This window comes from Pseudomonas sp. NPDC089534, from assembly GCF_044749305.1.
In the GTDB taxonomy this organism is placed as follows: domain Bacteria; phylum Pseudomonadota; class Gammaproteobacteria; order Pseudomonadales; family Pseudomonadaceae; genus Aquipseudomonas; species Aquipseudomonas ekonensis.
The window spans coordinates 1-95,484 of sequence record NZ_JBIVHR010000010.1 but is presented as its reverse complement, the minus strand read 5'-3'; the positions used below and the strand labels follow the sequence as shown (position 1 = coordinate 95,484).

The 95,484-nt window shown below is 64.8% G+C and carries 72 protein-coding genes and 2 pseudogenes; 31 read left to right on the top strand and 43 right to left on the bottom strand.

Annotated elements, in window-relative coordinates:
* From ACIP0B_RS04875 to ACIP0B_RS04840, 8 genes are all read left to right on the top strand, one after another.
* A partial coding sequence (locus ACIP0B_RS04875) for an amino acid adenylation domain-containing protein (protein ID WP_400830203.1) occupies positions 1 to 15,470 on the top strand: 15,470 nt, incomplete at its 5' end.
* 66 nt (positions 15,471 to 15,536) lie between these two features.
* On the top strand, positions 15,537 to 16,685 hold the full coding sequence (macA, locus tag ACIP0B_RS04870; RefSeq protein WP_400830201.1) for a macrolide transporter subunit MacA: 1,149 nt from the start codon (positions 15,537 to 15,539) through the stop codon (positions 16,683 to 16,685).
* Positions 16,686 to 16,687: 2 nt separating this feature from the next.
* A complete protein-coding gene (locus ACIP0B_RS04865; protein ID WP_400830200.1) occupies positions 16,688 to 18,643 on the top strand; it encodes a MacB family efflux pump subunit in 1,956 nt (651 codons plus the stop codon).
* 165 nt (positions 18,644 to 18,808) lie between these two features.
* Positions 18,809 to 19,069, top strand: coding sequence for a hypothetical protein (locus ACIP0B_RS04860; protein WP_400830199.1), 261 nt, complete (start codon positions 18,809 to 18,811; stop codon positions 19,067 to 19,069).
* Entirely contained in the window at positions 19,066 to 22,338 is a 3,273-nt protein-coding gene (locus ACIP0B_RS04855; protein ID WP_400830197.1) for a toxin VasX, read from the top strand. The genes ACIP0B_RS04860 and ACIP0B_RS04855 overlap by 4 nt, the downstream gene beginning before the upstream one ends.
* Positions 22,335 to 23,279: a hypothetical protein gene (locus ACIP0B_RS04850; protein ID WP_400830195.1), complete on the top strand. Its 945-nt coding sequence runs from the start codon at positions 22,335 to 22,337 to the stop codon at positions 23,277 to 23,279. The genes ACIP0B_RS04855 and ACIP0B_RS04850 overlap by 4 nt, the downstream gene beginning before the upstream one ends.
* The gene (locus ACIP0B_RS04845; RefSeq protein ID WP_400830194.1) at positions 23,276 to 24,241 is read left to right on the top strand and encodes a hypothetical protein; all 966 of its coding nucleotides are present in this window, start codon (positions 23,276 to 23,278) and stop codon (positions 24,239 to 24,241) included. The genes ACIP0B_RS04850 and ACIP0B_RS04845 overlap by 4 nt, the downstream gene beginning before the upstream one ends.
* Positions 24,238 to 25,152 (top strand): hypothetical protein, encoded by a 915-nt coding sequence (locus ACIP0B_RS04840; RefSeq protein WP_400830193.1) that lies wholly within the window; start codon positions 24,238 to 24,240, stop codon positions 25,150 to 25,152. Before ACIP0B_RS04845 ends, ACIP0B_RS04840 begins: the two co-directional genes overlap by 4 nt.
* A 49-nt stretch (positions 25,153 to 25,201) precedes the next feature.
* Here the strand turns inward: ACIP0B_RS04840 and ACIP0B_RS04835 are convergent, their stop codons facing one another.
* Positions 25,202 to 25,945 carry a helix-turn-helix transcriptional regulator gene (locus ACIP0B_RS04835; protein ID WP_400830191.1) on the bottom strand — a complete coding sequence of 248 codons (744 nt, stop codon included), beginning with the start codon at positions 25,943 to 25,945 and terminating at the stop codon, positions 25,202 to 25,204.
* Between the two features lie 543 nt (positions 25,946 to 26,488).
* Between ACIP0B_RS04835 and ACIP0B_RS04830 the strand changes: the two genes are divergently transcribed.
* A complete protein-coding gene (locus ACIP0B_RS04830) occupies positions 26,489 to 26,851 on the top strand; it encodes a DUF6124 family protein (protein WP_085585534.1) in 363 nt (120 codons plus the stop codon).
* A gap of 87 nt (positions 26,852 to 26,938) precedes the next feature.
* Here the strand turns inward: ACIP0B_RS04830 and ACIP0B_RS04825 are convergent, their stop codons facing one another.
* The 3 genes from ACIP0B_RS04825 to ACIP0B_RS04815 form a co-directional block, all read right to left on the bottom strand.
* Entirely contained in the window at positions 26,939 to 27,226 is a 288-nt protein-coding gene (locus tag ACIP0B_RS04825; RefSeq protein WP_400830189.1) for a barstar family protein, read from the bottom strand.
* Between the two features lie 2 nt (positions 27,227 to 27,228).
* Positions 27,229 to 27,306: a DUF2986 domain-containing protein gene (locus ACIP0B_RS04820; RefSeq protein WP_400830206.1), complete on the bottom strand. Its 78-nt coding sequence runs from the start codon at positions 27,304 to 27,306 to the stop codon at positions 27,229 to 27,231.
* 112 nt (positions 27,307 to 27,418) lie between these two features.
* Entirely contained in the window at positions 27,419 to 28,462 is a 1,044-nt protein-coding gene (locus ACIP0B_RS04815; RefSeq protein ID WP_400830204.1) for an alpha/beta hydrolase family protein, read from the bottom strand.
* A gap of 221 nt (positions 28,463 to 28,683) precedes the next feature.
* On the opposite strand from ACIP0B_RS04815, the gene ACIP0B_RS04810 reads away from it, so the two are divergent.
* The gene (locus tag ACIP0B_RS04810) at positions 28,684 to 29,310 is read left to right on the top strand and encodes a LysE family translocator (protein WP_400830187.1); all 627 of its coding nucleotides are present in this window, start codon (positions 28,684 to 28,686) and stop codon (positions 29,308 to 29,310) included.
* A gap of 35 nt (positions 29,311 to 29,345) precedes the next feature.
* Here the strand turns inward: ACIP0B_RS04810 and ACIP0B_RS04805 are convergent, their stop codons facing one another.
* Positions 29,346 to 29,522 carry a DUF2986 domain-containing protein gene (locus tag ACIP0B_RS04805; protein WP_400830186.1) on the bottom strand — a complete coding sequence of 59 codons (177 nt, stop codon included), beginning with the start codon at positions 29,520 to 29,522 and terminating at the stop codon, positions 29,346 to 29,348.
* A 216-nt stretch (positions 29,523 to 29,738) separates the two neighbouring features.
* Here ACIP0B_RS04805 and ACIP0B_RS04800 point away from each other — a divergent pair, with 216 nt between their 5' ends.
* From ACIP0B_RS04800 to ACIP0B_RS04785, 4 genes and pseudogenes are all read left to right on the top strand, one after another.
* Positions 29,739 to 30,104, top strand: coding sequence for a hypothetical protein (locus ACIP0B_RS04800; protein WP_400830185.1), 366 nt, complete (start codon positions 29,739 to 29,741; stop codon positions 30,102 to 30,104).
* Positions 30,104 to 30,412, top strand: a complete 309-nt coding sequence (locus tag ACIP0B_RS04795) for a hypothetical protein (RefSeq protein ID WP_400830183.1) — start codon at positions 30,104 to 30,106, stop codon at positions 30,410 to 30,412. Before ACIP0B_RS04800 ends, ACIP0B_RS04795 begins: the two co-directional genes overlap by 1 nt.
* Positions 30,413 to 30,922: pseudogene (locus ACIP0B_RS04790) on the top strand (NUDIX hydrolase).
* Between the two features lie 1,657 nt (positions 30,923 to 32,579).
* Positions 32,580 to 33,080, top strand: coding sequence for a GNAT family N-acetyltransferase (locus ACIP0B_RS04785; RefSeq protein ID WP_400830182.1), 501 nt, complete (start codon positions 32,580 to 32,582; stop codon positions 33,078 to 33,080).
* 15 nt (positions 33,081 to 33,095) lie between these two features.
* Here ACIP0B_RS04785 and ACIP0B_RS04780 read toward each other — a convergent pair.
* A pseudogene (locus ACIP0B_RS04780) lies at positions 33,096 to 33,329 on the bottom strand (transposase domain-containing protein); the annotation flags it as partial.
* Between the two features lie 967 nt (positions 33,330 to 34,296).
* Here ACIP0B_RS04780 and ACIP0B_RS04775 point away from each other — a divergent pair.
* Positions 34,297 to 34,752 (top strand): hypothetical protein, encoded by a 456-nt coding sequence (locus tag ACIP0B_RS04775; protein ID WP_400830181.1) that lies wholly within the window; start codon positions 34,297 to 34,299, stop codon positions 34,750 to 34,752.
* A gap of 151 nt (positions 34,753 to 34,903) precedes the next feature.
* On the opposite strand, the gene ACIP0B_RS04770 is transcribed toward ACIP0B_RS04775, so the two are convergent.
* Both ACIP0B_RS04770 and ACIP0B_RS04765 read right to left on the bottom strand, forming a co-directional pair.
* Positions 34,904 to 35,422, bottom strand: a complete 519-nt coding sequence (locus ACIP0B_RS04770) for an isochorismatase family protein (protein WP_400830179.1) — start codon at positions 35,420 to 35,422, stop codon at positions 34,904 to 34,906.
* A gap of 306 nt (positions 35,423 to 35,728) precedes the next feature.
* A complete protein-coding gene (locus ACIP0B_RS04765; protein WP_400830178.1) occupies positions 35,729 to 36,130 on the bottom strand; it encodes a hypothetical protein in 402 nt (133 codons plus the stop codon).
* A gap of 257 nt (positions 36,131 to 36,387) precedes the next feature.
* Here ACIP0B_RS04765 and ACIP0B_RS04760 point away from each other — a divergent pair, with 257 nt between their 5' ends.
* On the top strand, positions 36,388 to 37,368 hold the full coding sequence (locus ACIP0B_RS04760; RefSeq protein WP_400830176.1) for a GyrI-like domain-containing protein: 981 nt from the start codon (positions 36,388 to 36,390) through the stop codon (positions 37,366 to 37,368).
* A 115-nt stretch (positions 37,369 to 37,483) separates the two neighbouring features.
* Here the strand turns inward: ACIP0B_RS04760 and ACIP0B_RS04755 are convergent, their stop codons facing one another.
* From ACIP0B_RS04755 to ACIP0B_RS04740, 4 genes are all read right to left on the bottom strand, one after another.
* On the bottom strand, positions 37,484 to 37,888 hold the full coding sequence (locus ACIP0B_RS04755; RefSeq protein ID WP_400830175.1) for a DUF6632 domain-containing protein: 405 nt from the start codon (positions 37,886 to 37,888) through the stop codon (positions 37,484 to 37,486).
* A 181-nt stretch (positions 37,889 to 38,069) separates the two neighbouring features.
* Entirely contained in the window at positions 38,070 to 39,323 is a 1,254-nt protein-coding gene (locus ACIP0B_RS04750; RefSeq protein WP_400830173.1) for an HNH endonuclease, read from the bottom strand.
* A 167-nt stretch (positions 39,324 to 39,490) separates the two neighbouring features.
* Positions 39,491 to 39,940, bottom strand: a complete 450-nt coding sequence (locus ACIP0B_RS04745) for a GFA family protein (protein WP_400830172.1) — start codon at positions 39,938 to 39,940, stop codon at positions 39,491 to 39,493.
* Positions 39,941 to 39,954: 14 nt separating this feature from the next.
* On the bottom strand, positions 39,955 to 40,413 hold the full coding sequence (locus ACIP0B_RS04740; protein WP_400830170.1) for a GFA family protein: 459 nt from the start codon (positions 40,411 to 40,413) through the stop codon (positions 39,955 to 39,957).
* 105 nt (positions 40,414 to 40,518) lie between these two features.
* Here ACIP0B_RS04740 and ACIP0B_RS04735 point away from each other — a divergent pair, with 105 nt between their 5' ends.
* On the top strand, positions 40,519 to 41,412 hold the full coding sequence (locus tag ACIP0B_RS04735) for a LysR family transcriptional regulator (protein ID WP_400830169.1): 894 nt from the start codon (positions 40,519 to 40,521) through the stop codon (positions 41,410 to 41,412).
* A gap of 55 nt (positions 41,413 to 41,467) precedes the next feature.
* Here ACIP0B_RS04735 and ACIP0B_RS04730 read toward each other — a convergent pair whose 3' ends face one another.
* Complete coding sequence (locus ACIP0B_RS04730; RefSeq protein WP_400830167.1) at positions 41,468 to 42,337, bottom strand: GyrI-like domain-containing protein; 870 nt, start codon at positions 42,335 to 42,337, stop codon at positions 41,468 to 41,470.
* Positions 42,338 to 42,519: 182 nt separating this feature from the next.
* Between ACIP0B_RS04730 and ACIP0B_RS04725 the strand changes: the two genes are divergently transcribed.
* Positions 42,520 to 44,715 (top strand): OsmC domain/YcaO domain-containing protein, encoded by a 2,196-nt coding sequence (locus tag ACIP0B_RS04725; protein ID WP_400830166.1) that lies wholly within the window; start codon positions 42,520 to 42,522, stop codon positions 44,713 to 44,715.
* Positions 44,716 to 44,766: 51 nt separating this feature from the next.
* Here the strand turns inward: ACIP0B_RS04725 and ACIP0B_RS04720 are convergent, their stop codons facing one another.
* On the bottom strand, positions 44,767 to 45,609 hold the full coding sequence (locus tag ACIP0B_RS04720; RefSeq protein WP_400830164.1) for a hypothetical protein: 843 nt from the start codon (positions 45,607 to 45,609) through the stop codon (positions 44,767 to 44,769).
* Between the two features lie 141 nt (positions 45,610 to 45,750).
* Positions 45,751 to 47,310 carry a diguanylate cyclase gene (locus ACIP0B_RS04715; protein WP_400830162.1) on the bottom strand — a complete coding sequence of 520 codons (1,560 nt, stop codon included), beginning with the start codon at positions 47,308 to 47,310 and terminating at the stop codon, positions 45,751 to 45,753.
* A 214-nt stretch (positions 47,311 to 47,524) separates the two neighbouring features.
* Here ACIP0B_RS04715 and ycaC point away from each other — a divergent pair, with 214 nt between their 5' ends.
* On the top strand, positions 47,525 to 48,157 hold the full coding sequence (gene ycaC, locus ACIP0B_RS04710) for an isochorismate family cysteine hydrolase YcaC (RefSeq protein WP_400830161.1): 633 nt from the start codon (positions 47,525 to 47,527) through the stop codon (positions 48,155 to 48,157).
* A gap of 56 nt (positions 48,158 to 48,213) precedes the next feature.
* On the opposite strand, the gene ACIP0B_RS04705 is transcribed toward ycaC, so the two are convergent.
* From ACIP0B_RS04705 to ACIP0B_RS04685, 5 genes are all read right to left on the bottom strand, one after another.
* On the bottom strand, positions 48,214 to 49,473 hold the full coding sequence (locus ACIP0B_RS04705; RefSeq protein ID WP_400830159.1) for an NAD(P)/FAD-dependent oxidoreductase: 1,260 nt from the start codon (positions 49,471 to 49,473) through the stop codon (positions 48,214 to 48,216).
* A 3-nt stretch (positions 49,474 to 49,476) separates the two neighbouring features.
* Positions 49,477 to 51,054, bottom strand: a complete 1,578-nt coding sequence (locus ACIP0B_RS04700) for an aldehyde dehydrogenase (NADP(+)) (protein ID WP_400830158.1) — start codon at positions 51,052 to 51,054, stop codon at positions 49,477 to 49,479.
* A gap of 68 nt (positions 51,055 to 51,122) precedes the next feature.
* On the bottom strand, positions 51,123 to 52,070 hold the full coding sequence (locus tag ACIP0B_RS04695; protein WP_400830156.1) for a dihydrodipicolinate synthase family protein: 948 nt from the start codon (positions 52,068 to 52,070) through the stop codon (positions 51,123 to 51,125).
* Between the two features lie 52 nt (positions 52,071 to 52,122).
* Positions 52,123 to 53,049 (bottom strand): 4-hydroxyproline epimerase, encoded by a 927-nt coding sequence (locus ACIP0B_RS04690; RefSeq protein WP_400830154.1) that lies wholly within the window; start codon positions 53,047 to 53,049, stop codon positions 52,123 to 52,125.
* A 21-nt stretch (positions 53,050 to 53,070) separates the two neighbouring features.
* The gene (locus ACIP0B_RS04685) at positions 53,071 to 54,699 is read right to left on the bottom strand and encodes an APC family permease (protein WP_400830153.1); all 1,629 of its coding nucleotides are present in this window, start codon (positions 54,697 to 54,699) and stop codon (positions 53,071 to 53,073) included.
* A 271-nt stretch (positions 54,700 to 54,970) separates the two neighbouring features.
* On the opposite strand from ACIP0B_RS04685, the gene ACIP0B_RS04680 reads away from it, so the two are divergent.
* Entirely contained in the window at positions 54,971 to 55,741 is a 771-nt protein-coding gene (locus ACIP0B_RS04680) for a helix-turn-helix domain-containing protein (protein ID WP_400830152.1), read from the top strand.
* Positions 55,742 to 55,759: 18 nt separating this feature from the next.
* Here the strand turns inward: ACIP0B_RS04680 and ACIP0B_RS04675 are convergent, their stop codons facing one another.
* Positions 55,760 to 56,188 (bottom strand): hypothetical protein, encoded by a 429-nt coding sequence (locus ACIP0B_RS04675; RefSeq protein ID WP_400830150.1) that lies wholly within the window; start codon positions 56,186 to 56,188, stop codon positions 55,760 to 55,762.
* A gap of 181 nt (positions 56,189 to 56,369) precedes the next feature.
* Here ACIP0B_RS04675 and ACIP0B_RS04670 point away from each other — a divergent pair, with 181 nt between their 5' ends.
* Together ACIP0B_RS04670 and ACIP0B_RS04665 are read left to right on the top strand one after the other, a co-directional pair.
* Positions 56,370 to 58,034, top strand: a complete 1,665-nt coding sequence (locus ACIP0B_RS04670) for a hypothetical protein (RefSeq protein WP_400830148.1) — start codon at positions 56,370 to 56,372, stop codon at positions 58,032 to 58,034.
* Between the two features lie 143 nt (positions 58,035 to 58,177).
* Positions 58,178 to 58,558 (top strand): RidA family protein, encoded by a 381-nt coding sequence (locus ACIP0B_RS04665; protein WP_400830146.1) that lies wholly within the window; start codon positions 58,178 to 58,180, stop codon positions 58,556 to 58,558.
* 73 nt (positions 58,559 to 58,631) lie between these two features.
* Here ACIP0B_RS04665 and ACIP0B_RS04660 read toward each other — a convergent pair whose 3' ends face one another.
* A complete protein-coding gene (locus ACIP0B_RS04660; protein ID WP_400830145.1) occupies positions 58,632 to 59,120 on the bottom strand; it encodes a hypothetical protein in 489 nt (162 codons plus the stop codon).
* A gap of 230 nt (positions 59,121 to 59,350) precedes the next feature.
* Entirely contained in the window at positions 59,351 to 59,809 is a 459-nt protein-coding gene (locus ACIP0B_RS04655) for a hypothetical protein (protein ID WP_400830144.1), read from the bottom strand.
* A 230-nt stretch (positions 59,810 to 60,039) separates the two neighbouring features.
* On the opposite strand from ACIP0B_RS04655, the gene ACIP0B_RS04650 reads away from it, so the two are divergent.
* Positions 60,040 to 62,028, top strand: coding sequence for a U32 family peptidase (locus tag ACIP0B_RS04650; protein WP_400830143.1), 1,989 nt, complete (start codon positions 60,040 to 60,042; stop codon positions 62,026 to 62,028).
* Between the two features lie 42 nt (positions 62,029 to 62,070).
* Here ACIP0B_RS04650 and ACIP0B_RS04645 read toward each other — a convergent pair whose 3' ends face one another.
* The 3 genes from ACIP0B_RS04645 to ACIP0B_RS04635 form a co-directional block, all read right to left on the bottom strand.
* The gene (locus ACIP0B_RS04645; RefSeq protein WP_400830141.1) at positions 62,071 to 63,306 is read right to left on the bottom strand and encodes an aromatic ring-hydroxylating dioxygenase subunit alpha; all 1,236 of its coding nucleotides are present in this window, start codon (positions 63,304 to 63,306) and stop codon (positions 62,071 to 62,073) included.
* 119 nt (positions 63,307 to 63,425) lie between these two features.
* Positions 63,426 to 64,775, bottom strand: a complete 1,350-nt coding sequence (locus ACIP0B_RS04640; RefSeq protein WP_400830140.1) for an MmgE/PrpD family protein — start codon at positions 64,773 to 64,775, stop codon at positions 63,426 to 63,428.
* A 425-nt stretch (positions 64,776 to 65,200) separates the two neighbouring features.
* Positions 65,201 to 66,160 (bottom strand): LysR family transcriptional regulator, encoded by a 960-nt coding sequence (locus ACIP0B_RS04635; RefSeq protein WP_400830139.1) that lies wholly within the window; start codon positions 66,158 to 66,160, stop codon positions 65,201 to 65,203.
* Positions 66,161 to 66,531: 371 nt separating this feature from the next.
* Here ACIP0B_RS04635 and ACIP0B_RS04630 point away from each other — a divergent pair, with 371 nt between their 5' ends.
* The 7 genes from ACIP0B_RS04630 (at position 66,532) to ACIP0B_RS04600 (ending at position 74,637) form a co-directional block, all read left to right on the top strand.
* Complete coding sequence (locus ACIP0B_RS04630; RefSeq protein WP_400830138.1) at positions 66,532 to 67,566, top strand: glycine betaine/L-proline ABC transporter ATP-binding protein; 1,035 nt, start codon at positions 66,532 to 66,534, stop codon at positions 67,564 to 67,566.
* Positions 67,567 to 67,616: 50 nt separating this feature from the next.
* On the top strand, positions 67,617 to 68,570 hold the full coding sequence (gene proW, locus ACIP0B_RS04625) for a glycine betaine/L-proline ABC transporter permease ProW (RefSeq protein ID WP_400830137.1): 954 nt from the start codon (positions 67,617 to 67,619) through the stop codon (positions 68,568 to 68,570).
* 42 nt (positions 68,571 to 68,612) lie between these two features.
* Positions 68,613 to 69,638 (top strand): glycine betaine/L-proline ABC transporter substrate-binding protein ProX, encoded by a 1,026-nt coding sequence (proX, locus tag ACIP0B_RS04620; RefSeq protein WP_400830135.1) that lies wholly within the window; start codon positions 68,613 to 68,615, stop codon positions 69,636 to 69,638.
* Between the two features lie 64 nt (positions 69,639 to 69,702).
* Positions 69,703 to 70,761, top strand: a complete 1,059-nt coding sequence (locus ACIP0B_RS04615) for a GlxA family transcriptional regulator (RefSeq protein ID WP_400830134.1) — start codon at positions 69,703 to 69,705, stop codon at positions 70,759 to 70,761.
* A gap of 114 nt (positions 70,762 to 70,875) precedes the next feature.
* On the top strand, positions 70,876 to 72,192 hold the full coding sequence (locus tag ACIP0B_RS04610) for an NAD(P)/FAD-dependent oxidoreductase (protein ID WP_400830132.1): 1,317 nt from the start codon (positions 70,876 to 70,878) through the stop codon (positions 72,190 to 72,192).
* Between the two features lie 50 nt (positions 72,193 to 72,242).
* Positions 72,243 to 73,145 (top strand): dihydrodipicolinate synthase family protein, encoded by a 903-nt coding sequence (locus ACIP0B_RS04605; RefSeq protein ID WP_400830130.1) that lies wholly within the window; start codon positions 72,243 to 72,245, stop codon positions 73,143 to 73,145.
* A 1-nt stretch (position 73,146) separates the two neighbouring features.
* Complete coding sequence (locus ACIP0B_RS04600) at positions 73,147 to 74,637, top strand: aldehyde dehydrogenase (RefSeq protein WP_400830129.1); 1,491 nt, start codon at positions 73,147 to 73,149, stop codon at positions 74,635 to 74,637.
* A 25-nt stretch (positions 74,638 to 74,662) separates the two neighbouring features.
* On the opposite strand, the gene ACIP0B_RS04595 is transcribed toward ACIP0B_RS04600, so the two are convergent.
* From ACIP0B_RS04595 to ACIP0B_RS04575, 5 genes are all read right to left on the bottom strand, one after another.
* Complete coding sequence (locus tag ACIP0B_RS04595; RefSeq protein WP_400830127.1) at positions 74,663 to 75,307, bottom strand: paraquat-inducible protein A; 645 nt, start codon at positions 75,305 to 75,307, stop codon at positions 74,663 to 74,665.
* Positions 75,304 to 75,897, bottom strand: a complete 594-nt coding sequence (locus tag ACIP0B_RS04590) for a paraquat-inducible protein A (RefSeq protein WP_400830126.1) — start codon at positions 75,895 to 75,897, stop codon at positions 75,304 to 75,306. Before ACIP0B_RS04590 ends, ACIP0B_RS04595 begins: the two co-directional genes overlap by 4 nt.
* Before the next feature lie 121 nt (positions 75,898 to 76,018).
* Positions 76,019 to 77,077, bottom strand: coding sequence for an alpha/beta fold hydrolase (locus ACIP0B_RS04585; RefSeq protein ID WP_400830125.1), 1,059 nt, complete (start codon positions 77,075 to 77,077; stop codon positions 76,019 to 76,021).
* Between the two features lie 1,103 nt (positions 77,078 to 78,180).
* Positions 78,181 to 78,948, bottom strand: coding sequence for an SDR family oxidoreductase (locus ACIP0B_RS04580; RefSeq protein ID WP_085583449.1), 768 nt, complete (start codon positions 78,946 to 78,948; stop codon positions 78,181 to 78,183).
* 36 nt (positions 78,949 to 78,984) lie between these two features.
* Complete coding sequence (locus ACIP0B_RS04575) at positions 78,985 to 80,052, bottom strand: phosphotransferase family protein (RefSeq protein WP_400830123.1); 1,068 nt, start codon at positions 80,050 to 80,052, stop codon at positions 78,985 to 78,987.
* 190 nt (positions 80,053 to 80,242) lie between these two features.
* On the opposite strand from ACIP0B_RS04575, the gene ACIP0B_RS04570 reads away from it, so the two are divergent.
* Positions 80,243 to 80,638 (top strand): DUF4280 domain-containing protein, encoded by a 396-nt coding sequence (locus ACIP0B_RS04570; RefSeq protein ID WP_400830122.1) that lies wholly within the window; start codon positions 80,243 to 80,245, stop codon positions 80,636 to 80,638.
* A 127-nt stretch (positions 80,639 to 80,765) separates the two neighbouring features.
* Here the strand turns inward: ACIP0B_RS04570 and ACIP0B_RS04565 are convergent, their stop codons facing one another.
* From ACIP0B_RS04565 to tssB, 12 genes are all read right to left on the bottom strand, one after another.
* Positions 80,766 to 81,308 carry a toxin-antitoxin system YwqK family antitoxin gene (locus ACIP0B_RS04565; protein WP_085707348.1) on the bottom strand — a complete coding sequence of 181 codons (543 nt, stop codon included), beginning with the start codon at positions 81,306 to 81,308 and terminating at the stop codon, positions 80,766 to 80,768.
* A gap of 12 nt (positions 81,309 to 81,320) precedes the next feature.
* The gene (gene tssI / locus ACIP0B_RS04560; protein WP_400830120.1) at positions 81,321 to 83,330 is read right to left on the bottom strand and encodes a type VI secretion system tip protein TssI/VgrG; all 2,010 of its coding nucleotides are present in this window, start codon (positions 83,328 to 83,330) and stop codon (positions 81,321 to 81,323) included.
* A gap of 92 nt (positions 83,331 to 83,422) precedes the next feature.
* On the bottom strand, positions 83,423 to 84,373 hold the full coding sequence (locus ACIP0B_RS04555; RefSeq protein ID WP_400830119.1) for an endonuclease/exonuclease/phosphatase family protein: 951 nt from the start codon (positions 84,371 to 84,373) through the stop codon (positions 83,423 to 83,425).
* Between the two features lie 17 nt (positions 84,374 to 84,390).
* A complete protein-coding gene (locus tag ACIP0B_RS04550) occupies positions 84,391 to 85,632 on the bottom strand; it encodes an SGNH/GDSL hydrolase family protein (RefSeq protein WP_400830118.1) in 1,242 nt (413 codons plus the stop codon).
* 118 nt (positions 85,633 to 85,750) lie between these two features.
* Positions 85,751 to 86,863, bottom strand: coding sequence for a hypothetical protein (locus tag ACIP0B_RS04545; protein WP_400830115.1), 1,113 nt, complete (start codon positions 86,861 to 86,863; stop codon positions 85,751 to 85,753).
* 60 nt (positions 86,864 to 86,923) lie between these two features.
* Positions 86,924 to 89,464, bottom strand: a complete 2,541-nt coding sequence (tssH, locus tag ACIP0B_RS04540) for a type VI secretion system ATPase TssH (RefSeq protein WP_400830114.1) — start codon at positions 89,462 to 89,464, stop codon at positions 86,924 to 86,926.
* A gap of 1 nt (position 89,465) precedes the next feature.
* Positions 89,466 to 90,491, bottom strand: coding sequence for a type VI secretion system baseplate subunit TssG (tssG, locus tag ACIP0B_RS04535; protein WP_400830113.1), 1,026 nt, complete (start codon positions 90,489 to 90,491; stop codon positions 89,466 to 89,468).
* Positions 90,455 to 92,248: a type VI secretion system baseplate subunit TssF gene (gene tssF / locus ACIP0B_RS04530; protein ID WP_400830111.1), complete on the bottom strand. Its 1,794-nt coding sequence runs from the start codon at positions 92,246 to 92,248 to the stop codon at positions 90,455 to 90,457. Before tssF ends, tssG begins: the two co-directional genes overlap by 37 nt.
* Positions 92,232 to 92,675 carry a type VI secretion system baseplate subunit TssE gene (gene tssE / locus ACIP0B_RS04525; RefSeq protein WP_400830110.1) on the bottom strand — a complete coding sequence of 148 codons (444 nt, stop codon included), beginning with the start codon at positions 92,673 to 92,675 and terminating at the stop codon, positions 92,232 to 92,234. Before tssE ends, tssF begins: the two co-directional genes overlap by 17 nt.
* A 15-nt stretch (positions 92,676 to 92,690) precedes the next feature.
* Positions 92,691 to 93,188: an Hcp family type VI secretion system effector gene (locus ACIP0B_RS04520; RefSeq protein ID WP_007958866.1), complete on the bottom strand. Its 498-nt coding sequence runs from the start codon at positions 93,186 to 93,188 to the stop codon at positions 92,691 to 92,693.
* 176 nt (positions 93,189 to 93,364) lie between these two features.
* Positions 93,365 to 94,846, bottom strand: a complete 1,482-nt coding sequence (tssC, locus tag ACIP0B_RS04515; RefSeq protein ID WP_400830108.1) for a type VI secretion system contractile sheath large subunit — start codon at positions 94,844 to 94,846, stop codon at positions 93,365 to 93,367.
* 30 nt (positions 94,847 to 94,876) lie between these two features.
* The gene (gene tssB / locus ACIP0B_RS04510; RefSeq protein ID WP_085583473.1) at positions 94,877 to 95,419 is read right to left on the bottom strand and encodes a type VI secretion system contractile sheath small subunit; all 543 of its coding nucleotides are present in this window, start codon (positions 95,417 to 95,419) and stop codon (positions 94,877 to 94,879) included.
* Positions 95,420 to 95,484: the final 65 nt, after the last annotated feature.

The window sequence follows — 95,484 nt, the reverse complement described above, 5'->3', positions numbered from 1 at the left end:
GCTGCGCCGGCCTGCGTCAGGTGATGTGCAGCGGCGAGGCGCTGCCGGGCAGCCTAGTGCGGCGCTTCAAGCAGCAGTTGCCGGGCATCGGCCTGCACAACCTGTACGGCCCGACCGAAGCGGCGGTGGACGTCACCGCGTGGGATTGCGCGGGCCCCCTCGAGACCACGCCGGACAACACTCCCATCGGTAAACCCATCGCCAACACCCGGATGTACATCCTCGACGGGCAACGGCAACCGGTGCCGCTGGGCGTGGTCGGCGAGCTGTACATCGGCGGCGTGCAGGTGGCGCGGGGTTACCTCAACCGTGCGCAGCTCAGCGCCGAAAGGTTCCTGGAGGATCCGTTCCGGCCGCAGGGGCGGATGTACCGCACCGGCGACGTCGCCCGCTGGCTGGCCGACGGCAACATCGAATACTTGGGCCGCAACGACGACCAGGTGAAGATCCGCGGCCTGCGCATCGAGCTGGGCGAGATCCAGTCGCGCCTGACCGCCCTGGACGGCGTGCAGGAAGCGGCGGTGCTGGCCCGGGAGGACGTGCCGGGGGACAAGCGGCTGGTGGCGTACTACACCGGCGCGCAACACTCCGTGGAAGACCTGCGGACACGGCTGCTCGAACACCTGCCGGACTACATGGTGCCGGCGCTGTTCGTGCACCTGGATGCCTGGCCGCTGAGCCCCAACGGCAAGCTCGACCGCAAGGCGTTGCCGGCGCCGGATCAAGCGTCGGTCATCACCCGTGAATATGAAGCCCCGCTCGGTGAAACGGAAATCACCCTCGCGCGGTTGTGGTCCGAGCTGCTCAACGTCGAGCGGGTCGGGCGTCATGACCATTTCTTTGAACTGGGCGGGCACTCGCTGCTGGCGGTCAACCTGGTCGCCCGCATGCGTCGCGCCGGCCTGACGGCGGACGTGCGCGTGCTGTTCAACCAGCCGACCCTCGCCGCACTGGCGGCCGCCGTCGGCGGGGCGTCGGAAACCGAAGTGCCGGCCAACCGCATCGCGCCGGACTGCCGGCGGATCACCCCCGAGCTGCTGCCGCTGGTTGCGCTCGATCAGGCCGCCATCGACCGCATCGTCGCCGGCATCCCTGGCGGCGCGGCCAACGTGCAGGACATTTACCCGCTGGCGCCGTTGCAGACCGGGATCCTGTTCCATCACCTGTCGGCGACCGAGGGCGATCCGTACGTATTGCAGGCGCAGTTCGCGTTTGCCGACGAGCAGCGCCTGATTACGTTCGTCGAAGCCTTGCAGCATGTGATCGAGCGTCACGACATCCTGCGCACCTCGTTCTTCCACGAAGGGCTGGACGAGCCGGTGCAGGTGGTCTGGCGCCGGGCGCCGCTGGTGAGCGAGGCGCTGGCGCTGGACATCGGCGGCGGTGACGCGCTGGAGCAACTGCGGGCCCGCTTCGATGTCGGGCACTACCGCATGGCCGTCGATCAGGCGCCGCTGATGCGGGTGGTGCATGCCTGGGACGCGGACAACCGGCGTGTGGTGGCGTTGCTGCTGTTCCATCACCTGGTGATGGACCACGTGGCGCTGGAGGTGCTGCAACACGAAATGCGTGCCGTGCTGCTCGACCAGGTGGAGCAACTGCCGGAGCCCGTGCCGTACCGCAACCATGTGGCCCAGACCCGTCTGGGGCTGGGCGAGCAGGCACACACCGCGTTCTTCAGCGAAATGCTCGGCGATGTCGACGAGCCGACCGTGCCGTTCGGCCAGGGTACGGCGGACGACCTGTGCACCGGCCATTCGCAGCGGCTGCTGGACACCGGCCTCAGCCGCCGGGTCCGGACTCAGGCCAGGCAACTGGGTGTCAGCGCAGCCAGCCTGATGCACCTGGCCTGGGCCCAGGTGCTGGGGCAACTGGCGGGTCGCGACGACGTGGTGTTCGGCACCGTCCTGCTCGGCCGCCTGCACGGCGGCGAGGGCGTCGAGCGCTCGCCGGGGGTGTTCATCAATACTTTGCCGCTGCGCATCGGCTTGACCGGGCAAACCGTGAAGGCCGCCGCGCTGGCGATCCAGCAACGCTTGAACCAGTTGCTGGAGCATGAACATGTGCAACTGGCCCTGGTGCAGCATTGCAGCGCCATGGCGCCGGGCACGCCGCTGTTCGGCACGCTGCTCAACTATCGTCACAGCGCACCGCAAGGTTCTGCCTCTGCCGAGGCGGAGCGCGCCTGGCAGGGCATGCAATTGCTGGAGGCCGAGGAGCACACCAACTATCCCGTGACCCTCAGCGTCGATGACCTGGGCGAGGACTTCAGCCTGACGGCGTTGACCGGGGCGGGGATCGAGGCCCGGCGGATCTGCGGATACATGCACGGCGCGCTGGAGCGCCTGGCGCTTTCGTTGGAGCAGTCTCCGAACCTGCCGATCGATCAACTGACGATCCTGACGGCGGCGGAACGCGAGCAGGTGCTGCACGGCTTCAACGCCACCGCCGCCGACTACCCGCAAGGCCTCACCACCCAGCAACGCTTCGAGGCCCAGGCCGAACAGCGGCCCGACGCCGTGGCCGCCGCGTTCCTCGGCGAGCAGCTGACCTACGCCGACCTCAACCGCCGGGCCAACGCCCTGGCCCGGCACCTGACCGGGCTGGGCGTGCGCCCTGACGACCGCGTGGCCATCGTCGCCCGTCGCGGGCTGGACACCCTGGTCGGCCTGGTGGCGATCCTCAAGGCCGGCGCCGGCTATGTGCCGGTGGATCCGGCGCACCCGGCCGAGCGCCTGGAGTACCTGCTCAGCGACAGCGCCCCGGTCGCGGTGCTGACCCAAAGCGGCCTGCGCGCACGCCTGCCGGCGCTGGCGGTGCCGGTGCTCGACCTCGACCTGGCGCAATGGCCAAGCCATGACGCCGGCAACCCGCAGGTGCCGGGCCTCACCCCGGAACACCTGGCTTACGTGATCTACACCTCCGGCTCCACCGGCCTGCCCAAGGGCGTGATGGTCGAGCACAAGACGTTGGGCAACCTGATCGACTGGCACTGCGCGGCGTTCGACCTGTGCGCCGGGCGCCACACCTCGAGCCTCGCCGGGTTCGGCTTCGACGCCATGGCCTGGGAGGTCTGGCCGGCGCTGTGCGCCGGGGCGACCCTGCACCTGGCGCCGGTCCACGACGGCACCGAAGACATCGACGCGCTGCTCGGCTGGTGGCGCGAGCAGCCGCTGGACGTCAGCTTCCTGCCGACGCCGGTGGCCGAGTACGCCTTCGGCCAGAACATCGGGCATCCGACCCTGCGCACGCTGCTGATCGGCGGCGACCGCCTGCGCCAGTTCGGCCGCAGCCAGACCTTCGACGTGATCAACAACTACGGCCCGACCGAGGCCACGGTGGTCGCCACTTCGGGCCTGATCGAGGCGGGGCAGACCCTGCACATCGGCCGCCCGGTGGCCAACGCCACGGTGTACCTGCTCGACGAACAGCAGCGCCCGGTGCCGATCGGCGTGGCCGGCGAGCTGTACGTCGGCGGCGCCGGGGTCGCCCGGGGCTACCTGAACCGTCCGGAGCTGACCGAAGAACGCTTCCTGCAAGACCCGTTCAACCCCGGCCGCATGTACCGCACCGGCGACCTGGCGCGCTGGCGCGAGGACGGCTCCATCGAGTACCTGGGGCGCAACGACGACCAGGTGAAGATCCGCGGCGTGCGCATCGAGCTGGGCGAGATCGAGAACCGCCTCAACCACTTGCCGGGCATCCAGGAGGCGGTGCTGCTGGCCCGCGAGGACGAGCCCGGTCAGGTGCGCCTGGTGGCGTACTTCACTGCCCAGGTCGGGGTCGAGCCGCTGGAGGTGGGCGAGTTGCGTGCGCACCTGCTGACCCAGTTGCCGGAATACATGGTGCCGACGGCGTTCGTCCGGCTCGACGCGTTGCCGCTGACCGCCAACGGCAAGCTCGACCGCAAGGCCTTGCCCAAACCTGAGCGCAGCGCGCTGTTCACCCGCGAGTACGAGGCGCCGCAGGGCGAGCTGGAAAACGCATTGGCGCAAGTCTGGGCCGAGGTGCTTCAGGTCGAACGGGTGGGGCGCCACGACCACTTCTTCGAACTGGGCGGGCATTCGCTGCTGGCGATGCGCATGGTGTCCCAGGTGCGTCAGCGCCTGGGCGTTGAGCTGGCGTTGGGCGACCTGTTCGCCAACGCCGAACTGGCCGCCGTGGCCGAGGTGCTGTCCCGTTCGGGCCGCAGCACATTGCCGGACATCGTCCCGGCACCGCGTGACCAGGCGCTGCCGCTGTCGTTCGCCCAGCAGCGGCTGTGGTTCCTGTCGCAGATGGAGGGGGCCAACACCGCCTACAACATCCCGATTGCCCTGCGCCTGCGCGGAGCCCTCGACGGAGACGCGCTGCAACGCTCGCTGGCGCGGATCGTGGCCCGTCACGAAACCCTGCGCAGCCGCTTCACCGCGGTGAACGACGAAGCGCAGGTGCTGATCGCACCGGACAGCGAAGGTCTCACGCTGCCGACCGTGGACTTGCGCAACGCACCGGCAGAGGCCTTGCAAGCGCTGATCGGCCGGGAAGCCTCGGCACCGTTCGATCTGCAGACCGGCCCGTTGATTCGCGGGCAGTTTGTGCAGTTGGCGGATGACCATCATGTGCTGCTGGTGACCGTGCACCACATCGTCGCCGACGGCTGGTCCATGGGCGTGCTGACCCGCGAGCTGACGGCGCTGTACCAGGCCTTCAGCCACGGCGAGCCCGACCCGTTGCCGCCGCTGGCCTTGCAGTACGGCGACTACGCCGTGTGGCAGCGCCGCTGGCTCAGCGGCGAAGTGCTGCAACGCCAGAGCGACTACTGGCAGCAGACGTTGGCCGGTGCGCCGACACTGCTTTCGCTGCCCACCGACCGTCCGCGTCCGCCCCGTCAGGACTTTGCCGGCGGCAGCGTCGAGGTGATCCTCGACGAGCCCCTGAGCGCCGGGCTCAAGGCGCTGAGCCAACGCCACGGCGTGACCCTGTACATGGTGATGATGAGCGCCTGGGCGATGCTGCTCGGTCGGCTGTCCGGCCAAACGGACGTGGTGATCGGCTCGCCGGTGGCCAACCGCAGCCGGGCCGAGATCGAAGGCCTGATCGGCATGTTCGTCAACACCCTGGCCCTGCGCATCGACACCTCGGGCGAGCTGAATACTGAGGCGCTGCTGGCCCAGGTCAAGGCCCGCACGCTGGAGGCCCAGGCCCATCAGGACCTGCCGTTCGAGCAGGTGGTGGACATCGTCAAGCCGGAGCGCAGCCTGGCCCACAGCCCGTTGTTCCAGACCCTGCTTGGCTGGGACAGCAGCGTGGCGCCGGATCTGGCGTTGGGTGACCTGACGCTGGAAGGCCTGGCCGGCCAGAACCCGGTCGCCAAGTTTGACCTGTCGCTGACCTTGGGCGAGGCCCGGGGCGCGATCTGCGGTTCGCTCGAATACGCCACGGCGCTGTTCGACGAGGCGACCGTGCAGCGATTTGTCGGTTACTTCCGGCAACTGCTGCGGGCCATGGCCGGCAACGATCAGGCGGTTCTTGAGCGAGTGGAGATCCTGTCTGACGACGAGCGACGGACACTGCTGGCCGACTTCAACGCCACCGATGTAGCCGTCGCGGCGGATGAGACCGTTCACGGCCTGTTCGAGGCCCAGGCATCGCGCACACCGCATGCGGTGGCCGTGCAGAGTGGTGATCTGGCGCTGAGCTACGCCGAGCTGAACCGCGAGGCCAACCGGCTGGCCCGTCACCTGCGTGGCTTGGGCGTGGGCCCGGATGCGCGGGTGGGGATCTGCGTCGAGCGTAGCCCCGAGCTGCTGGTCGGCCTGCTGGCCATCCTCAAGGCCGGCGGCGCCTATGTGCCGCTGGATCCGGCGTACCCGGCGGAACGCCTGGCCTACATGCTGGCGGACAGCGCGCCGGTGGCGGTGCTGGTGCACGGTGCGACCTGCAAGCTGCTCGGGGACGTCGCCGCGCCGGTGGTCGATCTGGATCGAGCGGTGTGGCAATCGCAGCCGGCGGACAACCTGCCGGCCGAAGGCCTGACTCCGCAACACCTGGCCTACGTGATCTACACCTCCGGCACCACCGGCACGCCGAAGGGCGTGATGGTCGAGCACTGCAGCCTGAGCAACCTGCTGCACTGGAGCGCGCAGTTGTGTCCGCAGGGCGAAGGCCATGCGCTGTTGCAGAAGACCCCGTTCAGTTTCGACGCCTCGGTCTGGGAACTGTTCTGGCCGCTGACCGCCGGGATGCGCCTGGTGCTGGCCAGCCCCGAAGGGCACCGCGATCCGGCGTACCTGGTGCAGGTGATCCGCGAGCAACAGGTCGGCGTGATCCAGTTCGTGCCGGCACTGCTGCAGCAGTTCCTCGACGTGGAGGAGGTTGGCCAGTGCGCCAGCCTCACCGACATTGTCTGCGGGGGCGGCGAGCTGACCGAAGCGCTGGTGCGCAGCGTGCGCGAGCGCTTGCCGCAGGTGCGGCTGCACAACGTCTACGGCCCGACCGAGGCCACGGTGGACAGCACGGTGTGGACGCTGGAGCCCGGCACCGCGCTGCCGGAAGGCGCGCCGCCGATCGGCAAGCCGGTCAGCAACACCCGGGTCTACCTGCTCGATGCCCACGGCCAACCGGTGCCGCGCGGTGCGGTCGGCGAGCTGTGCATCGGCGGCGTGCAAGTCGCCCGGGGCTACTTCAACCGTGCGGACCTGACGGCGGAACGTTTCCTCAAGGATCCGTTCAGCGAGCGGGACGACGCACGGATCTACCGCTCCGGCGACCTGGCCCGTCATCGGGCCGACGGCAACATCGAATACCTGGGCCGCAACGACGACCAAGTGAAGATCCGCGGCCTGCGCATCGAGCTCGGCGAAATCCAGGCCTGCCTGCTGCAAGCCGAAGGCGTGCGCGAGGCGGTGGTGCTGGCCCGCGAAGACGCGCCGGGCGATGTGCGGCTGGTCGCGTACTACACCGTCCGCGAGCACGTTCCGTCCATCGAGGCGCTGCATGCGCATCTGCACGCCAAGCTGCCGGCCTACATGGTGCCGTCGGCGTGGGTGCGGCTCGATGCCTTGCCGTTGAGCCCCAACGGCAAGGTCGACCGCAGCGCGCTGCCGGCGCCGGATCAGGCTTCGGTGATCGTGCGCGAGTACGAGGCACCGGTCGGCGAGACGGAAATCACCCTCGCGCAACTCTGGTCCGAGTTGCTCAACGTCGAACGGGTAGGGCGACACGACCACTTCTTCGAACTGGGCGGCCATTCGCTGTTGGCGGTCACCCTCGCGGCGCGCATGCGCCGTGCCGGGCTGGCGGTGGATGTGCATGCGCTGTTCAGCCAGCCGACCCTTGCCGCCCTGGCCGCCGCCGTGGGCAGCGAGCCGGAGGTCGAGGTGCCGGCCAACCGCATCGCCCCGGACTGCCGGCGGATCACCCCTGAACTGCTGCCGCTGGTCGCGCTCGATCAGGCCGCCATCGACCGCATCGTCGCCAGCATTCCGGGCGGTGCGGCCAACGTGCAGGACATCTACCCGCTGGCGCCGTTGCAGTCCGGGATCCTGTTCCATCACCTGTCGGCGACCCAGGGCGATCCGTACGTATTGCAGGCGCAGTTCGCGTTTGCCGACGAGCAGCGCCTGAATACGTTCGTCGAGACCTTGCAACGGGTGATCGAGCGTCACGACATCCTGCGCACCTCGTTCTTCCACGAAGGGCTGGACGAGCCGGTGCAGGTGGTCTGGCGCCGGGCGCCGCTGGTGAGCGAGGCGCTGGCGCTGGACATCGGAGGCGGTGACGCGCTGGAGCAACTGCGCGCCCGCTTCGATGTCGGGCACTACCGCATGGCCGTCGATCAGGCGCCGCTGATGCGGGTGGTGCATGCCTGGGACGCGGACAACCGGCGTGTGGTGGCGTTGCTGCTGTTCCATCACCTGGTGATGGACCACGTGGCGCTGGAGGTGCTGCAGCACGAAATGCGTGCCGTGCTGCTCGACCAGGTGGAGCAACTGCCGGAGCCCGTGCCGTACCGCAACCATGTGGCCCAGACCCGTCTGGGGCTGGGCGAGCAGGCACACACCGCGTTCTTCAGCGAAATGCTCGGCGATGTCGACGAGCCGACCGTGCCGTTCGGCCAGGGTACGGCGGACGACCTGTGCACCGGCCATTCGCAGCGGCTGCTGGACAGCGGCCTCAGCCGCCGGGTCCGGACTCAGGCCAGGCAACTGGGTGTCAGCGCAGCCAGCCTGATGCACCTGGCCTGGGCCCAGGTGCTGGGGCAACTGTCGGGCCGCGACGACGTGGTGTTCGGCACCGTCCTGCTGGGGCGGCTGCACGGCGGCGAAGGGGTCGAGCGGGCGCTGGGGGTGTTCATCAACACCTTGCCGCTGCGGGTCGACATGACCGGGCAGACGGTGAAGGACGGGGTATTGGCCGTCCATGAGCGGCTGAACCGCCTGTTGCGCCACGAGCATGCGTCATTGGCGCTGGTGCAGCGCTGCAGCGGCATCGCCTCGGGCTCGCCGCTGTTCAATGCCTTGCTCAACTACCGCCACAGCGGCGCAGCGGCCACGCCGTCCGCCGAGGCCGGGGCCGCGTGGGAGGGCATGCAACTGCTCAAGGCCGAGGAGCACAGCAGCTACCGCCTGAGCCTGAGCGTCGACGACCTGGGCGAGGACTTCAGCCTCACGGCCCTGACGGCTGCCGGCATCGAAGCCGAGCGGATCTGCCGGTACATGCACCAGGCGGTGAGCAACTTGGTGCAGGCGCTGGAGCAGACGCCGCAGTTGGGCCTCGACCGACTCTCGATCCTGCCGGACGCCGAGCGCCGGCGCTTGCTGGTGGGGTTCAACGCCACGTTCCGCAAATACCCGGCGGCCCTGACCGTGCACCGCTTGTTCGAGTGGCAGGTCGAGGAACACCCGCACGCCGTGGCGGCGGTGCATGGCGCCACTTCGGTGACCTACGCCGAGCTGAACCGGCGGGCCAACCGCCTGGCCCATCACCTGATCGAGCACGGCGTGGAACCGGGCGACAACGTGGCGATCCTGCTGCCGCGTTCGCTCGACCTGCTGGCGGCGCAACTGGCGATCAGCAAATGCGCGGCGGCCTACGTGCCGCTGGACATCAACGCCCCGGCCGAGCGCCAGGCGTTCATGGTGCAGGACTGCGAAGCGATGCTGCTGTTGACCTTCAGCGGCGAGGAGGCCGACCACCCGGTGCACCGCATCGACCTGGACACCCTGGCGCTGGACGGGCAACCGTCGCACGACCCGAACCTGCCGCAGTCATCCGAGTCGCTGGCGTACATCATGTACACCTCCGGCTCCACCGGCGCACCGAAAGGCGTGATGGTGCCGCACCGGGCCATCGGCCGGCTGGCGATCAACAACGGCTACGCCGACTTCAACCCGCAGGATCGGGTGGCGTTCGCCTCCAACCCGGCGTTCGACGCCAGCACCATGGACGTCTGGGGCCCGCTGCTCAACGGCGGCCGGGTGGTGGTGATCGACCACCGCACGCTGCTCGATCCGGCGCTGTTCGGCCGTGAGCTGGCAGAAAGCGGGGTGACGGTGCTGTTCGTCACCACCGCGCTGTTCAACCAGTACGTGCAGCTGATCCCGCAGGCGCTCAAGGGCTTGCGCATCCTGCTGTGCGGCGGCGAGCGCGGCGACCCGGCGGCGTTCCGCCGTCTGCGGGCCGAGGCGCCGGACCTGCGCATCGTGCATTGCTACGGCCCGACCGAAACCACCACCTACGCGACCACCTTCGAGGTGCAGGAGGTGGCGACCGACGCCGAGAGCGTGTCCATCGGCGGCCCGATCTCCAACACCCAGGTGTACGTGCTCGACGCGCGGCAGCAGCCGGTGGCATTCGGCGTGACCGGCGAGCTGTACATCGGCGGGCAGGGGGTGGCGATGGGTTACCTGAACCGGCCCGACCTGACCGCCGAGAAATTCCTCAAGGATCCGTTCTGCGACCACCCGGGCGCGTTGCTCTACCGCACCGGCGACCTCGCGCGCTGGATCGCGCCGGGTCAACTGGAGTGCCTGGGGCGCAACGACGATCAGGTGAAGGTGCGCGGCTTCCGCATCGAACTGGGGGAAATCGAAAACCGCCTGCTCGGCTGCGCCGGGGTCAAGGAAGCGGTGGTGCTGGCCCGGCGCGAGGGCCAGGAGCCGCTGCGCCTGGTGGCGTACTACACGGCGGACGATGATCGCGTCGACAGCGCCGGCCTGCATGCGCAGTTGCAGGCGCGGCTGCCGGACTACATGGTGCCTTCGGCCTGGGTGCGGCTCGACGCCTTGCCGCTGAACAACAACGGCAAGGTCGACCGCAAGGCCTTGCCGGCCCCCGAACAGGACGCGCTGCTGACCCGCGCCTACGAGGCGCCGGCCACGGCGCTGGAGCAGACCCTGGCGCAGGTGTGGGCCGAGGTGCTGCAGGTGGAGCGGGTGGGGCGCCGCGACCACTTCTTCGAACTGGGCGGGCACTCGCTGCTGGCGATGCGCATGGTGTCCCAGGTGCGTCAGCGCCTGGGCGTGGAACTGGCGTTGGGCGATCTGTTCGCCAACGCCGAACTGGCGGCGGTGGCCGAGGTGCTGTCCCGTTCGGGCCGCAGCACGCTGCCGGACATCGTGCCGGCGCCGCGTGACCAGGCGCTGCCGCTGTCGTTCGCCCAGCAGCGGCTGTGGTTCCTGGCGCAGATGGAAGGCGGCAACACGGCCTACAACGTCCCGGTTGCCTTGCGCCTGCGCGGACGTCTCGACGAAGACGCGCTGCAACGCTCGCTGGCGCGGATCGTGGCCCGCCACGAGACGCTGCGCAGCCGTTTCGCCGCCGTCAACGACGGGCCTCAGGTGCTGATCATGCCGGACGACAGCGGCCTGGTGCTGCAAGTCGAGGATCTGCGTCACGTCGAGCGGCCTGAACACGCTTTGCGGGCCCTGATCGAGAGAGAGGCGCGCGAGCCGTTCAACCTGCAGGACGATCCGTTGATTCGCGGGCGGCTGGTGCGCATGGCGGACGATCACCATGTGCTGCTGTTGACGATGCACCACATCATCTCCGACGGCTGGTCCATGGGGGTGCTGACCCGCGAACTGACGGCGCTGTACCAGGCCTTCAGCCGGGGGCAGGCCGATCCGCTGCCGCCGCTGGCGCTGCAATACAGCGATTACGCGGTGTGGCAACGGCGCTGGCTCAGCGGCGAAGTGCTGCAGCGCCAGAGCGACTACTGGCAGCAAGCCCTGGCCGGTGCGCCGACCCTGCTGACCCTGCCCACCGACCGGCCGCGCCCGGCCCGTCAGGACCATGCCGGCGGCAGTGTGGAGGTCTGGCTCGACGCCGGGCTGAGCGCCGGGTTCAAGGCGCTGTGCCAGCGCCACGGCGTGACGCCGTACATGGCGATGATGGGCACCTGGGCGGTGCTGATGACCCGGCTCTCGGGCCAGTCCGAGGTGGTGGTGGGGTCGCCGGTGGCGAACCGCATCCGGGCCGAGATCGAAGGCCTGATCGGCATGTTCGTCAACACCCTGGCGCTGCGCATCGACACCTCGGGCGGCCTGAACGGCGCTGCGCTGCTGGCGCGGGTCAAGGCGTGCACGCTGGAGGCCCAGGCCCACCAGGACCTGCCGTTCGAGCAGGTGGTGGAGATCAGCCGGCCGGTGCGCAGCCTGTCGCACAGCCCGCTGTTCCAGACCCTGCTGGGCTGGGACAGCAGCGTGGCGCCGGCCTTGGCGCTGGGCGAGCTGACCCTCGAAGGCATTGCCGAGCCGAGCCGCTTCGTGAAGTTTGACCTGTCGATGCGGCTGGGCGAGACGCCGGACGGCATACGCGGTTCGTTGACCTACGCCACGGCGCTGTTCGACGAAGCGACGGTGCAACGCTTTGTCGGCTACTTCAAGTGCCTGTTGCAGGCCATGGTCGAGGATGACCAGACCGTGCTGGACCGGGTGGACCTTTTGGCGCCGCAGGAACGCCAGCGCGTGCTGGGCGAGTTCAACGCCACCGAAACCGCGTACGACCTGGAGCAAACCGTCCATGAGCTGTTCCAGGCGCAAGTGTCGCGCACGCCGGATGCGGTGGCGGTCGCGGCGGGGCCGCAGCGCCTGACCTACCGCGAGCTCAATGCGCAGGCCAACCGCCTCGCCCATCACCTGCGCAGCCAAGGCGTGCAGCCGGATGCGCGGGTGGCGATCTGCGTCGAGCGCGGGTTGGAGCTGGTGGTGGGCCTGCTGGCCATCCTCAAGGCCGGCGGCGCCTATGTGCCGCTGGATCCGGCGTACCCGGCGGACCGTCTGGCCTACATGCTCAAGGACAGCGCGCCGGTGGCGGTGCTGGTGCACCAGGCCACCCGGCCGCTGTTCGACGGGGCCGACAGCCTGCTGATCGACTTCGACCGGAGCACCTGGCAGGACGCCCCGGCCCATGACGTTCCGGTGCCGGGCCTGGGTGCCGCGCACCTGGCCTACATGATCTACACCTCAGGTTCCACCGGTACGCCGAAGGGGGTCATGCTGCAACACCGGGGCCTGTGCAACCTGGTGCACTGGGGGTCGCAGATCTGCCCGCCGACGGCGTCCGGCGCCTTGCTGCAAAAGGCACCGTTCAGTTTCGACGGCTCGGTGTGGGAGTTCTTCTGGCCCCTCACCAGCGGTGTGCGGCTGGAGCTCGCGCGGCCCGACGGCCACCGGGATCCGGCCTATCTGGCGCAGGTGATCCGTGAGCGGCAGATCACCGTGGTCAAGTTCGTGCCGGCGTTGCTGGAGCAGTTCCTCGAATTGGAGGAGGCCGGCCAATGCGTCAGCCTCACCGACGTGTTCTGCGGCGGCGGGGAACTGACCGCCGCGCTGGCCCGTGCGGTGCGTCGGCGCCTGCCGTGGGTGCGCTTGCACAACGTCTACGGACCGACCGAGGCGACGGTCGACAGCACGGCCTGGACACTGGAACCGGACCGGCCGGTGCCGGATTCCGAGCTGCCGATCGGCAAGGCCATCTGCAACACCCGCCTGTATGTCCTCGATGGCAACGACCTGCCGGTGCCGATGGGCGTCAGCGGTCAACTGCACATCGGCGGGGTGGGGGTCGCGCGGGGCTACATGAACCTGCCGCAGCAGCAGGCCGAGCGGTTCATCGACAGCCCGTTCGTGGCCGGCGACCGCCTCTACCGCACGGGGGACCTGGTGCGCTACCGCACCGACGGCAACCTGGAGTTCCTGGGGCGCAACGACTTCCAGGTCAAGCTGCACGGCCTGCGCCTTGAGCTGGGCGAAATCGAAGCGCGGCTGATCGAACACCCGGCGCTGCGAACGGCGGTGGTGCTGATGCGCGACGAGCGCCTGGTGGCCTATTTCACCCTGCGCACCGGCAGCGAAACGCCGACCGCGGAATCGCTGCGGGCGCACATCACGCAGCGGCTGCCGGAGTACATGGTGCCGGGGGCCTTTGTGCCGCTGGACGCCTTGCCGCTGTCGCCCAATGGCAAGGTCGACCGCCAGGCCCTGCCGGCGCCGGATGCCGAAGGGCTGCGCGACCGTCCTTACGTGGCGCCGGAAGGCGAGACCGAACAGGCGGTGGCGCAGATCTGGGCCGAGCTGCTCGACATCGGCCGGGTCGGCCGCCACGACAACTTCTTTGAACTGGGCGGGCATTCGCTGTTGGCGATCCGTCTGATCAATCAGATGAAGCGGGCCGGCCATGAGGTGACGTTGGCCGAGCTGTTCCAGTCCCCGACCGTCGAAGGGGTGTGCACGCGGCTGGCAGGGCGGGAAGCGGGCGAGCAACAGCCCGACGGCCTGATCGTGGTGCGTCCCGGCGATCAGGGCACGCCGTTGTTCCTGGTGCACGAGTTCAGCGGCCGGGAGATGTACTTCCCGGCGCTGGCCCTGCACATCGGCGGCGACTTCCCGGTCTACGGTCTGCCCGGCGTCACGCTTGGCCAACCGCAGCTGCGCACGGTGGAGTGCATGGCGGCGAGGATGATCGGCATCATGCGCTCGGTTCAGCCCCATGGGCCGTACCGCCTGGCCGGCTGGTCGTTCGGCGGATTGCTGTCGTACGAAATCGCCCAGCAACTGATCGGCATGGACGAGCCGGTGGCCTTCGTCGGCCTGATCGACACCTACGCGCCGCACCCCGCCCACCAGGACAAGTCGCGCTGGACCGGCGAACACCTGGACAGGCACCAATTGCTGCAGCACTGCCGGGCCTTCTCTCTGGATCGTGGCGAGGAGGGCGAAGCGGCGCTCGCGCAAGTGGCGTTGCTGGAGGCCGAGATCGAACGGCTCGACTTCAACGAGCTGTTTGCGCGCTGCCGCGACCAGCAGTTGCCGGACCCTGAACTCTCGGAGGCCGGGGCGACCGCCGCCTGGCACTACTTCGACCGTGAGGCGGCCCATGGGCAGGCGCTGGCGCATTACCGGGTCAGCCCGGCCAGCCAGGTCGTCCACCTGTTCCGGGCGCAGGACCTGATGCCCGGGCAGGAACAGCCCGATCCGCTGCGCGGTTGGGGCGGGCATGTGCCGCAAGACCTGTTGCGCTGCATCGACGTGCCCGGCGATCACCGCACCCTGATGAAACCGCCCCTTGTCCAGGCGATGGGGCAAGCCCTCAGCCAGGCATTGGACGCGGCGACCGCGCCGGAACCGGCCAGCTACCAGCCGTTGCTCACCATCCAGAGCGGCCATCCCGGCCACGCGCCGATCTTCTGCGTGCCGGGAGCGGGGGACAACGTCATCGGCTTTGTGCACCTCACCGAGGCGCTGGGGCCGGAGTGGCCGATCTTCGGCTTGCAGCCCCGTGGCCTCGACGGGGTCACGGTGCCGCACAGCCAGGTCGAGGCGGCCGCCGCGTTCTATGTGCGGGCCCTCGGGCAGCTGTACCCGCAAGGGCCGGTGCACCTGATCGGGCACTCGTTCGGCGGCTGGGTGGCGTATGCCATGGCGGCGCTGTTGCAGGCCCAGGGACGCGAGGTGGCGTCCCTGTGCCTGATCGACAGCGAATCCCCCGGCGGCAACGGCGTGGCGGGCAAACCGTACACCGCCACGGCGGTGCTGCAGCGGCTGATCGAGTCGCTGCAACTGGCCGGCGGCAAGTCGCTGGGCATCGAACCGACGGCCTTCGCCGAGGCCGACGGGGACGCCCAGATGCGCCTGCTGCATGCGGGCATGGTGCGCGCGGGAATCCTCTCCGAGCGTTCCTCGCCCCAGGCCATGGACGGGCCGGTGCGCACCTTCGCCACGGCGCTGCGCACGGTCTACCGGCCGGCGCTGGCCTACACCGGGCCGGTGCGGCTGGCGCTGGTGGACGACCCTACGCTGGACGCGGCGGGCAACCAGCGCGAGCAGGCGGCGATGGTCGAAGGCTGGCGGCGGCAGGCCACGGACCTGGCGGTGTGGTACGGGCCGGGCAACCACTTCACGATCCTCAAGGCGCCCAACGTCTTCAGTCTCGCGGCGTGGTGGCACGACGGGCTGACCGTGCCGGCGGGGCAGGTGCTGTCCTGAGCTGTGTTTCTCCAACCGGGCCCGGTCGCCGACCGGGCCCAACCCTGAACGGAATTGTGGTCATTTATGGAACAGTCGAAGTTGCGCAAAGTCGGTCTGGCCGTGGCGCTGACGGTGGTGGCCGGGCTGGTGTTCTACACGGTGCAGGCACCGGCCGAGGCGCCGCAGTACCTGACCGCCACGGTCGAACGCGGTGACATTGAGAATGCGGTGCTGGCCACCGGTCTGCTGGAGGGCATCCGCCAGGTGGACGTCGGCGCCCAGGTCTCGGGGCAATTGAAGTCGCTCAAGGTCAAGGTCGGCGACAAGGTGAAAAAGGGCCAGTGGCTGGCGGAGATCGATCCGCTGGTGCTGCAGAACACCTTGCGCCAGGCCCTGGTCGACGAAGAGAACCTGCAGGCCCAGCGCCGGGCGACCCAGGCCCAGCTCAAGCAGACCAAGGCGATCTACGAGCGCTACCGGGACTTGCAGGACGATGCGTCGATCTCGCGGCAGGACTTCGAGACCGCGCAGTCGAACTACGAAGTGCAGGCCGCCAACCTGCTGGCGCTGGATGCGCAGATCAAGAGCGCGCACATCCAGATCGACACCGCCAAGGTCAACCTGGCCTACACCCGGATCGTCGCGCCCATCGACGGCGACGTGGTGGGCATCGTCACCCAGGAAGGCCAGACCGTGATCGCCAACCAGCTGGCGCCGGTGCTGCTGAAACTGGCGGACCTGGACACCATGACGGTCAAGGCCCAGGTGTCGGAGGCCGACGTCATTCACATCGCGCCGGGGCAGGAGGTGTACTTCACCATCCTCGGCGAGGACAAGCGCTATTACGGCAAGCTGCGCGGCACCGAGCCTGCGCCGCAGAACTTCCTCGAAACCCCGCCGGCCGGCACGCCGAAGCAGAACACGGCGGTGTTCTACAACGCCCTGTTCGACGTGCCCAACCCCGACCACCGCCTGCGCATCGCCATGACCGCCCAGGTGCGGGTGGTGCTCGACACCGCCAAGTCGGTGCTGACCGTGCCGGTGGCCGCGCTGGGCCCGCGCAACGCCGACGGCAGCTTCCCGGTGCGGGTGCTGGACGCCAAGGGCCATGCCCAGGCGCGCAACGTGCAGACCGGCATCAACAACAACGTCAAGGTGCAGATCAACCAGGGCCTGGCCGAAGGCGACCGGGTGGTGATCGGTGATCCGGTGACCCGCACGGCAGGGGCGTGAGCATGAGCGAACCCTTGCTGCAACTGAGCGGCATCAGCCGCAGTTTCACCGCCGGCGACCGTGAGTTCCTGGCGCTGAACAACATCAGCCTGACCATCGAGGCCGGGGAAATGGTCGCGATCATCGGCGCCTCGGGCTCCGGCAAATCGACCCTGATGAACCTGCTCGGCTGCCTCGACTACGCCACCGCCGGCAGCTACAAAATCAACGGCCAGGAAACCCGCGACCTGGACAACCAGGCCCTGGCCGAACTGCGCCGCGACCATTTCGGCTTCATCTTCCAGCGCTACCACTTGCTGCCGCACCTGAGCGCGGTGCACAACGTCGAGATGCCGGCGATCTACGCCGGCACCCCGGAACCGCAGCGCCACGCCCGGGCCAAGGAACTGCTGGCGCGGCTGGGCCTGGACGGCCATCTCACCCACCGGCCCAGCCAGCTCTCCGGCGGCCAGCAGCAGCGGGTGAGCATCGCCCGGGCCTTGATGAACGGCGGCGAAGTGATCCTCGCCGACGAACCCACCGGCGCCCTCGACACCGCCAGCGGCAAGGAAGTGATGCGCATCCTGCTTGAGCTGCACGCCGCGGGGCACACGGTGATTCTGGTGACCCACGACCCGAAGGTCGCGGCCAACGCCGAGCGGATCATCGAAGTCAGCGACGGCGAGATCCTCAGCGACCGGCGCAACGAGCGCGAGGCCGATGCGCTGCCCAACGACACCGCCGCCGCCCCCAAGGCCGGCGGCACCCGGCGCCTGGTGGCGAGCCTGGGGCTGTTCAAGGAAGCGTTCAACATGGCCTGGGTCGCGCTGATCTCGCACCGCATGCGCACGTTGCTGACCATGCTCGGCATCGTCATCGGCATCACCTCGGTGGTGTCGATCTCGGCCATCGGCGAGGGCGCCAAGCGCTACGTGCTCAACGACATCCAGGCCATCGGCAGCAACACCATCGACATCTACCCCGGCGCCAGTTTCGGCGACAGCCGCTCAGGCTCCATCGAAACCCTGGTGCCCGCCGACGTGACCGCGCTCAACGGGCTGTTCTACGTCGACAGCGCCACCCCGGTGGTGGGGCGCAACCAGTTGCTGCGCTACCGCAACATCGACGTCGATGCCCAGGTCAACGGCGTCAGCCACCAGTACTTCCAGGTGCGCGGGATCAAGATGGAGGTGGGCATCCCGTTCAGCGAAAGCGACGCCCGGCGCCAGGCGCAGATGGTGGTGATCGACTACAACACCCGCCACCGGCTGTTCGGCGACGGCGTCGATCCGCTGGGACAGGTGATCCTGATCGGCAACCTGCCGTGCACGGTGATCGGCGTGGCGGCGGAGAACCGCAACCTGTTCGCCAGCAAGACCCTCAACGTCTGGGTGCCCTACGAGACCGCCGCCGGACGCCTGCTGGGCCAGCGCTACCTGGACAGCATCAGCGTGCGCATCAAGGACGGCCAGCCGAGCAAAGTGGTGGAAGACAACGTCACCAAACTGATGCTGCAGCGCCACGGCACTAAGGACTTCTTCACCAACAACCTCGACAGCGTCATGCAGACCGTGGAGAAGACCAGCCGCTCGCTGGCCTTGCTGCTGTCGCTGATCGCGGTGATTTCCCTGGTGGTGGGCGGCATCGGCGTGATGAACATCATGCTGGTGTCGGTCACCGAGCGCACCCGCGAGATCGGCATCCGCATGGCCGTCGGCGCCCGGCAGTCGGACATCCGCCAGCAGTTCCTGGTGGAGGCGGTGATGGTCTGCCTGCTCGGCGGCGCCATCGGCATCGCCCTGAGCTACGCCATCGGCCACCTGTTCTCGGTGTTCATCAAGGAATGGGAAATGGTGTTCTCGCCCCTGGCGGTGCTCACCGCCGTGGTCTGTTCGAGCCTGATCGGCATCGTCTTCGGCTTCGTCCCGGCGCGCAACGCGTCCAGGCTCGACCCGATCGAGGCGTTGGCGCGGGACTGAACGGGCGCCCATGACAATTCGCCGCGACATGATCGCGGCTTTTTTTGCGCTTGTTGAACAGCTTATTTTCGCAACAGAAGCGTCCTTCAAAATTTAGAGAATCCCCCTACAGCTATCCGTTTTTGGCCTTGGTAGCGTGCCCGCCCATTCTCGCGAGCACGAACCATGGAGGGTTTGGACATCGCGCTCCTTTCCTCATTGCGCAAGGATAAGCGTATGTATCGGCCGACCGACGCGGCGCACTTCGTGTTGCGGATTCCCCCTTTCCGTCACGACTCCAGGGTGCTGGCCTTCAGCAGCACCGAAGCCCTCGGCACCTCCTGCCGCATCCACGTTGAGCCCGGCGTCACCCCCCATCAGCGGCTGGACAACCTCAACAGCGCATTGACGCAGCAGTTACTGACTGAAAAGGACCTCGCCCCATGAGCGCCGAAAAACTAGCCATGGTTGACCAGGCTGCTCAGGCCTACCGCGCGGCCAGAGCCCAGCCCCATGTGGACATCAACAGCCCGGTGATGCCGTGCCCGGCGAGCCAGGCCGAGCTGTTCGTCGTGCCGGTGCGTTATGCGCTGGCGCACGAGCAGGCCGAAAGCGCCTGCGTCATTCCCGGCGTCACCCCCGGGAGCCGCCCGATGGCGGCCCGTCGCCTGCGGGAAGGGTTCGTGTACCTCTGGCAGCATCAGGGGCCGCTCAGGCGGTTTGCCGTCTCGCCGCAGGGGCTGTTGCAGGAGCAGGCGCTGGATGCTGCCCCCGGCCCGGTGGCCGACGCGCCGTCGGCCGGCCTGCGATTGGCGAAAGTCCACGACGCCTGGATGCTGTACAGCGAATTTCCGTTGAACGCCGAACACTGCCGGGCGCTGGGCGACAGCGACGCCAAGCGCCGCCAGCACATGCGCCAGATCGCCTTGCGCACCGTGGCCGACGAACTGCAGGCGCCGCATTGCCCGCCGCTGGACAAGGGCGAGGCGGTCATGGCCGAACTCATCCCCGGCACCTACGCCCGCTCGATGAAGGCCGACCGCAAGGACAACGCCGAGGACACCGACGCCCTCGGCGCGACGCTGCTGAAGGATCCGACCCGGGCCAACATCAAGGCCTACACCGATGCCATGCACCGCGCCCGTGAGCGCGAGCGTGTCATCGCGCAACACCCCGGCGCCAGCGACCAGCCGCCGGGCGAGTGGAGCGCCGAACCATGGGACGGGCAGGGCACCCGCGACTGGCTGGACAATGCCAAGACCCAAGCCGAGGGGCTGTACGCGGTGTTCGCCTGCCTGGACGACGACCTGGGCGTCTTGCGCGACATCAACCACGAACAGGAACGGCTGGAAGCCGATCACGAGCAGTGGCTGGGCGAGAACAGCCTGCGCCTGAGCATCGGCGGCTTCGTGCGCAGCCTGATCACCGAGGATGGCGCCGAACTGGCCGGCGACCTCAGTTACCGCTACAAGGACCGCGACATCCGGCTCACGCCCGAACAGGGGCAGGTCATCCTCGACAGCCAGCATCGGCTGGATGAGGAACTGAAGTCCGAAACCCGCGCCCGTCAGCACGGCGGGCAGCCGGGCCCGGCAGAAACGGCGGCCCGCGATGCCCGGATCGCCGAGATCCTGGCCCCGGTGCGCGGCTTCATCCCGGCCGACCTGCACCACGAGATCCAGGCCGTTGTCCGCGAGTATCGGGCGCAGAAAAGCGCCAACCGCGACAACCATGCCTTCAGCGCCAAGGTCGGCGACTACATCGACCTCGATGCGATGGACACGTGGTTCAGCGACACCGCCGCCGCGCATTTCCGGCAGCTGGAGCAGCGCCACACGGTGCTGTTCGCCGACCGTGGCGTGTACCTCAAACGCTCGGCCAGCGGCACCTGGTTCGTCGACTACGACGACCTGCCGACGCGCCGGTGGCTGAGCGAACTGGCCGCCGGCTGCCTGAGCGCCCAATGCATCCGCGCCCAGGGGGCCGAGCAGTACGCCGACCATGTGCGCTCGGCCGACGGCGGCGCCCTGCGGCAACTGTTCAACGCCTGGACGCCGTCGCTGGAAGCCGCCGTCAACAACGCCTCGCGCCTGAGCGAACTGCTGGCCGCGCTGTCCGCCGACAACCTCAGCGCCACCCATCAGGCACTGGCGCCGCTGGGCAGCGACATCCTCGACGACATCGCCGGCATGGCCCGGGACACCGCCAGCCAATGGAACATGCTGGTCAACCGGCTGGGCGCCGCGCTGCTGTTGCTCAAGGGCGACAGCAGCTTCAGTGCGTCGTGGATGAGCCTTTTCATCGCCGCAAGACTGGGCGGCGAAAGCCGCTTGCAGCGCGTGAACGAGGGCGCGCGGCAGGTGTGGAAGCTGCTGGGTCAACGGGCCGAAGCCCTGGATGAATGGGTGCGCAAGACCGGCAAGGCGATCGGGGCCGGGCGGGGAGAGCGGATCCTGAACTCGCCGGCGGTGGTCAACAGCGGTGGCGTGGTGCCGTTGGCGGCGTTGCTGGTGAACGTGGTGAATGTGCAGAACTACTTGCGCGAGGCTGCGGTGCTGGAGGGAATGGGAAGCCGGCGGGTGAATGACACGGTTTCGGCGAGTTTGTATGGGGCGGCGGCGTTGGTGGCGGTGGTGGATAGTCAGGTTAGGGTGGGGTTGGGGAGGGATAGATTCTTCATTCGTTTATCTGCGGCTCCAGTGCTTACGTTGTTTGGTGGGGTGATTGGTGGGTTGTCGGCGGTTGCAGCATCGTCCGAATTCAAGTCTCTGCAGGAGCAAATTGAAAAGGCCCATAACGCCGTCGATCCATGGCTGGAATTGCGTCAGATCGTGGTCGGTGGGCAAGCAGCCGCCTTCGGTGCCCAAGCGATTTTAGGGTTTGGCTACACCGCCCGCGCCTTGGCCGGTTCTATAACTGTGGACGTCGCCATCCTGCGCTACACGCTGTGCATGGGCCCGCTGAACTGGGTCATCGCCGCATTGGGCGTGCTGTACCTGACGGCCTGGATCTTCGAGAAAACGCCGCTGCAGCATTTCCTGAGCACCTGCTGCTGGTCCAAGGCACGGGCGGGCGATTTGGCGCCCATCGCGCCGAAAGCCCAGCAGGACGAGCTCGACCGCCTGTACCTGATCCTCTATACGCCTCGGGTCAGCATGAGCAGCAGCGCAAGGCCGGCCCGTGACGACAGCTTTGCCGGCCTGAAACATGTCAGCGCCGTTGACGCGCTGACCATCGACCTGCCGGGCGCCGAACCCGGCAGTGCCTACCTGGAGCTGAGCATGATCGGCGATCCCATCGACACCCAGGGCTACAGGCACCTGATCAAGAACAGCCCGGCCAACGGCTACAAGGCGCCGCGGCCCTGGCGAGACCTGGCGCCGCACTGGCTGGCCGGCAGCCGGTGCGGGTGGATACCGGTCAAGGAAGGCCAGGGGCTGCGCCTCAGCGGGCCGTTCAAGGAACTGCCGAACGTTCTCGGTTCCCCGCCGAGCACGGTGTCGTTCCGCTTGCGTTACCGCACGCCCCTCACCGGAATGCTCGGTGCCCGCACGTTCATCGGCGGGGAGCGAGGGCTGGCGTTTACCCTGAACAACGACACCGGCGTCGTCGCGCTGCGGGGCGACCCGACCCCCGAGCTGGATCGCGTGCCGAACTACCCGCTCGGCGACGATCACCCCGGCGCCATTTACCTGCAACCCAAGGACAAACGATGAGCACGCCAACGGCAGGCACCACGAAAAAAGGGCTGTTTTCGCGCAATGACTATCTGGCGCCGTTGCCGATCCCTACGGGGAAGAAACCCTGTGACGTGCTCAATACCATCTGGCGCAAGAACGATGTCTTTATTGACATCGGCAACTACAGCATTGGCTCGGCGGTGATGGCGATGTGGCCGGGAGTTGTGTTGTTTTTAGCCATTTCATTCTTTATTCGAAACATCGACCCTGAATTCAGTCGCGATGTTCTTATCCTGGGCGCCTGCATCATGGCCCTCCCGATTTTTTGGTTGATCCAGGGCCTCCTCCGCGAAGTCCCCTTGCCCGTCCGCTTCAACCGCCAGCGCCGCGAAGTCTGCGTGCCCAGCGACAACGGCGAATACTGGATCGTCCCCTGGGAAACCGTGACCGCTGCCGCCACCCAGCATTCATCGGTCAGTCAGGGCGGCAGGGTTACGATGGGCCTGCTGGTCATCGGCTTCGAAAACCCCGACCCGACCGCCAGCGAGGACAACAGGCATTTTTCGCTGGGTTTCCCTTGCGGCGGCGGTACCACGGCGATGGCGTTGTGGGAATGCATGCGCAGTTACATGGAGATCGGGCCGGAAGCCGTTGAGGATCAAACCGCTCGATTCGATTGGTCTAAGGGAATCTGGGCGACATACCTGGACGATCTGATCAACGCTGCGAAATTGAGAGGTTGGCTCATAACCGCACTGTGGGAAGGGTTCTGCGGAATTTTCATATTCAACACATTGCTGATCGATGTGCTGGAGCGCTGGAAACTGAATCCACCCCCCGACCTGACCCACCCCGACATCCTCGAATGGTCAAAACCCCTGCCGCCCGAGCAATGGGCCCAACGCTCCCCGGCGCTTGCAGCCGCCATCGCCCAGCGCGAAGCGGAATTGGCGGCTCAATCCGAGGCGCCGGCATGAGCACGCCAACGGCCGGCACCACGAAAAAAGGGCTGTTTTCGCGCAATGACTATCTGGCGCCGTTGCCGATCCCTACGGGGGAGAAACCCTGTGACGTGATCAATACCATCTGGCGCAAGAACGATGTCTTTATTGACATCGGCAACTACAGCATTGGTTCGGCGGTGATGGCGATGTGGCCGGGAGTTGTGTTGTTTTTAGCCATTTCATTCTTTATTCGAAACATCGACCCTGAATTCAGTCGCGATGTTCTTATCCTGGGCGCCTGCATCATGGCCCTCCCGATTTTTTGGTTGATCCAGGGCCTCCTCCGCGAAGTCCCCTTGCCCGTCCGCTTCAACCGCCAGCGCCGCGAAGTCTGCGTGCCCCGCGACAACGGCGAATACTGGATCGTCCCCTGGGAGACCGTGACCGCCGCCGCCACCCAGCATTCATCGGTCAGTCAGGGCGGCAGGGCCACGATGGGCCTGCTGGTCATCGGCTTCGAAAACCCCGACCCGACCGCCAGCGAGGACAACAGGCATTTTTCGCTGGGCTTCCCTTGCGGCGGCGGCACCACGGCGATGGCGTTGTGGGAGTGCATGCGCAGTTACATGGAGATCGGGCCGCAGGTTTTGCCGCAGACCAACGACTTTGAGGGCGGCCGGGAAAAGCTGCGGGGCCGGGGCGTTTTCTGGGGTACTACTTGTGCGTATCTGGATGGTATCCGGCAATACTGGGTGGCGCAGGAGTTCGGCAAGGCGGTGTGGCTGGTGATAGGCGGCATCCTCTTGAATGGACCCCTGGCGATGATGTTGCAAACCTGGAAATTATCGCCGCCGCCCGACCTGACCCACCCCGACATCCTCGAATGGTCAAAACCCCTGCCCCCCGAGCAATGGGCCCAACGCTCCCCGGCGCTTGCAGCCGCCATCGCCCAGCGCGAAGCGGAATTGGCGGCTCAATCCGAGGCGCCGGCATGAGCACGCCAACGGCCGGCACCACGAAAAAAGGGCTGTTTTCGCGCAATGACTATCTGGCGCCGTTGCCGATCCCTACGGGGGAGAAACCCTGTGACGTGATCAATACCATCTGGCGCAAGAACGATGTCTTTATTGACATCGGCAATTACAGCATCGGTTCTGTCGTGATGGTGATGTGGCCGTCGCTGCTGGTTTTTGTATTTATGGGGTACATCACCCCAGACCCTGGATTGATCTGGTTTGCAGCACTGTTAATCATGGGTATCCCTACGATTTTTGTAATCCAGGGGTTGTTCCGCGAAGTCCCCTTGCCCGTCCGCTTCAACCGCCAGCGCCGCGAAGTCTGCGTGCCCCGCGACAACGGCGAATACTGGATCGTCCCTTGGGAAACCGTGACCGCTGCCGCCACCCAGCATTCATCGGTCAGTCAGGGCGGCAGGGCCACGATGGGCCTGTTGGTCATCGGCTTCGAAAACCCCGACCCGAATGCTTTGGAAGACAATAAATTTTTTTCGCTGGGCTTCCATTGCGGCGGCGGCACCACGGCGATGGCGTTGTGGGAGTGCATGCGCAGCTACATGGAGATCGGACCAGACTCCGTCCCCGACAGCCGAGTCGGCATAGCGCCTTACGAAGAAACACAAATCGGATCGCTGTTCGTCGATGTGCGCAAAGGGGACATAGTGAGTGTTGTGTGGGGCATTTTCTGCATCACGATTCTGGGCACCTATCTGGCGGAAAAGCTGCAGGACTGGAAGCTTTCCTATCCACCGGAACTGACCCACCCCGACATCCTCGAATGGTCAAACCCCCTGCCCCCCGAGCAATGGGCCCAACGCTCCCCGGCGCTTGCAGCCGCCATCGCCCAGCGCGAAGCGGAATTGGCGGCTCAAGCCGAGGCGCCGGCATGAGCACGACCGCCAGGGAGCGCATCCTGGCTCCCCGGCGGTCGTGCGCGTATCACGCGGCGTCGGTGGCGTGCTCCTCCGGCGAATACATCCAGCGCATCAACGAGTGCCGGCCGCTGATGCCCAGCTTGATCGCGGCGCGCTTGAGGTAGCTCTCCACGGTGTTGACCTTCAGTTGCAGCTGCTCGGCCAACTCCGGTGCGGTGCGCCCGGCGAGCAGGCCGACGCACACTTCCGTTTCGCGGTTGGACAGGCGCAGGCCCAGTTGCTGCACGCGGTCGTGGAAGCGCTGGCGCAGGGTGTCAAGGCCTTGCTGCACGCTTTCCAGCAAGGCCTGCGGGTGTTCCTCCGGCGGTTGCAGGGCGTGGATGTGCTTTTCCACCATGGGCAGCAGCACCGGCGAGATGTCCTGCAGCAGGCCGCGCTCCTGGGCGGAAAAGCGCTGGGAAGGGCAGCGGTACACGGAGATCACGTAGCGGTAGCCGTCCTTGCGCCGGGTCAGGTGCAATTGCGATGCGTCGGTGGCGGCGGCGGGCTCGCATTCGGCGGGCTTGCTGGACGGGCCGACGGTGCTGAGTTCGGAAAATACCGTCTCGGCCAGCAGGGCGGGGTTCTTCACCTCTTCCGGGGCATTGCGGGCCGCCGAGCGGCCCACCGGCTCCACGCGCATCTGTCGGATATGCATGGCATCCACCGCCAGTTGCGTGCGGATCAGGTCATGCAGCATCCGCGGAAAGTGGCGGCTGCCGGTGCTGGCGATGACCTTGCCGATGTGGGGGAACAGATGTGAGTTCATATGTTTCATCCATGAGTGGCTATGGGTTACTCGTTTCCGACACACCGGATGCCAACTCCGTGGCCGGTGACTGCGCGTCGGAAATTGGATCCTATCCTAATACAACGATTCAGAGACGGTTTAATGAAGGGGCTATTAGCTAATAACCGGGGGGAGGGCGTTCGTGCCGGCCAAACACGGGGGCGGCTGTTTAAACCGCTGCGTTTAAAGACACCCACGGTTACTTCCCCAAGGCTACGACGCCTTGCGCCGTTGCCTACGCCTGCGCCAGAATCCGCCGGCTTGTGCGTCTGGGGGGCGGGTCTTATCGTTTTCGGGTCACTGAAGAACAGTGATCGGGTTTGGTAGCCCGGACATTCCAGGCGCATTACGCCACCTTGCGCAGACGTCGCTTTCGTCTGTGTGCTTGATGGTGGCCATGCGCAGGGCTTCTTCGGAAGCGCCGGGTTCCTGGACCGGTCTACCAACCTGTGTATGGTCGCCACCCTTCGTTTGGTAGCGAAGGGTGATGACTCCTAAAACGTTTGCCCAGGAGATTCATCTATGTTCAAACCAACACCGAATCCACCCGTCACCGATCCGGCGTCCCCCTACGAATCCGCCGATTCCCGAAAACTCAACGAAGCCGCCGAACGCGCCCTCGACCACTACCTCAACCCTCCGTCCCCTCTGCTGGGCCACCGTCAGGCGCCCGAGCCGATGTACCTGGCCAACCCGGTCTACGACACCGAGTCCCTGCTGGCCAACGCCAGCGAATCCCTCGGCTCGGCCGGCGCCATGCTCAACAACTTCGCCGCCGTGCTGGAGCCCATCCACCGCAAGACCGCCGTCGGCATCGCGCAACTGGTGATGCTGGGGGAGGTGGCGGTGAATCAGGCGCTGGATAACGTCGAGCCCAAGACGTAAGGGCAAAACCTCTGCGGCGGGCCGATGTGGGCTGGCCGCAGAGTGATTATTTGCAGGGCGGTTGTTGAGTGTCGGCCTGAAAACCAACTACAGGAACTCGACATCCGGCGCGAATTCCGGGTACTCAGTTTTCATGTGTGCGAGGCATTTCTGCAGGAACCTTGCCTCTTCCGGCAATCGCCCCGACAGAGTGTTCCACCCTAAAAGATGCAGGTGCCGAGGCATTTCGACGAGCCCCGTAATGGCGTCCCAGAAAGCATCCCAGTTGCAGCCGTACCAGCTAGGGAACTGAAAAGAATCTCTCAATACAGCATGCAGTTCGGCGGAACTTCTGACTTCACTCAAGTCAATTTTCACGAGCGATAAGCGGGACATCGTCATTGTCTCGAAGGCCGTGCGCTGGCCTTTTTGGTGTGAGCCTTCAGCAGTTGATTGATCTTCTTCCGGCGGTTCATCGTTTCAGGTCTCTCCAGAGGTCATCCATCTCACCGCAAGACCGCCGTCGGCATTCGCGCAACTGGTGATGCTGGGGGAGGTGTCGGGGCTTGCGACGGTGGATTCCGCCGTTCATCGGCCAGGGAGCGTCTGCGCCAGAAACTCGGTGATCAGCGAAGTCACCTGCTGCTGGATCGCCTCACGCGGGCGGCCGTTGTCGGCATCCCGGCAAATGATGCCGTCGCCGGGCGAATCTTCTTCGAGCAATGCCTGCGCGCCGGGTTTGCACAGCGAAAGGAAACTGAAGTGACTGGCGTCGCTGATTTCGACGTAAGTGCTTGAGGCCGGGGGCAAACGCTTGGCCAAGTGGGCGGACTCCAGCTGTGCGGGCAGCTCCGGCGACGGTACGCCGGCGGCGATCACCAACGCGGGCACCGGCAGCGCGGCAAGGCTTGCATCGGTCAGCCCCCGTGACAGGCCCAGGTCCAACGTGACCACCGCTGTGACGCGTTTATCGCGCCAGTCGGCGCTCTGGGCGGTTTTGGATGCTGCGGTGCCTGCGGGGTTCATCTGCCGGTAAACGGTGCAACTGGCCAATTTCGGGTGGGCTTTGCAGTCATCGGCGAAGCGCTGCGGATCGAATCGGGCACCGGCGATTTCCAGCGCAGTCCAGCCGCCCAACGAGTGGCCCATGACCGCGATCCGACGCTCGGCCACCGCACCGAACCGCTCAGGCTGGGCGGTGACGGCCTCAATGGCCCGGCTGATGTCGACGGGACGTTGCCACAACTGCGCCGCGGCCTCAGGGCTGCGGTCGTGGGTGGTGGTGCCGGGGTGGTTGACGGCGGCGACGATGTAACCCCGGTGAGCCAAGGCACTGGCCAGCCAGGTCTGGTTGTTCCAGTTGCCCCTGAACCCGTGGGACAGCACGACCAAGGGATGCTCGCCGGCCGCGGGCGGCGCGTCGCGCACGGCGGGTGCGCCGATGAACACCACGTCATCGCCGATCAGTTGCGTTGCGGCGGCCGTCGCGCCGGGATACCAGACGACCATTTCCACGGCGCGCCCGTTGCCCGTGTCCGGCAGTGTCGAAGCATGGAAGCCGACCGGGTTCTCGTCAGCCAGCGCAAGGGTTGTCAGGCCGGTCAGGAGCAGGGCGCCGAAAGCTGTTTTCAATGTCGTTATCGTCCTTGAGCAGAAAAGAGCACGAACAACCAGGGGCCGCCATTGGGCGCGCCTGCCTTCGTCCGTGGTCGACACCCGATGCGGGGCCATTCAGTTGCCTGGGCATTAAGCCTGTTTTCACGTCGGCGCGCACGGGGAGAAAGGCCCTCGGTTGCTTTCGGCGGCTGGATCAGGATAACTGTGGCGCTGAACTGCCTTGAGGGGGATACGCGATGTTCGATCCGGCATCTATCGTGACGTACGTGGCCGTGGTGATCGGCCTGTTCTTGATTCCCGGCCCCGCCGTGCTGTTGGTCATCACGCGCACCCTGCAGGGCGGACGCAAAGTGGGCATCGCCACCGGGCTGGGCGTCGCCTCCGGCGACCTGGTCCATACGCTCAGCGCGGCGCTGGGGCTGTCGGCCATTCTCATGACGTCGGCGCTGGCCTTCAATGTGGTGAAGATCGTCGGGGCGTGTTACCTGATCTACCTGGGCGTGTGCGCCTTTCTGGCCAAGCCGGGCGCAGCCGCACAGGCCAAACTGCCCGCCGTGACGCCGGGCCAGGCCTACTTTCAGGCGGTCGGCGCCGAAGTGCTGAACCCGAAAACCGCGATTTTCTTCCTGGCGTTCCTGCCGCAGTTCATCCATCCGGAATCAGGCTCGTCGTTGAGCCAGTTCGCCGTGCTGGGCTTGATCTTCTCAGGGCTCAGCGCGATCTACACCAGCCTGATTTCCGTCAGCATCCGCCCGTTGAGCCGGTGCATCAAAGGCCTTTCGAGGCTGCGGCGCTGGGAAGGGAAAATCATCGGGACGCTGTTTGTCGGGCTGGGCGTCAAGATCGCCTTGCAGCAGCGGTAGGGCGGGGCGCCAGCGCAGCGGACCGCCCCGAGCGGTCAAACCGGCGCGGCGCCGTCCTGCGCAGCCTCGGCCGACGGCTGACTGGCCTCGGCCGCCATCTTCAACCGGTCGGCCTTGCAGATGTATTTGGGCTTGCTCTTGGGCGCCAGTTTGGCGCTGGCCTTTTTCGCGTGGGCCTTGAGCAGTTGATTGATCTTTTTGCGACGGTTCATTTTTCCACTCTCTTCAGACGACGGCTGCTTCGCACAGCCGCGCGGCCATTTCATCAAATCGCCCGGCAACCTTCAAATGCGTTTGCGTCCGGTCGCCGCAAAGGCTTGCCGTTGACGGATCGCTTCACAGAAGCGCTACAGACAGTCATTGAAAACAGGGATAGCATCCCGGCCCCGCTTGCTTGCAGCCAATCCAGCCGATCGCGACGCCTCGAAATGAAAATGCCTCCCCCTTTTCTTGCACTCATCATCATTGCGTATGTGGCTTATTCCATATGGCCGGTTTTGATGGGTGCAGCCCCAAAAGATCTCGGGCTTGTGATGCTTTCATGGGTCGTTGCGCTCTTCGCCTTTCACGGCAGTGCGATCGCCTGCAATGTCCTGGCCATCGCGTGCGCCCTGATTGCCCAGAGCACGCTCGGCATGGCCGTCGAGTCGTTCGACAGCCAGGTCGGCGTGAGTGTGTTGTTGGCCGTCACTGCGGCGGTGCTGGCGCGGGCCGCTCACTATTTGCTCTTCGATGCGGCGGTCAAGGTGTTTCAAGGCAAAGACGTCAGTCGCTTGTCGAGCGAGCGCTTGTGATGCCGCGCCCGAACAACGACCTGAGGGCCGACTTCATCGAGGCACTCAAGGAAGTCTCAGCCCTGATGTCCACGGCCTACGAACAGCTCGGCCCTGTGCCCGATGACCATGCGTTGGCGCAGGCGGGCTTGGAGAACGGCAGCGAGATTGTGCTGGACTATGTCGACCACAACGAGGCGGGCGTGGCGTTCGAACACTTGCTCTACATGATCAACGAACCGCCGCTCGTGGTTTCTGACGCCTGCAAGGGCATTTTGGCGAGGATCGCCAAGACTTTGGAAATGCCTTTTCACTCAGGGAACGTATAGATGCGAGAGCGCAAGGCCGCCCGGTTACTGGTCATCAACCCTTCTCTGGAAGTCCTGCTGTTCAAGTTCTGCCACCGCGACGATGCCTTGGCCGGCACCCGCCACTGGGCAACGCCCGGCGGCGGCCTGGAGGAGGGCGAGACGTTTCACGCCGCGGCCATCCGTGAGCTGCGCGAGGAAACAGGCATACACGTCAACGAAGTGGCCGGCCCCGTGGCGTAGCGCAGAGTGTCGCTGCTGCTGCCGAGCGGGGAGCCTGTGTTGGCGGTCGAGCAATACTTTGTCGTGCATGTTCCGGACAACGGCCTCTGCCGTGCGGAATGGACCGAGCATGAGAAGAAGGTCATGGCCGAGCATCGTTGGTGGTCGGTTCAGGCGTTGAACACTACGCGGGAAACGGTGTGGCCGGAGAATCTGGTGCAGATGTTGATGGGAGCGGGGGGGGCGGGTTGCCTGACTGTTGACGGCGGCAGACATCAATCACTTCCTGGCTGTCACGCAGGGTACTGATCGTGCCGGCGGTTGCGTCGGCCGGTTGAATCCACAGCCAAGAGCAGACATTCACCGCCATTTTCAGAGCCGTGTGGATACCTAAGTCTCGAAGCACAGGCCCCTTGCCGCTTCGTTCTCCGCTGCGTGTGATCGCCGTACCCCGGTCTTCGACGCTGTGTGCCAAGTGGCTCAGCACGCGCAATCAATGGGGCATGGCGACCAGGACGTATCGTCCATAGCCCAATCATTCATGAACGAGGATGCTGACTGAGCCGTCGGTGATTCGACAAGAGGCTTGATCGACACCACCTCTTGAGCATTCTCGAATCAGACAGCGTGCAGGAAGCTTTTCAAGCCTGATACTACTGGCCGATTACGGTCTTTCACCACCGTTACATTGACTTCCGCCCTATGCTCAATCTGCTCCCACACCTGGCTCCTGTGCGGGAGCCTTTTTTTGCTCGCCCGGCAATCACGCCGGCCCGTGTTGGTCCACCATCTCCCGGCCAGCTGGACTCACGGCAGCCATCTTCTACGCCTGGCGCGCATCCATTAGACCGACAGTGCCCACGGTCTGTGGGGTGCCAGCGATTGTGCCGCCGGATTTGCAATGGCGCTGTAGATGGTCGAGGCGCTGAACACGGCCAGCGTGCGACTTGTTACGAGGCTGCTGCGGCGCGCCAAGGAGGAGCTGCAGTGATCGGTGAAGGTGTTCCAAGGCTTCCTTTGCGGAATGCTGGCGATCATGAATGGCAGCTAACGGCCAATAGCAGTCGTTCGCGGCCGTCTGCTTACGACCCATAGCTGCCGGTCAGCATCGGCGGAAATTGGCTGAATTTTGATATCTAGACGAGGCTATTGTGTCCGCTTTCGGTTTTTTTCATGGTTGTATTAATTGCGCTCTACACAGACCTGCTGAAACCACGCCGAAAAATTCGGCCACCTTTCATTCGTCGCGCCATTGTAAGACCAAAAACTTACCTCACCGGTTTTGTGAGACGCAGAAGTAGTCGCCATTGCCTTCAACGAAAGGGAGCCAGTCCTTTGGTACACCGCTATGGTTCCATGCTGACTCGGCAATTTGAAATATGTCGACATCGCTGCTCCCAGGAAGAATAACAGCAGGTTCAAAATAGGCATTCGCCACGTTACTTCCCCCCCCTTTAAAAACTCGACATAGGCGGGAGGAGAATGGAAGTAAGGTTACGTTCTGCTTCTGCGATATCTGCGTCTTCAAGGACACGGAACGGATCGCTAGTCACAAACGAGTCACCTTACGCTAGGATTAATGAGCAAACTGTTTGGTTCCGTCAGCGGAACCTGGCTATCGAAGGATTAAAAACTTATACCCCAGCGAGGCCGGGACACGGAGTTATCAGGAGGGGCGCCGTCCCAATAATCAAGTCTGGTCGCGGCCTGCTGCATGGCTAGAATTGTCTAGGTGAGTTCACCTTACGTATACCACTGGACAGCTCTGCTACCACTCGGTCGACGGACAAATCTGTGTAATAATAGCTCTGCGCGGGTGATCGCATGCGGTTGGACGATATGCTTCTTAGAATATTGATATGAGATCAAGATTTGAATCCGGAAGATATACACCCACCCCCTAAATTCAGTGCTGCTGCGTGGGTCTATTGAACAGACGCATTACAAATCAGTTGGAGTTGTAAAAATGACAGAAGAGCTCAAGGAGAAAGATATTTTTTTTTATCGCCCCATGCGAGATAACGAATATAATTCATGGGAGATTCTGTCTGTAGATGATTATGCTCAGGATTTAATGGCCAGCCATCTCTACAGTCAAACCAAAGCGAGATCAGAGGCTTTCAGAACCTATAGAGTCGCATTGCCGCAAGGAATGAACACGAAGAACAACCATTTTCGAGTTTACGAAACTGGGGGGCAGGTGGCTGGATACATTTGGTTCAGTGTTGATAATGACTCAGCGTTTCTGTCAGATATAATTTTACTTCCTGAGTTTCAGGGTAAAGGTATAGGGAAGAGTTTTATTTGTGAGCTTGTAAATGAACTAGGCGCTCTAAAAATCAGTGAGCTAGAGCTCAGAGTGTCTCCTGACAATCATCGTGCTATGAATTTATACAGAAAGTTAGGTTTTCGAATCACTGGCTTTGACATGAGTCTCTTATTGGATGCAGAAGCGCCGTGTGGATAATTAGCTAACTTTCAATCAGCTGATGATTGGTAAGTGGATAGGCAACATGCCTTGCACAAGACAGGCAAGCGTCCACTGATGCGGTAGCAAGTACCCGATCTCACTGGCCCGCTGTGTCGGCAGTCGTGTCAGCACATCTTTGAGATAGGCATACGGATCATGCCTATTCATGCGCGCCGATTGGATCAGGCTCATGATGCCAGCCGCCCGTTTAACGCTGCGCAGCGACCCGGCAATGACGACACTGGACACGGTTGCTCCAGATTGCAGGCATTCCTGAACGGCTTGAACTTTGAATGGTTTTGGGATAAGAGCTTCGTTGGCGCATCGAAACCCTGGCGATAAGGGTGATCGCTCCGCTTAAAAATACGCGGACACCATCGCCCTAAATGCTGGAGTTCGGAAGGTGAATTCGTCGGACGCTTGCGTCCAGTGACTATTTTGGCCGCTGACGCGGTCCAAACAGCATTTACGAACATTTTTGTATCCAACTAGGGCATTTCGCTCTTCCGTCTGCTGTTCCGCAGGCAATGCACGCAACTCTTCGCTATCGACGTACTCAGTGCGTTTTCACACAGCCTGGGCTAAAAGCGGACATCCACAAATTGCCGGTTGATTCCAATTGAAAAAGCGACCACTGATAAAAACAGAAATTGGGATTGCATTTATATTAGTTTGATTAAGCTGAAGCGTCAGTCACAATAGTTGCAAATACAGCGTCATATATCTCCTCGCTTTTTGATATAAAAACGCATCTCCGGTGGATTCCATATATGGATCAATAGTTGAATAAAGTTTTGAATCACACGCATGCATGCATGTAAAGTTTTTCGTGCGCCTTCCCAATATAGTACCAATTGGCTTCCAGATTTAAATGAGATAGAAGCCTCTCCTTTGTTTGGTAGTGCGATTTTTAATGAGGCTGCATAATAGAATTCGCCTTTAATTGTCATGGTGGATTTCTGTTACGGTATAGCCATTAACTCTACTTCATCGTATATATTTATCATTTTTGCTCCCAAAAAAACTACTCGGTATTCTGTATTTTTTGCAGTAAATCACCCTTAACTTACCAGGTTTTTTGAGTGTTTTCTTCCGAGTACGGCAGTATAAAAACGTTCTTGAGCGCGGGAGAAACTCCAAGCCAGACCGGAAACCGCGCTTCTGCGCGAAAATCCGTACCTGCTAATGCGCTGACAGCAGCGACTCGCTAACTATGCCGCTGCTGGAGAATCCTCACTACAACGCCAGCGAATTGCATAGAACTCTGGGCTCGCCAGCAATGATCATCCCGTTTTGCCAATACGACTCCGGGCGCACCTACGGCTACGCATTCATCGAGAACGGAATTCTGACGCGATCACGACTGCATTCATGCGATAGCCCGGTGCAACATTTCGGGCCCTTGAAACCGTTTGAAGAACGCTGGGCATCAGCTAAGTTTTACCTTGAGGAAGATGATTGCCCGGAGGATGAGCGGCAAAAGATCTACTACTTGGGCGACCGCGAGGTGGAAGTGCCAGCGTTTGGGTTAGGCAACCGTTTGAGTTATGACGCGTTGAGCGAATACCTCGAGATTTGCCCGTGGGACAATACCCCCGAGCCGCGTATCTGGTACCTACGCCTTCATGACCTGCCACTGCCGCGCAAGCGATGGTGGAAGTTCTGCTAGGCGGCAACGCGATAAAATCATTCGATGTTTCTTCACTGTCGGTTCCTGATGCCGAATGTCTGCTTCTGGCCGATTGCTGCCTGCCGTGGAAACACAAGCCACCCAAAACGGACAGATCGACCCAGAACTTGAGCCGATCTATCAATGGCGGTCAGAAACGCCAGTCCGCAGCGTGAACGACACGACAGAATGGGCCCGCCAGGGTTGCATTGTGATGAGCGACGATACTTTCGGCCTTCAAAGCGGGAGTATCGGTGCAGGTATGACCATCGGCGATCAGCACTGCATCGAATCCTAGATCTCGTGCGGCGCGGCAGGTGCTGTCGACGCAATACTGGGTCTTCATTCCGGCAATCACCACGCCTTGAGCACCACAAGCCTTTAGTCGATCGGCCAGGTCAGTCATGGCGAAAGCGTTAGGCCGGCATTTTGTGAAAATCACTTCGTCGCCCCTCAGCAGCAGTTCCTCCACCAATTGCGTCAACGGGCTTTCTGGTTCGATAGGTGAGCCGGGCGGCCCCACATGGCGAGCAAGAAAAATGGGCGCGCCGGCCCTGCGGGCTTTATTCAACAGACTATTCAACGTGTTTAGCAGCGCCTCACCCGCCCATGGTTTTTCTGGGCCATGAAACAATCCAACCTGCATATCGAGAATCAACAGTGCATGCATAGTGCTTTTCCTTGCGTTTGGGCCAGCGACACAAGGGCAAAAGAAAAGGCCCTATCCATCACTGGCGGGCCTTTGAAGATCGTGCATTATTGACTCACGACACCTCTCACGACCCGCCTCGGGCGGTCGTGGTAGTGGTGGTCGAGGCAATACGTAGCTGATTCATAGGTTGACAGTATCTGCACGGTGCCCCGGTTGGCAAGAGGCAAGATTCAGGTGATGGCTGCTTCTCGTATTGCTAATTGGGGGCCGCTTTTGGCCGATTGCTGCCGATTGCAATCTCCGCTTCCGACCCATCGCGAACGCTTAATTCAGATTTTCAGATTTTACTGATGCCACTGCCAGGATTGCGCCATATGCACCTTCCTCAGGGACATAGGAAACAAATCTTTCACTGTCATCTTTTTGCACCCAAAGGCGCCCACAGTTCTGGCATTCGTAGGCAGTCGACATTCGGCGAATGTAGAGGCTGGATATTCGGTCTTGCAGCTCGTCAGCAGCGCTGAACCCGGGTGAAAACTCGCCAAATGCATCGGCGATCGCAGCCTTGTCTCCGGACTCCGCCGCCTCTACCAGAGGTTTGAGTTCACGGTGCACCTCATTCCAAAATTCATTTTCTACCTCGTCGCGAAGCAGGCTCGCCTTATAGGGCAAGCCGTCGGTCTGATCGGTAATCACATGGCCACACGTGCAACCCAATTTACTCATTTTCGGTTCATCAACCTGATGTTCGATCACTCATTAAATGGCGGACAACTCTTTGTTACAACTCCTGATTGATCGTCCGCTTTTGGCCGATCGCCGCCATGGAGAATGAGGCCGCCTTCGACCCACAGCTGACGGCGGCAACAGGCAAAAATCAGCCAGTAGCGAATACTGAAACCTTCGTCGATAAAACGAGCTACGGTTGTCGCAGAACCTCAACAGCTCACCCCCCATGAACGGTAACCTTCAGACTACCCAACATGACCACCAAACCCTCCGCCCAAGCCGCCCGCGCTGAGTACGCGCGACGGATCAACCGCGTGCTCAACTACATCGATGCTCACATCGATCAACCTCTGGACGGCGCGCATCTGGCCGACATCGCCAACTTCTCGCGTTTCCATTTCCATCGGATTTTCGCCGCCTGGATGGGAGAGACGCTTGGCAGTTATGCGCAGCGGCGACGGCTCGAGAAGGCGGCGTTACGGTTGGCCTGCGGCAGCCATGAGACCGTGCTTGAAACCGCGTTGGCCACCGGCTTCCAGTCGGGCGAAGCGTTTGCGCGGGCGTTCAAGCTCAAGTTCGGCTGCACGCCATCGGCCTGGCGCGACAGCACGCCTCAGCGGCTGAAGGCTCAGGCGGCGGCGATCGGGCAGCCAACCGGTGGCCAAGAGAGCAATCCTGATCAGGTCTTCGGCAATCTCCATCAGGAAGGCGAGGGCGTGTTCGGTGAATCTGGCGGCTCTTATCGGCCAATGGATGAAATCGCCATGGAAGTACGCATCATTGATCTACCGAAAGCGCGTGTCGCGTATCAGCGTTTGATCGGCCCATACGGGCCGGCCATCGGCGAATTCTGGCGAGCGGCCATTGCGCCGTGGATGCACTCCAATGGCCTCGGTGACCAAACGTGCTACGGCATCGGTTATGACGATCCCTCTATCACGCCGGTCGACAAGTGCCGCTATGACGCTTGCGTCGAAGTGCCCGCGCATTTTGTGGCCGGCGGCCAGGTGGACACTCAAGTCCTGCCGGGTGGCCGTTATGCCGTAGCGGCTTTCAAAGGGAAAACCGAGGGACTGGCCAACGCCTGGACATGGCTGACGCGCGAGTGGATGCCGTCCAGCGGACTGCAATGCGACGACCGGCCTTGCTTTGAGAGGTTCTCTGCGGCCACCGCATTTGACGTCCGGACCGGTGAATTCAGCTGCGACATCTGCATTCCGGTGCGGGCGCTGTAACGCAACTCACCTACTGGCGGATCACCAAGATCGCAATCCGTTGCATGAGGACGTCCTGTCGCACAGAGAGCGGGGATGTAGAGTTGAAGAAAGCGAACCGTGTTTGACCCGGCCTTCAGGCCCCATTACGCGTCCGGGGCTCAGCGACCGACCGCGCACGCCGCGTCAAAACGGCCAAGGCCACCGCCACGATGAACAGCGCCGGCACATCACCCGCCAAGTGCCCCATTTGCCCTGGCTGGGTGACCGCCTGGACGGTCATGATGCCGGCATGCACGGCGCTGGACCACACGGTGAACCCGATCAGGCTCAGGTGGGCCAGCGGATCACGTGCGGCCAGGATCAAGAACACGCCAAGCGTGGCGTAGAGGCCGACGATCATCAGCGGGTAGTCCGAGTGACCGGTGTGCCAGGCCCAGCCGGACGGCCAGAACACCATGAGCGGGTAGAGGGCGAGGCACGCAAGGCCCGCCAACACCAGCACGATGCGTAAGTACCTGAGGTAATCGACTGCGGTCATGGCGGGCTCCTTTTTGGGCTCGGCTCTGAACACACTCCAAGTGGAGTGATAACAGAAGGGGGGACAGATCTTTTGGTAACTATAGATCTGTCCCCTTTTGCAGGTTTTCGCACCCTGGTGCTTACTCGCGCGAGAGCGAGCGAGGCTCATTATCCGTAGAGCCCTCTTTATTGTTTCCTTTCTATTTTGGAGCTTCTAAATCATGAATGTGTCTGGTCAGGTGCTCAGGGTTCGGCCGATCATTTATGGCTTTTGGCTGCAAGATTTCAGTTCCTTCGTACTTCCAATACTCGGTATCCCGCATGCTACTGGCGAGACGGACAGTCATCGTGTCTGGGTCAATCCAGAGGCGTCCCAGATCGAACAGTGTGTGGATGTCTGACCTCAAAAGCAGCCCATTGTCAGCTCGGTTTGTGTGGACACCCCGATAAGGAACGATGTGTGCAGCCTCAAGCACATCGATTGTAGAGCACCTTGTAACTGCGCATTTTTCTTCGTACGCAGCCAGCATCAATGAACGAAAGTTAGACTGTCCTTGCCGCATGGCAACCTGAAGCAATATTCGCTTACGAGCATCCAGTTCGCCATCGATTGGCGCTATCTCGATTTCATCGACCTCCTTACGGGCCAATGCAGAGGCGCGAGCAATCAATGTTTGCGGTGTCTCGTAGACGGTGCCAACGCCTGAGGAGTCGTATTGCAGTACCCAAATTCCATGAACTTCAGGAACATAGGGTTCATAGCGCACCTTTGTGCCAGAGGATGTTTTGAAGAGTCTGTCTGCAGGATGGCCAGAGTCACTCCTGCGTCCCTTCTTCACACCTTGATAGTGAGCTCTGAGATCACTGTTGACTGACATCTTTTCCAGATCAGGTCTGATGTTTTTTGAGTTGAATTGTGGATCTCGCATCTTGATCAGTGCCCGAACCTCCGCTACTGATACCGGACGGCCAAAGTCAAAAACGGCTTCTCTGACAAGCTCCCATCGCAGCCTCCCATATTTGCCTTTGCGGTCACCTGAACGTGCTTGGATCTTTCCAATGATCCTTTCGGCAAGGGCCTGTGAGCCGATACTCTCCTTAGTTTGTCGAGGCTGCTGTCGATCAGCTTCGTGGATGCTGACAGCATCACCTACATCCTCGATAAAATATCGCCAGTCGACTGCACGTTCGTGTCGATGATCCGACAAAGAACCATCCGGTAGTTGTGGATGTAGCCGGTAAGTCTCATCACCCTGGACGATTCCTGCTCCTACATAACCATGCTGATTGACGTAGGCGATGATCCAGTCACCTGTGGCAAGCTGATTCAATATTACGTCGCCTCGATCACCAGGCTGGCCAGCGTAACCTGCCGTAATGACCTTGCGATTCAGATTTTGCGTCCACCATTCGGTAATGGCGGGTAGGCCGATGTTGAAGACGTAATATGCCAACTTTTGACTCCATTCAGTTTCAACTTTGATGCGCCCATAGCATAGCCACCATCTTGGGAGGCTTCAGAGAGTAGTTTCTTTCGGCAAAAGACTTTCACGAGATTGCCACGGTTGGATCAGGATTAGCATTCAGAGCGCGAACATTGCTGACAGCCCCCAACCCAACATCACCCCCGCAAAAACCGCTCCATCAACCCCGCATAATCCCCCACCTCGGGAAACCCCTCAAAGCTGACGGTCGCCCCCGTACCCGCCCACGGCAGCTTCTCCGACACCCAGGTCTCCATGAACGGCGCATAGTCCTGCGGCTTGTCCAGCAGGCTGCTGCGCACGCCGACAAACGCCTCGTTCTGCGCAGGGCGGGTGAACAGCCAGGTCAGGCAGTGCGGGCAAAAATAGTGGCGGGTCGGGCCGTGGAGGCCACCGATGACCGGGGTGCCTTGGGTGACGGCAAAGCGTTCGGCGGGGAACAGGGCGGTCAGGGAGAACGCGCTGGCGGACATTTTCTGGCAGCCGGTGCAGTGGCAGGCGCTGGTCATGACCGGTCGGCCTGACGCCTGGAACGTCACTTGCCCGCACCGGCAACTGCCGGTGGCGCAGGGGGTTGGGTCGGTCACGGGGATGTCTCCTTTCAAGGGTTGGAGGCTGGTTGGCCGGCACCGCTCAACGCCGCGGCGAACGCTTCGGGAGTGGGGCTTTCGGGCCAGGTCGGGATCCCGGCGGGCAGGCTTAGCCACGGCTGTTTGTGCTTGACCCAGATGTGCGCCACGGGGCTCAGGGCGGCGCGTTCATGGAGTGTGCCGGCGCGCAGCACCCGCAGGCCCGGTGCGGCGGAGGTGGTGTTGTAGATCCGCGTGTGGCAGGTCGCGCACAGGTGATGGCGTGAGCGTACGCCGTGGTCTTCGTAAGCGTATTCGGTGGTGGGGCCTTCGACGGTGAAGGCGTCGCCGGGCAGCAGGGCGTGCAGCGCGAAGCTGCTGCCGCTCCAGGCCTGGCAGTGCTGGCAATGGCAGGCGTAGACCGCCAGCGGCAGGTCGGTCGTGGAACGGTAAGTGACGGCGCCGCAGCGGCATCCACCGGCAAGTGTCATGGATCAGGTCTCGTGTCAGTGCGATTTGAGGGGTCGGGTAAAGCATGCGCGAGTTTTAGATTGATTAGAATTGATCAAACTTGCCCAGCCGCTCATAGGAAATGTATGAACGCCCCTCAACTCCAATGGGAAACCCAGCGCGTCTTCCTGGCCGTCCTGCGCACCGGCAGCCTGTCCGCCGCCGCCCGTGCGCTGGGCATCGCCCAGGCCACCGCGCGGCGGCGCATCGATGCGCTAGAGCAGAGCGTCGGGATGAGCCTGTTCGTCCGCTCGCCGGCGGGGCTGATGCCCACCGACACCGCCCGAGAGCTGATCGGCCATGCCGAATCCATGGCGATGGCGGCCGAGGCCTTTACCCGCGCAGCCTCTGCCGAGGCCAGCGTGCCGGGCGGGACGGTGCGGGTCACCAGCAGCCAACTGCTCGGCGTGGAAGTGCTGCCGCCCATGCTGCGCGAAATCCGCACGGCCCAGCCGCAGTTGACGGTCGAACTCAGCGTGTCGAACCGCCTGGAAGACCTGGCCTTGCAGGAGGCCGATGTGGCGGTGCGCATCCGGCGCCCGACCGAGGCGGCCGTCGTCGCCCGCCATGTGGGGGACTTGCGCATCGGCCTGTACGCCACGGCGGATCTGCTCGGGCAGAAGGGCGCGCCCCGCAGCACTGACGAGTTGAGCGAATACCCGTTGATCGGCCCCGACCGCAATCTGACGGAGGTGGGGTTTCTGCAGCAGCAGGGCTTTCTCTGCGCCTCGGCCCGCACGGTGTTGCGCACGGACAATCACCTGGCCCAGTTTGCCGCGCTCAGGGCCGGGCTGGGCATCGGCGTCTGTTCCAGCCAGTTGGCGCGGCGGCACGGGCTGGTGCGGGTGTTGCCGCAGTCGGTGGATTTCCGGGTGGACATCTGGATGGCCATGCACCATGACCTGCGGCGGGTGCGCCGCATCGCGCTGGTGTTCGATGCGTTGGCGCAGTCGATGTCACGTTTTCTGGCGGACCACTGACCGGCGGGCATCTCCGGCGCGGGTGCCAGACGCAGGTCGAACGTGCGCCTCGCGTTTACTTCAGCGGCACATACACATCCGTCTGCCACTGCGCCTGCGGCACATCCGTCCCCACGCTCAGGTACTCGAAGAACAAAGGTTCATCACGCAGTTCCTCACCGCTGCCCGGCAGCCAGTCGCGGTAGACCGGGTAGATGGTTTCGCCCACGTGATCGGTCGGGCCCACGTGCCGCACCACGGCGCAGCGGCCGGCGGGGATGACGAGTTCGCGCACGCCGACGTCGTTCGGCGCCACGGCTTCGTGGATCTCGCCGCAGATGTCGAAGCGGAAATCTTCCGGCGCAATGGTGTCGGGGTTGCCGTAGGGGATGCCGAAGGTGCGGCTGGAGGCGACAGGCGACTGGCCGCTCTGCTGGCGCCATTGGATGAAGCGCTGCACGCTGGCGTTGAGCAGGCCCGGTGCGCCGCGGTGTTCGAGGGCGGCGACGCGGATCCGGGGGCATTCGACGATGTTGACTTGCATGGCGATGTTCCTTGAAAAGTGAGGGATGGCGAAGACCGTGTGCCAGCGCTTCCAGTCCGGCGCCTTGCGAAAGGCGGCGGGCGAGTGGCCGAACGCCCGCCGGAAGGCCCTGGAAAACGCTTCCGGGCTTTCGAAGCCGGCGTCGAAGGCTGCCTCCAGCACCGAGTGGCCGGGTTGGGCGGTCAGGGTGTGCGCCGCCCGGCGCAGGCGCATCAGCTGCACGTAGCGCGAGACGGGCACGCCGGTGAACGCGGAGAACTGCCGGTGAAAGTGGAACTCGGAGAAGTTCGCCACCCGGCTCAGCGCCTTCACCGACAAATCGCCTTCGAGGTGGGCGTCGATGTAGGCGAGCACGGCGTTGAAGCGTTTCGCGTAGGCGGTTCGGGTCGGCGTGTCTGCCACGGGGCAAGGCTCCTGGGTTACGGTCGGCCATAGAATCGGCGATGGCGCAGGCTGCGCACCTAGCCGTGTTTGCTCAACGCAGGGCTCCGTCCGGCGACCGGACGACATTCGCACAAGACTTCCGGCGCAAAAGCCGGATAATGGCGGCCAATTCGTACAGCCCGCTATTCTGGTAACCCCGCATGGAAATCAAGGTCAACTTTCTCGACAACCTTCGGCTTGAAGCCAAGTTCGACGACTTCACGGTGATCGCCGATCAGCCCATCCGCTACAAGGGCGACGGTTCGGCACCGGGGCCGTTCGACTACTTCCTGGCGTCGTCGGCGTTGTGCGCGGCCTACTTCGTGAAGCTGTATTGCGAGACCCGCAATATTCCCACCGAAAACATCCGCCTGTCGCAGAACAACATCGTTGATCCGGAGAACCGCTACAACCAGATCTTCAAGATCCAGGTCGAGCTGCCGGCGGACATCAGCGCCAAGGACCGTCAGGGCATCCTGCGCTCCATCGATCGCTGCACCGTGAAGAAGGTGGTGCAGACCGGCCCCGAGTTCGTGATCGAGGAGGTGGAAAACCTCGATGCCGACGCCCAGGCGCTGCTGATGCCGAGTGCGGGCTCGGGCGAGGGCACGTACATCGCGGGCAAGGACCTGCCGCTGGAGCAGACCATCGCCAACATGTCGGGCATCCTGGCCGGCCTCGGCATGAAGATCGAGATCGCCTCGTGGCGCAACATCGTGCCCAACGTGTGGTCGCTGCACATCCGCGACGCGCAGTCGCCGATGTGCTTCACCAACGGCAAGGGCGCGACCAAGGAAAGCGCGCTCGCCTCGGCGCTGGGCGAGTTCATCGAGCGGCTCAACTGCAACTTCTTCTACAACGACCAGTTCTGGGGCGAAGAGATCGCCAACGCGCCGTTCGTGCATTACCCGGACGAGCGCTGGTTCAAGCCGGGCCCGAAAGACGCGCTGCCGAGCGAGATCCTCGACGAATACTGCCTGGAGATCTACAACCCGGACGGCGAACTGCGCGGCTCGCACCTGTACGACACCAACTCCGGCAACACCCAGCGCGGCATCTGCTCGCTGCCGTTCGTGCGTCAGTCCGACGGCGAGACGGTGTACTTCCCGTCCAACCTGATCGAAAACCTCTACCTGAGCAACGGCATGAGCGCCGGCAACACCTTGGCCGAGGCGCAGGTGCAGTGCCTGTCGGAGATCTTCGAACGGGCGGTGAAGCGCGAGATCCTGGAAAACGAACTGGCGCTGCCGGACGTGCCGCAAGAGGTGCTGGCCAAGTACCCCGGCATCGTCGCGGGCATCCAGGGGCTGGAGGAGCAGGGCTTCCCGGTGCTGGTGAAGGATGCGTCGCTGGGCGGCGAGTTCCCGGTGATGTGCGTCACCCTGATGAACCCGCGCACCGGTGGCGTGTTCGCCTCGTTCGGCGCCCACCCAAGCTTCGAGGTGGCGCTTGAGCGCAGCCTCACCGAACTGCTGCAGGGCCGCAGCTTCGAAGGCCTGAACGACCTGCCGCCGCCGACCTTCGAGAGCCATGCGTTGACCGAGCCGAACAACTTCGTCGAGCACTTCATCGACTCCAGCGGCGTGGTGTCGTGGCGTTTCTTCAGCGCCAAGGCCGATCACGAATTCGTCGAGTGGGACTTCTCCGGCCACGGCGAAGACTCCAACGCCCAGGAGGCCGCGACCCTGTTCGGCATCCTCGAAGACCTGGGCAAGGAAGTCTACATGGCGGTGTACGACCACCTCGGCGCGCAGGCCTGCCGGATCCTGGTGCCGGACTACTCGGAGATCTACCCGGTGGAGGACCTGATCTGGGACAACACCAACAAGGCCCTGCAGTTCCGCGAAGACATCCTCAACCTGCACAGCCTCGACAACCGCAGCCTGCGGGTGCTGGGCAAGCGTCTGGACAACAGCGAGCTGGACGACTACACCGACATCACCACCCTGATCGGCATCGAGTTCGACGACAACACGGTGTGGGGCCAACTGACGATCCTGGAGCTCAAGCTGCTGATCCACCTGGCCCTGCAGCGTTTCGAGCAGGCCAAGGAACTGGTGGAGGCCTTCCTGCAGTACAACGACAACACGGTCGAGCGCGGGCTGTTCTACCAGGCGCTGAACGCGGTGCTGGAAGTGCACCTGGACGACGAACTGGAACTGGCCGACTACGAGACCAACCTGCGCCGGATGTTCGGCAACGAGCGGATGGACGCGGTGATCGGCTCGGTGGACGGCAGCGTGCGCTTCTACGGCCTGACGCCGACCAGCATGAAGCTCGAAGGGCTCGACCGGCACCTGCGGCTGATCGACAGCTACAAGAAACTGCACGCGGCCCGGGCAGCGTTCTCCCGCTGATCGGCTCCACAAAAAAAGCACCTTCGGGTGCTTTTTTTGTGCTCGGCCGCTTCAGCCGTGCCGGGTGGCGCTTCTGATGTCGAATTCGCCTTTGACGTGCACGGTCTTGCCGTTCTCCTCGAAGTCCGCCGCGAGCGTGCCCTTGGCGTGCCCGGTTCCCGGAAGCGACGTGAGGGTGAGGGTTCCGGCCGCGGCTTGAGCCAGATAGCCGGCGTGCGGCCTGAAGCAGGTGACCCAGACATCCGGGTTGTCTTTGAGGTCGTGAGGCCCGGCCTTCACGTGTTCCTTGATGAACAGGCCGATGTGAGCCTTCTGCGGCGGCACGCCTGTGTCCATCGGCATGCGGCCCACGACTTCCCAGTAACGGACGGGATCGAGCGGCAGTTCCTTGAGCTCGATGCTCACTTCATCGGCCCGGAAGTCGCCCCAGGCGCTGGTGGCCGTGAATGTGCCGCTGCCGGTTGTGTCTGCGACGCCATCGGTGATGCCTGTGATGTCGAAGCTGCCCGCGCTGATATTGACGGGAGTGTCACCGAGCCGGACCTCGAACTGGAAATCGCCCTTCATCTGTTGCGTCTGCGCGTCCAGGCTCAAGGTCAGCTTTCCTGAGCGGGAACCCAGTAAGTGTCCGCTTCCGCCTGCTGACAGCCTGATGTACTCGCCACGGGCTTGATCAGGCTGTATGGGGTCGAGCACCAAGGACAGCGTCACAGGCGAACCGTCGCCCGGAATGTCCACGGGAACCCGAAAGTTAATGTAGTGCTTTCCACCGTCCGGCAAGGTCTGGCTTGCCTGCACGACATAGCGGTTGCCGACCCGGAGAATCTCGAAATCGTCTTGGCCGACGAAAGTCTCTTCGTAGTAGCTGATCGAGGCTTTCATGCTGTTGTTCATGGCTGGCTCCCTGTAGAGGCTCACGGGGGGATCCGTGAGCCCGTAACGTAGCAACGAAACCAACAGCGCATAACTGTCAGAGTTGACAGGTGTGTCAGACCTGATTCGGGTCCCTTCGCCAGCACTCGGGCTGCCGGCCGATCATGCCGGGTGCGCACAACACCAGCGGTTGCGGCCCTGTTGCTTGGCCTGATACAGGCAGGTGTCCGCCGCCTTGAGCAAGGTGGCCGGCGTGACGTCGTCGGTGACCGGATGGCCGGTGGCGATCCCGGCGCTGGCGGTGACGTAGCCCAGCGGATGCCCGCTGTGCTCAAGCCGCAAGGAGCGGATGGCCTCCAGGATCTGCCCGGCCACCTCGATGGCCCCGGCGCTGTCGGTGTTGGGCAGCAGCACGGTGAACTCTTCGCCGCCATAACGCACGGCCAGGTCGCTGGGGCGTTTCACCGCCTGCCTGATCGCCTGCCCGACGGCGTTCAGGCAATCATCGCCGGCGGCATGGCCGTAACGGTCGTTGTAGCGCTTGAAGTGGTCGACATCGAGCATGATCAGCGACAGCGCCGAACCCTGGCGGCGGGCCAGGCGGATCTCGTCGGCCAGCGCCGCGTCCAGCCGGCGGCGGTTGCCCAGGCCGGTGAGGCTGTCGGTCAGCGCCATGTCGCGCATGGTCTGGTGGGCCTGGCGGATCTCGCGTTCCATGGCCATGCGCTGGCGCAACTGGTTCAGCACGATGAGCCCGAACGTGGACAGCACCCCGATCAGGAACACCAGCACCAGGCCGTTCTTCAACAGGTCCCGGCGCCAGGGCGCGATGATCGAGTCGCGGGACAGCCCGGCCTCCACCACCAGCGGGTAGGTGGTCAGGGCGCGGTAGCCGTAGAGGCGTTCGGTGTCGTCGACCACGGCCTTGATCTGCGCGGTGCCGGTGTTGGCGCTGGGCAGGTAGGTCTTGAAGATCTCGCTGCCGGCCAGGCTCTTGCCCACCACCTGGGCGATGAACGGGCGGCGTACCAGGATGGTGCCGTCGCGCAGGGCCAGCACCAGGGCGCCCTTGTCGTCGATCCTGAAGTCGCCGTAGTAGTCGACGAAGTAGCTGACCTTCACGGTTCCCAGCAGCACGCCGGCGAACGAGCCGTCGGGATTGTTCAGCCGTCGGGAGATGGGAATGATCAGGTCGTGGGTGGAGCGGCTCTCCACCACCTGGCCGATGCGCACCTGCCGGTCCTCGTGGGTGCGGTGGTACTGGAAGTAGTCGCGGTCGGCGTTGTTGGCCATCTCCGGCGTGACCTCCTTGTCGGTCACGATCCATTGCCCGTCCGGGCCGTAGATGAACAGGCCGTGCAGCTGCGGCATGATTTTCGACTGCTGCACCAACAGGTTGTGGATGCGCTTGACGTCCATGTTCTGCAGGCCGTCGCCCTCGACCCGCTCGCACAGCCCGGCGGTGAGCACGTCGACCTGGCGGATGGTGTCTTCGGCGTGCTGGGCGGTGGCGCGGGCCAGGTTGGTCACCGAGTCGCGGGCAGAGGCGAACGCGGCCCGGTAGTCGCGCCAGGTGCGCCAGCTCTCGACCGCCACGAAGGCAATGACCACCACCAGCATGAAGCTGACGGTCAGGCGCAGGGTCGATCCGGCTTTGGCGTGGCGGGAAGGGGGCGGTGTGGCGTGGTCTGTTGTCAGCTCTGGCCGGTTGCGTCCGAGCATCAACATCTCCTTGGGGCATTCTGGACGTATTGCAGGGGGCCATTATGACAAGGATCGGCGCCAAGGTCGGGCCGCTCTTGAGGTTGTTGCTGGATTGTCCTGTTTGAGTTGACGGTGAAGCGCGTTTCAGCCGGTTTATCACCTGCGGGTGACTCATTAATCTGTGCACATCTTGAACGCAACGCACTTCAACAATGAAAAAGGAGATCCACCCATGACCGCTTTCACCTACAACCGCCTCAACAAAGACGACGCCATCGTACTGCTGGTGGATCACCAGACCGGCCTGATTTCGCTGGTGCAGGACTTCTCGCCGAACGAGTTCAAGAACAACGTGCTGGCCCTGGCCGACCTCGCCAAGTTCTTCGACCTGCCGACCGTGCTCACCACCAGCTTCGAGCAAGGCCCCAACGGCCCGCTGGTGCCGGAGCTCAAAGAGATGTTCCCCGATGCGCCGTACATCGCCCGTCCTGGCCAGATCAACGCCTGGGACAACGAAGACTTCGTCAAGGCGATCAAGGCCACCGGCCGCAAGCAGATCATCATCGCCGGCGTCGTGACCGATGTGTGCGTGGCGTTCCCGACCCTGTCGGCGCTGGCCGAAGGCTTCGAGGTGTTCGTGGTGACCGATGCCTCCGGCACCTTCAACACCACGGTGCAGCAAGCGGCCTGGGCCCGCATGTCGGCGGCCGGCGCGCAACTGATGAACTGGTTCTCGGTGGCTTGCGAGCTGCACCGCGACTGGCGCAACGACATCGAAGGGCTGGGCAACCTGCTGTCCCAGCGCATCCCGAACTACCGCAACCTGATGAACAGCTACGCGGCGCTGTCGGCGCGTCAGGGTTGATCGAGCTCGACCGCTGAAACAAAAGGCCTGCTTGCGAAAGCAGGCCTTTTGTCGTTTCAGAACCGGCTCAACCGGTACGGCGCCAGATCCGGCAGAGGCCCGCCCGCAGCCGTCAGCGGGGAGGCCATCCGCGCCACCAGTTCCGCCGTCACCGCCGCCTGGGTCAGCCCCAGGTGCTGGTGGCCGAACGCGAGCAGCACCTTGCCGTCGCAGGCCTGGTCGATGATCGGCAGGGAGTCCGGCAGCGAGGGGCGAAAGCCCATCCAGGGGGTGGCGGCGTCGGCGTTCAGCGCGGTGCGGAACAGGCCGTCGCTCAGTCGGTGCAGCTGCCAGGCGCGGGCCATGGTCGGCGGGCGTTCAAGGCCTGCGAACTCGACGGTGCCGGCCAGCCGCAAGCCTTCGGCCATCGGCGTCATGATGAACTTGCGCTCCAGCGAGGTCACCGGGAAGGGCAGGCGTGCGTGTTCCTGGGGCAGCATCAGGTGGTAGCCGCGTTCGGTGTCCAGCGGCACCCGTTGGCCGGTCAGCGCAGCGGTGAGCGGTGCCGAGTGGGCGCCGCAGGCGATCAGCACGCGGCGGGCATGCAGTGCGCCGGCGTCGGTCGTCAGCGCGACGCCTTGGCCGTTCAGCCGGCCGCCCTGTACCTGCCGCGTCATGAACTGCACGCCGCAGGATTTCGCGGCGTCGACCAGTTCGCGCACGACCCGGTAAGGGTCGAGAAAATGCCCGGTGGCGGGAAAGAACAACCCGCCCTGAATGTTCGGGCTGAGCTGCGGCGCGACGGCCTGCACCGCACCGGCCTGCCAAAAGTCCGCAGACACCTGTTGCTGGCGCATGCGTGCCTGAAGCGCTTCGATGGCCGCACGGGATTCGGGCCGTTCGAACACCAGCAGCGAGCCGTCCACCTTCAGCAGGTCGGGGCGCTGGATGTCACCGAGCAACCGGTGCCAGGCCGCGAGCGAGTGTTCATTGAGCGCCCGCAGACCGGCCACGGTGTGGCGAAACGGCGCCGAACGCAGGTTCAGCAGCAACCGGGCGAACCAGGGCAGGGCCCGGGGCAGGTATTTCCAGTCCAGGCGCAGCGGGCCCATGGGATCCATGAGCATGGCCGGCAGGCGCTTGAGGATCGACAGGTCGGCGATCGGGAACACCTGCTCGGTCGCCAGGTGCCCGGCGTTGCCGAACGAGGCGCCGTGGCCGGGCGCCTGCCGGTCGATCACCACCACCCGCAGGCCTTGCCGCGCCAGGCGCAGCGCACAGGCCACGCCGATGATGCCGGCGCCGACCACGGCGATGTCGTGCGTGTCGTCGGTCATTTCCTAGGCTTCCCTTTGGCCGTCGAACAGCCGGCGCAGGCCCAACGGATTGGCCTGGCGCAGCGCGTGGGGCAACAGCGCGTCCGGGAAGTCCTGGTAGCAGACCGGGCGCAGGAAACGCTGGATCGCCGCCGTGCCGACCGACGTGCTGCGCGGGTCGGAGGTGGCCGGGAACGGGCCGCCGTGCACCATCGCGTCGCAGACTTCGACGCCGGTGGGCCAGCCGTTGACCAGCAAGCGTCCGGCCTTGCGCTCCAGGGTCGGCAGCAGGGCGCGGGCCTGCTCCAGATCGTCGTCGTCCAGGTGCAGGGTCGCGGTCAGCTGGCCTTCCAGATGCCCGGTGACCCGACGGACTTCGTCGAAATCGCCGCACTGCACGATCAGCGAAGCGGCGCCGAACGCTTCGGCCTGCAAGCGCCGGTCGGCGAGGAAGTCGGCCGCGTCGGTCACGAACAGGTGCGCCTGGCACTGGTTCGGGCCGGTGGCGCGCGGGCCGACGGCGGCGATGCGCGCGTGCGGGTGCTCGGCCAGGGCGTTCACGCTGGCCTCGAAGGCGCTGAAGATGCCGGGCGTGAGCATGGTCTGGGCTGCGCTGCTTTGCAGGTGCTCGGCGGCGCTGGCCACGAAGGCGTCCAGCGTAGGCCCCTTGAGGGCGATCACCAGGCCGGGGTTGGTGCAGAACTGGCCGGCGCCCAGGGTCAGCGACGCGACGAAGCCCTGGGCCAGGGCCTCACCCCGGTTGTGCAGTGCCGCCGGGAACAGCAGCACCGGGTTGATCGAGCTCATTTCCGCGTACACCGGGATCGGCTCCGGGCGCGCCTGGGCGGCCTGGCACAGGGCAAGACCGCCGCTGCGCGAGCCGGTGAAGCCGACGGCCTTGATGCGCGGGTCGCTGACCAGCGCGATGCCGACCTCGCGGCCTGAGCCGTAGAGCAGCGAAAACACCCCCTCCGGCAATCCGCAGGCCTTCACCGCACGGGCCACGGCGCGGCCGACCAGCTCGCTGGTGCCGGGGTGGGCGCCGTGGGCCTTGACGACCACCGGGCAGCCCGCCGCCAGCGCCGACGCGGTGTCCCCGCCGGCGACGGAGAACGCCAACGGGAAATTGCTCGCGCCGAACACCGCCACCGGGCCCACCGGCACCTGACGCTGACGCAGGTCGGCGCGGGGCAGGGGCTGGCGTTGCGGTTGGGCGGGGTCGATGCGCACGTCCAGCCATTCGCCGGCCCGCACCGTGCGGGCGAACAGGCGCAGTTGCTGGCAGGTGCGGCCGCGCTCGCCCAGCAGGCGCGGGCGCGGCAGGCCGGTTTCGGCCATGGCGCGGTCGATCAGCGCGTCGCCGAGCGCTTCGATTTCCAGGGCGATGGTGTCGAGAAATTCGGCGCGCCGCTCAACGGGCGTTTCGCGGTACGGATCGAAGGCGGCCTCGGCCAAGGTGCAGGCCTGTCCGACCTGCTCGGCGTCGCCGCCATGGTAGGCCGGTTCCAGCGCGGTGTCGGTGGCCGGGTCGATCCCTCGGATCGCCTCGCGGTGGCCGGTGATGGCGTGTTGGCCGATCAGCAGTTTGCCCGTCAGGGTCATGGCGTGTTCCTGGTCAAGAGAATGAGGCCCGCCGCAGATGCTTGCGGCGGGTGGGCGCACAGCGCAGGTCAGGCGAGGTCCTGTTCCGCCGACCAGTTTTCGTACCAGTGGCGGAACAGCGTGTACTGGTTTTCCGCGTAGCGGCGCTGGGCGTCGGTGAGCGCGTCGGTCTCGTTGAAGTGCAGGGTGTAGGCCTTGTCGCCGTTGAGCACCATCAGGTGCTTGTAATACAGCACCAGATCCGTGCCTTCGTCGAAGGACGACAGCACCGCCAGCGCCGATTCCAGCTCACGGGCCTGGCGGCGGGCCTTGGCGTCGCCCTTGGCCGCCTGCTTGCTCAGGGCCACCAGTCGCAGCACCTCGCGGGGCAGCGCGTTGCCGATGCCGGTGATGGCGCCGGTGGCGTTGCAGTTGACGAAGCCGTGCACCACCTGGGTGTCGACGCCGACCATGAGGGTCACGTCGTCATCCTTGGCGGTGATGTGTTCGGCGGCGTAGCGCAGGTCGGCGGCGCCGCCGAACTCCTTGAAGCCGATCAGGTTCGGGTGTTCGCGGCGCAGCTCGAAGAACAGGTCGGCGCGGGTGGCGAAACCGTAGTAGGGGCTGTTGTAGATCACCGCCGGCAGGTTCGGCGCGGCGTTGAGGATGGCGGCGAAGTGGGCCTTCTGCGCGGTCGCCGAGGCGCCTCGGGACAGCACGCGCGGAATCACCATCAGGCCCTGGGCGCCGACGTTGGCGGCGTGGGCTGCGTGGGACACGGCCTCGCGGGTGTTCACCGCACCGGTGCCGACGATGGTCGGGATGCCGGCGGCCACCAGGCGCGCCACGCCTTCCTGGCGCTCGGCTTCGGTCAGCAGCGGCCAGTCGCCCATGGAGCCGCAGTACACGACCGCGCTCATGCCGATGTCGATCAGCTCGCGTCCCTTGGCCACCAGCGCGTCGAAGTCCGGTTTGCGCTGTGCGGTGCACGGGGTCATCAGGGCGGGCATGCAGCCGGTGAAAATGTTGTCGCTCATGGTCGTTCTCCAGGGTTCAGTGATTGATCGGGTTGAAAAGCGGCGCGGCGGCTCAGATGCCCCACGCGAACGGATCGGTTTCGTCGATCAGCAGGGTGCTGTCGGCGGTCATGTGGGCGCGGCCGGTGATGGCGGGGCGGATGCGTTCGCCTTCCCACTCGTAGCGGCCCTCGAAGCGGCTGCCGGTGACGCTCGCCTGCACCCAGCGCTGGCCGGGCTCGAGCTTGCCGTCGGCGGCCAGGCACGCGAGCTTGGCGCTGGTGCCGGTGCCGCAGGGCGAGCGGTCGTAGGCCTTGCCGGGGCACATGACGAAGTTGCGGCTGTCGGCCTGGGCGTCGGCGGCGAACAGTTCGACGTGGTCGATCAGCGCGCCGTCCTCGCCGTGGATGCCTTGGGCCTCGAGGGCCTTGAGCATCGCCCAGGTGAACTCGGTGAGGGCTTCGGCGTTGTCCAGGGTCAGCGTCTGCCCGTGCTCGGAGACGAGGAAGAACCAGTTGCCGCCCCAGGCGATGTCGCCGAGGAAGCGGCCGTGGCCCGGCACGTCCACCGGCACTTGTTTGCGGTGGCGGTAGGCGGGCACGTTGTACAGGGTCACCGCGCCGTCCTCGTGCAGGACCGCGCTGACCGGGCCCACCGGCGTGTCGATCTTGTGCACGCCGGGTGCGATCAGGCCCAGGTGCGCAAGCGACGCGACCAGGCCGAGGGTGCCGTGGCCGCACATGCCCAGGTATCCGGCGTTGTTGAAGAAGATCACGCCGCAGGTGGCGTCCGGCGACACCGGTTCGCAGTACAGGGCGCCGACCAGCACGTCGTTGCCGCGCGGCTCCAGCAGGCAGGCGCGGCGCCATTGGTCGTGGTGCTGGCGCAGGGCGTCGCGCTTTTCGGCCATGGTGCGGCCGGGCAGTTCGGGGAAGCCTTTCATCACCAGGCGCGTGGGTTCGCCGCCGGTGTGCGAATCGATGACGTGTACTCGTTTCATGGACGTGTCCCGTGAGTGGTTTCAGTAGGCGCCGGCGGTGCGCGGCTTGGCGGTGGCGTGGTCGGAGGCGGCGGCTTCGCTTTCGTCGTCCTCGGTCTCCAGTTGCAGCAGGTGCGCCGGCACGCCGGTCGCGGCGCCCCAGTAGTAGATGCCGGTGGCGCAGGCGGCCACGACGAGGGTGTCGAACGGGTGGGCGAGCAGGCCCAGGCCGCCGAAGGTGCCGAGTTTCGACAGCACCAGGGTCACGGCGTAGAACGCGATCAGCCAGGCCGAGGAACGCACTTGCCGCGCCAGGCTCAGGTGGGCGGTGGGCACGAACCGGCCGCACAGCAGGTACACGACGAACATCAGGATCTGCAGGCCGAGCAGCCAGGACACGGTGCTCCAGCCCGACCAGTAGACGATCAGCGCGGCGATGATGAACGACACCGGCCCCAGCACGCCCATGCGCTTGACCCGGAACGGGCGCGGCAGGTCCGGCGCGTTGCGGCGCAGCGCCGCCACGGACACCGGCGCCACCGCATAGCTGAGCACCAGGGCGGCGGACACCACGTTGATCAGCGCTTCCCACGACGGGAACGGCAAGGTCCAGAACACCGACAGGCCGAAGGTCAGCCACAGCGCCGGGCGCGGGATCCCGGACTGGGCGTCGATGCGGGTGAAGACCTTGAAGAAGGTGCCGGTCTGCGCCCAGCCGTAGATCACCCGAGGCGTGGCGTTCATGTAGATGTTGCCGCAGCCGCTGGGGGAGATCACCGCATCGGCCACCACCAGATAGGCCAGCCAGCCCACGCCCAGCGCCAGGGCGATGTCGCGGTAGGGCAGGGCGAACTCCTTGGTCACGCCGGCCCAGCCGTTGGCGAGCATGTCGGTGGGCACGCCGCCGAGGAACGCCACTTGCAGCAGCACGTAGATGGCGGTGGACAGCAGCACCGAGAGGATCAGCGCAATCGGAATGGTGCGCTGCGGGTTCTTCACCTCGCTGGCCACCGAAATGATCGGGGTCAGGCCGAGGTAGGCGAAGATGATCCCGCCGGCGGACACCGCCATCTCCACGCCGGACAGGCCGAAGGGCGCGAAGCCCTGGACCTGGAAGTTCTCAGGCTTGAAGAAGGTGAACAGCACGCCGATCACCAGCAGCGGCACGATGAACTTGAACACGCTCACCAGGTTGTTGGCCTTGGCGAAGGTCTTCACGCTGCGGTAGTTGAGCAGGAAGAACACGCAGAGCAGGCCGAACTGCACCAACCAGCCCAGCAGCGTCGGGTCGCTGCTGCCGGTCTTGGTCAGGCCGGGGAACCAGGCCGCCGCGTATTGCCGCGACGCCACCACTTCGATCGCCACCAGGCTGGAGAACGCGATCAGGGTGATGAAGCCCATCAAGTAGCCGAGCAGCGGCCCGTGGGAGTACACCGGGTAACGCACCACGCCGCCGGCCCGGGGCAGGGCCGCGCCCAGTTCGCAGTAGACGATGCCCAGCAGCAACACGGCGAACCCGCCCAGCAGCCAGGAGAAGATCCCCGCCGGCCCGGCGATGGCGGACACGTGGCTGGCCGCGAACAGCCAGCCCGAACCGAAGATCGCGCCGAGCCCGATGAAGGTGAGGTCGATCAATGAGAGTTGTTTCTTGAACTTGCCTTGGCCTGACATGGCATCGCCTTCTTGTGAGTTATTGGATAGGCAGTCGTGACGTCATTGGAACGGCCAAACAATGAACCCATCGGCCTCGGCGCGATTGATGTTTTGCGCGGGCGCCGATGACGAAATCGGCACAGTCGAGGTCCGGCGCCGGCCCTCGACACGCCGTCGGCGTTGCTGCACTCTGCACCCGGACCGCATGCACCCGGACCGCATTGCACCCGGACCGCATCGCACCCTTACCGCATCGGGCCGGACCATCCGCCGGAGGGAGAGACTCACCATGCACAACGCATTCGCGACCCTGTGCCAGGGCGAAGACGCGCACCGGCCCCGCACGCTCCAGGAGCTGCTGGCGGGGGTGGGGCTGCTGTTGCCGATGCTGGATGCGATCCCCAACGCGGCGATCTTCATCAAGGACACCGGGGCGCGGTACGTCCTGGCCAACCGCACGCTGGTGCAGCGCTGCGGGTTGAAGGATCTGAAGCCGCTGCTGGGCAAGACCAGCGCGCAGGTGTTTCCGGCGCAGTTGGGGCCGGGCTACACCGAGCAGGACCGGCGGGTGCTGGAGGAAGGGTTTGTGCTGGAGGATCAGCTTGAGCTGCACCTGTACGGCAGCCGCGAGCCGGGTTGGTGCCTGACGCACAAGCGGCCGCTGTACAACCGCGCCGGCGAAATCATCGGGCTGGCGGGCATTTCCGTGGACCTGCAGTCGGCCAGCGAAACCCACCCGGCGTTCCAGCGGCTGGCGGCGGTGGACGAGCACATCCGCGCCCATTTCAACCGGCGGGTCACCCTGGGCGAACTGACCCGCATCGCCGGCATTTCAGTGGCGCAGCTGGAGCGCTACTGCAAGCGGGTGTTCCACCTGACGCCCCGGCAGATGATCCAGAAAGTGCGGCTTGAGCATGCGCACCGGCTGCTGCACACCGACCTGCCGATCACCGAAGTCGCGCTGCAGTGCGGCTATACCGACCACAGCGCGTTCACCCGGCAGTTCAAGGCCTCGACCGGCTTCACGCCGCGCCAGTACCGGCAGGCGACCGCGCCGTGAGGGCGGGCGCCTTGCGGATCAAGGGGCGCGCCGCAACGCCAAGGCGAGGGACATCTTGCCGATCAGCGCGGCGATTTCCTTGGCGCCGAAGCAGCGGAACTTGACGCTGCCGGCCGGGGTGTCGAGGCGCACGATCTTGGTCACGAACCCGCCCTCGACGGTGACCTTGCGGATCGCGGCCATCGGCACTTCGATGTCCATCGTGCCGTTCTGCACCGCGCGGTTCATGGCGTTGGCGCTCAAGCGCACGGCGCGCTGGGTGACCTCCACCTTGCCGCCGACCCACAGGCCGCCGTACGCCTCCTTGAACGCGTCCAGCACCCCGGCCAGGACATCGACATGGCCTTCGCCGACGTCGTCATAGAAATCGGCGACTTCGTCGTCGTTCATTTCGGCATCGGCCACCAGAAAGTTGGCCAGTTTCGACTTCAAGATCTCTTCGCTCATCCATACCTCTCCATGATCGGGCTCACCCTCCCAAAAACAGATGCCTGTTTACCTGATCACGGTGCCGGAGGCCAATCGAATGTCTGGCGCCGGCTCCGCATCGATGCCGGCCCAGTGCGTTTTTCCCAAGCCCTGCTAGCGTTGAAGCTTCATCGTCAATCAGCCGACAGGAACGGATGCCATGAGCCAACGAACAACCTTGTGTCTCGTGAACGTGAGCGGGCAGGACATCGCGGCCATGCAGGTCAGCGGCGCCAGCGGCTTCGAGAAGGGCAATGATCCCTCGGGGTTCATCCGCGGCCCTTTGGCCAACCATGATTCGGTCACAGGTTATGTCGAGCTGATCGCCGCCCCGGCGAACTTCACCGTCGGGCTGACCTTCGCCGACGGCACCACCCTGAGCTTCACGGACGACCAGCAAAGCGCGGAGGCCCGGCACATCGGCGTGATCCCCCACACCGGCACGGCGCAGGGCCTGGAGGTGTGGCGCAGCACCGGGGGCGATGTGGGCAACAGTTCCCACGGCACCAACGGCCTCTATATCCGGACGGTGGCGGTGCCCGACCATTCCGGCTGGATGGGGGCGCTGCAGAAGCGCAAGCCCGGCATCCTGCTCAACGACGTGACGATGCCCGGCAGCCACGACGCGGGCATGTACGTGACCCACGACTACCCGTTGGGGGGCGGCGGCGAGTGGGCCAAGACCCAGAGCCTGACCACCCTGCAGCAGCTTCAGGCCGGTTCGCGCTATTTCGATCTGCGGATCTGCTGGCGCGACGGCCACCTGTCGACCTATCACGGGGACACCGGCTACGGCGCCTACGGGGCGCTGCTGAGCGACATCCTCACGGATGTCCAGACCTTCCTCGCCAGCGGCAAAGGCAATGAGGAAGTGGTCATCCTCAAGTTCTCCCACACCTACACGGACACGATCGCCAGCATCATCGACGTGGTGAAGACCCAGTCGATGCGCCTGATGCTCCCGAAATTCGGCTCGGGAACCAATCTTGCGCAGACGCCGTTGAGCATGATGAAAGGCAAGATCGTCATGGTGTTCGGCAGCGAGTTCGAGGGGGAGTGGGATCAGTCGCAGGGGATCTGGCCGTACTTCGACACGGCGGAAAACCCGTCGTCGGTCATCGGCCGGGACCTGACGGTCTACGACCACTACGCCGACCAGACCGACTACCCGACCATGGCCGGCGACCAGACGGCCAAGCTCGGCAAATACGGCGGTTGGGGCGACAGCTATCTGTTCTTGCTGTCGTGGACATTGACCGGGGGCACGCAGGTACGTGACATCGAGGTGCTGGCCGGCATGGCCAACCCGTGGTTGCCGCAGGTGCTTGCCGACAAGACGGTCAGGCAAGGCCGGCGCCCGAACATCGTTTACCTCGACTTCATCGACCCTTGGCTGTGCGGGGTGATCCTCGGACTGAACGACCAGGTGCTGATCCGTCGCTACAACTACGCGTCGGCAGGCGGCATCGGCGATTGCCTGGGAATGTGCCCGCCCTCGGGCGGCTGGCAGTTTCCCGTTCCGTTGTTCTACGCGCCGACGGTGGCCGCTGCCGGCAACGTGCCGGTGTACCAGTACCAGGCGCAGGATCCTGAGCGTTTCTGCTACACCCTGGACAGCGCCTTCCCGTTCGGCACCCGCGAGCAGGCACCGTTCTTCGGGCTCGTCGCCGGGCAGCCGGGCAGTGCGCCGCTGTACCAGTACATCAAGCCGTTCACCGACAAGCACGGCAAGCCGCAGACCGCCTATGGCTACGGCCTGACGACGACACCCCCGGCCGGTTGGGGCAACAGTGGCGTGGCGTTTGACGTGTTGCCGTATCGTTGAGGCGCTGCCTTGGGGGCCACCTGCTCGCCGGCGGTGAGCGGGTGGCCCCGAAGCGGCGATGGCGGCGAGTTCGCGGGGTCGGCAACGGCGGACATCTGGCTTACACTGGCCGCCGTTTTTCCTTCCACCGACAAGAGATAGCCATGGCCAACCCGGACATCACCTTCATCCCCGATCCCGATGCGGACTCCATTTCTTCCGACGTCGCCGGCTTCGGCGGCCTGCTGGTCTCCACCCAGATCCCGACCCGCGCCGACGGCAGCCTGGAACTGGGCGACATCACCCTGCAAAGCGAATGCACCCTGCAAGCGCTGAAAGTGGCACTGGAGAAGGCCGGCAGCTCGATGGACCGGGTGCTGCACCTGACCATCTACCTCACCGACATGGCCGACCGCGCGGCGTTCAACGAAGTCTACAAACGCTTCTTCGCCGAGCCGTGGCCGGTGCGCGCCGCCGTCGGCGTGGCCTCCCTGGCCGTGGACGGCATGCGCGTGGAAGTCACCGCCATGGCCGCCAAAGGCTGATTCACAGCGCAAAAATAGAAGCGCAGGCTAAAACCGTTTGTCTGCGCTTCGGTTTTCTCGAACTCAATCCTGGTTAGCTTTCCGCACAGAGCGGACCTGTAGCGTTCACGAAAACTCTCCCCTCAGCGTGATATTCCACTTCTTCTCCCAGATCATGTCTGTATTTGATGTACACGCTGAAAATTGCTTCAAGGGTATTTTGTACCTTGTCTCTTTTTAATGTGATTTCGCCCTTTTCCAGATGAATTATCCCGGCGTGGGAAATGAAAATCGACGAACGAACCGAGTCAGATCCGATCTGGTGCGTTCCATCTTCTATTGAGCAAGGGAAGACGAAAGAGAACTGTGTAAAGATTTCGGGTAGGGGAATGCGTCCGATAAGGCTGAAGTTTCCTTCAGTCAGTGAGGCATAGATAAACTGCGCGGCTATGAACGGATTCTCCATAAGCGGGAATGGGGGATTAAAATCCACGATGAAAACATTGTTGGTTACTGCGCGAGCGTTGCCAGCTCTCAGTGTTTTTTGGTCGATGTTGTGTGCCAGATAAAGTTTGGAATCCATCATTGAGCACCTTCAGTGAGGGGTTGGTCATTTGAATGGATAGTGCGCCGCTATTTAGTGTCTCGCAGACAACGTGTTTAATTTGTTCCGGTTCAACAACTGACGGTACTCGTCATTGGCCTTGCGGGAGGGAGCCTGCTCGCGATGGCGCCCTGTCAGTCAACGCAGATGTCAACTGTGAGGCTGCTTTCGCGAGCGGGTTCGCTCCCACGGAAGGGCCTGTTTCCTCGTCAGTTGACCGCCATCGAGAAGCTGCCACTTACAACGCTACTGTTAAAATTCACCTCGAAAGTAGCACTCAAGACCTTTTCCTGTTCATTCACATCGAAAGTGATCTCCCCACTCACGTCTCTGTAAATACTTCCATCTGCAATAAAGGCAATCATGCAAGTTGTTGGTGATTTTTCTGAGTCCCATTTGCTAACGGGATAAGTTCCTGGGTTCATGTTGCTGGGGATGTTGACTGTTATTTGCAAGGCTGGACTTAGAATGCGTCCAATGGTTTGTCGGTAAGTTCCGGAGGTCTCGCTTTCTTTGATGTGATAGCGCACTTGTTCTGCTGTAAAGCTATCTCCGAAAGGTGGATTTGGTGGGTTGAACGATGCCAGAAAATAGTTGGCGGTATGGAAGTCTTTGTCTTTCATGTCGCGACCGAACAATTGGTCTTCGTTCATGGTTTTGGCGTTCATTGTGTCGACTCCAGTTTGTGATTTTAATTGGATGCAGCGTCGTATCTTTATAAGGCGATACGAGGGCTACACTATTCTTGGATCAGTCAGTCCGAAACTGATAAACCTGACAGTTACCCACTTCCAATAAATATGCTAAGCCGAGGCCATTCGGTCGTTGCACACGTGCCCCGCAAGCGTTTCGCAGCTACAATGCGCGCCTCAACCGTGTCAGCCTGATTAAAAAAACTATGTCCTTGCCCAAGCATCACCTCGAACTGCTCAGCCCTGCCCGCGATGTGGCCATCGCCCGTGAGGCCATCCTGCACGGCGCCGATGCCGTCTACATCGGCGGCCCGAGCTTCGGTGCGCGCCACAACGCCTGCAACGAGGTGAGCGAGATCGCTGAGCTGGTGAAGTTCGCCCGCCGCTACCACGCGCGGATCTTCACCACCCTCAACACCATCCTGCACGACAACGAACTGGAGCCGGCGCGCAAGCTGATCCACCAGTTGTACGACGCCGGCGTCGACGCGCTGATCGTCCAGGACCTGGGGGTGATGGAGCTGGACATCCCGCCGATCGAGCTGCACGCCAGCACCCAGACCGACATCCGCACCCTGGCGCGGGCCAAGTTCCTCGATCAGGCCGGGTTCTCCCAACTGGTGCTGGCCCGTGAGCTGAACCTCAAGGAAATCCGCGCCATCGCCGACGAGACCGACGCGGCCATCGAGTTCTTCATCCACGGCGCGCTGTGCGTGGCGTTCTCCGGGCAGTGCAACATCTCCCACGCGCAGACCGGCCGCAGCGCCAACCGCGGCGACTGCTCCCAGGCCTGCCGCCTGCCGTACACCCTCAAGGACGAGAAGGGCGGCGTGATCGCCTACGAGAAGCACCTGCTGTCCATGAAGGACAACAACCAGAGCGCCAACATCCGCGCCCTGGTCGAGGCCGGCGTGCGTTCGTTCAAGATCGAAGGGCGCTACAAGGACATGGGCTACGTGAAGAACATCACCGCCTATTACCGCCAGCGCCTGGACGCCGTGCTCGAAGACCGCCCGGACCTGGCCCGTGCCTCCAGCGGCCGCACCGCGCACTTCTTCGTCCCGGATCCGGAAAAGACCTTCCACCGCGGCAGCACCGACTACTTCGTCAGCGAGCGCAAGATCGACATCGGCGCGTTCGACTCGCCGACCTTCACCGGTCTTGCGGTGGGCACCGTGGAGAAAGTCGGCAAGCGTGACCTGCAAGTGGTCACCCACGAGCCGCTGTCCAACGGCGACGGCCTCAACGTGCTGATCAAGCGCGAAGTGGTGGGTTTCCGCGCCAACATCGCCGAGCCCAAGGGCGAGTTCGACGAAGACGGCGAGAAGCGCTACCGCTACCGCGTCGAGCCCAACGAAATGCCGGAAGGCATGTACAAGCTGCGGCCGAACCATCCGCTCAACCGCAACCTCGACCACAACTGGCAGCAGGCCTTGCTCAAGACCTCCGCCGAGCGTCGGGTCGGCGTGTCGTGGGCGGCGCGCCTGCGCGAGGAGCGCCTGGAGCTGACCGTCACCAGCGAGGAGGGCGTCAGCGCCAGCGTGGCCCTGGACGGCCCGTTCGGCCTGGCCAACAAGCCGGAGCAGGCGCTGGAGCAACTGCACGACCTGCTCGGCCAACTGGGCACCACCCAGTACCACGCCACCGCCGTCGAACTGGATGCGCCGCAGGCGTTCTTCATCCCGAACTCGCAGCTCAAGGCCCTGCGCCGAGAAGTGATCGACGCGCTGACCGAGGCGCGGATCGCCGCCCATCCGCGTGGCGGGCGCAAGGCCGAAACCACGCCGCCGCCGGTGTACCCGGAGTCGCACCTGTCGTTCCTGGCCAACGTCTACAACCAGAAGGCCCGCGATTTCTACCACCGTCACGGGGTCAAGCTGATCGACGCGGCCTACGAGGCCCACGAAGAGCCGGGCGAAGTGCCGGTGATGATCACCAAGCACTGCCTGCGGTTCTCCTTCAACCTGTGCCCGAAACAGGCCAAGGGCGTGACCGGCGTGCGCACCAAGGTCGCGCCGATGCAACTGATCCACGGCGACGAGGTGCTGACCCTCAAGTTCGACTGCAAGCCGTGCGAGATGCACGTGATCGGCAAGATGAAAGGCCACATCCTCGACCTGCCGCAGCCGGGCAGCGTGGTCGGCCACATCAGCCCCGAAGACCTGCTCAAGACCATCCCCCGCGCCCCGCACTGACCGGGTGCCGGCGCGCGCCTCCGCGTCGCGCCGGCCGCCGGCTCAGCCCACGGACTTCAGTGGGATCGGCCCCTTGAGCCGCTCCGTCAGCGTGGCGCAGTACCAGTCGTCGAACTGGCACACGCCGGTCTCCGCCGTTTCCGAGTAGGGGCCCGGCTCGTAGGACGGCGACGTCACGCCGCGCTGCGTGCCTTCCACCAGCGTGCGGTCCTGGTCGTTGGTGGCGAGCCAGACCTTGGTCAGCCGCTCGATGTCGTAGTCCACGCCTTCCACCGCCGAACCGTGCACCAGCCACTTGGTGGTCACCAGCGTCTCGGTGGCGCTGATCGGCAGCACCCGGAAGCTCAGCGCATGGTCGCCCAGGAAGTGGTTCCAGGTGGACGGGTAGTGGAAGTACAGCAGCGCGCCGATGTCCGGTTCGCCGGTCTTGTCGAGCCTGCCGGCCACCGCCGGCTTGCCGTCCATGGTGTAGCTCACCGCGCCGGACGACAGCGGGATGCGGGTCATGCGGAACTGGCCGTTGATGTCCATCACCAGGCGGCTCGGCAGCCCGGCGCTCTCGCAGGTGTTCCAGTAGGCCGACAGCACGGGGTCGTCCTCGCCGCTGGTGCCGCCCACCGACAAGTTGTCGACGAACGACTTCAGCAGCTCGGGGTGCGAACCGTCGCAGTGGTAGCACTCGCGATTGTTCTCGAACACCAGTTTCCAGTTGCCCTTTTCGACGATGTTCGACTCGAACGCCACTTTGCAGTCGTCGAGGAAGTGCGGGGCGAGGAACGGGCTGACCGCCTTGCGGAAACCCTCGAAGTCCGGCGCCTTGGCCGCGACGCAGACATAGATGTAGCTGTGCACGATCTCGCAGTGCACGGGCTTGAGGTTGTACTGCGCCTTGTCGAAGTCCTGGCCCATGTTGCCGGCGAACAGCAGGTTGCCGTCCAGCTCGTACGTCCACTTGTGATAGGGGCAGACCATCTTCGCCACTTTGCCGTGATCGGCTTCGCAGATCTTCGCGCCGCGGTGGCGGCAGGCGTTGTGGAAGGCGCGCACCTCGCCGTCCTTGCCGCGCACCACCGCGACCGGGTAATCGCCGACCTGCAAGGTGAAGTACTGGCCCGGCTTGGGGATCTCGAAGGTGTGCCCGGCGAAGATCCAGTCCTTGTGCCAGAGGTGCTCCAGGTCCTGCCGGTAGACCTCTTCGTCCTTGTAGAGGGCGCCCGGCAACGAATGCCAGGGTTTGCGCTGTTTGATCAGGTCAAGCACGGTGTCTTTCTTGTTCATTGTTTTCCTCGCCATGAGCGTTGGGGCCGGTTTCCCGCCGGGGACGACTGACAGCAGCCTATCCCCCGGACGAAAAACGCCACAAACGACATTTGCTGCGGGCAATCGATGCGTTGAGGTTATGGAACCGGGTGTTCAGGGGGCTGGAAAACCGGCTCCAGTGCCGCGATGGCGGACGGTGCCCCAACCAGTTGCCGCACGGCTTGCTTCACGGCCTGGGCGCATTCGCTGCCGAGGCCGGCGGCGAACAGATCGAACTTGCGCTCAAGCTCCTGCGCCGTCAGTGCCGTGGCGGGGTCGCCGCGGGCGGCGGTGACGGGGCTGACGACCTGGGTGCCGTCCTTGCGGGTGACGGTGAGCCGCGACAGGATTTCGCCGGGGAAGCGCGCCGAGAGGTCGGCGGCCTCAACGACCTCGATGCGTCGGCTCAGGGCCAGGATGTCGGCGGCATGGATGGCCGCGCCGGTGACTTCTTCCGGCCCCAGCCGGCCCCTGACGATCAGCGCGGCCAGCGGGAAGGCGAGGGCGTACTGGGCCTGGTCGGCGTTCTGCGGCGTGTGGCCTTGCAGGCACATCGACTCGTAGAAGGTCTCCACGCGGATCGTTTCGATGGCCTCGGCGGTGAGGCCGGGCTCGGTGCGCTGCAGTTCCAGCATCGCCGTCAGCGCCGGTTGGGCCCAGCGGCAGACCGGCCAGGGCTTGAAGTACTGACTGTCGATCTCCCAGCGCTGGCCGAGGTCGTTCCAGTGTTCGGCGACCGAGGTGTCCTCGACCGTTTCCGCCGGCGCGCCGGTCACGCCCTCCATGGCCATCAGCAGCGCATTCAGCCCGGTGAACGCCCCGGCGCCGTGGGCGTCGCGCAACATGGTCGGCGCCAGCACCACGCGCATCATCGGGCAACGGGCGCTGAAGTATTCGGCGATGCCCAACGCATGGCGGAAGGTCGCTGCGTCGAAGTCCAGCAGCCGGGCGCCGGCGCAGACCACGCCGATGGCCGAAAAACCGCCGGAGGCGTGGTAGGTGGGCGAGGTCGCCATCAGCGCGGTGCCGGCGCGCAGGGCGGTCTCGTAGCCGATGCACAGCGCGGTCAGGAACGCGCGCCCGCTGATGGTCTTGCCTTGCCGGTGCAGCGCATCCGCCAGGGCGAGCAGGGCCGGCACCACGGTGGCGCCGGCATGGCCCTTGGAACGGAAATGGCCTTCATGGGCGTCGAGGCTGTCGGCGCAGAAGCCCCCGGCCCAACCGGCCCCGAGCAGGTTGACCGGATGGCCGTCGAAGGGCAGGCGGCTGGTGAAGGCGCCGGCGGGGTAGTGCGACCGGGCGAAGCGGCGCAGCATCGCGCTCGTGTCGTTGGACGCGGCGCCCGCCATGACGCCGACGATGTCCAGCAGGCTGTCCTGCAGGATCTCCCGGGTGCGGGGCGGCGCGTCGAGGAAATCGAAACTGCGGCAGAATTCGTAGAGTGACATTCAGCAATTCCTTCCTGTGAGAGAGCCGAACCAGTGCCTGGCCGGCGCGGCTCAACAATGGGTCAGGAAGGCGGTGACGCTCCAACGACATTTTCGCCGGACAATCGATAACCGGGCCGAATGCACCCGGCCTGCAATGGTTGGAGGCTGGCCCCTGTGGCGAGGGAGCTTGCTCCCGCTGGGGCGCGCAGCGGCCCCAAGATCTGTTGGGAGTCGCAAGGGGGTTGTTTCACAGCCCAGCGCGAGCAAGCTCGCTCGCCACAGGGTGTTCGGCGGTGGGGGCTTTGGGCAGGGCGGGCTTCTGTGGCGAGGGAGCTTGCTCCCGCTGGGGCGCGAAACGGCCCCAATATCTGTCTGGAATCGCAGGGGGTTGTTTCACAGCCCAGCGCGAGCAAGCTCGCTCGCCACAGGGTGTTCGGTTTGGTTCAGCGGCGGGGGAACTTGGACAGGATCCACTCGCGAAAGCGCCGCAGGGCGTCTTCGTTGTCGGCGCCGTCCCGGCAGCTGAGGTAATGCCAGCTGTTGCGCAGCTGGACTTCCTGCTCGATGGGGCGCACCAGCAGGCCTTGCTGCACCAGCGGCGCGACCAGGTGGTTCCAGCCCAGCGCGATGCCCTGGTGGGTCAGCACCATGCTGATCAGCAGGTTGTAGTCGTTGGCGTTGAAGAGCTGCGGGCTGGTCGCCGGCCGGTCATCGATGTCGATGGCCTGGAACGCCAGCCACACGCCCCAGTCGACGTGTTCGGCCACCTGCGAGCGGCCGTAGGGGCTCAGGTTCAGCAGGGCCGAGTCGCGCACGCCTTCGATGGTCGAGATGTCCGGGTGCTTCTCCAGGAACTGCGGCGTGCACACCGGGTAGATGATGTCGTGGCACAGCGGGTAGTTCCTGTACCCCTCGCGGATGCGCGCGATCTTGGTGATGAAGATGTCGGGCTGGACGCCCGGTTCCATGGTCAGGAAGTTCTGCGTGGTGATCAGGTTCAGCTCGATGCCCTCGCTTTGGGCGAAGAACTCCGGCAAATGGTTCGACAGCCACAGGGCGGAGAACGCCGGCGAGCAGCAGACGGTCAGGACCTTCTTGCCCGACTGGCTGCTGCGGATGCGTTCGGCGGCCTGGGCGATGTTGACGAACGACAGCTGCGCGGCATCGAAGAACAGCGCGCCCGCCGAGGTCAGTTCGACGGCGCGGCCCGCGCGGGTGAACAGCTGCGCGCCCAGATAGCTTTCCAGCTCGCGGATCTGTCGGCTGATGGCGGCCTGGGACACGCACAGCGCTTCGGCCGCCCGGGTGAAGCTCAGGTACTTGGCGGCCGCGACAAACGCCTTCACCGCCCGCAGCGACGGCATCTTCAGCAGGACGGTGTCTGGGTCCACATGCTTGGTCATCGGTACAGCCTCCTTACGATACGCCTGCGCTCTGCATTGAAGCGCGACGAGGGTATCGGATGCCTGCGCGCCGGGATACGCCGGTGTCGCAGCAAGGATAGCCCCGGTCGCTGGCGGACGTTCTTCGCCCGCACCGGCACAGGCCTGCGCAATCGATAACCCGACGTTATCAACTGGTGCCTGTAAATGTCGTTGGAATGTACGCAGGGATGCTAATAGATTTGAAACGTCCCTCTTTCCTGGGGCCCCAAAAATAATAAAAGGAAACCCGTCGTGACGACCTATAAGCATGACCGCTGCCGCTCAACAACAAGTTCGCCCAATTGCATATCGCCAAGTAAGCAATATGCTCGATGCGAAGGAGGCAAGGTATGAATCGCTGCGACGACATCATTTGCGTAAAGAACGTCTACAAAGTGTTCGGCGCGCATCCGGAACTTGCGATGAAGTTGATCGAAGAGGGCGCCTCGAAAGCCGAAGTGTTCAAGAAGACCGGGCAGGCCATCGGCGTGTTCGACGCCAATTTCTCGGTCCGGCGCGGCGAGATCTTCGTCATCATGGGGCTGTCCGGCTCGGGCAAGTCCACCATGGTCAGGCTGTTCAACCGCCTGATCGAGCCCACCAGCGGCAGCATCTTCCTCAACGGCAAGGAAATCACCGGCCTCGGCGACAAGGACCTGCTGCAGGTGCGCCGCAAGGACATGGGCATGGTGTTCCAGTCGTTCGCCCTGATGCCGCACATGAGCGTCATCGACAACGTCAGCTTTGGCCTTGAGATCAGCGGCGTCGGCGAAAAGGAACGCTATTGCCGGGCCATGGGCGCCCTGGAGCAGGTCGGCCTGGCCGGCCAGGAATTCAGCTTTCCCCACCAGCTGTCCGGCGGCATGCAGCAGCGCGTCGGCCTGGCCCGGGCCCTGGCCAACGACCCGGCGATCCTGCTGATGGACGAGGCGTTCTCCGCCCTCGACCCGATGATCCGCAGCGAAATGCAGGGCGAGCTGATCAAGCTCCAGGCCGAGCAGGACCGCACCATCATTTTCATCTCCCACGACATCGAAGAGGCCGTGCGCATCGGCCACCGCATCGCGATCATGGAAGGCGGGCGCGTGGTGCAGATCGGCACGCCGCGCGAGCTGCTGTGCAATCCGGTCAACCAATACGTGCGGGACTTCTTCAACGGCTTCGACACCAGCCGGATCCTCAAGGCCGGCGACATCGCGCAGCAGGACGCGGGCATCACCTATACGCCGGGGCAGCAGACGCCCATCCGCGCCGAGGCTTCATTGAAGGAAATATTCCATCTTGTCGCCGCGTCGGCCGCGCCCATTCCGGTGGTGGATGAAGTCGGCCTCTATAAGGGTTCGATCTCCCAGGGGCATCTTCTTAGTTGCCTCTGCAATAACTGAACAGTTGTTCATTCGAAATGCCAAGCGGTAGATGAAGGCGAGGTAGCATCATGTCGGACTTTAACTTTCTGGATCCTTTCCAAAGTTTGAACATTCCCTTGGGAACTTGGGTCGAGACCGTCCTTAAATATCTGGTCCATAACTTTCGGGACGTGTTCCGTTCCATTCGCTGGCCGGTCGACCAAGTGCTCGACGGCGTCCAGTGGAGCCTGCTGTCGGTGCCGCCGACGGTGTTCATCCTCATCGCCGGCCTGATCAGCTGGCAGATCGGCGGCAAGCGCATCGCGATCTTCAGCGTGGCGACGCTGACCGGGCTCGGCCTGATCGGGGTGTGGAACGACGCCATGGTCACCCTGGCGCTGGTGCTCACCTCGCTGCTGTTCTGCGCGGTGATCGGCATCCCGCTGGGCATCCTCTGCGCCCGCAGCGACCGCACCGAAATGGTCATCCGCCCGGTGCTCGACGCCATGCAGACGCTGCCCGCGTTCGTGTACCTGGTGCCGGTGGTGATGCTGTTCGGCATCGGCAACGTGCCGGGGGTGATCGTCACGATCATCTTCTCCGTCGCGCCGCTGGTGCGCCTGACCAACCTCGGCATCCGTCAGGTGCCGGCGGACAAGGTCGAGGCGGCGCGGGCGTTCGGCTGCACGCCGACGCAGATGCTGATGAAGGTGCAACTGCCGCTGGCCGCGCCGACGATGATGGCCGGGCTGAACCAGACCCTGATGCTGTCGCTGTCGATGGTGGTCGTCGCGTCGATGATCTCGGTCGGCGGCCTGGGCCTGATGGTGCTCAGCGGCATCGGCCGCCTCGACATGGGCCTGGCCAGCGTCGGCGGCGCCGGGCTGGTGCTGCTGGCGGTGTTCCTCGACCGCCTGACCCAGGCCATGGGCGAGCGCAGCAGCGACCTGGCGACCGGCCAGCGCTGGTACCAGACCGGCCCGGTCGGCCTGGTCATGAAACTGAAGAAAAAGAAGAACGTGGCCCGCGCGGTCATCAATTGATCCTTTCTGCTCACCGAACAACACTCCTAAGCGTGGTGAAACATGAAATTGGCAAACCTTAAGCAAAGCGTCGTGGCGACCGTGGTGGCGTCTGTCCTGGGCACCTTTCTGAGTGCGGCGGCTTTCGCGGCCGACGCCGGCAAGCCCGGCGCCGGCGTGTCGATCACCCCGATTTTCCCGACCATCGCCGAAGAGCGCTTTCGCGGCGAGGTGGTGATCGCCGGCCTCAAGGAACTGGGCTACGACGTCAAGCAGCCGAAGGAGACGGACTACCCGGCGATGTTCCTGGCGCTGTCCTACGGCGATGCGGATTTCACCGTGCACGAGTGGGAGCACCTGCACGAATCGTTCTACGAGAAGGCCGGCGGCGACGACGTGATGGTCAAGGTCGGGCAGATCATGAAGGGCGTGCTGCAGGGCTACCTGATCGACAAGAAGACCGCCGAGGCCTACCACATCAAGGACCTCTCGGACCTGAAGAAACCGGAGATCGCCAAGCTGTTCGACAGCAACGGCGACGGCAAGGCCGACCTCACCGGCTGCAACCCCGGCTGGGGCTGCGAAGTCATGGTCGAGCACCACATGAAGGCCTACGGCCTGGGGCCGACGGTGGTCGACAACCGCGGCTCGTACTTCGCCCTGATGGCGGACACCATCGCCCGCTACCAGCAAGGCAAGCCGGTGCTGTTCTTCACCTGGGTGCCGCAGTGGATCTCCAGCGTGCTGGTCGAGGGCCGCGACGTGGTCTGGCTGCCGGTGCCGTACACCGACCTGCCCGAGGGCAAGGAAAGCCAGGACACCTTCTACGAAGGCAAGAACCTGGGCTTCCCGGTGGACACGATCAACGCCGTGATGAACAAGGACTTCGCCGCGAAGAACCCGGTGGCCCGCAAGTTCCTGTCGGAGGTCAGCATCAGCACCGCCGACGAGAGCGCGCAGAACCTGCGGATGCAGAACGGCGAGAAGTCCCTGGCCGACATCAAGCGCCACGCCGCCGAGTGGATCAAGGCTCACCAGGCCGCCTACGACGGCTGGCTCAGCGATGCGCGGGCCGCCGCGGGCAAGTGAGCGCAGGCGACAGGCAGATGGCCGGGCAACGGCCGGTTCAACGAAGGTCAACGGGTGGCGCGAGATGGACACTTTCCAGAGCACATTGAAACTGCAGAACATCGGGTTCCGGCCATCCACGGTCTCGGCGGGGCATGAGCGCATCGTGCGCGTGGCGTTCATCCTGCTCGACCACTTCTCGCTGACCACCCTGTCCACCGCCATGGACGCCCTGGCCACGGCCAACCTGATCAACGGCGACACGGTCTACAAGGTCTCCACCTGGTCGTTGCAGGGCGGTTTGGTGGACAGCGACGTGGGCGTGCCGCTGTCGTCTGGCCGGCTGGTGGCCGAAGGCTTCAGCCATGACGCGGTGATCGTGGTCGGCGGCCAGCGCGTGCGGCTGTCGCCCCAGCCGCTGCTGCGCCGGGTGCTGAAGCGGACGGCCGCCGGCAAGGGCGTGGTGGCGGGCTGCTGGAACGCGGCGTTCTTCCTGGCCGACGCGGGCCTGCTCGACGGCCAGGACTTCGCCTGCCACAGCGACAGCCGCGCATTGCTCGGCGAGTACTTCCCGCACTTGAGCGACAGCGGGTGCGACTACGCCTTCGGGCAGCGTCGGGCCACCTGCGCCACGGCGCCCGCCGCCTTGGACATGGTGCTGGCGATCATGCAGGAACTGGGGGCGGGCAGCGATGCGTCGCGGGTGGGCGAAATCAAACGGGTTCACCAACCCCGGCCGCAGGTTCCGCCGCGCGGCGCCGAGGCTCGCCCGGCGCTGATCCCCAAGCCGCTGGACGCCGCGCTCTCGCTGATGGAACGGCACATCGAGGAACCGCTGGAGATCGACGAGATCGCCAGCCACGTCGGCGTCTCGCGCCGGCAGTTGGAACGGCGGTTCGCCCAGTACCTGAAGGCGGCGCCCAACCGCTATTACCTGGAGCTGCGCCTGACCCGTGCGCGGCAACTGATCGTGCAGAGCGACCGCTCACTGACGGACGTGGCGTTGGCCACGGGGTTCGTCAGCTACCCGCACTTCTACAAGCGGTTCAAGGACCTGTTCGGGCTGCCGCCGATGACCTTCCGGGATTACCACTATGCGCATGAACACCAGGGCAGGCGATACGCCGTCGCCGCCGGATTCTGACTGAAGCGCCTCCACCGACGCCCTGTTCGACAGTTGTTTTCATCAAACGCCACTGCGCGCGTTCGCCGCGTGCCGGGTTCGATTTGCCATTTCGACACTAAACGGTTCAACACTATGAAAGTCAGTTCGTTGCCCGCCGATGATGACAGCTGCGGCTGGTTCCACCTGAGCCGCCCGCGCAGCCCCGAGCCCGGCCACCGGGGACACACCAGCGCCCGCTGGGTGGTGGTGGGCGCCGGTTTCACCGGGCTCGCGGCGGCCCGGCGGCTGGCGCTGAATTTTCCCGACGACAGCGTGGTGCTGGTCGAGGCCCAGGAAGTGGGGCTGGGGCCGTCGGGCCGCAACGCCGGGTTCGCCATTGACCTGCCCCACGACATCGGCGCCGAAGACTACATCGGCGACATCGACCTGGCCCGCACGAGCCTCAAGCTCAACCTGGCCGGGCAGTCGATCCTGCGCGGGCTGGTCGACCAGTTCGGCATCGAATGCCAGATGAAGGCCTGCGGCAAGTACCAGGCCGCCGTGGAGGACCGCGGCATCGCGGTGCTCGATGCCTATCGCCTGGGCCTGGACAAGCTCGGCCAGCCTTACCAGATGATCGATGAGGACGAATTGCCCGAGCACCTGGGCACGCGGTTCTACCGCAAGGCGCTGTACACGCCGGGCGCGGTGCTGCTGCAGCCGTCGGCGCTGGTGAAGGGGCTGGCGGACAGCCTGCCGGCGAACGTCACCCTGTACGAGCGCACGCCGATCCTGGAAGTGGAGTACGGCGCCAAGACCGTGCTCAGGCATGCCCACGGCAGCCTCACCGCCGACAAGCTGATCCTGGCCAACAACTCGTTCGGCATGCGTTTCGGCTTTCTGCAGGGGCGCATGCTGCCCATCTACACCTACGCCAGCATCACCCGGCCGCTGACCGCCGACGAGCAGGCGCGGCTGGGCGGCAAACCCTATTGGGGCGCGATCCCGGCCGACCCGTTCGGCACCACCGTGCGGCGCACCCCGGACAACCGCCTGCTGATCCGCAACAGCTTCAGCTTCAACCCCGACGGGCGCAGCAACCGCAAATACAACGAACGCTTCGTGCACCGCCACAAGGCCTCGTTCGACCAGCGCTTCCCGATGCTGCCGGACGTCACGTTCGAGTACACCTGGGGCGGGGCGCTGGCCATGTCGCGGAACCACAACGGCTTTTTCGGCGAGCTGGCGCCCAACGTCTACGGCGCGCTGGGCTGCAACGGCCTGGGCGTCACCCGCGGCACCGTCACCGGCCAGTTGCTGGCCGACTGGCTGGCCGGCGCGCGCGACCCCTTGATCGATTTCCTGCTCGAAGCCCCGGGGCCCAACGGCAATCCGCCCGAACCGTTCCTGTCGCTGGGGGTGAACATGAACCTCAAGTGGGGGCAGTACCGCGCGGGCCGGGAAAGCTGAACGCCACGTTTTCGCAACCGATTGAACATCGCACACACTGGAGAGAACCCATGAACTTTGACGGCATCTTTACCCCCGCCATAACGCCGCTGTCCGCCGACGGCCAAATCGATTATTCGGCGTTCGCCGAGGTGATCGAGCACCTGATCGAGTCCGGCGTGCACGGCATCGTCATCGGCGGCTCCACCGGCGAGTACTACGCGCACACCGCCGCCGAGCGGCTGAAGGTGGCCGAGCAGGCGAAGGCGTTCATCAAGGGCCGTGTGCCGCTGGTGATCGGCACCGGCGGCATCCGCACCGAAGACGCGGTGTACTTCGCCGAGCACGCCAAGTCCCTGGAGGCCGACGCCATCCTGGTGGGTTCGCCGCCCTATGCGCTGCCGACCCAGCAGGAAATCGCCGCCCACGTGCTGGCCGTGGACCAGGCGGCCGGCCTGCCGATCATGCTCTACAACTACCCGGCGCGGATGGGCGTGGGGATGGGCAACGAGTTCTTCGAAGCCATCGCCGGCTGCAAGAACATCGTCGCGATCAAGGAAAGCTCCGGCGACACCGCGCGCCTGCACCGCCTGGCCCACGCCCATCCGTCGATCCAGCTGTCCTGCGGCTGGGACGACCTGGCCCTGGAGTTCTTCGCCTGGGGCGCCCGCAGCTGGGTGTGCGCCGGCTCCAACTTCCTGCCCCGCGAACACGTCGCGCTGTACCGGGCGTGCGTCCTGGAAAAGAATTTCGACAAGGGCCGGCGGATCATGTCGGCGATGCTGCCGCTGATGGACGCGCTGGAAAGCGGCAAGTTCGTCCAGTCCATCAAGTACGGCTGCGAGCTGGCGGGCCTGCGCGCCGGCGGCGTGCGCAAGCCGATGCTGGCGCTGGACGCCGCCGAGCGGCAGGCGCTGGAGCGCGTCATCACGACGCTCAAGGACAACGTCGCCCGCATCGTCGAGGAGGCCTGACATGAGCGATCTTCTGAGCCGTCAGCAATACCGTGACCTGGCCGCCGGGCTGGAACTGCGCAACCGCGCCTTCATCGACGGCGCCTTCTGCGCGGCGCTGTCCGGCAAGACCTTCACCACCACCAACCCGGCCACCGACGAGGTGCTGACCGAGATCGCGGCGTGCGGCGCGCAGGACGTGGACGCCGCCGTCGCCGCCGCCAAGCGGGCATTCGACGACGGTCGCTGGCAGTCGCTGGCGCCGTCGGCGCGCAAGTCGGTGCTGCTGCGTTTCGCCCAACTGCTGGAGGACAACGCCCACGAACTGGCGCTGCTCGAAAGCCTGGACAGCGGCAAGCCGATCCGCGAGTGCCAGACCATCGACGTGCCCGAGACGATCCACACCCTGCGCTGGCACGCCGAACTGATCGACAAGGTCTACGACGCCACGGCGCCCACCGGCTCCGGCGCGGTGACGATGGTCGTGCGCGAGCCCATCGGCGTGGTCGGCCTGGTGCTGCCGTGGAACTTCCCGCTGCTGATGCTGGCCTGGAAAATCGGCCCGTCGCTGGCCGCCGGCTGTTCGGTGGTGGTCAAACCGGCCAAGGAAACCACCCTGAGCACCCTGCGCGTGGCCGAGCTGGCGCACCAGGCCGGGATCCCGGCGGGTGTGTTCAACGTGGTGCCCGGCGGCGGCAAGGAGGCGGGCGAGCCGCTGGGCCGTCACCCGGACGTGGCCATGGTCAGCTTCACCGGCTCCACCGACACCGGCCGGCTGTTCCTCAAGTACTCCAGCGAATCCAACCTCAAGCGCATCGTGCTGGAGTGCGGCGGCAAGAACCCGGCGGTGGTGATGAACGATGTCGAAGACCTCGACCACGTCGCCCGGCATGTGGTCAACGGCGCGTTCTGGAACATGGGCGAGAACTGCTCGGCGTCGTCGCGGCTGATCGTGCACGCCGACGTCAAGGAAGCCTTGCTCGAACGCATGCTGGCGCAGTTGGCGGACTGGAAAATGGGCGATCCGCTGGACCCGGACAACCGCCTGGGCTCGATGATCAGCAAGGCGCATTTCGACAAGGTGCGCGGTTACCTCGACGATGCCCGGGACCGACAGCTTTCGCTGCGGTCCGGCGGCGACACGGCGCAGGGCATCTTCGTCGAGCCGACGATCATCGACGGCGTCACCCGCGACAGCCGACTGTTCCAGGAGGAAATCTTCGGTCCGGTGCTGGGCGTCACCACCTTCACCACGCTGGAGGAGGCCATCGACCTGGCCAACGACACCGCCTACGGCCTGGCGGCGTCGGCCTACACCGGCAGCCTGCGCCATGCGCTGAAACTGTCGCGGGGGATCCGCGCCGGCATCGTCACGGTGAACTGCTTCGGCGAGGGGGACGCCTCCACGCCGTTCGGCGGCTACAAGGAATCCGGTTTCGGCGGGCGCGACAAGTCTGTCTGGGCCCACGACCAGTACACGGAGCTGAAGACGATCTGGATCGACGCGTCCTGATGCCTGCCTGCTGATCGACAGGCCCTCAATGGCCGGCGGCGTCTTCCAAGGCGTCGTCGGCCACGGGTTCGTCCCAGATCAGCCGCGGGTCGAAGCTCATCGCCGAGAGCATGGTGAACACCACCACCAGCCCGAAGAACAGGATGCCCGCTCGCGGCTCGATGTCGCCCAGGGCCTGGAACTTCACCAGCGCCGCCACCAGCGCCACCACCAGCACATCCAGCATCGACCAATAGCCGATCAGCTCGACGAAGCGGTACAGCTTCGAACGCTCCCGCCGCGCGCCGGCGCTGTTGCGCTGCACGCTGACCAGCAGCAGCGACAGGGCGACGAACTTGATCCCCGGCACCGCAATGCTGGCGATGAAGATGATCAGGGCGATGTCCCAGGCGCCGTGCTCCCAGAACTCGATGACCCCGCTCATGATCGTGCTGTCGGCGCCGCTGCCCAGCAGGGTGGTGTTCATCACCGGCAGCAGGTTGGCCGGCACGTAGAAGGCCAGGGCCGCGAACATGTATGCCCAGGTGCGCGCCAGGGAGTTGGTCTTGCGCCGGTGCAGCGGGGCGTCGCAGCGCGGGCAGGTGTGCGGTTCGCCGGTCATGTCGCAGGCCAGCCCGCAGCTGTGGCACAGGCACAGGTTGAGTTCGGCGGCGGTCGGCGGTCGGTTCACGGCAGCTCCCACAGGTCGCGCACGTCGCGCCCGGCGATGCGGATCAGCAACAGGCTCAGCACGGCGAGGGCGAACAGGCCGATGCCCGGCAGCACGTCCAGCATGCCCGCCAGCTTGAACACCGCCACCATCGCGCCGAGCAGGCACACCTCCAGCATGCTCCAGGGGCGCAGGGTCTCCAGCCAGCGCATGCACAGCTTGAAGCCCGGCGCACGGCGCCCGCCGAGGGCGAAGCACAGCACCCAGATCAGCAGCACCAGCTGGAACGCCGGGGCGATGATGATCGCGATCGCCGCGACCATGGCCATGAAGGTGATCGGCCCCTGGCTCAGGGCAAGCACCGAGTCCCACAGCGTCGCGCTGTTCTTCAGGCCCTGCATGCTGATGCTCATCACCGGGTAGAAATTGGCGAACAGCCACAGCATGGCGGCGGTGAAGCTCAGGGCCAGGCGTTGCTGCACGGTCATCCCGCTGTAGCGCTGGAGCACGCCGCCGCAGCGCACGCAGAGGGTCTTCTGGTGCCTGGCGAGCGTGGCCTTGCGGTACACGCCATCGCAGTGTTCGCAGATGATCAGGTCGGTGCTGGCCATGGGCGCGCTCGACGGGAAACGGGGAAGGGCAGGGACTCATTGAATATAGAAGGGCGGGGGCAATCGGCAAGCGCAAAAAAAGCGGCCCGGACGGGATTCCGGGCCGCTGGTTGGCGAGCGGTCAAAGGTGGTCGGCGTCGACGATCGCCTTGGCGAACGCCTGCGGGTTTTCCTGGGGCAGGTTGTGGCCGATGCCGCCGTCGATCAGGCGGAACTGGTACTTGCCGGTGAAGCGCTTGGCGTAGTCCTCCGGGGCCGGGTGCGGCGCGCCGTTGGCGTCGCCTTCTAGGGTGATGGTCGGCACGCCGATGGACGGTGCGGTGGCGAGCTTCTGCTCCAGCGCCTCGTAGCGGCTCTCGCCCTGCACCAGGCCCAGGCGCCAGCGGTAGTTGAACACGGTGATGGCGACGTGGTCGGGGTTCTCCAGCGCCTTGGCGCTGCGGTCGAAGGTGGCGTCGTCGAAGGCCCACTTCGGCGAGGCGGTCTGCCAGATCAGCTTGGCGAAGTCGTGGGTGTTCTTCGCGTAGCCGGCGGCGCCGCGGTCGGTGGCGAAGTAGAACTGATACCACCATTGCAGCTCGGCCTTGGGCGGCAGCGGGTTCTTGCCGGCGGCCTGGTTGCCGATCAGGTAGCCGCTGACCGACACCAGCGCCTTGACACGCTCCGGCCACAGCGCCGAGACGATGTCCGCCGAACGCGCGCCCCAGTCGTAGCCGCCGAGCACGGCCTGCTTGATCTTCAGGGCGTCCATGAAGTCGATGACGTCGCTGGCCAGGGCGGCCGGCTGGCCGTTGCGCGGGGTCTGTTCGGACAGGAAGCGGGTGTCGCCGTAGCCGCGGGCGTAAGGCATCAGCACGCGGTAACCCTTGGCCGCCAACAGCGGCGCCACGTCGTCGTAGCTGTGGATGTCGTAGGGCCAGCCGTGCAGCAGGATCACCACCGGGCCGTCGGCCGGGCCGGTTTCGGCGTAGGCCACGTCCAGCAGGCCGGCCTTGACGTGCTTGAGCGGGCCGAACGGCAGGTCGGCCTTCACGCTGGCGGCGACGGGCTTGGCCGCTTCCTGGGTGGCGGCCTGGGCCACGCCGAACGCGCCGAACTGCATCAGCGCGGCGGCAAGCACCGACAGGCCCAGCAGACGGCGGCTGGTGGCGGAAGAGGTGGCGTGCAGGGCTGGCTTCATGGGAACTCTCCTTGGCATTGGATGGGCGAGGGGTTCCGGCTGAACCCTTCAGGCTTGGGATCCAGTAAAGCGCAGGGACGTATCCGGGCTGTTTCCGGTTGCGCCGTCAGATGCCGGGGGATGTATCCCGATGGCGTCTGTACACACTGAGATACAAACCCGCTGCAGTGGGAGCCAGACCTGTGGGAGCGGGTTTGCCCGCGATGGCGGTGGGTCAGGCACCGGAGATGTCGGCAGTGCCGGCCTCATCGCTGGCAAGTCGAATCGTCGCACCGCAGCTCCCACAGGTTTTGGGGTGTGCCTGGATTCTGCAAACACCTGGGATACCTGTGGGAGCCAGCCTGCTGGCGATGGCGGTGGGTCAGGCACCGGAGATGCCGGCAGTGCCGGCCTCATCGCTTGCAGGCAAGCTCCCACAGGTTTTGTGGTGTACCTGGATTCTGCAAACACTTGGGATACCTGTGGGAGCCAGCCTGCTGGCGATGGCGGTGGGTCAGGCACCAGAGATGTCGGCAGTGCCGGCCTCATCGCTGGCAAGCCAGCTCCCACAGTTTGTGGTGGTGTGCATGAATCTTGCGAACACCTGGGATCCCTGTGGGAGCCAGCCTGCTGGCGATAGCGGTGGATCAGCCACCAGAGATGTCGGCGGTGCCGGCCTCATCGCCAGCAGGCTGGCTCCCACAGTATTTGGTGGTGTGCATGAATCTTGCGAACACCCGGGATACCTGTGGGAGCCAGCCTGCTGGCGATGGCGGTGGGTCAGCCACCAGAGATGTCGGCGGTGCCGGCCTCATCGCCAGCAAGCCAGCTCCCACAGTTTTTGTTGGTGAGCATGATTCTTGGGAACACCCGGGAGACCTGTGGGAGCTGGCTTGCCAGCGATGGCGGTGGGTCAGGCAATCGAGAGGTTGGCAGTGCGGGCCTCATCGCCAGCAGGCTGGCTCCCACAGTATTTGGTGGTGTGCATGAATTCTGCGGACACCCGGGATACCTGTGGGAGCCAGCCTGCTGGCGATGGCGGTGGGTCAGGCAACAGAGAGGTTGGCTGAACTGGCCTCATCGCTTGCAGGCAAGCTCCTGCAGTTTTTGGTGGTGTGCAGGGATCAGGACAGGAACCCGCCGTCCACATTCAGCGAGACGCCGGTGGTGTAGCTCGACGCGTCGCTGGCCAGGTACAGCACGGCGCCGGCCATTTCGCTCGGGTCGGCCACGCGCTTGAGCGGGATCTGCGCCAGGGCGGTCTTCAGGATGGCGTCGTTCTTGACCAGCGCCGAGGCGAACTTGGTGTCGGTCAGGCCCGGCAGCAGGGCGTTGCAGCGGATGCCGAACTGCGCGCATTCCTTGGCGAACACCTTGGTCATGTTGATCACGGCGGCCTTGGTCACCGAGTAGATGCCCTGGAAGATGCCCGGCGAAACGCCGTTGATCGAGGCGACGTTGATGATGCTGCCGCCGCCGTTCTCGCGCATCAGCTTGCCGGCCTCCACGGACATGAAGAAGTAGCCGCGGATGTTCACGTCCACGGTCTTCTGGAAGGCGCCGAGGTCGGTGTCCAGCACGTTGCAGAACTGCGGGTTGGTCGCGGCGTTGTTGACCAGGATGTCCAGGCGCCCGAACTGTTCCTTGATCCCGGCGAAGACCTGGCTGATCTGCTCCATCTCGCCGATGTGGCAGGCGATGGCGGTGGCCTTGCCGCCGGCGGCGATGATCGCGTCGGCGACATGTTGGCAGCCTTCGAGCTTGCGGCTCGACACGATCACATGGGCGCCTTGCTGGGCCAGCAGTTTGGCGATGGCTTCACCGATGCCGCGGCTGGCGCCGGAGACGAAAGCGATCTTGCCGTCGAGGTCGAACAACTGAGTCTTGGACATGGGTTTTCCTTGGGCAATGGGGCTCGGGCGTTGAGCTCAGAGGCTGGATTTCGAAATGACCTGCAGGCTCATCTGCTCCAGCAGCTTGTTCATGTGAATGAACTGCGCGAAGCGTTTGTCCTGGGTCTGGCCGTGGTAGAAGCGGTAGTAGATCTGCTGCACGATGCCGGCCAGGCGGAACAGGCCGTAGGTGTAGTAGAAGTCGAAGTTGTCGATCGTGATCCCGGCGCGTTCGGCGTAGTAGTCGACGAATTCGCGGCGGGTCAGCATGCCCGGCGCGTGGCTCGGCTGGCGGCGCATCAGTTGCACCGGCGCCGGGTCGTCGGCCTGGATCCAGTAGGCGAGGGTGTTGCCCAGGTCCATCAGCGGATCGCCCAGGGTGGTCAGCTCCCAGTCCAGCACGCCGATGATCTGCATCGGGTTGTCCGGGTCGAGGATCACGTTGTCGAAGCGGTAGTCGTTGTGGACGATGCTGGAGGTCGGATGGTCGGCCGGCATCTTGTCGTTGAGCCAGGCCTTGACCGCTTCCCAGTGCGGCGCGTCCGGGGTCAGGGCCTTTTCGTAGCGCTCGCTCCAGCCCTTGATCTGGCGGGCGACGTAGCCTTCCGGCTTGCCCAGGTCGGCCAGGCCGCAGGCCTTGTAGTCGACCCGGTGCAGCTCGACGAACTTGTCGATGAAGCTCTTGCACAGGGCTTCGGTCTTCTGCGCATCCAGGCCCAGCTCCGGCGGCAGGTCGGAGCGCAGGATGATGCCCTTGACCCGTTCCATCACGTAGAACTCGGCGCCCATCACCGATTCGTCGGTGCAGTGCACATAGGCCTTGGGGCAGTACGGGAAACCGTCGCGCAGCTGGTTGAGGATGCGGAATTCGCGGCCCATGTCGTGGGCGGACTTGGCCTTGTGGCCGAACGGCGGACGGCGCAGGACGAATTCCTGCTCCGGGTACTCCAGAAGGTAAGTCAGGTTCGATGCGCCGCCGGGGAACTGACTGATCCGCGGAGTGCCGGTCAGGCCCGGAATGTGCGCCTTGAGGTACGGGTCGATCAGGCCGGCGTCGAGTTCTTCGCCGGAGCGGATGCGGGTGGACTGGTCAGTAAGCGCCATGCTTATCCCTTCTGCTTATTTTGGAGGCCAGACATCATTGGCTAATCTAATGGCGTGCCGGACGGGTCACAAGGGCGCGCCGGTCTTATAGGTTAGCGTGTTGGCGGATAATCACCCTCGGGAATGTGCATCCGGCGGCGCGGCAGGCTAAGGTTTAGCGGGTCTGCGGCTTTGGGCAAGGAGCTTTGAGATGGGCTGTCCGCAAGTCTGTGCCGGCGCCACGCTGCAATGCAGTTTCGGCGCCGCGCCGTCAGCGCTCAACGTGCTGCCGGCCAACCGCACGCTGACCGGCGGGATGCCGGCGGCGAACATCATGGATCACATTCCTTTGGTCAACATCCTGCCGTTCGGCACGTGCATGAGCATGGCCAACCCGATGGTGGCCGCCGCCACGGCGGCGGCGCTGGGGGTGCTGACGCCGATGCCGTGCATTCCCGCCACCGCCACGCCGTGGATCCCCGGCGGCGCGCCGACCTTGCTGCTGGGCGGCATGCCGGCCATCGACGCCAACAGCACGCTGATGTGCACCTGGGCGGGGGTGATCAAGATCGCGATGCCGGGGCAGGTGCAGATGCTCATTCCCTGAAGCCTTTCGCCGCAGGTGCCGGCCCCATCGCCAGCAGGCTGGCTCCCACAGTGGAGCACCGTCAGCCGCCAGTCCCTTGTGAGAGCCAGCCTGCTGGCGATGAGGCCCGTCCTGCCAACGGATGCCTTCAGGCCTGCTGCGGATCCGTCCAGCGCCTGAACCACCAGCGCACCCGCGAGATCGGTTTGCCGTCGGCGTCCAGCGGCCGGCCGTCGTCGGCGAACGCCTGTTCGGGCTCCACCAGTTGCCCGTTCAGGTAGCGCGCCTGAACCGCCGGCTTGCCGTTGGGATGGAACCGCTGATAGCGCCCCTCCCGCACGCCGTCGCGGTAGAACTCGGCCTCGGCCAATTGCCCGTCGGGAAAGAAGTTCGACGCCTCGCCGTGCAGCAACCCGCGCCGGTAAGTGGCCTTGCGCTGCAGCCAGCCTTCGGGGGCGTAGAAACTGGCGACCCCTTGCAGCTTGTCGCGCACGAACGGCAACTGCGCCGAGACCTTGCCGTTGGGGTGATAGAGCAGGGACGTGCCTTGCAGCTCGCCCTGGCTGTAGTTGAGGTTCGCCTGGGCCCGGCCGTCGTCCTTGATCTGCAATGCGCCGTCGAGCTGCCCGTCCTGCAGGCGGCCCTTGAGGTGTCTGTCGTCCTGCTGCACATCCAGCGGTGTGATCGCCATGGCTTTCCCCTGTCAGTTGACCTGCACCAGCCCGCCCTTGATGGTCAGCATGCCGCCGCCGTCCACGGTCTGCGACGCGGCGCCCTTGTTGGTCAGGCTGATGCCGGCGTCGTTGGTCAGCGTAGTCCCGGCCTTGTTGTCCAGCGAGGTGCCGGCCTGATTGGTCAGGGACGTGCCGGCCTTCTGGGTGATCGACGTGCTCGCCTGCACCGCCAGGTCGGCGCCGCTCTTGATCGTGAAACTGCCGCCGCTCTGCAGGGTGAGGGTGCCGCTGACCTTGATGGTCAGGTTGCCGTCCACCGTCAGGCTGTAGTCGCCGGTGACCTTGTCGGTGTAGTTGCCGCCGGTGCTGTGGTTCTGGTCGGCGCCGACCGTCACGGTGCGGCTGTCCTTCACGTCGAGCGAGTCGCTGCCGGTCTGGATGGTCACGCTGCGCTTGCCCTTTTCCAGGGTCACGGTTTCGTCGCCGTCCTTCACCGTGCGGGTGCGGGCGTTCTGCACCGTGAGGGTCTCGTCGTGGCCGACGGTGGCGGTGGTGTCGTTGAGCACGTTGACCTTCAGGTCTTTCTGCGCTTGCAGGAACACTTCCTCGGCGTCTTTCTTGTCCTCGAAACGCAGCTCGTTGAAACCGCCGCCGCCCTTGGAGGATTGGGTCTTGATGCCCGACTGGGTCTGGTTGGCCGGCAGCGCGTAGGGCAGGGCGTTGTCGCCGTTGTACACGCAACCGGTCACCAGCGGCCGGTCCGGATCGCCGTCGATGAAGGTCACGATCACCTCCTGGCCGATGCGCGGCACGAACTGCATGCCGAACCCCTTGCCGCTCCAGGGCAGCACCACCCGCACCCAGCAGGAGCTGGTCTCGTCGTTCTTGCCGTCGCGGTCCCAGGGGAACTGCACCTTGATCCGCCCGTACTCGTCGGTCCAGATCTCCTCGCCGGACTTGCCCACCACCACGGCGGTCTGCGGGTGCATGCGCGGTTTGGGCGTGAGCCGCTGCGGGCGGTACGGCGTGGCCTTGGGGATCGCTTCGAAGCGGTTGCGGTAGTCGAGATGGCTGGCGTCGTGGACGACCCGCGTCACCACCCAATCGACGTTCAGGCTTTCGTCGTCGTGGCCGTCGAGGGTGAACCAGTGCCCCGGCACCAGCCAGCGGCAGTCGCTCTCGCCGACGAAGCGCTTCTCCTCGCTGCGCAGGCCGTCGACCCGCAATTTGGTCAGCGCATCGCCCCGGGCCTTGGCGTTGTAGCCGCCGGGGTGCTCGTACACCGAACGCGGCCCGGCCACGGCCTCGGCCTGGCCGTAGAGCGAGGTGGTGGGCGTGGTGAACTCGTAATCGGTCGCCCGGTACACCCCGGCCACGGCCTGCACGCACACCTGGCCCGTGCGGATGCCGTGCAGCTCGCGCTCGCCCAACTGCTGGCCCAGGTACTTGACCTTCGGCCCGTTGGGGATCTGCACGAAGGCGTCGTTGCTGTCGCCCAGCACCAGGGTGTGCTTGCCGTCGTCGTGGGTGAAGAACCAGAAAATGCCTTCCTCCTCCAGCAGGCGCGACACGAAGGCGAAATCGGTTTCGCCGTACTGCACGCAATACTCGCGGGGCGTGTAGCTGCCGGTCAGCGAGAGCTTGAAGTCGCTGAACCCGTGGGCGTTGAAGATCGTCGTGACGATGTCCGAGGTGCTGAGGTTCTGGAACACCCGGTTGTTGCTGGCCAGGTTCAGCCACCACAGCCACGGGCGCAGCAGCAGTTGATAGCGCTCGGCGGTGGCGTCGGCCGGCAGTTGGCGGATCTCGGCGACCAGCCCGTCGAACGGCCGGACCTGCGCATCGTTGTGCAGGGTGGTGGTGACGTGGGTGGCGACGGCGCTGCCCAGGGTGAGGGCGGCGCCGTCGTTGAGGCCGTTGAGGGTCTGCGAGCCCAGCGCGTTGAGCGCTTCGTCGCCGGACAGCGACTCAGGGAACAGCGCCGACAGCGAAGCGGCGGTGAGGGAGAGGCTGGTGTTGCTGTCGGTGGAGCGGGGCATCCGGAACTCCTCGGTTCGAAATCGCTAAACGTGTAAGCGTAATCACAGGCGCAGCCGCTGAGTGATTCCGTTCGGTTCATCGGTCCGCTCATTCATGCGTTGTGGGTATAGAACACCGGAAAGTGATCGCTGCGCATCCGTGCGCCGAACGCCATGCGAACCGGGCCGCTGTTTCTCTCTATGTCTTCGGCGCGGCGGTCGACTGCGGCGTTGCACTCGGCCGTCCACTGGGCAATATCCTCGACATACGCATAGTCCAGCGTCCTTACGGTCGCGATCCAGACCCTACGCAATCTGATGATCAGTCGGGGTCTCCTGCCTTGGCTCAACTCAGAGCGTTCAAACGCCCTCTGTTCCTCTGTCGGAGGAACGATCCTGTGCGCGGACCGGATGCTGGCATGCGTATAGCCGGGGCCTTCGGGAACCAGTTTGGTCAACACATGGCTGCCGACCGCGTATCTCTTGCTGTACGGGTTGTCAGGCTCAGATGAGCCGAACAATGTTGTTTTGATTTCCTTGTAGGATTCCCTGGCATCGTAGTTCAGGTCTCCCCCGAAAAATTTCAATGCGCTGAGCTTGAGCGTTTCCAGGTTCCGGACGATGAAGCCCACCGTATCGAGAATGTTGCCGGGCGCCAGGTAGGACGAGTTGGCGTGGTAGAACGCAAATCCAAACCCGGTTCTTATGTGCCGTATGAGTATTGCGGAACGCTGTTCTGTCCCGGAGAGCACATACTCCGTGACTTTCTCGAAGTCGCCCGCCAGTTCGTTGCGAGCGAAAACCAGGGTGCCGAGCGTGGTGCTTTTCTTCTTGCCGTCCTCTTGAAGGGAGCCTGCGACCAGTGAAAAGGAATTGGACAGCTCGATGACTAGCCTCTCGTTGAGATCACCGGTCTTTCCCGTCTCGAACAACGCCAGAATGTCGACCTCCCGCTGTGTGAGGCAATGCCTGAGAAAGGCCAGTTTTTCCCGATAGGCGACAGATGGATTGTCTCCCTGGTTATCGAAGTGCTGGGCGTTCCACATCATGATGCGAAGCGGCATGGCCTACTCCCGTGAAGTCAAATGCCAAGCGCCACCAGCTCTATGTCGGCGGGCGTCGTTGCCGGGGACTGCGTCGGCACGCTTGACGAAGCGCCACCCTGGGGCTGTGTCGGGCTGCTTGACGAAGCGGCACCACTGGCCCCGCCACCGAACGTGCAGCCGGCTTTGGTGATTTCCTTGCGGATCTCAAGCCAGATCAGTTTGTAGACTTGGTCGGTGGGGTGAACTTCATCGATGGTGGTGGTGCTTGAAGAGGCGGTGGCCTGCTCATAGCTCGAAGAGCTGACATGGGTTGCCGTGCTCGACGAAGCGCCCCACACCAGGCGGCTGTTGCTGGCGACGAGCTGAGAAATGGCTTCTTCGCTCAGGCAAGTATCGATCTCTGTGACGAAGTCGTTTTGGGCAGCGGCGAGTTCCGCCAGCTTGCGGTTGTAGATGACGACACCTTTCTCAAGCTCCTTGATTTCGTTCACCTGCTTGGCGAGTTGCTCGTAGGCTGCCGACCTCTTCTTGCCCTGGTTCACGTAAAGATCGTATTCCAGGGCCGAATCGGCCTTCTCCATGCTGCCCTGGAACCGACCCGACAGATCCTTCATTTCGATGACATTGGGGTCGGCCAATTCGCGAAGTTTCGCTTCGACCTTCTTCAAGCGCATGGTGTAGCGCACGGAGGTCAATGGACGGGCAAGGTTGACGAAAATGAAGACCGCCGCCGTGCCGAACCGTTGCGCCAGTGTCGCCAGGCGATTGCGTTGCACGGTAGCGACCTCCTGCGCCACTGTCGCCATTTGTGTGGCTGTGCATCCTGCGGTGTACAGATCGTTGGCGCCGAACCAAATGATGAACAGCATATTGCCCAATCGCTCGTTGGTGGCTTCGCAGTCCTTGGCGAACGCATCGACTTGATCCTTGAACGTTCCAAGGAAAGGGCCCTTGCTGGCTGGGGTATGGCCGCAGGCACCTCCTTCTGCGTAGTTCGCGTAGTAAAAGGAGTTGGGGCCTACGAAGCGGCTGGACTTGCTCAGCGACGTGAAGTTTTTGCTGAAGTCGACAGTCTTTTGCGCCGAGTCGAAGATCATCGACAATCCGGTCGCCTCTTCGATCATGAAGTCTGTCCAGTTGCGACAGTCGCTGAATCGACCGGTCGGACTGACGTACATCTGGTTCGTGGCCCTGGCGAGCCTGCCGCTTTTGGTCACCCATTTCTTTCCGATGTCGGAAAGGCTGTCGCCGAAGACGATGACGGAATCCATTTTCATGGGAAGCGCTCCCGGATTGTGATGTCCATATGAAAAGAAGAGATCGGTTCACCGGTTGTGCAACGGGCAAACATGATCTGTTGCGGTCTGCCAGCGGCTGTGTGGTCCATGTTCGGCGCTAGTCTTGTTCCCCACCTGCCAAGATGCCGGGGAGCAGTAAGCTGGCAGCGGTCAAAAACGCCTGCTGTTGCTCTACCAGGAGGGAGCGATCGGCGTCACTGTCGATCACATCGATGGTGCTTGCCCGCAAATGCTCACTGAGCATCCGGATGTCGTCCCCGCCTTTGCGAAGCCAGTTGTTTTGCCGGAAGCAGTAATAGTCATGCCGGGATGAGCAGTGGAGAAACCAGCCGCCGTTCTTCAGATTGGTGTTCCCGATTTCACCTTCGGTGGCTGCGGACACGAGGACATGAATGTCGACGGGACTGGATTCTTCCTGAATCCTCTCGTACGCGTTGTCCATGCAGATATCCAGACTGAACAACAGATCGTCGCACCTGAAGCGAGCGACCATTTCGCCCGGCACGAAGACCGTGGCAGGGCCCGTCAGGACTTCGTGGAAGTCCGAAACCTTGTTGTACTTGAGCATCACGCGCCCATTGAGCAGAACGTAGCAGGTGTTCTTGGCGATATGCGTTGCGTTGGCCAGTTCGTTCAGTTTGTCGTTGCTCGTTTTTGCCGGCGTGCCTGCATAGTCTCCTGACAATGCATCCGCCAGGCCGATGCTCAACATTTGCGCGTTGTCGTGGATTCTGGCGATGCTTTTTCCCAGACGCGTTGCCTTAGGTTCCGAGAGCGCTGCGAAAGGGTTGGGTGAAGCAACCTGATGCCACCATTTCCTGTCTGTCCCGGTCGGCCGGTTGATCGGCTTCTTCCAGGAAATGGAGCCGGGTATCAGCAGCGTTTCCGGATGCTCACGACTCAATTGCCTGAGCTCGCGCAAGATCATGTCTCGTTCCCCTTCGCTCAATTGACGCACGTCGTCGTAAGTCGGCGGTCGCGCGCTGTTCAGTTGGCGGCAGAACAGATTTTCAGGGGCCAGGAAAATGCGCTTGATCTTTCTTTTGGCGGGCAGTCCCCGCTGTTTTTTTTCGGCAGCCGAGTCCAGCTTTTGACAGTGGCTGCGGAAGATGTGCAGTTCATCCTCGAGCATCTTGATGCGCGACTGGATGGAGAGGTTCTGGTTGGTCATGGTGTCGCAGCACCACATGCCAACGTGAATTTTGCGCATGCCTTCAAACTCCCTCAGACAGATCGTGCCTTGCGTCATGCACAGCACTGAAACGTTGCTCTATTCCAGCGCCCACTCCGCCAGCTTTCCCGTCACCTGCGTCATCAGCACATTCTCGACATCCCGCGCACCCGCCGCGCTGCACTTGGCGAGCACCGCTTTGACGATGCCCGCGTCGAACTCGAACGGCTTGCCGGTCGCGGCCTTGTAGCGCCCGCGCAGTTTCTCAAGCTTGGCCAGCACGATGCCTTCCAGCGTCGCCTCGTCCAGCGGCCGGTAGGCGACCACCGTCATGCGCGCCAGGAACGCCGGGCGGAAGGCTTGCAGCAGGATCTTGTGCAGCGCTTCGTTGAACGCCTCGCCGCCGATCTGCGCGGCGGGCGTGTCGAGCAGCAGTTCTGCGCCGACGTTGCTGGTGGCGAGCATCACGGTGTTCTTGAAGTCCACCACCAGCCCGGTGCCGTCTTCCATCAGGCCCTTGTCGAACACGTTGTAGAACGCCTCCAGCACATCCGGGTGGGCCTTCTCGATCTCATCCAGCAGCACCACCGAATAGGGCTTGCGCCGCACGGCCTCGGTGAGCACGCCGCCGCTGCCGTAGCCGACGTAGCCGGGCGGGGCGCCCTTGAGCTGGCTGACGGTGTGGGCTTCCTGATACTCCGAAAGGTTGATGCTGATCAGATTGCGCTCGCCGCCGTACAGGGCGTCGGCCAGCGCATAGGCGGTTTCGGTCTTGCCGACGCCGGTGGGGCCGACCAGCAGGAACACGCCCACCGGTTTCTGCGGATCGGTCAGCCCGGCGCGGTAGGCCTGCAGACGCTGGGCGATGGTGCCGAGCGCCGTGCTTTGGCCCATCACCCGCTGGCCCATGCGCTGGCCGAGGGTGCGCACGGCGTGGGCCTCGTCGGCGAGCATCTTGCCGACGGGGATGCCGGTCCAGCCGGCGATGACGGCGGCGACGGTCTTGCCGTCGACCTGTTCGGGCACCAGCGGATCGTCCTGGCGGATCGCGTCCAGCCCGGCCTCCAGGCGCAGCAGTTCGGCGGCCAAGTGGTCGATGCGGCTGTCGGTGGCTTCGTCGGGTTTGTCGCTGTCGGCGCGTTCGCTCAGGTCGAGCAGTTCTCGGCGGGTGTCGAGCAGTTCGCGCACGGCCACGCGCTCTTCGCTCCAGCGGGTCTCCAGTTCGCGGATCGCCTGGACGTTGGCGGTCGATTCGCTCTCAAGCCCGGTGATGCGTTCACGGTGGTCCAGCCCCGTGGCCTGCTCCCGGCGCAGGCGTTCGAGTTCTTCCCTGAGGCTTTGCTGGCGGTGGCGCAGGCTCTCCAGCGGCGGCGGCACGTCGTGCTGGCCGAGGGCGACCCGGGCGCACGCGGTGTCGAGCACGCTGATGGCCTTGTCGGGCAACTGGCGGCCGGAGATGTAGCGGTGCGACAGTTTCACCGCCTCGTGGATCGCCGCGTCGAGCACCTGCACGCCGTGGTGCTGCTCCAGCTTGGCGGCCACGCCCCGGAGCATCTCCACGGCGGTGGTCTCGTCCGGCTCCTCCACCTGCACCAGTTGGAAGCGGCGGGCGAGGGCCGGATCCTTCTCGAAGTATTTCTTGTATTCCATCCAGGTGGTGGCGGCGAGGGTGCGCAGTTCGCCCCGGGCCAGCGCTGGCTTCAGCAGGTTGGCGGCATCGCTGCCGCCTTCGGAGCCGCCGGCGCCGATCAGGGTGTGGGCTTCGTCGATGAACAGGATGATCGGCTTGTCGGCGCTGCGCACCGCGTCGATCACGCCCTTGAGCCGTTGCTCGAACTCGCCCTTGACCCCGGCCCCGGCCTGCAGCAGGCCGAGGTCGAGCACCCGCAGGCTGACCTCCTGCAAGGACGGCGGCACGTCTGCGGCGGCGATGCGCAGGGCCAGGCCTTCGACCACGGCGGTCTTGCCCACGCCCGGCGCGCCCACCAGGATCGGGTTGTTCTGCCGGCGCCGCAGGAGGATGTCGATGCACTGGCGGATCTCGCCGTCGCGGCCGACGATCGGGTCGATGCGTCCGGCGCGGGCGTCGGCGGTCAGGTCCTGGGTGTACAGGTCGAGCACCGTATCCTGCCGGGGGGCCGGGCCGGCGTTCGGGACGGCGCGCGGGCCGACGTGCTCGCGGGAACTCTCCGTCCACTCCAGCAGGTTCGCCCGCAAGGCTTCCTTGGGGATGCGCAGCAAGGACGAGGCGCTGTTGAGCAGCAGGCTGCGGCGCTCGTCGCGGTCGATCAGCGCCAGCAGCAACAGGCCTGAGCGGATGCTGTCGATCCCCAGCACGCTGGCCTGCACCACGGCGTCCTCCAGCAGGCCGAGGGTGTGGTTCGACAGGGCCGGGGTGCGGGTGCTGCCGGATTTGAACAGGTCCAGCGCCTTGTTGATTTCCGCCGTCAGGGCATCCCGCTCCAGGCCGAAGCGCGGCAGCAGGAACGCCAGGTCGCCGCCCTCGATGTCGAGCAGTTCCAGCAGCAGGTGTTCGATCTCGACGAAGTGGTGGCCCCGTTGCAGGCAGCGCTGGGCGGCCCGCTCGAGGGCGCGGCGGTTGTCCGGGTTGAGGCGTCCGATCAGGCTGGCCAGTTCCATCTCAGGTGATCTCCAGCTGGCGAAGACGGGTTTCGATCCGCTGCACCGCCAGGCTGGCCTGCCGTTGCAGGCCGCCGTTCCAGCTCAGCAGCGCCGGGGCCTGGCGCCCGAGCTTCAGCGGGCCGGCGCCGCGCACCAGCAGCACCAGGGTGACGTCCAGGTCCGGGCCGAAGTACAGCGCGGCGAGGCTGGCCAGCGCCGGGTGCGCTTCGCCGTCCGGCAGGAAGCGCGCGGCCGCAGCCTGGGGCAACGGGCCGAGGGTCAGGCGGATGCCGGCGTGCTCGTCCCACACGCGGGTGCCGGCCACGGCGGTGCGGCCGAGCTGCAGGTTGCGTCCGCCGGCCTTCATGACGCTGCGGCTGGCGGGCGGGATTTCGCGCCAGGCGCCTTCGTAGGCATTGAGCTCGACGGGCACTTCGAACTGCTCCCGCACAATGGCGGCGAACCCGGCCAGCGAGCGGCGGCCGTCGGCGTACAGGGCCGTGCAGGCCAGCACCGCGCAGTCGGGCACGGCCTGGCGTTCCTGCAAGGACTTGGGCAGCAGCCCGGTCAACGCCCGCAGTTGCGCCTGCACCGGCGAGGCGCCGGGCGTGGTGAAGCCGAGGGCGATCCGGTGCTTGCGCATCACCTTGTACAGCAGGCTCAGCAAGCGGTGCTGGAACAGGTCGAGGAATTCGGCGGGTGCGTGATCCTTGGCCCGGGCCCGCTGCTGCAGCCATTCCTGATAGGCGTAGGGCAGGGGGCCGTCGGGGCCGCCGAGGCCGAACACCGGTGTCTCCAGCGTCAGCGGCTGGCCCGGCTCTTCGCGCAGGCGCTCGATCTGGCTGGTGGGGAAGGTCGGGGTCAGCGGCCCGCGCAGCTTCACGGCTTCGGCCTGGGGCGCGGTGCCGCTGCCCAGGGATTCGGCCTGGGGCTGTTCGCGCTCGAGCAGCAACAGCGCCTGCAGCCAATCGAACGCCTGCGGATCGCGGCGCAAGCGCTGGCCCAGGCTCAGAGCGACAGGGGCATGCCGGCTTGGGGTTGCCATGCCTTGACCTCCCTGTCGGCCTGCATCAGCACCGTGCGCACGAAACGGTTGGCGGTCGCGTAGAGCGAGAAGAACTGCGCCAGCACGGCGGAAAACAGCACGGCGCTGCTGCCGACGAAATGGTGCGGGTCGAGCTGCAGCTGCACCTCAAGACCGTTGCGCCAGCCGCGCCAGGCATCGGCGCCGACGTGGCCGATCACCCGTTCGCAGGCCAGGTGCGCCAAGCCTTCGATCTGGCGCAGTGCGCTGGCTTCGTCGCGCAGGTTGTGCAGATGGAGGATTTCCTTGAGCGCATCGAGCGCCTGCGGGCCCTCGACCAGCGACAGGTGATTGAGGGTCAGTTGCGACACCAGGCGCCAGCGCGACGCGCCGTCCAGCCGCGGCAGGCTCTGCGGGCTCGGCGGGTTGCGCAGGCGCGCCCAGGCCACCGGCCCCGGCCGCTCGAAGCCCAGCGGCGTGCCGGCCGGCAGGCTCTGGGCCAGGTGGCGGTTGGTGCACAGCAGCTCCGCCGTGAGGCTGTAGTCGGGCAGGTCGGTCGACGGTTCGAAACGGGTGTCGACGACGCTCACCAGCAGGTCGCTGCCGAGCCGGTTGGGCGTCATGCCGCTGACCCGCCGCGCATGCCAGTAACGCTGCTGATCGCCGCCGGCGTGCTGGCTGCCGTAATAGGCCGGCACCCGCTGCACGCCGGCGCCGGAACTGGCGCGCATGGCGCGGATGCTGTGGATCTCCACGCTGTTTTCCCGGTGGCTGTCGGCGATCAGGCGGTATTCGCTGCGGGTGCCGTCCGGGCGCAGTGGCTCGGACGTGCGCGGGAACAGGTTGATCACCGGCGCGCAGCCCAGGGCGATGTCGCTGGCCTGCAACGACAGGCGACTGGCCGGGGCCCGGTCGAACACGATGTACAGGAACAGGGTCTGGCTGTCGCTGGCGGCGCCGGCCAGCGGCAGGTCGAAGAAGTGGAATTTGTCCGGGAACGCGAAGTATTCGGCGAGCAGGCGCATGCCCGGATGCACGCCGTCCTCGTCCGGCAGCAGGGCTTCGTCATCGGCGAAGCCGACCACCTGCGGCAGCCCCTTGAGCGCCGCGGGCACGCTGCCCGGCGGGCCGGCCAGCACCTGCACGGCATGGGCGCCGAGCAGGTCGCACAGGCTGGCGTTGATCACCGGCGAGGCGGTCAGGTGAATGCGCAGCGTCTCGATGCCCAGCTCGCGCCACTGGCTTTCGCCCAGGCATTGCAGGCTCAGGCGCAGGGCCGAACGGGCGCTGGCGACGCCGGTCAGGGCCTGCGCTTCGTCGCTGCCCAGCAGCAACGCTTCGCTGACCTTGAGCGGCCACAGGCGCACCGCCGCGCTGGTGCGAAAGTGGATGCTGTCGCCCTTGTCGGTGGTGACGAACAGCGGCGTGTCCCTGGGCAGCGGGTAGCCGCCGTCGAGCTTGCCTTTGCTCGGGTCGGGTTCGAACTGCACGATGGCGCAGGACGGCATCGGCCGCATGGCCAGCGGGTAGAGCTGCTCCAGCAAGGCATCGCTGAACTCGGCGTAGTCGTCGTCCAGCCGGCGTTGCAGGCGGGCGGCGAGCAGGGCGAAGCCCTCCAGCAGTCGTTCCACATGGGGGTCGGGACATTCGCCCGGCGACAGTTCCAGGCGCCGGGCGACCTTCGGGTAGCGTTCGGCGAACTGGCTGCCGGCGTGGCGCAGCCAGGTCAGCTCCCGTTGGTAGTAGTCGAGCAGTTGCGGGTCAATCGAGTCGCTCATGGCGCACCTCCAGCCCTTCGTCGCCGGGTTCGATGACGAACGCCACCGGCCAGTGCCGCTGGCCGCTGCGCAGTTCGCCGAGCAGGCGGATGCTCAGCCGCTGGGGATGTTCGGGCAGGGGATTGACCTGAACCTCGCCCAGGCGCAGGCGCGGTTCGAAGTGGTCGATGGCTTCGCGGATGTCCCGCGAAAGGCGCCGGCGGTCATCGCTGCGCTGCTGTTGCAGGGCGCTCCAGTCCGCGATGCCGTAGTCGATGACGCTGGGTGGGCGGGTCAGGGTCTTCGGGCCCCGGCGGGTGTTGAACAGGCGCGACAGCTCGGTGTGCACCGAGTCGAGCAGCGCCTGGCGGTCGAACACCGGCGCGCCGTCGTTCTCGCCGGACGCGAGACGCTCGAACAGCGGCGCAAGGATGCCGGTGTCTGCCATGGCCGGGGCGTCCGCTTAACTGACCAGCTTGTTCGCGGCCATGTCCCAGGTCGAAGCGGCGGTGCCTTCCTTGGTGCCGTCGTCCTTCTGCGCGGTGAGCTCCCATTTGATCTTGGTGAAGTTCAGGGACAGGGTCTCGACCGGTTTGCCGCCGGTGCCGCCGCTGACGCTGACGTTGGAGATCACCACGTTGGTCAGGGTGTAGATGATGAAGGGCAGCAGTTGGCCGCTGCCTTCGGCGGCGTTGCGGCCGATGGTGATCTTGGCCTCCGGGATCGGCTTGCCGGCGCAGCAGTATTCGTTGAGGGACGGGGTGGAGGTGTCGACGAACTTGGTCAGGGTGAACTCGCCGACGTGGGGCTTGCCGCTGGTCCGCTCCGAGTTGCTGACGTCGTTGGTCACTTGCATCGCCACGTTGTGGCTGTAGGACATGACTTCGATCTTGTCCGCGTAGCCCTCGAGCAGGCTGTCGCCTTTGATGTCGCCGCCGAGGTCGAGAATGATTGCATCCATCGCTTGGAACTCCTGAAGAAATTCATATGGGGCACATGGCTTGCTGTGTGGCGAGCGAGCTTGCTCGCGCTGGGCCGCGCAGCGGCCCTCGCTTCAAAAAGAGCGGGGCTGCTGTGCAGCCCAGCGGGAGCAAGCTCCCTCGCCACAGGTCTTTTCATTCGCTTGCCGGGTGCGGCTTACGCGGCCACCGGCGGCGGCAGGGTCGCGACCAGGCGGATCGACGCGGTCAGCTCCTCCAGCTGGAAGTGCGGCCGCAGGAACACCGTGGCCCGATAGGCGCCGGGCTTGCCGGCGACTTCGGTGACGTCCACCCGCGCTTCGCGCAACGGGTACTGCGCCTTGATCTCCTGGGGCGCGTTGTCGTTGATCAGCACGTAGTCGGCGATCCAGTTGTTGAGGTAGCTCTGCACGTTGTCGCGGGTCATGAAGCTGCCGACCTTGTCGCGCATGATCACCTTCAGGTAATGGGCGAACCGCGACGCGGCGAGCACGTACGGCAGCATCGCCGAGATCCGCGCGTTGGCGTTGGCCTCGTTGGTGTTGTAGACCTTGGACTTGTTGGTGGTCTGGCCGCCGAAGAACACCGCGATGTCGCTGTTCTTCTTGTGGCACAGGGCGATGAAGCCGAGGTCGTTGAGCTCTTTTTCGCGGCGGTCGGTGATGGCCACCTCGGTCGGGCACTTGAGCGACAGGTCGCCGGAGCTGGTGCGGAAGGTGTGCGCCGGCAGGCCTTCGACCGCGCCGCCGCCCTCGGCCCCGCGGATCGCCGCGCACCAGCCGTACTTGGCGAAGGCTTCGGTGATGCGCTGCGACAGCGCCCAGGCGGCGTTGCCCCACAGGTATTTGCTGTGGTCGGTGCCGTTGACGTCCTCGACGTAGTTGATGCCTTCCACCGGCGAAGTGTCCGGGCCGTAGGGCAGGCGCAGCAGGAAGTGCGGCAGCACCAGCGACACGTAGCGCGAGTCTTCGCTGTCGCGGAACGAGCGCCACTTGATCAGCTCCTGGCTCTCGAAGACTTTCGACAGGTCACGGGGCACCGCCAGTTCGGTGAAGCTGTTCATGTCGAACAGCCGTGGGCTGGCGGCGGCGATGAACGGCGCGTGGGCAGCGGCGGCGACGTTCGAGAGCTTCTCCAGCAGGCCGATGTCCTGCGGATGCCGGCCGAAGGTGTAGTCGCCCACCAGCAGGCTGAAGGGGTGGCCGCCGAAGGTGCCGTATTCCTCTTCGTAGATCTTCTTGAACAGCGCGCTCTGGTCGAACTCGACGGCTTTCTCCAGATCGTTCTGCAGCTCTTTCTGGGTGACGTTGAGCAGGCGCAGCTTCAGCCGGGTGCTGGTCTCGGTGTTCTGCACCAGCATGTGCAGGCCGCGCCACGACGCCTCAAGCTTCTGCAGGTCCGGGTGGTGCAGCACTTCGTTGAGCTGGGCGCTGATCAGCTCGTCGATCTGGCTGATGCGGTCGTTGATCATGGCCACGGTGTCCTTGTCGATGGCCATGCCTTCGTCAAGCACCTGGGTGGCGAACTCCGCGAGCATGTCGCGGGCGTAGTCCTGCTGACTGTCGTCGTGGGCCATACGGCCCTCGGCAATGATCTTGTCCAGCAGTGACAAGGTCTGGGTCGTGCCTTCGCTGGCTTCGTTCTGGGCGGTGGCGGGCATGGTGGATTCTCCCTGGATTCAAGTGGACGGTCAGGCTTGCGGTTCGGCCGGCGCTTCGGCGTCGGCGGCCGGGACAGCGGTGTCCGGGCGGGCCGACTTGATTTCCTGCAAGCCTTCGGTGTTGGCGATGACATCGCGCAGCAGCTTGTCCAGGTCGTCGTTGCCGTCGAGCTTGGTCAACAGGTCGCGCAAGCGCTGACGGGCTTCGAACAGACGGCGCAGCGGGGTGACTTGCTCCACCACCTTGACCGGGTCGAAGTCGTCGATGTGCTTGAAGTTCAGTTCGATGTTCAGCTTGCTCTCGTCGCCGGTCAGCGTGTTGTTGACCTGGATCGTGGCGCGGGGAGCGATGGAGGCGAGCACTTCGTTGAAGTTGTCGCGGTCGATTTCGGTGAAGCGCCGTTCGGTCAGTTTCGGCAACGGCTCAAGGGGCTTGCCGGACAGGTCGGCGAGGATCCCGACCACCAGCGGCAATTCCTTCTTCTCGATGGCGTTGCCGATTTCGACGTCGTAGGTGATTTGCACTCGGGGCGGGCGAACCCGGTCGAGCTTGTGCTGGGTGCTTTCTGCCATGTCGGCGGACTCCGATGCGATGGGCGGGCGCAATGCATCGGGGTGGCCCGCTCATCGCTTTCCCT

Coding starts and splice junctions, on each gene's coding strand:
- ACIP0B_RS04640 (WP_400830140.1), bottom strand. CDS start 64,775: ATGTCACTCTACGAATTCTGCCGCAGTTTCGATTTCCTCGACGCGCCG.
- ACIP0B_RS04675 (WP_400830150.1), bottom strand. CDS start 56,188: ATGAGCGAAGAGATCTTGAAGTCGAAACTGGCCAACTTTCTGGTGGCC.
- ACIP0B_RS04700 (WP_400830158.1), bottom strand. CDS start 51,054: ATGACCCTGACGGGCAAACTGCTGATCGGCCAACACGCCATCACCGGC.
- proW (WP_400830137.1), top strand. CDS start 67,617: ATGTCGGACTTTAACTTTCTGGATCCTTTCCAAAGTTTGAACATTCCC.
- ACIP0B_RS04740 (WP_400830170.1), bottom strand. CDS start 40,413: ATGACACTTGCCGGTGGATGCCGCTGCGGCGCCGTCACTTACCGTTCC.
- ACIP0B_RS04645 (WP_400830141.1), bottom strand. CDS start 63,306: ATGAACAAGAAAGACACCGTGCTTGACCTGATCAAACAGCGCAAACCC.
- ACIP0B_RS04550 (WP_400830118.1), bottom strand. CDS start 85,632: ATGAAAATGGATTCCGTCATCGTCTTCGGCGACAGCCTTTCCGACATC.
- ACIP0B_RS04865 (WP_400830200.1), top strand. CDS start 16,688: ATGAGCGAACCCTTGCTGCAACTGAGCGGCATCAGCCGCAGTTTCACC.
- ACIP0B_RS04655 (WP_400830144.1), bottom strand. CDS start 59,809: ATGAACGCCAAAACCATGAACGAAGACCAATTGTTCGGTCGCGACATG.
- ACIP0B_RS04765 (WP_400830178.1), bottom strand. CDS start 36,130: ATGAGTAAATTGGGTTGCACGTGTGGCCATGTGATTACCGATCAGACC.
- tssF (WP_400830111.1), bottom strand. CDS start 92,248: ATGAGCGACTCGATTGACCCGCAACTGCTCGACTACTACCAACGGGAG.
- ACIP0B_RS04725 (WP_400830166.1), top strand. CDS start 42,520: ATGGAAATCAAGGTCAACTTTCTCGACAACCTTCGGCTTGAAGCCAAG.
- ACIP0B_RS04830 (WP_085585534.1), top strand. CDS start 26,489: ATGTTCAAACCAACACCGAATCCACCCGTCACCGATCCGGCGTCCCCC.
- tssH (WP_400830114.1), bottom strand. CDS start 89,464: ATGGAACTGGCCAGCCTGATCGGACGCCTCAACCCGGACAACCGCCGC.
- ACIP0B_RS04775 (WP_400830181.1), top strand. CDS start 34,297: ATGCCGCTGCTGGAGAATCCTCACTACAACGCCAGCGAATTGCATAGA.
- ACIP0B_RS04660 (WP_400830145.1), bottom strand. CDS start 59,120: ATGGATTCCAAACTTTATCTGGCACACAACATCGACCAAAAAACACTG.
- tssE (WP_400830110.1), bottom strand. CDS start 92,675: ATGGCAGACACCGGCATCCTTGCGCCGCTGTTCGAGCGTCTCGCGTCC.
- ACIP0B_RS04680 (WP_400830152.1), top strand. CDS start 54,971: ATGCACAACGCATTCGCGACCCTGTGCCAGGGCGAAGACGCGCACCGG.
- ACIP0B_RS04615 (WP_400830134.1), top strand. CDS start 69,703: ATGGACACTTTCCAGAGCACATTGAAACTGCAGAACATCGGGTTCCGG.
- ACIP0B_RS04810 (WP_400830187.1), top strand. CDS start 28,684: ATGTTCGATCCGGCATCTATCGTGACGTACGTGGCCGTGGTGATCGGC.
- ACIP0B_RS04805 (WP_400830186.1), bottom strand. CDS start 29,522: ATGAACCGTCGCAAAAAGATCAATCAACTGCTCAAGGCCCACGCGAAA.
- ACIP0B_RS04665 (WP_400830146.1), top strand. CDS start 58,178: ATGGCCAACCCGGACATCACCTTCATCCCCGATCCCGATGCGGACTCC.
- ACIP0B_RS04650 (WP_400830143.1), top strand. CDS start 60,040: ATGTCCTTGCCCAAGCATCACCTCGAACTGCTCAGCCCTGCCCGCGAT.
- tssI (WP_400830120.1), bottom strand. CDS start 83,330: ATGCCCCGCTCCACCGACAGCAACACCAGCCTCTCCCTCACCGCCGCT.
- ACIP0B_RS04825 (WP_400830189.1), bottom strand. CDS start 27,226: ATGTCCCGCTTATCGCTCGTGAAAATTGACTTGAGTGAAGTCAGAAGT.
- ACIP0B_RS04585 (WP_400830125.1), bottom strand. CDS start 77,077: ATGAAGCCAGCCCTGCACGCCACCTCTTCCGCCACCAGCCGCCGTCTG.
- ACIP0B_RS04755 (WP_400830175.1), bottom strand. CDS start 37,888: ATGACCGCAGTCGATTACCTCAGGTACTTACGCATCGTGCTGGTGTTG.
- ACIP0B_RS04580 (WP_085583449.1), bottom strand. CDS start 78,948: ATGTCCAAGACTCAGTTGTTCGACCTCGACGGCAAGATCGCTTTCGTC.
- ACIP0B_RS04855 (WP_400830197.1), top strand. CDS start 19,066: ATGAGCGCCGAAAAACTAGCCATGGTTGACCAGGCTGCTCAGGCCTAC.
- ACIP0B_RS04820 (WP_400830206.1), bottom strand. CDS start 27,306: ATGAACCGCCGGAAGAAGATCAATCAACTGCTGAAGGCTCACACCAAA.
- ACIP0B_RS04600 (WP_400830129.1), top strand. CDS start 73,147: ATGAGCGATCTTCTGAGCCGTCAGCAATACCGTGACCTGGCCGCCGGG.
- ACIP0B_RS04555 (WP_400830119.1), bottom strand. CDS start 84,373: ATGCCGCTTCGCATCATGATGTGGAACGCCCAGCACTTCGATAACCAG.
- ACIP0B_RS04800 (WP_400830185.1), top strand. CDS start 29,739: ATGAAAATGCCTCCCCCTTTTCTTGCACTCATCATCATTGCGTATGTG.
- ACIP0B_RS04845 (WP_400830194.1), top strand. CDS start 23,276: ATGAGCACGCCAACGGCCGGCACCACGAAAAAAGGGCTGTTTTCGCGC.
- ACIP0B_RS04785 (WP_400830182.1), top strand. CDS start 32,580: ATGACAGAAGAGCTCAAGGAGAAAGATATTTTTTTTTATCGCCCCATG.
- ACIP0B_RS04705 (WP_400830159.1), bottom strand. CDS start 49,473: ATGACCGACGACACGCACGACATCGCCGTGGTCGGCGCCGGCATCATC.
- ACIP0B_RS04715 (WP_400830162.1), bottom strand. CDS start 47,310: ATGCTCGGACGCAACCGGCCAGAGCTGACAACAGACCACGCCACACCG.
- ACIP0B_RS04590 (WP_400830126.1), bottom strand. CDS start 75,897: ATGGCCAGCACCGACCTGATCATCTGCGAACACTGCGATGGCGTGTAC.
- ACIP0B_RS04685 (WP_400830153.1), bottom strand. CDS start 54,699: ATGTCAGGCCAAGGCAAGTTCAAGAAACAACTCTCATTGATCGACCTC.
- ACIP0B_RS04695 (WP_400830156.1), bottom strand. CDS start 52,070: ATGAGCGACAACATTTTCACCGGCTGCATGCCCGCCCTGATGACCCCG.
- ACIP0B_RS04840 (WP_400830193.1), top strand. CDS start 24,238: ATGAGCACGCCAACGGCCGGCACCACGAAAAAAGGGCTGTTTTCGCGC.
- ACIP0B_RS04575 (WP_400830123.1), bottom strand. CDS start 80,052: ATGGCGCTTACTGACCAGTCCACCCGCATCCGCTCCGGCGAAGAACTC.
- proX (WP_400830135.1), top strand. CDS start 68,613: ATGAAATTGGCAAACCTTAAGCAAAGCGTCGTGGCGACCGTGGTGGCG.
- ACIP0B_RS04545 (WP_400830115.1), bottom strand. CDS start 86,863: ATGCGCAAAATTCACGTTGGCATGTGGTGCTGCGACACCATGACCAAC.
- ACIP0B_RS04605 (WP_400830130.1), top strand. CDS start 72,243: ATGAACTTTGACGGCATCTTTACCCCCGCCATAACGCCGCTGTCCGCC.
- ACIP0B_RS04520 (WP_007958866.1), bottom strand. CDS start 93,188: ATGGATGCAATCATTCTCGACCTCGGCGGCGACATCAAAGGCGACAGC.
- ACIP0B_RS04570 (WP_400830122.1), top strand. CDS start 80,243: ATGGGCTGTCCGCAAGTCTGTGCCGGCGCCACGCTGCAATGCAGTTTC.
- ACIP0B_RS04850 (WP_400830195.1), top strand. CDS start 22,335: ATGAGCACGCCAACGGCAGGCACCACGAAAAAAGGGCTGTTTTCGCGC.
- ACIP0B_RS04760 (WP_400830176.1), top strand. CDS start 36,388: ATGACCACCAAACCCTCCGCCCAAGCCGCCCGCGCTGAGTACGCGCGA.
- ACIP0B_RS04635 (WP_400830139.1), bottom strand. CDS start 66,160: ATGACCAAGCATGTGGACCCAGACACCGTCCTGCTGAAGATGCCGTCG.
- ACIP0B_RS04835 (WP_400830191.1), bottom strand. CDS start 25,945: ATGAACTCACATCTGTTCCCCCACATCGGCAAGGTCATCGCCAGCACC.
- ACIP0B_RS04720 (WP_400830164.1), bottom strand. CDS start 45,609: ATGAACAACAGCATGAAAGCCTCGATCAGCTACTACGAAGAGACTTTC.
- ACIP0B_RS04630 (WP_400830138.1), top strand. CDS start 66,532: ATGAATCGCTGCGACGACATCATTTGCGTAAAGAACGTCTACAAAGTG.
- ACIP0B_RS04565 (WP_085707348.1), bottom strand. CDS start 81,308: ATGGCGATCACACCGCTGGATGTGCAGCAGGACGACAGACACCTCAAG.
- ACIP0B_RS04795 (WP_400830183.1), top strand. CDS start 30,104: ATGCCGCGCCCGAACAACGACCTGAGGGCCGACTTCATCGAGGCACTC.
- ACIP0B_RS04670 (WP_400830148.1), top strand. CDS start 56,370: ATGAGCCAACGAACAACCTTGTGTCTCGTGAACGTGAGCGGGCAGGAC.
- ACIP0B_RS04610 (WP_400830132.1), top strand. CDS start 70,876: ATGAAAGTCAGTTCGTTGCCCGCCGATGATGACAGCTGCGGCTGGTTC.
- tssB (WP_085583473.1), bottom strand. CDS start 95,419: ATGGCAGAAAGCACCCAGCACAAGCTCGACCGGGTTCGCCCGCCCCGA.
- macA (WP_400830201.1), top strand. CDS start 15,537: ATGGAACAGTCGAAGTTGCGCAAAGTCGGTCTGGCCGTGGCGCTGACG.
- tssC (WP_400830108.1), bottom strand. CDS start 94,846: ATGCCCGCCACCGCCCAGAACGAAGCCAGCGAAGGCACGACCCAGACC.
- ACIP0B_RS04770 (WP_400830179.1), bottom strand. CDS start 35,422: ATGCATGCACTGTTGATTCTCGATATGCAGGTTGGATTGTTTCATGGC.
- ACIP0B_RS04860 (WP_400830199.1), top strand. CDS start 18,809: ATGGAGGGTTTGGACATCGCGCTCCTTTCCTCATTGCGCAAGGATAAG.
- ACIP0B_RS04735 (WP_400830169.1), top strand. CDS start 40,519: ATGAACGCCCCTCAACTCCAATGGGAAACCCAGCGCGTCTTCCTGGCC.
- tssG (WP_400830113.1), bottom strand. CDS start 90,491: ATGGCAACCCCAAGCCGGCATGCCCCTGTCGCTCTGAGCCTGGGCCAG.
- ycaC (WP_400830161.1), top strand. CDS start 47,525: ATGACCGCTTTCACCTACAACCGCCTCAACAAAGACGACGCCATCGTA.
- ACIP0B_RS04690 (WP_400830154.1), bottom strand. CDS start 53,049: ATGAAACGAGTACACGTCATCGATTCGCACACCGGCGGCGAACCCACG.